General features: G+C 61.2%; 107 protein-coding genes, 1 tRNA gene and 15 pseudogenes (1 of these 123 only partly in view). 59 read left to right on the top strand and 64 right to left on the bottom strand.

Annotated features, from left to right (window positions below; translation table 11 throughout):
• A protein-coding gene (sseA, locus tag HAP48_RS06585) for a 3-mercaptopyruvate sulfurtransferase (RefSeq protein WP_166216845.1) crosses the window boundary here: on the top strand, positions 1-552 show its 3' portion. 303 nt of this gene lie to the left of the window's left edge; only the last 552 of its 855 coding nucleotides appear in the window; its start codon lies beyond the left edge, outside the window; its stop codon occupies positions 550-552.
• Between the two features lie 95 nt (positions 553-647).
• On the opposite strand, the gene HAP48_RS06580 is transcribed toward sseA, so the two are convergent.
• Positions 648-1,466 (bottom strand): hypothetical protein, encoded by an 819-nt coding sequence (locus HAP48_RS06580; protein WP_166214424.1) that lies wholly within the window; start codon positions 1,464-1,466, stop codon positions 648-650.
• 326 nt (positions 1,467-1,792) lie between these two features.
• On the opposite strand from HAP48_RS06580, the gene HAP48_RS06575 reads away from it, so the two are divergent.
• Positions 1,793-2,971 carry a L,D-transpeptidase gene (locus HAP48_RS06575; RefSeq protein ID WP_166214425.1) on the top strand — a complete coding sequence of 393 codons (1,179 nt, stop codon included), beginning with the start codon at positions 1,793-1,795 and terminating at the stop codon, positions 2,969-2,971.
• Between the two features lie 68 nt (positions 2,972-3,039).
• Here HAP48_RS06575 and HAP48_RS06570 read toward each other — a convergent pair whose 3' ends face one another.
• Both HAP48_RS06570 and HAP48_RS06565 read right to left on the bottom strand, forming a co-directional pair.
• Positions 3,040-4,002 (bottom strand): D-2-hydroxyacid dehydrogenase family protein, encoded by a 963-nt coding sequence (locus tag HAP48_RS06570; protein ID WP_166214426.1) that lies wholly within the window; start codon positions 4,000-4,002, stop codon positions 3,040-3,042.
• Between the two features lie 117 nt (positions 4,003-4,119).
• On the bottom strand, positions 4,120-4,371 hold the full coding sequence (locus HAP48_RS06565) for a hypothetical protein (protein WP_029084038.1): 252 nt from the start codon (positions 4,369-4,371) through the stop codon (positions 4,120-4,122).
• Between the two features lie 273 nt (positions 4,372-4,644).
• On the opposite strand from HAP48_RS06565, the gene ettA reads away from it, so the two are divergent.
• Together ettA and HAP48_RS06555 are read left to right on the top strand one after the other, a co-directional pair.
• A complete protein-coding gene (gene ettA / locus HAP48_RS06560; RefSeq protein WP_166214427.1) occupies positions 4,645-6,294 on the top strand; it encodes an energy-dependent translational throttle protein EttA in 1,650 nt (549 codons plus the stop codon).
• A gap of 165 nt (positions 6,295-6,459) precedes the next feature.
• Positions 6,460-7,044, top strand: a complete 585-nt coding sequence (locus tag HAP48_RS06555) for a TIGR00645 family protein (RefSeq protein WP_166214428.1) — start codon at positions 6,460-6,462, stop codon at positions 7,042-7,044.
• A 17-nt stretch (positions 7,045-7,061) separates the two neighbouring features.
• On the opposite strand, the gene HAP48_RS06550 is transcribed toward HAP48_RS06555, so the two are convergent.
• Entirely contained in the window at positions 7,062-8,153 is a 1,092-nt protein-coding gene (locus tag HAP48_RS06550) for a toll/interleukin-1 receptor domain-containing protein (RefSeq protein WP_166214429.1), read from the bottom strand.
• A gap of 83 nt (positions 8,154-8,236) precedes the next feature.
• Between HAP48_RS06550 and HAP48_RS06545 the strand changes: the two genes are divergently transcribed.
• Entirely contained in the window at positions 8,237-9,469 is a 1,233-nt protein-coding gene (locus tag HAP48_RS06545) for a lytic murein transglycosylase (protein ID WP_166214430.1), read from the top strand.
• 156 nt (positions 9,470-9,625) lie between these two features.
• On the opposite strand, the gene HAP48_RS06540 is transcribed toward HAP48_RS06545, so the two are convergent.
• Complete coding sequence (locus HAP48_RS06540) at positions 9,626-9,910, bottom strand: hypothetical protein (protein WP_029084043.1); 285 nt, start codon at positions 9,908-9,910, stop codon at positions 9,626-9,628.
• A 236-nt stretch (positions 9,911-10,146) separates the two neighbouring features.
• Complete coding sequence (locus HAP48_RS06535; RefSeq protein ID WP_166214431.1) at positions 10,147-10,470, bottom strand: hypothetical protein; 324 nt, start codon at positions 10,468-10,470, stop codon at positions 10,147-10,149.
• An 86-nt stretch (positions 10,471-10,556) separates the two neighbouring features.
• Between HAP48_RS06535 and HAP48_RS06530 the strand changes: the two genes are divergently transcribed.
• From HAP48_RS06530 to bfr, 3 genes are all read left to right on the top strand, one after another.
• Positions 10,557-10,841: a hypothetical protein gene (locus tag HAP48_RS06530; protein WP_166214432.1), complete on the top strand. Its 285-nt coding sequence runs from the start codon at positions 10,557-10,559 to the stop codon at positions 10,839-10,841.
• Positions 10,822-11,097 (top strand): (2Fe-2S)-binding protein, encoded by a 276-nt coding sequence (locus HAP48_RS06525; RefSeq protein ID WP_166214433.1) that lies wholly within the window; start codon positions 10,822-10,824, stop codon positions 11,095-11,097. Before HAP48_RS06530 ends, HAP48_RS06525 begins: the two co-directional genes overlap by 20 nt.
• Before the next feature lie 190 nt (positions 11,098-11,287).
• Positions 11,288-11,776 carry a bacterioferritin gene (gene bfr, locus HAP48_RS06520; protein ID WP_029084046.1) on the top strand — a complete coding sequence of 163 codons (489 nt, stop codon included), beginning with the start codon at positions 11,288-11,290 and terminating at the stop codon, positions 11,774-11,776.
• 97 nt (positions 11,777-11,873) lie between these two features.
• On the opposite strand, the gene HAP48_RS06515 is transcribed toward bfr, so the two are convergent.
• The 4 genes from HAP48_RS06515 to HAP48_RS06500 form a co-directional block, all read right to left on the bottom strand.
• Positions 11,874-12,284, bottom strand: a complete 411-nt coding sequence (locus tag HAP48_RS06515; protein ID WP_166214434.1) for a hypothetical protein — start codon at positions 12,282-12,284, stop codon at positions 11,874-11,876.
• 183 nt (positions 12,285-12,467) lie between these two features.
• The gene (locus HAP48_RS06510) at positions 12,468-12,821 is read right to left on the bottom strand and encodes a hypothetical protein (protein ID WP_166214435.1); all 354 of its coding nucleotides are present in this window, start codon (positions 12,819-12,821) and stop codon (positions 12,468-12,470) included.
• A 153-nt stretch (positions 12,822-12,974) separates the two neighbouring features.
• Positions 12,975-13,322 carry an MmcQ/YjbR family DNA-binding protein gene (locus HAP48_RS06505; protein WP_166214436.1) on the bottom strand — a complete coding sequence of 116 codons (348 nt, stop codon included), beginning with the start codon at positions 13,320-13,322 and terminating at the stop codon, positions 12,975-12,977.
• A 16-nt stretch (positions 13,323-13,338) separates the two neighbouring features.
• Positions 13,339-14,343, bottom strand: coding sequence for an alpha/beta fold hydrolase (locus HAP48_RS06500; RefSeq protein ID WP_420869854.1), 1,005 nt, complete (start codon positions 14,341-14,343; stop codon positions 13,339-13,341).
• Here HAP48_RS06500 and HAP48_RS06495 point away from each other — a divergent pair.
• Positions 14,342-14,548 (top strand): hypothetical protein, encoded by a 207-nt coding sequence (locus HAP48_RS06495; RefSeq protein WP_166202922.1) that lies wholly within the window; start codon positions 14,342-14,344, stop codon positions 14,546-14,548. The genes HAP48_RS06500 and HAP48_RS06495 overlap by 2 nt on opposite strands.
• A 57-nt stretch (positions 14,549-14,605) precedes the next feature.
• Here HAP48_RS06495 and HAP48_RS06490 read toward each other — a convergent pair whose 3' ends face one another.
• Positions 14,606-15,007: a nuclear transport factor 2 family protein gene (locus HAP48_RS06490; RefSeq protein ID WP_224496937.1), complete on the bottom strand. Its 402-nt coding sequence runs from the start codon at positions 15,005-15,007 to the stop codon at positions 14,606-14,608.
• A 139-nt stretch (positions 15,008-15,146) separates the two neighbouring features.
• Between HAP48_RS06490 and HAP48_RS06485 the strand changes: the two genes are divergently transcribed.
• Positions 15,147-15,848, top strand: coding sequence for an ArsR/SmtB family transcription factor (locus tag HAP48_RS06485; RefSeq protein WP_224496936.1), 702 nt, complete (start codon positions 15,147-15,149; stop codon positions 15,846-15,848).
• A gap of 14 nt (positions 15,849-15,862) precedes the next feature.
• Here the strand turns inward: HAP48_RS06485 and HAP48_RS06480 are convergent, their stop codons facing one another.
• Entirely contained in the window at positions 15,863-16,108 is a 246-nt protein-coding gene (locus HAP48_RS06480; protein WP_029084053.1) for a DUF2188 domain-containing protein, read from the bottom strand.
• A gap of 120 nt (positions 16,109-16,228) precedes the next feature.
• Here HAP48_RS06480 and HAP48_RS06475 point away from each other — a divergent pair, with 120 nt between their 5' ends.
• The 3 genes from HAP48_RS06475 (at position 16,229) to HAP48_RS06465 (ending at position 17,301) form a co-directional block, all read left to right on the top strand.
• Positions 16,229-16,495, top strand: a complete 267-nt coding sequence (locus HAP48_RS06475) for a DUF2277 domain-containing protein (protein WP_166214438.1) — start codon at positions 16,229-16,231, stop codon at positions 16,493-16,495.
• 88 nt (positions 16,496-16,583) lie between these two features.
• Entirely contained in the window at positions 16,584-16,811 is a 228-nt protein-coding gene (locus HAP48_RS06470) for a hypothetical protein (RefSeq protein WP_166214439.1), read from the top strand.
• Between the two features lie 76 nt (positions 16,812-16,887).
• On the top strand, positions 16,888-17,301 hold the full coding sequence (locus HAP48_RS06465; protein WP_166214440.1) for a hypothetical protein: 414 nt from the start codon (positions 16,888-16,890) through the stop codon (positions 17,299-17,301).
• A 77-nt stretch (positions 17,302-17,378) separates the two neighbouring features.
• On the opposite strand, the gene HAP48_RS06460 is transcribed toward HAP48_RS06465, so the two are convergent.
• The gene (locus HAP48_RS06460; protein WP_166214441.1) at positions 17,379-17,906 is read right to left on the bottom strand and encodes a collagen-like domain-containing protein; all 528 of its coding nucleotides are present in this window, start codon (positions 17,904-17,906) and stop codon (positions 17,379-17,381) included.
• 129 nt (positions 17,907-18,035) lie between these two features.
• On the opposite strand from HAP48_RS06460, the gene HAP48_RS06455 reads away from it, so the two are divergent.
• Entirely contained in the window at positions 18,036-19,019 is a 984-nt protein-coding gene (locus HAP48_RS06455) for a hypothetical protein (RefSeq protein ID WP_166214442.1), read from the top strand.
• Positions 19,020-19,026: 7 nt separating this feature from the next.
• Here HAP48_RS06455 and HAP48_RS06450 read toward each other — a convergent pair whose 3' ends face one another.
• Positions 19,027-19,287: a helix-turn-helix domain-containing protein gene (locus HAP48_RS06450; protein WP_029084060.1), complete on the bottom strand. Its 261-nt coding sequence runs from the start codon at positions 19,285-19,287 to the stop codon at positions 19,027-19,029.
• Positions 19,288-19,456: 169 nt separating this feature from the next.
• The gene (locus HAP48_RS06445) at positions 19,457-20,224 is read right to left on the bottom strand and encodes an SDR family NAD(P)-dependent oxidoreductase (RefSeq protein ID WP_166214443.1); all 768 of its coding nucleotides are present in this window, start codon (positions 20,222-20,224) and stop codon (positions 19,457-19,459) included.
• A 127-nt stretch (positions 20,225-20,351) separates the two neighbouring features.
• Between HAP48_RS06445 and HAP48_RS06440 the strand changes: the two genes are divergently transcribed.
• The gene (locus tag HAP48_RS06440; RefSeq protein WP_166214444.1) at positions 20,352-20,825 is read left to right on the top strand and encodes a hypothetical protein; all 474 of its coding nucleotides are present in this window, start codon (positions 20,352-20,354) and stop codon (positions 20,823-20,825) included.
• 103 nt (positions 20,826-20,928) lie between these two features.
• Here HAP48_RS06440 and HAP48_RS06435 read toward each other — a convergent pair whose 3' ends face one another.
• Positions 20,929-21,621, bottom strand: a complete 693-nt coding sequence (locus HAP48_RS06435) for a glutathione S-transferase family protein (RefSeq protein WP_166214445.1) — start codon at positions 21,619-21,621, stop codon at positions 20,929-20,931.
• A gap of 149 nt (positions 21,622-21,770) precedes the next feature.
• On the bottom strand, positions 21,771-22,025 hold the full coding sequence (locus tag HAP48_RS06430; protein ID WP_166214446.1) for a hypothetical protein: 255 nt from the start codon (positions 22,023-22,025) through the stop codon (positions 21,771-21,773).
• Between the two features lie 274 nt (positions 22,026-22,299).
• On the opposite strand from HAP48_RS06430, the gene HAP48_RS06425 reads away from it, so the two are divergent.
• Positions 22,300-22,740, top strand: coding sequence for a hypothetical protein (locus HAP48_RS06425; protein WP_166214447.1), 441 nt, complete (start codon positions 22,300-22,302; stop codon positions 22,738-22,740).
• Positions 22,741-23,078: 338 nt separating this feature from the next.
• Here HAP48_RS06425 and HAP48_RS06420 read toward each other — a convergent pair whose 3' ends face one another.
• The 4 genes from HAP48_RS06420 to HAP48_RS06405 are packed head-to-tail and all read right to left on the bottom strand — an operon-like array spanning position 23,079 to position 26,576.
• Entirely contained in the window at positions 23,079-23,660 is a 582-nt protein-coding gene (locus HAP48_RS06420; protein WP_166214448.1) for an NUDIX hydrolase, read from the bottom strand.
• A gap of 19 nt (positions 23,661-23,679) precedes the next feature.
• Entirely contained in the window at positions 23,680-24,117 is a 438-nt protein-coding gene (locus tag HAP48_RS06415; protein WP_166214449.1) for a GNAT family acetyltransferase, read from the bottom strand.
• A gap of 14 nt (positions 24,118-24,131) precedes the next feature.
• Complete coding sequence (locus tag HAP48_RS06410; protein WP_166214450.1) at positions 24,132-25,559, bottom strand: FAD-binding oxidoreductase; 1,428 nt, start codon at positions 25,557-25,559, stop codon at positions 24,132-24,134.
• 30 nt (positions 25,560-25,589) lie between these two features.
• Complete coding sequence (locus HAP48_RS06405; protein WP_029084069.1) at positions 25,590-26,576, bottom strand: L-threonylcarbamoyladenylate synthase; 987 nt, start codon at positions 26,574-26,576, stop codon at positions 25,590-25,592.
• Between the two features lie 79 nt (positions 26,577-26,655).
• Between HAP48_RS06405 and HAP48_RS06400 the strand changes: the two genes are divergently transcribed.
• Positions 26,656-26,732, top strand: a tRNA-Pro gene (locus HAP48_RS06400).
• Positions 26,733-27,021: 289 nt separating this feature from the next.
• Here HAP48_RS06400 and HAP48_RS06395 read toward each other — a convergent pair.
• The 5 genes from HAP48_RS06395 to HAP48_RS06375 form a co-directional block, all read right to left on the bottom strand.
• Positions 27,022-27,795, bottom strand: coding sequence for a tyrosine-type recombinase/integrase (locus tag HAP48_RS06395; RefSeq protein ID WP_166214451.1), 774 nt, complete (start codon positions 27,793-27,795; stop codon positions 27,022-27,024).
• Positions 27,796-27,831: 36 nt separating this feature from the next.
• Positions 27,832-28,278 carry a hypothetical protein gene (locus tag HAP48_RS06390; RefSeq protein ID WP_166214452.1) on the bottom strand — a complete coding sequence of 149 codons (447 nt, stop codon included), beginning with the start codon at positions 28,276-28,278 and terminating at the stop codon, positions 27,832-27,834.
• Between the two features lie 853 nt (positions 28,279-29,131).
• Positions 29,132-30,415 carry a type II toxin-antitoxin system HipA family toxin gene (locus tag HAP48_RS06385; RefSeq protein WP_029084071.1) on the bottom strand — a complete coding sequence of 428 codons (1,284 nt, stop codon included), beginning with the start codon at positions 30,413-30,415 and terminating at the stop codon, positions 29,132-29,134.
• Positions 30,412-30,699 carry a helix-turn-helix domain-containing protein gene (locus tag HAP48_RS06380; protein WP_029084072.1) on the bottom strand — a complete coding sequence of 96 codons (288 nt, stop codon included), beginning with the start codon at positions 30,697-30,699 and terminating at the stop codon, positions 30,412-30,414. Before HAP48_RS06380 ends, HAP48_RS06385 begins: the two co-directional genes overlap by 4 nt.
• 542 nt (positions 30,700-31,241) lie before the next feature.
• Entirely contained in the window at positions 31,242-31,511 is a 270-nt protein-coding gene (locus HAP48_RS06375) for a hypothetical protein (RefSeq protein ID WP_156928901.1), read from the bottom strand.
• A 518-nt stretch (positions 31,512-32,029) separates the two neighbouring features.
• Here HAP48_RS06375 and HAP48_RS06370 point away from each other — a divergent pair.
• A pseudogene (locus HAP48_RS06370) lies at positions 32,030-33,372 on the top strand (IS1380 family transposase).
• 104 nt (positions 33,373-33,476) lie between these two features.
• Here the strand turns inward: HAP48_RS06370 and HAP48_RS06365 are convergent.
• Together HAP48_RS06365 and HAP48_RS06360 are read right to left on the bottom strand one after the other, a co-directional pair.
• Positions 33,477-34,127, bottom strand: coding sequence for a hypothetical protein (locus tag HAP48_RS06365; RefSeq protein WP_166214454.1), 651 nt, complete (start codon positions 34,125-34,127; stop codon positions 33,477-33,479).
• 2 nt (positions 34,128-34,129) lie between these two features.
• A complete protein-coding gene (locus HAP48_RS06360; RefSeq protein ID WP_156929116.1) occupies positions 34,130-34,534 on the bottom strand; it encodes a hypothetical protein in 405 nt (134 codons plus the stop codon).
• Positions 34,535-34,643: 109 nt separating this feature from the next.
• On the opposite strand from HAP48_RS06360, the gene HAP48_RS06355 reads away from it, so the two are divergent.
• From HAP48_RS06355 to HAP48_RS06335, 5 genes and pseudogenes are all read left to right on the top strand, one after another.
• Positions 34,644-35,174: a GNAT family N-acetyltransferase gene (locus tag HAP48_RS06355; protein ID WP_029085158.1), complete on the top strand. Its 531-nt coding sequence runs from the start codon at positions 34,644-34,646 to the stop codon at positions 35,172-35,174.
• A 266-nt stretch (positions 35,175-35,440) separates the two neighbouring features.
• On the top strand, positions 35,441-35,728 hold the full coding sequence (locus HAP48_RS06350; RefSeq protein WP_029085157.1) for a serine integrase family protein: 288 nt from the start codon (positions 35,441-35,443) through the stop codon (positions 35,726-35,728).
• Positions 35,729-35,853: 125 nt separating this feature from the next.
• Positions 35,854-36,375, top strand: a complete 522-nt coding sequence (locus tag HAP48_RS06345; RefSeq protein ID WP_225024700.1) for a recombinase zinc ribbon domain-containing protein — start codon at positions 35,854-35,856, stop codon at positions 36,373-36,375.
• A 52-nt stretch (positions 36,376-36,427) separates the two neighbouring features.
• Positions 36,428-37,823 (top strand): annotated as a pseudogene (locus HAP48_RS06340) (IS3 family transposase).
• A 375-nt stretch (positions 37,824-38,198) separates the two neighbouring features.
• A pseudogene (locus HAP48_RS06335) lies at positions 38,199-39,543 on the top strand (IS1380 family transposase).
• A gap of 597 nt (positions 39,544-40,140) precedes the next feature.
• On the opposite strand, the gene HAP48_RS06330 reads toward HAP48_RS06335, so the two are convergent.
• Entirely contained in the window at positions 40,141-40,590 is a 450-nt protein-coding gene (locus HAP48_RS06330; RefSeq protein ID WP_029085042.1) for a hypothetical protein, read from the bottom strand.
• A 369-nt stretch (positions 40,591-40,959) separates the two neighbouring features.
• Positions 40,960-41,217 (bottom strand): hypothetical protein, encoded by a 258-nt coding sequence (locus HAP48_RS06325; protein WP_156929091.1) that lies wholly within the window; start codon positions 41,215-41,217, stop codon positions 40,960-40,962.
• A gap of 966 nt (positions 41,218-42,183) precedes the next feature.
• On the opposite strand from HAP48_RS06325, the gene HAP48_RS06320 reads away from it, so the two are divergent.
• A complete protein-coding gene (locus HAP48_RS06320) occupies positions 42,184-42,909 on the top strand; it encodes a LuxR family transcriptional regulator (protein ID WP_029085043.1) in 726 nt (241 codons plus the stop codon).
• Positions 42,910-43,522: 613 nt separating this feature from the next.
• On the opposite strand, the gene HAP48_RS06315 is transcribed toward HAP48_RS06320, so the two are convergent.
• The 3 genes and pseudogenes from HAP48_RS06315 to HAP48_RS06305 form a co-directional block, all read right to left on the bottom strand.
• On the bottom strand, positions 43,523-44,245 hold the full coding sequence (locus tag HAP48_RS06315) for an outer membrane protein (RefSeq protein WP_166214455.1): 723 nt from the start codon (positions 44,243-44,245) through the stop codon (positions 43,523-43,525).
• A 608-nt stretch (positions 44,246-44,853) separates the two neighbouring features.
• Positions 44,854-45,099 carry a hypothetical protein gene (locus HAP48_RS06310; RefSeq protein WP_029085045.1) on the bottom strand — a complete coding sequence of 82 codons (246 nt, stop codon included), beginning with the start codon at positions 45,097-45,099 and terminating at the stop codon, positions 44,854-44,856.
• Positions 45,100-45,691: 592 nt separating this feature from the next.
• Positions 45,692-46,643 (bottom strand): annotated as a pseudogene (locus HAP48_RS06305) (IS256 family transposase); the annotation flags it as partial.
• 80 nt (positions 46,644-46,723) lie between these two features.
• On the opposite strand from HAP48_RS06305, the gene tnpA (HAP48_RS06300) reads away from it, so the two are divergent.
• From tnpA (HAP48_RS06300) to tnpC (HAP48_RS06280), 5 genes and pseudogenes are all read left to right on the top strand, one after another.
• Positions 46,724-47,119: an IS66-like element accessory protein TnpA gene (gene tnpA, locus HAP48_RS06300; protein WP_166204038.1), complete on the top strand. Its 396-nt coding sequence runs from the start codon at positions 46,724-46,726 to the stop codon at positions 47,117-47,119.
• Entirely contained in the window at positions 47,116-47,463 is a 348-nt protein-coding gene (tnpB, locus tag HAP48_RS06295) for an IS66 family insertion sequence element accessory protein TnpB (protein ID WP_063676425.1), read from the top strand. The genes tnpA (HAP48_RS06300) and tnpB (HAP48_RS06295) overlap by 4 nt, the downstream gene beginning before the upstream one ends.
• Before the next feature lie 46 nt (positions 47,464-47,509).
• Positions 47,510-48,148: pseudogene (locus HAP48_RS06290) on the top strand (transposase domain-containing protein); the annotation flags it as partial.
• Between the two features lie 65 nt (positions 48,149-48,213).
• Positions 48,214-49,343, top strand: a protein-coding gene (locus HAP48_RS06285; RefSeq protein WP_166204126.1) for an IS3-like element ISRj2 family transposase whose coding sequence is annotated in 2 segments (ribosomal slippage) — positions 48,214-48,466 and positions 48,466-49,343 — 1,131 coding nt in all. Because the reading frame shifts where the segments join, the coding sequence is not laid out codon by codon here.
• A gap of 142 nt (positions 49,344-49,485) precedes the next feature.
• A pseudogene (gene tnpC / locus HAP48_RS06280) lies at positions 49,486-50,550 on the top strand (IS66 family transposase); the annotation flags it as partial.
• Between the two features lie 732 nt (positions 50,551-51,282).
• Here tnpC (HAP48_RS06280) and HAP48_RS06275 read toward each other — a convergent pair.
• The 3 genes and pseudogenes from HAP48_RS06275 to HAP48_RS06265 form a co-directional block, all read right to left on the bottom strand.
• Positions 51,283-51,657, bottom strand: coding sequence for a hypothetical protein (locus HAP48_RS06275; RefSeq protein ID WP_029084494.1), 375 nt, complete (start codon positions 51,655-51,657; stop codon positions 51,283-51,285).
• Positions 51,658-53,087: 1,430 nt separating this feature from the next.
• Positions 53,088-53,792 (bottom strand): annotated as a pseudogene (locus HAP48_RS06270) (LLM class flavin-dependent oxidoreductase).
• Positions 53,699-53,956: pseudogene (locus HAP48_RS06265) on the bottom strand (transposase); the annotation flags it as partial. The pseudogenes HAP48_RS06270 and HAP48_RS06265, both read right to left, overlap by 94 nt.
• Before the next feature lie 176 nt (positions 53,957-54,132).
• Between HAP48_RS06265 and HAP48_RS06260 the strand changes: the two are divergent.
• The gene (locus HAP48_RS06260; RefSeq protein WP_035978067.1) at positions 54,133-54,405 is read left to right on the top strand and encodes a hypothetical protein; all 273 of its coding nucleotides are present in this window, start codon (positions 54,133-54,135) and stop codon (positions 54,403-54,405) included.
• A 445-nt stretch (positions 54,406-54,850) separates the two neighbouring features.
• Here the strand turns inward: HAP48_RS06260 and HAP48_RS06255 are convergent, their stop codons facing one another.
• The 6 genes from HAP48_RS06255 to nodD1 form a co-directional block, all read right to left on the bottom strand.
• Positions 54,851-55,015 carry a hypothetical protein gene (locus HAP48_RS06255; protein ID WP_165123006.1) on the bottom strand — a complete coding sequence of 55 codons (165 nt, stop codon included), beginning with the start codon at positions 55,013-55,015 and terminating at the stop codon, positions 54,851-54,853.
• Positions 54,982-55,275, bottom strand: a complete 294-nt coding sequence (locus tag HAP48_RS06250) for an ABC transporter substrate-binding protein (protein ID WP_029084498.1) — start codon at positions 55,273-55,275, stop codon at positions 54,982-54,984. Before HAP48_RS06250 ends, HAP48_RS06255 begins: the two co-directional genes overlap by 34 nt.
• Before the next feature lie 494 nt (positions 55,276-55,769).
• On the bottom strand, positions 55,770-56,483 hold the full coding sequence (locus tag HAP48_RS06245) for a MerR family transcriptional regulator (protein ID WP_175612437.1): 714 nt from the start codon (positions 56,481-56,483) through the stop codon (positions 55,770-55,772).
• A gap of 122 nt (positions 56,484-56,605) precedes the next feature.
• Positions 56,606-56,815, bottom strand: coding sequence for a hypothetical protein (locus tag HAP48_RS06240; protein ID WP_084518717.1), 210 nt, complete (start codon positions 56,813-56,815; stop codon positions 56,606-56,608).
• Between the two features lie 611 nt (positions 56,816-57,426).
• Positions 57,427-58,422, bottom strand: a complete 996-nt coding sequence (locus HAP48_RS06235; RefSeq protein ID WP_165125947.1) for a LysR family transcriptional regulator — start codon at positions 58,420-58,422, stop codon at positions 57,427-57,429.
• A gap of 619 nt (positions 58,423-59,041) precedes the next feature.
• Positions 59,042-59,986: a transcriptional regulator NodD1 gene (nodD1, locus tag HAP48_RS06230; protein ID WP_029084501.1), complete on the bottom strand. Its 945-nt coding sequence runs from the start codon at positions 59,984-59,986 to the stop codon at positions 59,042-59,044.
• Positions 59,987-60,823: 837 nt separating this feature from the next.
• Between nodD1 and HAP48_RS06225 the strand changes: the two genes are divergently transcribed.
• The 11 genes from HAP48_RS06225 (at position 60,824) to tnpA (HAP48_RS50710) (ending at position 72,119) form a co-directional block, all read left to right on the top strand.
• Positions 60,824-61,456 (top strand): NodA family N-acyltransferase, encoded by a 633-nt coding sequence (locus HAP48_RS06225; RefSeq protein ID WP_029084503.1) that lies wholly within the window; start codon positions 60,824-60,826, stop codon positions 61,454-61,456.
• Positions 61,453-62,112, top strand: a complete 660-nt coding sequence (gene nodB, locus HAP48_RS06220; protein WP_084518718.1) for a chitooligosaccharide deacetylase NodB — start codon at positions 61,453-61,455, stop codon at positions 62,110-62,112. Before HAP48_RS06225 ends, nodB begins: the two co-directional genes overlap by 4 nt.
• Positions 62,113-62,129: 17 nt before the next feature.
• Positions 62,130-63,485 carry a chitooligosaccharide synthase NodC gene (gene nodC, locus HAP48_RS06215; RefSeq protein ID WP_166214457.1) on the top strand — a complete coding sequence of 452 codons (1,356 nt, stop codon included), beginning with the start codon at positions 62,130-62,132 and terminating at the stop codon, positions 63,483-63,485.
• 30 nt (positions 63,486-63,515) lie between these two features.
• Positions 63,516-63,752 carry an SAM-dependent methyltransferase gene (locus tag HAP48_RS50425; protein ID WP_051346709.1) on the top strand — a complete coding sequence of 79 codons (237 nt, stop codon included), beginning with the start codon at positions 63,516-63,518 and terminating at the stop codon, positions 63,750-63,752.
• Positions 63,753-63,782: 30 nt separating this feature from the next.
• The gene (locus HAP48_RS50420; protein WP_338028980.1) at positions 63,783-64,043 is read left to right on the top strand and encodes an SAM-dependent methyltransferase; all 261 of its coding nucleotides are present in this window, start codon (positions 63,783-63,785) and stop codon (positions 64,041-64,043) included.
• Positions 64,012-65,721 carry a nodulation protein NodU gene (nodU, locus tag HAP48_RS06205; RefSeq protein ID WP_166216862.1) on the top strand — a complete coding sequence of 570 codons (1,710 nt, stop codon included), beginning with the start codon at positions 64,012-64,014 and terminating at the stop codon, positions 65,719-65,721. Before HAP48_RS50420 ends, nodU begins: the two co-directional genes overlap by 32 nt.
• Before the next feature lies 1 nt (position 65,722).
• Positions 65,723-66,643 (top strand): nodulation factor ABC transporter ATP-binding protein NodI, encoded by a 921-nt coding sequence (nodI, locus tag HAP48_RS06200; protein ID WP_224496934.1) that lies wholly within the window; start codon positions 65,723-65,725, stop codon positions 66,641-66,643.
• 3 nt (positions 66,644-66,646) lie between these two features.
• On the top strand, positions 66,647-67,435 hold the full coding sequence (locus tag HAP48_RS06195; RefSeq protein WP_029084506.1) for an ABC transporter permease: 789 nt from the start codon (positions 66,647-66,649) through the stop codon (positions 67,433-67,435).
• A gap of 316 nt (positions 67,436-67,751) precedes the next feature.
• Positions 67,752-69,830, top strand: coding sequence for a carbamoyltransferase family protein (locus HAP48_RS06190; protein ID WP_166216865.1), 2,079 nt, complete (start codon positions 67,752-67,754; stop codon positions 69,828-69,830).
• Between the two features lie 106 nt (positions 69,831-69,936).
• A complete protein-coding gene (locus HAP48_RS06185) occupies positions 69,937-71,046 on the top strand; it encodes a nodulation protein NodZ (RefSeq protein ID WP_166214458.1) in 1,110 nt (369 codons plus the stop codon).
• Positions 71,047-71,681: 635 nt separating this feature from the next.
• Positions 71,682-72,119 carry an IS66-like element accessory protein TnpA gene (gene tnpA / locus HAP48_RS50710; protein ID WP_166214459.1) on the top strand — a complete coding sequence of 146 codons (438 nt, stop codon included), beginning with the start codon at positions 71,682-71,684 and terminating at the stop codon, positions 72,117-72,119.
• 23 nt (positions 72,120-72,142) lie between these two features.
• On the opposite strand, the gene tnpC (HAP48_RS06180) is transcribed toward tnpA (HAP48_RS50710), so the two are convergent.
• From tnpC (HAP48_RS06180) to tnpA (HAP48_RS06170), 3 genes are read right to left on the bottom strand one after another with little or no spacing between them, the layout of a single operon-like run.
• Positions 72,143-73,816: an IS66 family transposase gene (gene tnpC / locus HAP48_RS06180; protein ID WP_166205228.1), complete on the bottom strand. Its 1,674-nt coding sequence runs from the start codon at positions 73,814-73,816 to the stop codon at positions 72,143-72,145.
• 46 nt (positions 73,817-73,862) lie between these two features.
• Positions 73,863-74,210, bottom strand: a complete 348-nt coding sequence (tnpB, locus tag HAP48_RS06175; RefSeq protein WP_063676425.1) for an IS66 family insertion sequence element accessory protein TnpB — start codon at positions 74,208-74,210, stop codon at positions 73,863-73,865.
• Positions 74,207-74,602 (bottom strand): IS66-like element accessory protein TnpA, encoded by a 396-nt coding sequence (tnpA, locus tag HAP48_RS06170; RefSeq protein WP_166204038.1) that lies wholly within the window; start codon positions 74,600-74,602, stop codon positions 74,207-74,209. Before tnpA (HAP48_RS06170) ends, tnpB (HAP48_RS06175) begins: the two co-directional genes overlap by 4 nt.
• Before the next feature lie 81 nt (positions 74,603-74,683).
• Here tnpA (HAP48_RS06170) and tnpB (HAP48_RS06165) point away from each other — a divergent pair, with 81 nt between their 5' ends.
• The 8 genes and pseudogenes from tnpB (HAP48_RS06165) to HAP48_RS06130 all read left to right on the top strand — a co-directional run bounded on the left by tnpB (HAP48_RS06165) (position 74,684) and on the right by HAP48_RS06130 (position 84,440).
• Complete coding sequence (gene tnpB / locus HAP48_RS06165; protein ID WP_166204419.1) at positions 74,684-75,031, top strand: IS66 family insertion sequence element accessory protein TnpB; 348 nt, start codon at positions 74,684-74,686, stop codon at positions 75,029-75,031.
• A 94-nt stretch (positions 75,032-75,125) separates the two neighbouring features.
• The gene (gene tnpC / locus HAP48_RS06160) at positions 75,126-76,661 is read left to right on the top strand and encodes an IS66 family transposase (RefSeq protein ID WP_175612385.1); all 1,536 of its coding nucleotides are present in this window, start codon (positions 75,126-75,128) and stop codon (positions 76,659-76,661) included.
• Between the two features lie 51 nt (positions 76,662-76,712).
• Positions 76,713-77,654 (top strand): annotated as a pseudogene (locus tag HAP48_RS06155) (IS630 family transposase).
• A gap of 389 nt (positions 77,655-78,043) precedes the next feature.
• Positions 78,044-78,880, top strand: coding sequence for an SDR family NAD(P)-dependent oxidoreductase (locus HAP48_RS06150; protein ID WP_166214460.1), 837 nt, complete (start codon positions 78,044-78,046; stop codon positions 78,878-78,880).
• Positions 78,881-79,134: 254 nt separating this feature from the next.
• Complete coding sequence (gene nifA / locus HAP48_RS06145) at positions 79,135-80,889, top strand: nif-specific transcriptional activator NifA (RefSeq protein WP_029084978.1); 1,755 nt, start codon at positions 79,135-79,137, stop codon at positions 80,887-80,889.
• Positions 80,890-81,466: 577 nt separating this feature from the next.
• A complete protein-coding gene (locus HAP48_RS06140; RefSeq protein ID WP_166214461.1) occupies positions 81,467-82,309 on the top strand; it encodes an electron transfer flavoprotein subunit beta/FixA family protein in 843 nt (280 codons plus the stop codon).
• Positions 82,310-82,552: 243 nt separating this feature from the next.
• Complete coding sequence (locus tag HAP48_RS06135; protein ID WP_165125944.1) at positions 82,553-83,668, top strand: GFA family protein; 1,116 nt, start codon at positions 82,553-82,555, stop codon at positions 83,666-83,668.
• 97 nt (positions 83,669-83,765) lie between these two features.
• The gene (locus HAP48_RS06130; protein WP_029084981.1) at positions 83,766-84,440 is read left to right on the top strand and encodes a 2OG-Fe(II) oxygenase; all 675 of its coding nucleotides are present in this window, start codon (positions 83,766-83,768) and stop codon (positions 84,438-84,440) included.
• 445 nt (positions 84,441-84,885) lie between these two features.
• Here the strand turns inward: HAP48_RS06130 and HAP48_RS06125 are convergent.
• Together HAP48_RS06125 and HAP48_RS06120 are read right to left on the bottom strand one after the other, a co-directional pair.
• Positions 84,886-85,230, bottom strand: a pseudogene (locus HAP48_RS06125) (hypothetical protein).
• Positions 85,230-85,508 (bottom strand): annotated as a pseudogene (locus HAP48_RS06120) (transposase); the annotation flags it as partial. The pseudogenes HAP48_RS06120 and HAP48_RS06125, both read right to left, overlap by 1 nt.
• 138 nt (positions 85,509-85,646) lie before the next feature.
• Here HAP48_RS06120 and HAP48_RS06115 point away from each other — a divergent pair.
• Entirely contained in the window at positions 85,647-86,084 is a 438-nt protein-coding gene (locus HAP48_RS06115) for a hypothetical protein (RefSeq protein ID WP_166202962.1), read from the top strand.
• On the opposite strand, the gene tnpC (HAP48_RS06110) is transcribed toward HAP48_RS06115, so the two are convergent.
• The 6 genes and pseudogenes from tnpC (HAP48_RS06110) to HAP48_RS06085 all read right to left on the bottom strand — a co-directional run bounded on the left by tnpC (HAP48_RS06110) (position 86,085) and on the right by HAP48_RS06085 (position 91,598).
• Complete coding sequence (tnpC, locus tag HAP48_RS06110) at positions 86,085-87,668, bottom strand: IS66 family transposase (RefSeq protein WP_166215215.1); 1,584 nt, start codon at positions 87,666-87,668, stop codon at positions 86,085-86,087.
• A gap of 99 nt (positions 87,669-87,767) precedes the next feature.
• A complete protein-coding gene (gene tnpB / locus HAP48_RS06105; RefSeq protein WP_166202960.1) occupies positions 87,768-88,118 on the bottom strand; it encodes an IS66 family insertion sequence element accessory protein TnpB in 351 nt (116 codons plus the stop codon).
• Positions 88,115-88,516: an IS66-like element accessory protein TnpA gene (tnpA, locus tag HAP48_RS49945; protein ID WP_166202958.1), complete on the bottom strand. Its 402-nt coding sequence runs from the start codon at positions 88,514-88,516 to the stop codon at positions 88,115-88,117. Before tnpA (HAP48_RS49945) ends, tnpB (HAP48_RS06105) begins: the two co-directional genes overlap by 4 nt.
• 103 nt (positions 88,517-88,619) lie before the next feature.
• A pseudogene (locus HAP48_RS06095) lies at positions 88,620-89,453 on the bottom strand (IS5 family transposase); the annotation flags it as partial.
• Between the two features lie 306 nt (positions 89,454-89,759).
• Positions 89,760-90,566 (bottom strand): glycoside hydrolase family 12 protein, encoded by an 807-nt coding sequence (locus HAP48_RS06090; RefSeq protein WP_166214462.1) that lies wholly within the window; start codon positions 90,564-90,566, stop codon positions 89,760-89,762.
• Positions 90,567-91,250: 684 nt separating this feature from the next.
• Positions 91,251-91,598: a transposase gene (locus tag HAP48_RS06085; RefSeq protein ID WP_224496933.1), complete on the bottom strand. Its 348-nt coding sequence runs from the start codon at positions 91,596-91,598 to the stop codon at positions 91,251-91,253.
• 1,158 nt (positions 91,599-92,756) lie between these two features.
• Between HAP48_RS06085 and HAP48_RS06080 the strand changes: the two are divergent.
• From HAP48_RS06080 to HAP48_RS06060, 5 genes and pseudogenes are all read left to right on the top strand, one after another.
• A pseudogene (locus tag HAP48_RS06080) lies at positions 92,757-93,929 on the top strand (ABC transporter transmembrane domain-containing protein); the annotation flags it as partial.
• A gap of 105 nt (positions 93,930-94,034) precedes the next feature.
• Entirely contained in the window at positions 94,035-94,382 is a 348-nt protein-coding gene (locus tag HAP48_RS49940; RefSeq protein WP_029085231.1) for a transposase, read from the top strand.
• Entirely contained in the window at positions 94,379-94,723 is a 345-nt protein-coding gene (gene tnpB, locus HAP48_RS06070) for an IS66 family insertion sequence element accessory protein TnpB (protein ID WP_165125830.1), read from the top strand. Before HAP48_RS49940 ends, tnpB (HAP48_RS06070) begins: the two co-directional genes overlap by 4 nt.
• Before the next feature lie 73 nt (positions 94,724-94,796).
• A pseudogene (gene tnpC / locus HAP48_RS06065) lies at positions 94,797-96,388 on the top strand (IS66 family transposase).
• Between the two features lie 20 nt (positions 96,389-96,408).
• Positions 96,409-97,092 (top strand): annotated as a pseudogene (locus HAP48_RS06060) (ABC transporter ATP-binding protein); the annotation flags it as partial.
• Between the two features lie 421 nt (positions 97,093-97,513).
• Here HAP48_RS06060 and HAP48_RS51050 read toward each other — a convergent pair.
• The 8 genes from HAP48_RS51050 to HAP48_RS06020 all read right to left on the bottom strand — a co-directional run bounded on the left by HAP48_RS51050 (position 97,514) and on the right by HAP48_RS06020 (position 104,620).
• A complete protein-coding gene (locus tag HAP48_RS51050) occupies positions 97,514-97,648 on the bottom strand; it encodes a hypothetical protein (RefSeq protein ID WP_234583747.1) in 135 nt (44 codons plus the stop codon).
• Complete coding sequence (locus HAP48_RS06050) at positions 97,645-97,884, bottom strand: hypothetical protein (RefSeq protein ID WP_029085024.1); 240 nt, start codon at positions 97,882-97,884, stop codon at positions 97,645-97,647. The genes HAP48_RS51050 and HAP48_RS06050 overlap by 4 nt, the downstream gene beginning before the upstream one ends.
• Before the next feature lie 536 nt (positions 97,885-98,420).
• Positions 98,421-98,834, bottom strand: a complete 414-nt coding sequence (locus HAP48_RS06045; protein WP_166214464.1) for a preATP grasp domain-containing protein — start codon at positions 98,832-98,834, stop codon at positions 98,421-98,423.
• A gap of 186 nt (positions 98,835-99,020) precedes the next feature.
• Entirely contained in the window at positions 99,021-99,611 is a 591-nt protein-coding gene (locus HAP48_RS06040) for a YecA/YgfB family protein (protein WP_166213761.1), read from the bottom strand.
• A gap of 29 nt (positions 99,612-99,640) precedes the next feature.
• A complete protein-coding gene (gene tnpC, locus HAP48_RS06035) occupies positions 99,641-101,203 on the bottom strand; it encodes an IS66 family transposase (RefSeq protein WP_166208694.1) in 1,563 nt (520 codons plus the stop codon).
• Between the two features lie 50 nt (positions 101,204-101,253).
• Positions 101,254-101,607 carry an IS66 family insertion sequence element accessory protein TnpB gene (tnpB, locus tag HAP48_RS06030; protein WP_166208697.1) on the bottom strand — a complete coding sequence of 118 codons (354 nt, stop codon included), beginning with the start codon at positions 101,605-101,607 and terminating at the stop codon, positions 101,254-101,256.
• Positions 101,604-102,065, bottom strand: a complete 462-nt coding sequence (tnpA, locus tag HAP48_RS49935; protein ID WP_166208700.1) for an IS66-like element accessory protein TnpA — start codon at positions 102,063-102,065, stop codon at positions 101,604-101,606. Before tnpA (HAP48_RS49935) ends, tnpB (HAP48_RS06030) begins: the two co-directional genes overlap by 4 nt.
• 1,430 nt (positions 102,066-103,495) lie before the next feature.
• Positions 103,496-104,620: a M20 family metallopeptidase gene (locus HAP48_RS06020; protein WP_029084811.1), complete on the bottom strand. Its 1,125-nt coding sequence runs from the start codon at positions 104,618-104,620 to the stop codon at positions 103,496-103,498.
• 469 nt (positions 104,621-105,089) lie between these two features.
• Between HAP48_RS06020 and HAP48_RS06015 the strand changes: the two genes are divergently transcribed.
• From HAP48_RS06015 to tnpC (HAP48_RS06000), 4 genes are all read left to right on the top strand, one after another.
• Positions 105,090-105,503: a hypothetical protein gene (locus HAP48_RS06015; RefSeq protein ID WP_166214466.1), complete on the top strand. Its 414-nt coding sequence runs from the start codon at positions 105,090-105,092 to the stop codon at positions 105,501-105,503.
• 303 nt (positions 105,504-105,806) lie between these two features.
• Positions 105,807-106,202: an IS66-like element accessory protein TnpA gene (gene tnpA / locus HAP48_RS06010; RefSeq protein WP_166202956.1), complete on the top strand. Its 396-nt coding sequence runs from the start codon at positions 105,807-105,809 to the stop codon at positions 106,200-106,202.
• The gene (tnpB, locus tag HAP48_RS06005; protein WP_063676425.1) at positions 106,199-106,546 is read left to right on the top strand and encodes an IS66 family insertion sequence element accessory protein TnpB; all 348 of its coding nucleotides are present in this window, start codon (positions 106,199-106,201) and stop codon (positions 106,544-106,546) included. The genes tnpA (HAP48_RS06010) and tnpB (HAP48_RS06005) overlap by 4 nt, the downstream gene beginning before the upstream one ends.
• A gap of 46 nt (positions 106,547-106,592) precedes the next feature.
• Positions 106,593-108,266, top strand: a complete 1,674-nt coding sequence (gene tnpC, locus HAP48_RS06000) for an IS66 family transposase (protein WP_166205228.1) — start codon at positions 106,593-106,595, stop codon at positions 108,264-108,266.
• 835 nt (positions 108,267-109,101) lie between these two features.
• Here the strand turns inward: tnpC (HAP48_RS06000) and HAP48_RS05995 are convergent.
• The 3 genes from HAP48_RS05995 to HAP48_RS05985 form a co-directional block, all read right to left on the bottom strand.
• The gene (locus HAP48_RS05995) at positions 109,102-109,287 is read right to left on the bottom strand and encodes a hypothetical protein (protein WP_084518780.1); all 186 of its coding nucleotides are present in this window, start codon (positions 109,285-109,287) and stop codon (positions 109,102-109,104) included.
• Between the two features lie 245 nt (positions 109,288-109,532).
• Positions 109,533-110,540 (bottom strand): anthranilate phosphoribosyltransferase, encoded by a 1,008-nt coding sequence (gene trpD, locus HAP48_RS05990; protein WP_166214467.1) that lies wholly within the window; start codon positions 110,538-110,540, stop codon positions 109,533-109,535.
• A gap of 377 nt (positions 110,541-110,917) precedes the next feature.
• Positions 110,918-111,208 carry a hypothetical protein gene (locus HAP48_RS05985; RefSeq protein WP_175612357.1) on the bottom strand — a complete coding sequence of 97 codons (291 nt, stop codon included), beginning with the start codon at positions 111,206-111,208 and terminating at the stop codon, positions 110,918-110,920.
• Positions 111,209-111,260: the final 52 nt, after the last annotated feature.

The following is a 111,260-nucleotide window of genomic DNA, read 5'->3' as shown; positions in this document are numbered from 1 at the left end:
CCGCGCGCCTGGTGGATGTTCCTCTCCTACGGCCATCGCAACGTGCGCATTCTCAACGGCGGTCTGAAGAAGTGGCGCGCCGAGGGCAGGGCGGTCGAGAGCGGAGAGGTGAAGCCGAAGCCTGCGACCTTCACGGCGAGCTATGATCCGAAGCGCGTGCGCAGCATCGAGCAGATGATCGCCAATGTCCAAAGCCGTGCCGAGCAGGTGATCGATGCGCGCGCTGCGGATCGCTTCGAGGGCCGCGCGCCGGAGCCGCGGCCGGGCATTCGCGCCGGCCACATCCCGGGCGCGCGCAACGTGCCCTACAACCAACTGTTCGATGCCGCGACCGGCGAGATGAAGCCGCTCGACGAGCTGCGCAAGTCGTTCACAGGCGCCGGCGTGAAGCTCGACGCGCCAATCGTCACGAGCTGCGGTTCAGGCGTCTCGGCCGGCGTGCTGACGCTCGCGCTCTACCGGATCGGCGTCACCGACACCGCGCTTTATGACGGCTCGTGGTCGGAATGGGGGCAGGCCAGCGGCCCGCCGATCGCGACGGGACCTGCCTGATCGGCAACCAGAGCGTTTTCGAGCAAAGCCTGTCCCGCACTTAATGCGGGATGGACGCCGGTTCGCGTGAAGAAAACGCGTCAAAACAAAAAGCTCTAGCGCCGGGTGAGCGGCACCGGCTGGCCGAACGGATCGAGCTGCTGAACGACCTGCCGGGCGGGAGGCGTGCGGACAATCCGGCGTCGCTGCTTCCGGTGCTCCGGCTTGCTGGTCGCGCTGCGCTCCGGCTTCTTCGCCTCAATGGCCTTCGGCGCCGCCGGCTGTGCGACGACGACCTCCGGTCCGCCCAGCGTTGCGATCTTCGTCGCGGCCGCGATCGCCTCGGGGGACGGCGGCGGTGCCGGCTCCGGCGGAGCCATTGCTGGTGCGGCAGGCGCGGGCTCGCTGCTTGCGGCGGGCGGATCGGCCACTGCGGCGATCTTGGTCTCGGTGCTGGCCGGCGCCGCTTCGGTGGGTACCGGTGCCGGCTGGGATGTCGGCGAGGGATCTGTGGCAGGGGCTTGCGAGGCAGTCTCGGCGGATTGCGCTGGCGCTGACATCTCCACCGCCGCCGCTTCCGGCTTCGGCGGGGCGGGCGGGGATGGATCGTCCGCTTTCACGGCGGCGAGTTCCTCCGGCTCGGCCGGAGGCTCGGTCTCGGCGGGAGCGGCAGGTTCGGACGCAGCCGGGGTCGCAGGAGGCGCAGTGTCTACCGTCACCTTGTCAGCGACGGGCGGCTCGACCCGCACCATGGCGAGCACCGGTGATGCTTCAGCCTGCTGCGCGAACTGCGGCTCGGGCGGCGCCCGGCGGGCCGGAATGCTGGCGAATTCCTCATGCGCGGCGCGCAGCAGCGCGGCCGCGCCTAACCCGAACACCAGAAGCGACGTCGCCAGCACGATCGCAGCGAACAGGAAACGAAGGCCGGGGAGCATGGACGCGGGTTCCCCCTTCTGCGGGAGGGTCTTTGATGTCGAGGGAACGCGGTGACCACACGAGAAAGCCGGCGTCGCGAGCGCGAATCAGGCCGATTCGAGGATACAACGCCCGGAGACTGTTTGTTACAAAATGCGGGTGATTGATGACTTTGGGCAGGTGGACAAGCATTCCCGACCCATGAGACATCTTTGCCGCAGCGATAACGCGACATCACAAAAGGCCCGAAACAGCCCGGGTTTCGCGGATTTGTCTTGAATGCGCCGCTATCTTCCTGCATTGGGCCGTTAACGGTCCGGTGTGGCTTGGGGACTATACAAGAGCAATGATGATCAACCGCATTCTGACGATTTGCGCTGCCGCGGCTCTCGGCGTGGCAGGAACCTCGCTTGCGCATGCGCAGCAGCGTTATCCGGCTCCCCAGGGCACCGCCTATTCGACGGCGCCGCAGCCCTACTCGCAGGGCAGCATGCCGGATTTCGACGGACTCGACGATGAAGATGCGCCGCAAAATTCAGCCGCGCTGCCGCCGCCCGGCCCGGTGACGTCGCCGGACGACCCGCGCTATGGCCGTCCGATGAACGCTCCGGTCTATTCCGACCGTGGTGCGCCGACTGGCCCGGTGATGTCGCCCGATGATCCGCGCTATGGCCGGCCGATGGGACCGCCCCCGGTGATCTATGGCGATCGCTCGCCGGGCGCGCCGCCGCAGGGCTATCGCGACAATGGTGTTCCGGCCGCCGGCGTTGCCTATGGCGACGACCGCAACGGCATGCGTCCGCCCGAGGCGGTTGGCGCGGCCGGCGTCACCGGAACGGTGCCGCCGCAGCAGGCGCCGGTCGATGCCAATGGCAAGCCGCTGCAGATCGCGTCGTTGCCGGCGGACGAGCAGCCGGAAGACGGGCCGGCGCAACTGGCGCCGAATCTGCGTCGGCAGGAAGTGGCGTTCGCGACCAAGGAGCCGGCAGGCACCATCGTCGTCGATACGCCGAACACCTACCTCTATTACATCCTGGGCAATGGCCGGGCGATCCGTTATGGCGTCCGCGTCGGCCGCGACGGCTTCACCTGGACCGGCGTGCAGAAGATCACTCGCAAGGCCGAGTGGCCGGATTGGCATCCGCCGACGGAGATGATCGAGCGTCAGCCCTATCTGCCGCGCTTCATGGCCGGCGGCCCCGGCAATCCGCTCGGCGCCCGTGCGATGTATCTCGGCTCGACGGTGTATCGTATCCACGGCACCAACCAGCCCTCGACCATCGGCAAGTTCGTCTCGTCGGGCTGCATCGGCATGCTGAACGATGACGTCTCGGACCTGTTCGAGCGCACAAAGGTCGGCACCCGCGTGGTTGTCCTGCCTGGCGGCGCCGCCCCGGGAACGACGACGGCCTTCGCCGCGCCGCCCGCCAATCCGATGGCGCCGACCCAGGCCCAGGCCGCGCCGCTGCCCGGCACGCAGCCGACGTCGGTCCAGCCGCTGCCCGCGCCGGTGACGGTCCGCTAGGCCGACCTGCAATTCATCATGAAAAAGGCGCGCGAACAGCGCGCCTTTTTTGTTGCGTGTATCAGATCTCAGCCCAGTCGCCGCGGCGGCTCGGCACCCTTGGTGAAAGCGTCGATGCATTCGAGCATCTGCTGATAGTGCGTCTGGAGGCTCTCGCGCGTTGCGTAGCCGAGATGCGGCGTGATCACGACGTTGTCGAGCTTGCGCAGCGGGTGATCTGATGGCAGCGGCTCGACCGAGAAGACGTCGATGCCGGCGCCGGCGATCTTCTTGTCACGCAGAGCGACAAGGAGTGCATCTTCGTCGACGATCGGCCCGCGCGCGGTGTTGACGAGAAGGGCGGACGGCTTCATGCGCGCCAGATCGGCGGCGCCGACCAGTCCGCGCGAGCGCGGGCTCAGCACGACATGGATGGTGATGATGTCGGCGGTCGCGAACAGTTCGTCCTTGCTGGCATAGCCGACGCCGGCCTCCTTGCACTTCTCCGGCGTGAGGTTGGGGCTCCAGGCGATGACGTTCATGCCGAACGCCTTGGCCATGCCAGCGACCCTGCTGCCGAGCTTGCCGAGGCCGATGACGCCAAGCGTCTTGCCCTCGATCTCGGTGCCGGCAAAGGTCTGCCAGGCTTCGCCGGCGTGCATGCGCGCATTCTCGCGACCGATGCCGCGGGTCAATTCCAGGATCAGGCCCATGGTCAGGGGCGCGGTGGGATCGCGGCTGTATTGGGTGCCGCACAGCACCACCTTGCGGTCCTTGGCGGCCTCCATGTCGATTGCGGCGTTGCGCATGCCCGAGGTGATCAGGAGCTTGAGCTTGGGCAGCGCATCGAGCAGGCTGCGCGGGAACGGCGTGCGATCGCGCATCGCGCAGACGATCTCGAAATCCTTCAGCTTCGCCGCGGTATCCGCCTCGCTCGTGAACGGCTTGTCGAACACGGTGACGTCGACCCGGTCCTTGATCGCCGGCCAGTCGGCCACCGAAAGCGCGATGTCAAAATAGTCGTCGAGGATTGCACAGCGCAGCCGCGTCATCGGGAAGATCCATTCAGGGTGAGGGCGACGGTCGGGAAATCAGCCGTCGGGGAGCCCTGATGGTTGCGCGCAATCGGCAGGCGCGCAAGCGGGGGCGGTTTGAAAAAGCGGCGATTGTCACACCGGCCGAGACGGCCTCTCGGCCTTGGTGGAGCGGATGTCGGCCAGCATCGTCCGGACCACCGGCGACAATGCCATCTGCTTGGCGCGGCAGGCCGGACCCGGGCCGCGCATATAGTGCAGTTCCGGCCGGTAGGGATTGAAGGCCTTGGCGACGAAGGCGCGCAAAAAGGCGCGGAATTCGGCGAACGGCGTCGCCTCGCCCTTGATCGCCGGGCGCGAAAGAGGTGCTGAAATGATGGTAGCCATGACGCGGCCTCTGCTGTCTTGCTCGCGGTTCTGCCGCGAAAAACGCCATTTTTCGGCGTTGAGAACGAGTTTTCGCCTGATTTATTAAAAGATGGTTTCAATTGTCATGATCGGGCGCGCACATCGTGGCGAACCCGTAGTCACCCGTGGTGAACAGACGAAACGTGGTGAACGGGCGGAAAACACCGGGCCCGCGGTTGCGCTTTCGGGGGCCGGCCGCTACATCGGCGGCAGCAAAATTTCCACAAATCGGATCAATTCCAGGGACAGCGGATGGCTCGCCAGTTCATCTATTTCATGCAGGGTCTGACCAAGGCATATCCGACCCGAAAAGTGCTCGATAACGTCCATCTGTCGTTCTACCCGGACGCCAAGATCGGCGTGCTCGGCGTCAACGGCTCGGGCAAGTCGACGCTGCTCAAGATCATGGCCGGCCTCGACAAGGAATATAACGGCGAGGCCTGGGTCGCCGAGGGCGCCCGCGTCGGCTATCTCGAGCAGGAGCCGCACCTCGATCCCGCGCTCAACGTCCGTGAAAACGTCATGCTCGGCGTCGCCAAGCAGAAGGCGATCCTCGACCGCTACAACGAGCTGGCGGTCAATTATTCGGACGAGACCGCCGATGAGATGACCAAATTGCAGGACGAGATCGAGGCCCAGGGCCTGTGGGATCTCGACAGCAAGGTCGACCAGGCGATGGACGCGCTGCGCTGCCCGCCCGACGATGCCGACGTCACCAAGCTCTCGGGCGGTGAGCGCCGCCGCGTCGCGCTGTGCCGCCTGCTGCTCGACCAGCCGGAATTGCTGCTGCTCGACGAACCGACCAACCATCTCGACGCCGAGTCGGTGTCGTGGCTGGAAGGCCATCTGCGCAACTATCCCGGCGCGATCCTGATCGTGACCCACGACCGCTACTTCCTCGACAACGTCACCGGCTGGATCCTCGAGCTCGACCGCGGCCGCGGCATCCCCTACGAGGGCAACTATTCGTCCTGGCTGCAGCAGAAGCAGAAGCGGCTGGAGCAGGAAGGCCGCGAGGACGCCGCCCACCAGAAGACGCTGGCCCGCGAGCAGGAGTGGATCGCGTCCTCGCCAAAGGCGCGTCAGGCCAAGTCCAAGGCGCGCTACCAGCGCTACGAAGAGCTGCTGAAACAGGCCAGTGAAAAGCAGACCCAGACCGCGCAGATCACGATCCCGGTCGCCGAACGGCTGGGCCAGAACGTCGTCGACTTCGAAGGCCTCAGCAAGGGTTTTGGCGACCGCATGCTGATCGACGACCTTACCTTCAAGCTGCCGCCGGGCGGCATCGTCGGCGTGATCGGTGCCAACGGCGCCGGCAAGACCACACTGTTCAGGATGATCACCAAGCAGGAAGAGCCGGACAAGGGCTCCATCACGGTCGGCGAAAGCGTTCATCTCGGCTACGTCGACCAGTCGCGCGACGCGCTCGACGGCAAGAAGACGGTGTGGGAAGAGATTTCAGGCAACAACGAGCTGATCCTGCTCGGCAAGAAGGAAGTCAACTCGCGCGGCTATTGCTCGTCGTTCAACTTCAAGGGCGCCGACCAGCAGAAGAAGGTCGGCGCGCTGTCAGGCGGTGAGCGCAACCGCGTGCATCTCGCCAAGATGCTGAAGTCGGGCGCCAACGTGCTGCTGCTCGACGAACCGACCAACGACCTCGACGTCGACACGCTGCGCGCGCTGGAAGAGGCGCTGGAGGATTTCGCCGGCTGCGCCGTCATCATCAGCCACGATCGCTGGTTCCTCGACCGCATCGCGACCCACATCCTGGCCTTCGAAGGCGACAGCCATGTCGAATGGTTCGAAGGCAACTTCCAGGATTACGAAAAGGACAAGATGCGCCGGCTCGGCCAGGACAGCATCATCCCGCATCGCGTGAAGTACAAGAAGCTGACGCGCTGATCGGTTCGAACGGTCGAGCGCGGCCGTCGCGCCGCGTTCGGCCGCTCTTCGTTTGCAGGATCGTGACGGCATCACGGCGCAATCTGCGGCCAGTTGTCGCTTTTCAAGCGCGCGGGATTGCGTAGATAGAGCGCTCCGCAAATCGAATCCTGCGAGCGATCCAACATGTCCGCCATTTCAGACGCGCCCGCCCCCGCGAAGGGCCGGTCGCTGCGTCCCGTTCCCATGCTGATCTTCGGGTCGCGCTGGCTGCAATTGCCGCTTTATGTCGGCCTCATCATCGCCCAGGGCGTCTATGTTGTGCTGTTCCTGAAGGAACTCTGGCACCTGTTCGCCCATGCCTTCGACTTCAGCGAGCAGCAGATCATGCTGGCCGTGCTCGGCCTGATCGACGTCGTCATGATCTCGAACCTGCTCGTGATGGTGATCGTCGGCGGCTACGAGACCTTCGTGTCGCGGCTCAATCTGCAAGGACATCCCGACGAGCCGGAATGGCTCAGCCATGTCAACGCCAGCGTGCTGAAGATCAAGCTGGCGATGGCGATCATCGGCATCTCCTCGATCCATTTGCTGCGCACCTTCATCGAGGCGGGCGCGCTGTCGTCGGGCAAGGGCAACTACACCGAGACCGGCGTGATGTGGCAGACCATCATCCACTGCGTCTTCATCCTGTCGGCGATCGGCATCGCCATCGTCGACAAGCTGTCGAACGACTCGATCGAAGGTGCCAAGCAGCAGACCGAGCATTAGGCATCGGCGGCGCGGCGTCACCGTGCCGAGCGTGAGCCGAACAATGCCGGCGCGGATCCGCCGAGCCATTCGGGGATCTGCGCCGCGCCGCGCGGAAATCCGCGCGCCATCGCGAGGATGAACGCGGTCTGCCAGACGCCGAACAGCACCAGCCAACCCAGCAAGGTCGGCAGCCTAACGATCGCGCCGTAAACGATCCCGGCAGCGATGGCCGCGATCCAGGTCACCACGACGCTGTCGATCCGCCGGAACGCCGGGTTGGTCAGCAGCACGCCGAGAATGGTGATGGCTCCGCCGACGGCGCCGCCGATGCCGCCGATCAGGTAACCCATGTAGGGATTGTTGCCGAGCGTCTCGGTAATCTGGGCCGGGTTCGCGGCATTGCCGTCGATCGGCACGGTCCTCGCATACTGGCCGAGCGCCTGAAGTGTGACCGCGCTGGCATCGTAGGCCGCGATCCATGCCGCCGTCGTGATTGCGACCACCAGCGCCAGCTGAAACCGGTCCCTGGCGCCAAACATGACATTGCACGCTGCAACCGCCGCGCCGAAGACCACGCCGGGCAGGATCGTGATCCCGCCGGCGTCGGAGACGACGAACGAATATTGCAGGACGTTGAGCGCATAGGTCGCGATCAGGCTGCAGATGACGGCGGATGCAAGCGCCAGCGCGACGAAGGGCAAGCTGGATCGGCCGCGCGACTGCGCGCTCTCGGCTGCCAGCATGCGGTCCACCGCGGCTCGCGTCTCGGCGGCGGCGCTGCCTTGCGGTTCGAGGATCGTGACCGCCTTGAGATAGGTCGGAACCTGGTCGAGCGGGGTCGGCGCCATCATCACCGGCAGCACGCGGTTGCTCGGGTTCGGCCATTTGGTCCGGGCAAAGGCGAGTTCGCTCAGCGTGTAGCGCCCCTTGGTCACCGATTCCGGACTGATCAGGAACACCATAAAATCGCTGCTTTCGATGGCTTTTTCGACGCGCGCATCGAAGCTGTCGCCCGGCGGAAGGTCGTCGTGCGAAAAGAAAACGTCATGGTCGCAATTGCGTAGCGACTGGGCGATGCTGTCAGCCTGCGATTCCAGTTCGGAGGGAAATGACAGAAATATGCGCATGGCAAAACTTACCACCCAGAATTGAATTCTGACAATTGCCGAGTTCACATTGCAATGCCTATTTCCGCGGGATGAGATCGATCATGAGATGGCCAGCAACCATTGCCGCATTCGCGCTGCTGCTGTGTGCGCCGCTGCAGCGGCCCGCACACGCGGCCGACGCGGCGTTCACCCAGTTCATCGCCTCGCTGTGGCCGGAGGCCAAGGAGGCCGGCGTGTCGCGCGAAACTTTTGATCGCGAGACGCGCTCGCTCGAGCCCGACTACAAGCTGCCCGATCTGATCCTGCCCGGACGTCCCAAGACCGGCGCGCCGGCGCAGGCCGAGTTCGTGCAGGTGCCGGCCGATTACATCAAGGAAGCCTCGATCGCGCGGCTCGCGGCGGAGGGGCAACGGCTGCTGCAGAAGTATCGTCCGTCGCTCGATGCGATCGAGAAGCGGTTCGGCGTTCCCTCGACCATCGTGCTGGCGATCTGGGGCCGCGAGACCGACTACGGCCGCTATTCGCTGCCCTACGACACGCTGCGCGTGGTGGCGACGCAGGCCTATGTCGGCCGCCGCAAGGATCAGTACCGCACCGAGTTCATCCTCGCGCTCAAGATCCTCGGCGAGGGCGCGGTGACGCGCAAGGAGCTGCGCTCATCCTGGGCGGGCGCGACCGGCTACACCCAGTTCCTGCCGTCGGAGTATTACAAGCACGGCGTCGATCTCGACGGCGACGGCCGGGTCGACATCTGGCACTCGGTGCCGGATGCGCTCGCTTCGGCCGCGCAGCAGCTCGTCAACAAGGGCTGGCAACCGGGCGTGCGCTGGGCCTATGAGGTGACCCCGCCCGCCAATGTCGACTGCACGATGGGTGTGCCTGAGGTGACCAAGCAGATCAGCCAGTGGCTGCGGGCAGGCTTCGTGCCGGTGCGCGGACAGAAGCTCAACGCTACCGAGCAGGCGCAATCGGCCTCGCTGCTGCAGCCCGAGGGCATCTACGGTCCCGCCTTCCTGACCACGCCGAACTACTTCGTGATCAAGGAGTACAATTTCTCCGATCTCTACGTGCTGTTCGTCGGCCATCTCGCCGACCGCATGACGAGCCCGCAGCCCTTCGCGACGCCATGGGCGGCCTCGAAGCAGCTGCGCTCGGCCGATGTCGAGGCGATGCAGCAGCAGCTGACGCGGATCGGCCTCTACAAGGACAAGCTCGACGGCAAGGCCGGGATGCAGACCCGCGCGGCGCTCGGCGCCTATCAGAAGCAGGCCGGGCTGAAGGTCGATTGCTGGCCGAGCGAGGCGGTGCTGCGCGCGATGAACGGGGCGCGCTAAGGCTCTGGCTTTTTGTTTTGACGCGTTTTCTTCACGCGAACCGGTGTCCATCCCGCATCAAGTGCGGGACAGGCTTCGCTCGAAAACGCTCCAGAAAACAAAAACCCGGCCGTGAGGCCGGGTTTTCGAGGGTGATGCAGATAGCCTGTCGATCGATCAGTCGCAAACCTGGATGCGACGGAAGCGCCAGCCGTAGCCGTCCCAGAAGCGCTCGCGAACCCAGCGGCACGGAGCTTCTTCGACGTAGGTCGGCGCCGGCGCAACATAGACCGGGGCCGGACGGGCGCCTGCAATCGCGCCGCCCAGCAGGGCGCCGCCGATCAGGCCGCCGGCAACGCCGGCCGCGACGGCGCCGCCGTCACCAGCCTTGGCAGCCGGAGCAACCGCCAGCGAACCGGCAATCGTGGTAACGGCAACAAGGGCAGCTAAAGTCTTCTTCATGTCTTTGGCTCTCCTGGAAGGTGGTGGCGTCTTGATTCGACGCCAGGCTTGGGTGACTCAGCACGCTGATCTCGAACTGCTGTCTTGCTAAACAGCGCAGAACAGTCAACCGAAAGTAAACGTCCGCAGGCTCATCGCGTAGAAAAGCGGTTTTTTCTGGCCTTCAACAGCGGATGTCCCGGAGAACAGTCGGTTTTCCGGGACATCTGGTTCGATTTAATCGAGATGAACGGCGATCAGTCGCAAACGCGGACTCGGCGAACGCGCCAGGAGTAGCCGTCCCAGAATCGCTGGCGCTGCCAGACACAATCGGCACCGTAACCGGGCTCGGCGACATAGGCCGGACCGGGTGCGTAACCGGGCGCGTAGTAGCCGGGAGCGTATCCCGGACCGTAGTAGCCGTTCTGCGATGCGATCGCGCCGCCGACGATGGCGCCACCGATCAATCCCGCGGCGACGCCGGCGGCGACTCCACGTTGTGCCTGGGCCGGGGCGGGCATCGCCACAGCGGAAATCGCCAGAGTGGCGGCGGCGCCGAGCGCCAGCAATGTCTTCTTCATGGCATGACCTTTCTCACGGGAGCCGAGGACAGCGTATGCAAGCAATCTGTCGAGCTCAAGGGTTCCATATCCCGCTTGAATGATCAATGAACGAGGCCGCCGCAATCGCGTCCAAATCCCTGCAGTCACTGAAATATCTCGCAACGCACAAACCCGGCCAGACGGTGCAGCCGGGAAACTGCCGCAAACTGCCCGGAATCCGCGGCGAGTCCGCTTTCGATTTAGACTCGTTCCAATATGAATCCCGCATCAGTTTGGAATTGCTACAAGAACTGGTTTTTCCTTTTGCATCCTGCCGGGGGCGACAATATCCATATTGCCAAGCATCACCGATGGACCCGCCTTTCTCCGATGATTGTCTGTTCCTGTAACGTCCTCAGCGACCACGATGTCCGCAATGCCGTGAGTGCCGGCGGGCCCGTGACACGCAATGCCAAGCAGGTGTACGGCTGCCTCGGCTGCAGTGCCGAATGCGGCCGCTGCGCGCGCACCATCAAGGCGATCATCGACGAGGCGCTCGGTCCCTGCGCCAAGGCCTGCTGCGCCGGCTGTCCCCATGCCGGCCATCCGCATGCTGCCAATGAGGACGACGCCGAGTCGACCGAATTCGCGCTCGCGGCCTGCTAAAGCTGCTTTTTTCGACGCTTTTTCTTCACGCGAGCCGGCTTCCGCTTCGCGCGAAAACACTCCGCAAAATCCACCCGAATCCGGTTATCCACGCGCCGCTTCTGCGCAGGGTTGCTCTTGCCGGCAATCTGATTTAGAAACATTCTAAATTTAAACCGGCCAGCGTTGGCCGCGACAGGTGGAGTGGATCATGCAAGGCGACCCGAAGGTCATTGATTATCTGAACAAGGGGCTGCGCAGCGAACTGACCGCCATCAATCAGTACTGGCTGCACTACCGGATGCTCAACAATTGGGGCCTCCTGGAGATGGCCAAGGTCTGGCGCAAGGAGTCCATCGAGGAGATGGAGCACGCCGACAAGTTCGTCGATCGCATCCTGTTCCTCGACGGCTTCCCGAACCTGCAGGTGCTCGATCCCTTGAAGATTGGCCAGGACGTCAAGGAGATCATCGAGTGCGATCTGGCCGCCGAGATCGGCGCCCGCACGCTCTATCAGGAGGCGGCGACCTACTGTCACGGCGTCAAGGATTACGTCAGCCGCGACCTGTTCGAGAAGCTGATGAAGGACGAGGAAGACCACATCGACTTCCTCGAGACCCAGCTCGACCTGATCAAGCGCATCGGTCTTGAGCTCTACACCCAGAAGCACGTCGGTCATCTGAAGGGTGAGGAGTCCTGATCGGCTCCGTCGCTCGGAGAGCGGCTGCCAAACTTCGGGAGGCCGTCCTTGCGGGCGGCCTCTTTTGCTTTCGCGCTTCGGATTGCAGCGGCGCCGGTCAGTAGCACCTGATGATGTTGATGGTGCGGTCGCCACCACGCCCGGGCACCGTGACGCTCTCCGTCGGGCAGCTCGACACATAGGGGCGATCCGACGGCACCACGGCGGGCGGATATCGATGCGCCCAATCCCAGGGCACGTCCTGGGTGTAGGTGTAGCGAACGTCGTTCGAGACCGGAGGCGGGACGTCGGCGGCGAAGGGCACGCCGGCGGCGCCATCATAATATCCGCCCGCGTCCGGCAGGACGATGCCGGGCACCCGCTGGTGATGACGGAAGGCTGGATGGTGCGAGCTAAACGTGCCGCGCGGCGCCGTTCCGGATCTCGCATAGGTCTCGGTCGAGGAAGCAAGCAGCAGCGCTGCAACGCCAAAGGACGCAATCAGCGCCCCATAAGTTCGATACGCCATTGTTCGACAAGCCATGGCACGCACCAATCGGTTACGGAGCATTGTGCAGACGCTAGGACGGGCCGCGCTGAGCCCGCAAACTCATCCTTAATTATTGGTTAAAAAGTAAGGTTAACAGGAGGTAAATGTTTCAAATTGGCGCGATCTGATCGCGCCGTCGCGCAGCGCAGCCGGCGGGGGCTGTCAGACCGCATCGGCAGGAACGAAGCAGCTGATGATGATGCCGCCGCGGTGGTGCACGTACCACACCACGGCTTCGCCGACCGGATTGCCGCGATCGCGGATCACGGCGCGCTCCGGCACCATCATCCACTCGCCCTCGATCGGCACCCAATAGGCGCCGCCCCGAACGTCATAGCTCGTGCGATGGCCGTCGGAGATGTCGCAGCACGGCACGCCATTCGGTGCGATCACGCTCTTGAACCAGGCGCGGATATCCGGCGGCACGTTCTCGTATTGACCGTTGTCGAAAGCCAGCGCTGCGCCCGCCATCACGGCGAGCCACCCAAGCACCGCGATATGCGTGCGCCTTCGCATGCCTTCCTCCGGCGGAAACTTCTTCGTGACCCGCGGCGGGTCGTGCGCGAATCCGGTGTTTGCGCGATTAGGCACGAACCGCACGCGAGATGCATGCTCAAAGAATGAGCGAAGCAACGCGGCACGGCTTGATGCGGTGCGAGATCGCTGCGCTCAGGAGGGCGTCTTCGCACGCGCCTTCTTCGCAGGCTTCACCGCGATATTGTCCCGGGCCATGCTGAGTGCGCTGCGCAGTGTGACCTGATCGGCTTTCGCGAGACGGACGTTGGTGCTGCCGCTTCTGCCCCAGCCGCCCGGCACCGGCCGGAAGATCTCCGGCTCGGCCTCGACCACCATCGCCTGTTGCTCCGGCGTCAGCTTCACCATGCCCCAATCCTGGTCGGGATAGCCGAGCGTTGCGAAGATGCGTTTGCCGACACGGAAATCGGCGTGGCCGTGATGCGCGCCTTCGACCACCTCGGGCAGGCTCAGCGCAACGCGACGGAAGCGATTTGCCGACATCGCCTGACCTCGATCGCTACGTCGCGTGTTGGGGCGCGGTCTGCAGCAATTCCTGCAATTGCCTGGAATAGAATTTGGCGTCGCCGGTCGTGAGATGGCCGCGCGTCTCGTTGCTTGCCGGGATCAGATAGATCTTGCCGTTCCTGATCCGCTTCACCGCGGCCTCGGTGACGCCGGTCTCCGGTGGATTGCGTTCATCGTCGGCAGCGTTGATCGCGAGCAGAGTGGCCTCGATCTTCTCCATCCCGGTGGACGGATCATAATCATGCGAGGCCTCCCACTGGTAGATGTAGTCGTTGGCGTCAGCCGTGACCGGTAGCGCCAGTTGGTCATCGACCATCTTGTCGGCCTGCGGCGCTGTCGGCGCCAGTGTCTGATAGCCGAGCGTGCCGCCGGCGCTCGCGAAGCGATAGGCCGCGATGGCGTATTTCATCATCCGCGGCTGGCTGGTGTAGTTGCCGCCATTGTAGTCGGGATCGTTGCGGATTGTTTCCAGCATCGTTCGCCGAAGGATCCAGTTGCGCGCGGCCATCGCTGATGGCTGCGAGGCCATCGGCACCAGAATGTCCATCATCTGCGGGTAGCGCACGCCCCAGATCCAGGTGTGCATGCCGCCCATCGAGTTGCCGATCACGAGCCGCAGATGCTTGATGCCGAGCCCCTCGGTGACGAGCCGGTACTGCGCATCGACCATGTCGTTGTAGTCGTATTTCGGGAAGCTGCTCCGCATCGCATCCGACGGCTTGGAGGATTTGCCGTGCCCGATGCCGTCCGGGATGATGATGTAGTATTTCGACGCATCCAGCGGCTGGCCCGGGCCGAACAGCTGGCCGGCAAAGGTCGGCGTCAGCATGCTGGCGGCCGAGCCGCCGGAACCGTGCAGCACCAGCACCGGCTGTCCGGTCGGCGCGCCGAGTGTGGTGTAGTGCAGCCGCAGTTCCGGCATCACCTCGCCGCTGTGAAACCTGAAGTCCTTCGCGATCCACTCGCCATCCTGCGGAGCGGGATAATCTGCAGCCATGGCCATTACCGACATCGAGACGAAAGCGGCCACAAGTGCCGCGCACCAACGGAACATCATGCTTCTTCCCACGCGCGGCGCGTTTGTCCAGCCGCTTGACCGCAAGCCTAGCATGACGGCAAGCGATGTCCGAGAGCTGCGCCGCGCGGCTGGCGAAGAAGTGTTCGGCTATGGCACGATGAGGGGGACCGTCATCGCGCCTTAGCCTTTTGTTTGAGCATAATCTTTTCGGAAAACCGCTTCGCACTTTCCGGATCATGCTTTAGCTCTCCCTGAGCACGTTCAGCGCATACCATCCCCAATAGACGCGGTGACGCTGGATCAGGCCATTCTCGATCTCCATGATCTCGACGAGATCCATCTGATCGCCGTCGGGCGATTGCCGCGGATATTCCCAGGTGAGGACCCGGCCGTCGCTGAAGAAGCCCTGCTTGAAGCGGCGGCGCTGCGGCGGGTTGGTTCGGAACACGCGCGTGATGAACTCGCGCAGCGTGTCCCGGCCGCGGACGATCCCATCTCTGGTCTGCATCAGGTGCTGAACCAGAGGGCTCTCGATCGAGGCGTCGGGTGCGTAAAGCGCCAGTGCCGCCTCGAGGTTCTTGTTGCCGAGGGCTTCGTCCCAGAGCCTGTAGATGCGTTCCGCGTCGGTGCTGTTGGCCGTCATGATTGTTCCCTTGCGCTTCGTTGAACGGCACCGATCTGACCGGATCAGGCGGCCGCGACGTTTCAGGAAAATCTGAAATGAGTTTCGCGGCCTTGTGAATGCTTGTAGGACGTTCCGGTCCGATACGGAGGAGGATGCGGTGGGATCATCCCAATCGGTGCAGACGGGATTTTCGCGGATCGCCGAGGCGCTGGGCGATCCGGTGCGGGAGGCGATGGTCAGCGCGCTGGCCGACGGCAAGGCGCTGCCGGCGGGCGAGCTTGCTGCGGTCGCCGGTATTTCGCCGCAGGGCGCCAGCGCGCATCTGCAGAAGCTGGTGGACGCGCGCGTGCTCTCGGTGTGGGCACAGGGCAGGTTCAGATATTACCGGATCAGGGACGACGATGTCGCGGCGCTGATCGAGAACCTGGTCGATCTCGCCGCCAAGAGCGCTGCCAAGACCTCCGCCGGGCGCCGGCGTGCGATGCCGGCCGAGCAGCTCAGGCAATCGCGCACCTGCTACCATCATCTTGCGGGCCAGCTCGGGGTGCTGCTGTCCAATGCGCTGATCCGCCGCCGGCTTGTCGCCATCGACGGCCGCGATGGTCGCGTGACCGAGCAGGGGCTGGCCTGGTGCCGGGCCGAACAGATCGATTTCGATCCGGCGCGGCAGCCGCATTTGCGGCTCTGCAATGACTGGACCGAGCGCGTGCCGCATCTCGCCGGTCCCTTCGCCAATGCCGTGCTGACGCGGCTGGTCGAGATGCGCGGCGTTGCACCGCATCGGATTCGGCGCGCGTTGCGGATCACCGACCGGGGACGGGCGTTCTTCGATCGGCTTGGCGTGCAGGTTCCGTTCTGAGCCGCGGAAGCAAATCAGCGCCCGTCTTCAACCTCGGTCTCCGGGCGGTCGTTGCCGGCGGCGGTTTCGGTCAGCCATTTGCCGTCCGACGTCTCATACTGGATTGCCTCGGTGCGCCCGGGAACACGTTGCTCGTTGGCGGCGCGCCGGGCCGCGGCAAGCGCCGCGGCATGGGTTGGAAACGGTTCCGAGAACACCCCGTTGACGGTATAGGCCCAGCCGCCATCGTGCTGGACGACCTTGTAGATCACGTGGCTCATCCGGAACCTCGCTGCGCCGTGGGACGATGAGGGTGCCAGAATAGCCCACGATGTCGTATTTTGCAGCAGCCGATCGTCTTTGAGAGAGCCGCCCCGCTGCCGCGGGCGAGGGAGACCGACATGTGCCGCAATATCAAGACGCTGTTCAACTTCGAGCCGCCCGCCACCGAGGACGAGATCCACGCCTCCGCGCTGCAATTCGTGCGCAAGCTGTCCGGCTTCAACAGGCCGTCGCAGTCCAATGAAGCCGCCTTCAATCTTGCGGTAACCGAGGTCTCGGACGCCGCGCGCAAGCTCCTGATCTCGTTGCAGACCGCGGCGCCCGTCCGTGATCGCGAGGTGGAGGCGGAGAAGGCGAGGGAGCGTTCGCGCCTGCGGTTCGGCTGAGGCCACAGCCAGTCCGTGATGCAGGTCACGGTACGGCGTCCACCCCCGGGGCATGATTTGCCGTTCATCCCGACCCCGGAGCAACACGATGAAGCCTGCCGTCCTGCTCGCCCTCTGCTCAATCGCGTTCGCCGTCCTGTGGACGAGCGGCATGCTGTGGTCGAGCGGGACGATCGACCTTGCCAACGTCATCATCCTGTCGGTCTGCGGGGCGTTCGCCGGCGTTGCCTGGTACTACGCGATGCGCTGGGTTTTCCAGCTCGTGCACCTCGTCCGGCCTCCCGATCCCCCGGCCAATCCGGATCCGGAGCGATAAACAGGGCGTCACACAGGGCGTCACCCTTGCAAACCCGCTGCAACGGGCGTTGTTTGTTGCGACCTGAGGGGGCACCATGCGCATCATCATCGCGCTCGTCGTCGCGCTGACGTCGTCAGCTGCTCTTGCCGGCACGTCCGAAGGCTACGGCATGGGCGGCTGGATCGAGAAATTCCAGCCCGAGATCGATCGCGCCAACGCCTCCGGCGAGCTGTTCCGCATCAAGGGGCATTGCCAGTCGAACTGCACGCTGTTCCTGGGGCTGCGCAACGTCTGCGTCGAGCGCAGCGCGACGCTGTTGTTTCATGCCGGCCATGACCGTCAGCGCAACATCAATGCGACGTCGACCCAGCGGATGCTGGACGCCTACAAGCCTGCGCTGCGGCAATACGTCCTCGCGCACCACTACATGGACACGCTGGAATTCCACGCGATCCCGGGCGCGATGATCATCGACCGCTTCGGGTACAAGGAGTGCCCGCGCGGATAGAGCTTTTTGTCTTGACGCGTTTTCTTCACGCGAACCGGCGTCCACGTCGCTCGAAAACGCTCTTGAGACAGGAACGGTTACTTCTTGTCCTTCTTGCGGTGCTTCTTCTTTTTCTTGTGATCGTCGTCTTCGTCGTCATCTTCCGCGAAGTCGATCGCATCGACGTCAAGCGCGATCGCCTCCGCCGCCGCGCGCTCGGCGGCATCGCGCTCGGCGAACTCAGCGGCTTCGCGCTCCCTGGTGCGCTTGTAGTCTTCCCAGGCGTCGAAGATCATGTGCAGCCACGGCATCACCTGCTCGATCGACGGCAATTGTCCGGGCGGGCCGGCTTCACCGCGCGGGCCGGCCGGACCCTGCGGCCCCTGCGGACCGGCTTCGCCGCGCGGACCCTGCACGCCCGCCTTGCCTTGCGCTCCCGGCTTGCCCTGGGGGCCTGGCTTTCCGACTACTCCGGCCTTGCCCTGCGGACCCGGCTTGCCGCGTGCACCTTCCGGCCCCGGCCGTCCCGGATGTCCTTGCGGACCGGGCCGTCCCGGCTCGCCCTGACGACCCTGCGGCCCCTGCGCCCCTCGTGACCCCTGGCGGGAAGTTGTTTCGTCAGCCACTGATATGCTCCGTCGCGATGTGAAGCCGCTTGTAACAGAGGTTGGACGACGGCTTCAATTCTGCCCGTCCGCACGGATGCAAGCGATCAACAGTCATAATTCCATGTGCATATGACAACGGAGGGCGGGTTGCGGTTTCCGAACGACAGGCACGGCGAGGCCGCGGGGGAAGGACCGCAACCGCTCGACATTGTCGTGACGCGACGCGATGTGCTTGACGAAGCGAGCTTTCGCAGCACGGGTGTGCTCGATCTCTATGAGGAGCTGTTTCCCGCAAGCGAGCGCGACAGCGCTGATGACATTGTGCGCTGGCTGCTGTCGGATGATGTCGGCGAGCGGCGGCATTTCAGCGTCGGCGGCTGCGAGATGTCCTATCGTCTCGACTCGCGCTGCTTCATCCTGCGCGCCGCCGGGCGTGCGATCGGGCTCGGCTTCTTCACCTATGATCATGCAAGCGATTTGATCTATTGCAACCATGTCGGCATCGGGACGGCGTGGCGCGGCGGCGGCCTGGCGCATGCGTTCTATCGCCAGATGGTCGGCATGCTCGATGCGCTGTTTCCGCGCAACATCGGCGTGGTGCTTGAAGTCGAGCCGTTCGATCGCGACCGCCTGGAAGCGATCATCGCCGATCTCGAACGAACGGGCAGGCGGCAGCTCGAGGCCGATGAGCAGGCCGAGCTCCGCAGATTGCTCCGCGTCAGCTGGTACGACAGGCTCGGCTATTCCGTCTTTTGCGATGCGCGCACGATGCGGCCGCTCGCGTGCCGCTCACCATGCCTTGATCCGTCGCTGCTGTCATCGGATTGGGCGAATGGAGAGGAGAGCTACTGGCTGATGTGGCAGGCACGGACCGGCGCGCCCTCTGCGGAGATGCGCGCAGGTCCGCTGTGGCACCAGGCCACGACCGCGATCTATGTCGAGATCCTCGCAAAATCCCTGGTCGCGGCGGACCCGATCGGCCGCCGCTTCTATTGGGACTATGCGACCGCACTGGTCGCCCGGACGCTGCAACTGTCAGCGACGACCGACGTGCATCTCGCACGCTGTCTCGGTGACGATGACCGCCAGCTGTTGTCGCGCTGGCGGCGCCTTGCGATCGACCTGATCTAAAGTCCGCTTAGGCTGCGGCGTGCTCGCTCAGCGGCACGTCGATGCCTTCGGCGGAATATTCGCGGATCTTGTTCCGCAAGGTCCGGACCGACAGTCCGAGCACGCGTGCAGCGCGGGTGCGGTTGCCGTCGCAGCGCGCGAGCGTCTGCAGCACGAGTTCCCGCTCGACTTCATCGACGGTCGCGCCGATCAGAAGTGGAACGATTTCATTTGGAGCCAGCGACGGCAGCAGTGCTTCCGGCGACGGCACGGTGGACGCGTAGGACATGTACTCCTCCCGATCAACGCCCGCTTCGTCTGTGAAGCGCAGACATCGAGAAACAACTACCCCGTATATCCACGGTGTGCCGGTTTGGTTAACAAGTCCTTAATATCCACCTAACTCCCTGCTCTGTAAGCAAAATACCCAGAAATCGCCACGATTGCGGTTCCATCCGTCACAATGTCCGGTAACCGCCATCGACCATCACGATCGATCCCGAGACATAGGCCGACAGGTCCGAGGCGAGGAAGATCGCGGGGCCGACGATGTCCTCCGGCTTGCCGGCGCGGCCGAGCGGGGTGTGGTCCATGAAGACCTTGACCAGATCGGGATTGGTGGCGCGCACCTTCTCGTTCAGCGGCGTCTCGATGAAGCCGGGGCCGATCGCATTGACGCGAACGCCCTCCTTGCCGAGCTCGGCGGCCAGCGCCTTGGTGAAGCCGAGCACGCCGTGCTTGGAGGCGGTATAGGCCGGCGAGCTCGGCGTGCGCAGATGCACGAAGGACTGGATCGAACCGATGTTGACGATGCGTCCCTTGTTCTTGCGCAGCGGCGCAAGGAACGAATGCGTCACGTTGAAGACGCCGGTGAGGTTGATCGAGATGATGTCTTCCCAATCCTTGATCACGGCCTCATCAGTGCCGAGCATGCCGTTGCGGCGCGCGATGCCGGCATTGTTGACCAGGATCGAGACGGCTCCGACCTTGTCGGCCACCTGCTTGGCGATCGCGACGCAGGCGTCGCGATCGGTCACGTCGAGCGCAAAGCTCTCCGCCTTGCCGCCGGCGCTGCGGATCTCCCTGGCCGCTTCCGCCGCCGCATCGCCGTTCATGTCAAGCAGCACGACGCGCGCACCCTCGCGGCCGTAGCCCAGCGCGATGGCGCGTCCGATGCCCGAGCCTGCACCGGTGATGACGGCGATGTGATAGTCGAGAAGGGCCATGGCGTTTCCTCGTTCTGACTTTTTGAGCGTTGTCGACAACACTATTCAAAACTGCGCCAAGCGAAACGCCAAGCCGCGTTTGCGCGTTGCTGTTATCCGGATTCGGATGACAGGACGGACGGCGGTCATGGACCCGCATATCAGACACTGGAAAGTTGCGATCGAGCGCTTCTGCGCGGCGCCGGATCCCGACTATCGCGAGATGGCCAGGATGATCGCCGAGATCGCCGCGACCGACATCGACGAGACGCTGCGGCATGCGGCCGCACAGGTGCTGCCGATCCTGCGCCAGGCGGCGCTGAAATCGGCCGACCGCCGCACCAGATCGATGGCGCCGCGCCGTCTCGGCATCGTCAGCGATGCGCTGCACACGCTGTCAGCGCCGCGGTTCGGCCGGCGTGGCCTGACGCCGAAGGTGTTGACCCAGGAAGAGCGGTACCGGCAATTGCTCGGCCTGCCGTTTGGCCGCCACCTTGCGGCGACCGAAATCCATCAGGCCTTCAAGCGCGCCGCCAAGACGGTGCATCCCGACGGTGGCGGCAACGGTCCGGCGTTCCTCGAACTCGCCGCCGCCCGCGACGCCTTGATCAAGCATCACTAGAGCCTTTTCGAGCGAAGTGGATACCCGTTCGCGAAAAGAACGCGTCAAAACAGGAATCTAGAGCCCCGTTCCGATTCCATCGGAACGGAAGAGGCTCTAGGCGTCAGGCGCTCACGGCGGAATGGATGGCGCGGCAATGCCGCACGATGTTGTCGTGGGCGACGACGAACTGCTTCAGCGGCGTCTCGATATCGTAGAAATAGATGTTGGCGATGAAACCATAGAGTCCGGCATCGATTGCGGTCGGCGTGTCGCCGTGCACATAGCCTTGCTGCGGGATCAGCGCCGCGATCGCGGCAAGATCTGCAAGGCCGCGCGCCATCGCCGCATCGGGATCGAAGCGGCCGATGCCCTGGTAGTAGTAGCGCTGGGCATTGTATTCCTTCGCCTTGAGCAGGCCCTCGTCCGTCAGCGCCGGGTGCTCTCGCTTCAACGCATCGCGGAACAAGTGCCAGTAGCGCTCGTCCTTCCAGCGCGAATACGACATCACCCAGTAGAGGTCGTCGAGCATCCGTGTGATCAGCAAGTTCTGCGTGCGCTGTTGCGGCGTCAGCGCGGCATCAATCGAAAGGCGATATTTCCGGGTGAGCCAGGCGAGGATGGTCTCGCTGTCGCCGACCGTGTCGGCGCCGTCGACGATATAGGGCAGCTGGCCGCGCGGCGCCTTCGAGGCGTCGAAGATGTGCTCGTGGCGGAACGGCACGCCGGCGAGTCTCAGGAAGGCAAACACCTTCAAGCCGTAGCCGTTGTTGTCGGCGACGCCGAACAGCGGCGGGTAGGAATAGAGTGTGAGCATGTCGCACCGTCCCAAAGGTTGAACAGGGGGCTCTACGACAGGATAACGCAGTGTGGGCAAATCGCCAGCGTGCCCATCATCTCACGTTCGAAACGGAATGGTGGGCACGGCGCGAGCGCGCCTTTGCCCACCCCACGTTCGAATACGGCTCAGAACGCGCAGGTTCCGTTGTTCAGGAGGCCGGTCTTGTAGACGAACGCGGCATCGAAGGTCGGCAATTCCTCGCTGACGACCGAGAAGTTCGCCGGCCACGGCGTGGTCGAGATGCTCTGGTCCCAGATCTGGCAGAAGCCGGTGTCCTGCCAGCGGATCAGGTGATAGGGGTTGGCGCTGGCCGGGCTTGCCGCGGCAAGCACTGACACGGTGGCGGCAATGGCGGCACAGGCAATCGCAAGACGACGCATGGTGAAATCTCCGGTGTGAAAAAATGCACGCTCCGCAAGGCAATTGTGGAGCTCTGGGGCCGATCGCCCCGGACATGCAGTGAGTGTTACAACCCCGGGAACAGGTTCAACGCCAATTGCGCGGAAATATCCGTCAGCAAACCGGCCGGCGCTGTGCCAAATTGCGCCGGGTGATGCGCTTGCTACAGTCGGCGCGTTGCGATTCGCACCGTCGTCGCGACGCGCGCAAATCGATGTGAGCAAATCGACTGAGTAACTCGTGGGGAGACCGCACATGAAACTTTCATCCACCCTTCGCGCCGCGCTGGCCGCGCTGATGGCGTTCACCGGCCTTGCCTTCTCTTCGGCGGCCCGTGCCGACAGCGGCTTCGTGACGCTGACGATCTACAAGGCGGGATGGATCATCGGCGGCTCCGGCGGCAGCGGTGTCCTTACCTTCCGCGGCCGCTCCTATGCGCTCTCGACCGGCGGTCTCGACTACGGTCTGGTGTTCGGCGGCTCCAAGACCGTGCTGCGCGGCCGCGTCAGCAACATCAACCGTCCGTCCGACGTTGCCGGCGTCTACGGCGCAGCGGGTGCGGGGCTTGCGGTCGGCCGCGGCGCCCGCGCGATCGTGCTGACCAATCAGAAAGGCGCGGTGCTCGAATTGACCGGCCACCAGGTCGGTCTGATGGCCAATGCCGATCTGAGCGGCCTTGCGATCACGATGCGGTAGAGCATGACGGTGTGGAGCGGCACCAGCGAGCAGCTGATCGCCGAGCCGGATCCGCGGCCAAGCATCTGAAGATTTGAAGGCGGGTCAGGCGAACTCAATCCATCCCCGTCATCCCCGCGCAAAGGCTTTGCCTTTGTCGCTGGAGGAGCGCGTCCTCGCGCGTCTCGAAGGATGCACGGCCCGGCTGGTGGCCGATTCATCCTTCGAGGCTCGCCGAAGAGGCTCGCACCTCCAGCGACAAAGGCAAAGCCTTTGCGCGGGGATGACGGGATTAGTCTAAAGCGTTGGGGTGCGCGAGCGTGCACTGCCGTCCCGGCACGGGCCGGGACGGAGGGCGTTCACCTGAACAGATGCAGCGCCGCGTATTGCAACAGCATGATGGTCTTGGCATCGACGATGCGGCCATCGCCGATCATGGCGAGCGCGTCGTCGATCGCGAGTTCGAGCACCTCGATGTCCTCGCCCTCGTCGGCAAGTCCGCCGCCTTCGCCAATGCGCATCGCGGCGTCGTATTCGGCGACGAAGAAATGCAGCTTCTCGGTCACCGCGCCCGGCGTCATGAAGGCTTCGAACACCTTCCGCACGTGGTCGAGCCGGTAGCCGATCTCTTCCTCCGCCTCGGCGCGAATGCGCGCCTCCGGCGCGGCGTCGTCGAGCATGCCGGCGGCGGCCTCGATCAGGAGATCGTCATAGCCATTGGCGAAAGCGGGATAGCGGAACTGGCGCACCAGCACGACGCTGCGAGTCTTCAGATTGTAGGGCAGTAGCACCGCGCCGTTGCCGCGGTCATAGCTTTCGCGGACCTGGGTCTGCCACTCGCCATTGCCGCGGCGGTAGTCGAACGTGGTGCTGGTGAGCAGGTAACGGGCCTTGGAGAGGACGCGGACGTCCTTGACGCGAACGCGGTCGGCGATGCTCATGCGTAACCCTTCAACTCCCTCACGGCGTCGCTTCGCGGCCGTCGAGCCATTTCGCCAGCATGACCGAGGTCGACTCCTCGTAACCGAGCGTCTGGTAGAATGCGCTGGCCTTGGCGTTCTCCCGCCGCACCAGCAATTGCAGCTTCGACACGCCGGCCTGGCGCAGCCAGTCCTCGACCGCCTGCATCATGGTGCGGCCAAGCCCCTCGCCCTGGCGGCGAGGGTCGACCGCGACGTAATAGACCCAGCCGCGATGGCCGTCATGGCCGACCATCGCGGTTGCGACGATCGCGCCGGCGTCGCGGCCGACCAGCACGGCCGAATTCGGTCCGCGCCGCGCCAGCGCGATGTCGGCTGAGGGATCGTTCCACGGCCGCGTCAGGCCGCACGCCTGCCACAGCGCGACGACGTCGGTGACGTCGGCATCGGCAATTGGGGCAATAGAGAGGGAAGACATCGTCGCCTGCGCGGTCACAGGACCTTGCCCGGGTTCATGATGCCGAGCGGATCGAGCATCGCCTTGACCTGCCGCATCAGCTCGATCGCGACCTTGTCCTTGACGTCGGGCAGTTCGTCGCGCTTGAGCACGCCGATGCCGTGCTCGGCCGAGATCGAGCCGCCCATCCGCAGCACGATCTCGAACACGACGGCGTTGACGTCGTGCCAGCGCGCGAGGAAGTCGGCCGCATTGCCGCCGACCGGCTGGCTGACATTATAGTGGATGTTGCCGTCTCCGAGATGGCCGAACGGCACCGGCCGCGCGCCCGGGATCAGTTTCACAACCGCCGCATTGGCTTCCTCGATGAAGGCGGGCACGGCCGCGACCGGCACCGAGATGTCGTGCTTGATCGAGCCGCCCTCCGGCTTCTGCGCCGCCGACATCTCGTCGCGCAGCTTCCAGAACGCCTGGCGCTGGCTCAAATTGGCAGCGATGACCGCATCATTGACGATGCCATCCTCCATGCCCTGGGCGAGGATCGCCTCCAGCGTGTCGCGGGCGTCGTCGCGCGACGACGACAATTCCATCAGCACGTACCAGGGGTGCTTGCTCTCAAGCGGATCGCGGATATCGATGCCGTGGCGGATCGAGAAATCCACCGCGACGTCGGCGAGCAGTTCGAAGCTCGTCAGGCTGCCTGCCGCTTCGTTGCGCGAGATCGACAGCAATTTGAGCGCCGCCGCCGGCGACTTCAGGCCGACATAGGCGGTCTCGACCGCGCGCGGCCGCGGAAACAGTTTGAGCGTCGCCGCGGTGATGATGCCGAGCGTGCCCTCGGCGCCGATGAACAAATTGCGCAAATCGTAGCCGGTGTTGTCCTTCTTCAGCTTCGACAGCGCGTTCAGCACACGGCCGTCGGCCAGCACGACTTCGAGCCCGAGCGCCATTTCGCGGGCCACGCCATAAGCGAGCGCCGTGGTGCCGCCGGCATTGGTCGAGAGGTTGCCGCCAATGGTGCAGCTGCCCTCGGCGCCGAGCGACAGCGGAAACAGCCGATCGACGTCGCTGGCTTTCTGCTGCGCGATTTGCAGCACCACGCCCGCCTCGCAGGTCATGGTGTTGGATTCGACGTCGATGTCGCGGATCTTGTCCAGCCGCCGCAGCGACACCACGACCTCGCCATTATGCGGCGTCTGGCCGCCGACCAGGCCGGTGTTGCCGCCTTGCGGCACCAGCGCAATCTTGTGTTCGCTCGCAAGCTTGCAGATCGCCGCGACCTCTGCGGTCGAGCCGGGGCGCAGCACCAGCGGTGAGCGGCCCTGGAACAGGTCGCGCTCCTCGGTGACGTAAGGCTTGATGTCGGCGGCGTCGGTGACCGCATATTTGTCGCCGACGATGGCGCGGAATTTTGCAAGCAATTCGGGCGGAAGCGGCGGCACCGCTGATTGGACGATGTTCATTTTTTCTTGGTCTTTCACGTGTGTCGGGATTTACCGCCCAACCGCTGCACGGCGCAGCCGGTCATTGATGGCTTCGCCCAGCCCGTCCTCGGGAATGGGCATCACCGCGATTGCGTCCGCGTTTCTCTTGTCGAGGGTGCGGAGGTAACCGAACAGATTGGCGGCGGCCTCGGCGAGATCGCCGCGCTCGGACAGGTTCATCTCCACGGAGGCGCATTCGCGCCGCGCCACCTTGGCCGGCCCGAACGCCAGCAGGGCTTCGCCGACATGGACGTCGCTGGCATTGAGTCGAACCGGCGTCCGCGGCGCGTAGTGCGAGGCGAGCATGCCGGGGGCGATCGGCTGGGCGTCGGTCTCGGCGTCCGGCGGCGGCGACTGCAACGGGTGGCCGAGCACGCGTTCGATCTCGGCGCGCGTCAGCCCGCCCGGCCGCAGCAGCACCGGATCGGAGAAGCAGCCGACGATGGTGGATTCGACGCCGACCTCGACCGGCCCGCCATCGACGATCAGGTCGATACGGCCCGCAAGATCGCCGTTCACATGGTCGGCGGTGGTTGGCGAGACGTGGCCGGAGAGATTGGCCGACGGCGCTACCACGGCACCGCCGAACGCCTTGATGATGTCGCGCGCCACCTTGTGGGCCGGGATGCGAATCGCGACCGTATCGAGCCCGGCGGTTGCGAGTTCCGCGACCGGGCAGGAGAGCGCCTTCGGCAGCACCAGGGTCAGCGGACCGGGCCAGAACGCTTCCGCGAGCCGCAGGGCCTGGCCATCGAACAGGGCGATCCGGCGGGCGGCGCCGAGATCGGCGACGTGGGCAATCAGCGGATTGAAGGCGGGCCGGCCCTTGGCCTCATACAGCCGGGCGATCGCGGCGGCGTTGCCGGCATCGGCGCCAAGGCCATAAACCGTCTCGGTGGGAAAGGCCACCAGACCGCCCTCGGCCAAAACCCCGGCAGCGGTTGCCGTGGCGGCTGCGCCGGCCGGCAGAACGTGTGTTTTCAGGCCTGTTTCCACTGTGACTAGATTCCTCAATTCGGTGCCTTGTCGTCCCTTGCGGTCCCTGAAGCCCGACGCTATAAGCCGGCCTCTTAGTCGGAGTGTGGCTCAGCCCGGTAGAGCACTGCGTTCGGGACGCAGGGGTCGCAGGTTCGAATCCTGCCACTCCGACCATTCTTCCAAGCACTTATAGTTTCTGTGTTTTTCGCGCGCAACGAAATGCGCAATGATTTGCGGCGCGGCAGCCATGTCCGTCGAGTTTCGGACCCACTCGAGGTCGGCCAATCGTGAGACAGAGCCGCTAGGATCTTGCGCTGCTCGGAACCAGACGCGGGGCAATTGGGTAGCGCAAGGGAAACGGGCCCTGTCGCGACGTTGCGCGGGACATCGCCAAGCACCACATGTCCTCCCTTTGCACCTTGGACATCAAAGCACGAATAGCTCGCGGCGAGTAGTCCTCAGCTCAGCGCCTGCCCCCGAACGCTTCCGCCGCCTCTACCTGAAAATCCGGGTGGTGGTGGCCGTAGTTGGCCTCTAATTGCTCAACCGTCATTCCGAGCCAGCCGGCAGCCTCCCACATGTCAACGCCCGCCTGCATCAGCCACGTCGCCGCTGTGTGACGCAATGAGTGCCGAACGACATCATCGCCCAGCCCCGCATCCTCCAGAATACCTTCCCAAGCCGACCTGATCTTTCCGGCAAGCGGCTGGCCGTCGTGCATGCGGCTCACGACGAACCGGATTTGCTCACCGTCTCTCATGACCCCTGAGGCGCGGAGTTCTGCAGACCGAGCTTGGTCGATCCTGTGCCAACGAACCAAGTGGGGACGCAGGCGGTTCGCGATCTTTGCTGGCGGTCGCCGCTTCTTGGTTGATCGCTCCAGTGCTCCCTTACCCTGGTAGACCATCGCGTCCAGGTTCATCCACGGATGGGTCGTTGATGGCAGCCACTGGGTGCGCCGGATGGTCTCTTCTCGACGAGCGCTGTAGAGGCCAATCAAGCAGAAGCGCACCGCGGGATAGCGACGACGAATGATCCACCGTTCTCGGCGCACGAGCGCGCCATCGTCTCTGCGCTTCCACCTCTCCTGCTCGGTATCCCAAACGTAGCCGATTGCCGCTCCGAGCAGGCGTGCGGCTTCGTTACGGGTCAACCAGCGGCGTCGTCCTTCAGCTTTAGGGGGAAGAGTGATCTTTGGAACGACGCTGAGCGTGTGTTCGGCGTGGTAGGCGTTCACCGCAGCGCGTAGATCTTCGAGCCGGCGCCGCGCGGTTTAATCGGAGACGGTCGCGTTGCGTGGCGAGATGCCGGCTCTCCTATTGTTGTCGTTCGCAGTGCCGGTAGACCAATCGACAAAGTCGCGACAAAGCTGCGCTTTGAGCTCACTGACGGTTCTATCGCCAAAAAAGTTATTGAGATCGAGCAGGCGAATGAGAAGCAGGTCATGTTGCGCCCACGGGCGTTCGTCCCCCTCGTCCTTGGGCCGCTTTGAAATTTCGTAGGCTGTGAGAACGTCGGCTATTGCGAGGACGTTCGGATCAGTGGCCCCGATAGTGCTGGTATGCCGCTCGCTAATGTGGGTCTCGAGCGCCTTCGCAGCTCCGTTAACGTCGTCGCGGCTGCAGCCTGTGCGGATTTGCCGGCCACGATCGAGGATGATCCAGGTGGCGTCGTCCTCTCTAAACCAGAGTCGTGGCGGCTTGGCTTTGCGGCCCGGCATGACGGCTTCACTAATTTGCGGATTGCGCGAGGTGTCGTGAGATCTTTGCCTGCCACTTTGGCGACTTCAAGAGCCCCTGAGGCCGCAGCCCTGCGCAACGATGATAATGTCAGCGGACCGTGCGGAAAAAACACGGCGCCGGCCTCGATAAGGGTCATTACTTCATCGTCGCCCCATTGGGTCGGATCGGGGCGAGCTTTTGCGCGGGCGAGCTTATCGATCTTGCGCTTCGGCATGTCTTGAACGCGGTGCTCGTTAGTTCGCACTGCCTTTGGATCAGGCGCTAGGGCTTACGTGTATACGAAATCTGCTCTTCGAGGGGCCCGCCGCAGCGTGGGTGGTGCAATCGGCGGCCTACGACTACGAAACGGACGATTTGCTTGGAGTCCCTGAAGCGCCAAGTTGCGCCGGTGCTCCAGGAAACCGGATCAAGCCCAGATGGCAGTCCTAGGACCTGCTGCCCCTCGGTTAGCGGCCCTGTCGGAGTATCTCCAAATTGGGCTCCTTCCGCGATGCGTGCGCGGCGATTGCGATGGGCCCCTCCAACGTGATCGCGCGGGACTGGATCGGCAAGTCGCTGGTCAGCTGGAGTGTTCTACGAAGACGAAGAGTAAGGCCTCACGGCCTACACTCCAAAGAACAAAAGGCAGTTAGGGCGCTGTCAGCTATCGATTCGAAGCTATCCGACGAACCAAGTGCGCATTCGAGTCAATACTCCCCTTGGTAACCCAGCGCGACAATTTGGAAAGTCCGAGTTCGCAGACAGCCGCCCAGCGTGGTTTCTTGAGTTGGCGGCGAATGAACGTCGACTCCGTCGGTGCTTGCGGACCGCGAACCGCGAGCTTGTGCAAGCTTAGGAGCCTTTCAGAAGGCGTTGGCAGTCTTTGGCTCGCTCGATCAACTTGGCGGAAAGGCGCTCGATAATGGCGTTATCTAGCCCTTCCGCTTGCGCGGCAGCGCACACGTCGCTCACGTTGTCGGGGAGCAGTTCGGCCAGCGAGTTCAATCCGGCAATCACTTTTTCCGCATCGAAACGGGTCTCGCGGGCGAATTTCTGCCATTCGCGCGCACCTATCTGGGCTAGCCTGTATTCCCCGCCGACCTTCATAGCAAGCTTCATCTTCTGCAAGTCGACATCGTCGTAGGGAAGGATGCTGGCAACATCGTAGAGTGGCGCAAGTCGCACCGTGGGGCCGCTGGCTAGGAGTAGTGAGTAGTTCTTAGCGTGTGCATCGGTGCCTCCGATGAGCCAATTTAAGCCGAGGGCATCGATGAATGTATCGAGATCATCAACACTGTCGGTGGAGTAGGTGCGTAAAAGTTCGATAATATCCGCAGCGGACGGGCCGCCCTCGCTTTGATACTTCTTGGTTGGCATGATGCCGCGTGCCTGGCACGCGTCCTCTTGATGGACGCGAATGACGTCATTGCCACTGAACTGCCGATCGTAGCGTTCGACGACAATGGCGATCTCTTTCTCAAACCGCACGACTTTGGTTCCGGCGACGGGCAAGCCGAGATTGCGCGCGAGATTGAGGCAGATGTGCTCGTTCTCGGCATGGCCGTCGAAATGGCCGGTCGGCGGCTTAAGGATATGGGTTGTCGGAATGCGTCCAGACGGTATCCCCCATCGCCCCTTTTGCAGAAGCAGCGCGGTTTTCGGCTGGGCGCCGGCAAGACTGAATTGCCCCGTGTCACGCGGCAACCGCCACGCGGCATGATCTTCTCTCAATGCTTGCAGACGTTTTGCGACGGCGGTTTCGTCAAGCCACTCAACCTTGTCATTCGTACCGCTTCGCAATTCCTCCAAACGATCGCGCGTGACGAATTGAATGGCGCCGGCGCAATCTTCGCCGACATGGGAAATCAGGGCAAAGACGTTGCGAGCCGAGACCTGAAACTTCTTCGCCCAACGATCGAGAACGCGCTCATTGTCCGGGAGCAGTCCCCATAGAAAGGCCTGAACAGCGGCGGGACCGTGTTCCTCGGCCGCGAGTGGCATGGAGAGCGAAATGGGGTACGCGCCCCTCGTTTGACGCCAATCGCTGTCATAGACGAAGGTGAGGCGGCCACGAGCGTCGTTGTGCACGCGGCCGACTTCCCTGCCGTCCAGGAGCGCGACGAGTTCGCTGGTCATGGTCTGCTTCTTTTGGCTTTTGACACGATTGCATTGATATCGACGGCTGACTTTTCTGAACCGCGGCCATGTGGTTGTTCGCTGCCTGCGTCTAGATGGATGCCGAGAGCGTCAAGAGCGCGGAGTACGAGGCCGAGTTCGGCGCGCGCGTGGCCGCGCTCGACCTCGATGACCCACTGACGGCTGACGCCAATGCGCTTGGCGAGGCTGGACTGATCAAGCTTGTGCCGTTTGCGGGTATCCCGAATGATGGCCCCGAGATCGGCCGATGTGCGTATGAGCATGGCAATTCAAAATGTTGTCGTTCGCTTACATTACCATATGTCCGCGTTCGACGACAATTGAAAAATGTCAGCGAGCGCTGACTTCCACAAATGTCATCGCTCGTTAACATGCGTAAGGTCTCCTAATTGCGCTGCATGAACCCGCGACGGCTAAGAGCACCACGGACGTAATCGGGACGTTTTTGGTCTCCTGCCTTACCCAGCTGGCGTTTCTGCCTTACCAGCTCCGCGGGTTGGTTTCGTTTCCTGCTCGATTTGCTCTAACAGAAACGCCGTGGCGAACTCATCGCAGGAGAACTCTTCCCTGTGTTTTTCGGTCGCGTCCGATCCATATGGAGCAGCGCCCGTTCCTTCACGCTGATGCCGGATATGGCGAACTTCGTGCAGCAGCGCCCAAGCAACCGCTATAGTCGCGAGCTCGCCAGCCGCGCGACTCTGGGGTTCCGTGCCGGCATCCGCGTAGCTGCCCGGCTCGGCAACGCCCGCAGGCAGGGCCTCCAATTCAGGCTGATCGCTAGAAATGGTTTTCTCAAAGGCTGCGATCAGGCTGGTAAAGCGATCTGCTGGAGTGTCTCAAGCGGTGTGCTTTCGGCAATCAGGCGGTAGCCCTCCCAAGCAGTGTATCCGGCGATCCAAAATGCGCGCAGGACGCGATGGTTGAAGCGGACATAACGATAAGCGCCCGCATCCATGATGATATTTTCGCCTTCATGGGTGTCTGGCGTCAGCTGGAATTTCGGGTCAAGGTCCACCCACATCTGCGATAGATCGGATTCTCGCTCGGGAGCACTTCCCAAAAAAATATTTCTCACCGCCGTCTGAACGGATGGTGCTGTCCTGCTTGGTCGGTGTTCTCGGTAGGACTACTGAGTCGGCAATCCAATGTTCTGCCCTTAGCAATTCTTATGGTCCGCCAACTGTTCTCCCTCCAGAGGAGAAGTGTTACCGGGGTTCTCCGTGGGTCAATGGAGTTCCGCGCTTTTTCTGCGCGGGGGCTTAAATACGGACAGCACCGAACGGATTGATCGTCGCGTATGTTGCCGGTTGGCATGGGATGGACTGCCCTTCGTTAGGCTTCGTTCAATGTTTTTTCGAGCTGCGCAACGAGGGCACTCCTCGCAGCGGAGCTCAGTTTTTCGAGATTAATCTGTTTCCACTTGATTGCGGGCAAATCGGCAGCGCCGGGAACGCCGAGCAGGTCCCAGTTAGCCCGTCTTATTCGTCAGAGGGCGATGAGAGGCTGGCGAGCGTGGTGTAAAGCGCTGATGCGGCGTAGGATTCGGTTGCAAAGCCAACCCCATCACCTTTAGCCGCGAACACCACGCCCGCCATGACCGATGATACGATTCTGCCCTTCTCGTTTCCAGCCGTTCACGCCAAGAAAGTCACAGCTGCCTTCGAAGGCGGTCGGCTGACCTCGAACGGGGGCGTGATGCTTCTGGCGATGGCCGAGCGGCGTCTCGGCTTGGCCGACAATTTGGCCCGGGTGTTCCCGGATCGGCGCGATCCGACGCGGGTCGTGCACAGCCTTGTCGATATGTTCCGCGCGCGCATGTTCGCGATCTGCTGCGGCTACGAGGACGCCGACGACCTCGATCATCTGCGGTCCGATCCCGCATTCAAGCTGGCCTGCGGACGGCTGCCGGACACGGGTCGCGATCTGTGTTCCCAACCGAGCTGTCGCGGCTGGAGAATGCTCCGCGCCTGCGCGACGTGATCCGACTGACCTACACTTTGGTCGACGCATGGATGGATAGCTACCCGCGCGAGCCGGCATCCGTCACGCTTGACATCGATGATACCTGCGATGTCGTCCACGGCCATCAGCAGCTCTCGCTGTTCAACGCTCATTATGACGAACGCTGCTTCCTGCCGATCCACGTCTACGACACGGAGAAGAGCCGGCCCGTGGCGGTCGTGCTGCGGCCCGGCAAGACGCCGGGCGGCGTCGAGGTGCGTGCCCATCTGCGCCGCCTGATACGGCATATCTGGACGCGGTGGCACAACACGCGAATTACGTTCCGTGGCGACGGGCGCTATGCTCGGCCGGAGGCAATGGCGTGGTGCGAGACCAACGGCATCGACTACATCTTCGGTCTGTCCGGCACCAAGCCGCTCGCCAGAAAAGTCGACGAGGCCGCCGACGACATCCGCACGCGACGCGCCATCGAGAACCTGCCGGTTCTGCGTGGCTATACCGAGACGCGCCACAAGGCAAAGTCCTGGGATCGCGAACGGCGTACCGTCGCCCGTATTGAGGCGACGATGCTCGGCCTCGACATCCGTTTGGTCGTCACCAGCCTCGATGTCGGCTCGGCCGAGTGGATCTACGACAGCCTGTATTGCGCGCGCGGCCAAGCCGAGAATCTGATCAAGCTGCATAAGACACAGCTCGCCTCCGACCGCACCAGCTGCCGTTCGGCGCTCGCCAATCAAGTCCGCCTCGTTCTCCACACCGCCGCTTATTGGCTGATGCTGACCGTGCGCGACGCGATTCCCAAAGCCCGGGAATTGGCCACAGCCGAGTTCGCGACGCTGCGTCTTCGTCTCTTGAAACTCGCCGCCCGTGTCGTCGAGACCACGAGCCGCATTCGCCTTGCGTTTGCCGCGGCATGTCCCGAAGCCGACCTGATCCGCGGCTTGCCAGGCGCGCTGCTGCCGCTCGGTCCTTGACCGGCGGGGCGTCCGCCCCCCGTTCGCCCAACCTACACCTCAAGCGCGTTGCAAAGTACGGGTCGTCAGGCGGTGAAAAGCCGAAGGCAATCCCGCGCGCCTCGTCAGAGCAGATGTGCGGCCACATCAAGCGGACTAAAAAAAGCACTCTCACGAATAGGACGGGCTAGATCGATGTCGTTTTCGCTCCAGACGGCCCGGTTGAAGTAATGCCGCGCGACCCGGGCGCCGATCTCGGCCTGCTTGCTCGAGTGGTCGAAGGACATGCGGGATAGGCTGCCCTCGAACATGTAGCCGATGTCGTGAAGGATCGAGACGTACTGCCAGATGAAGCCAAAGAAAGCAGCATCGGTCCGAAAGCCCTCCACGGGATGATTCCTGACGGCCGGGATCCCGCGCTTTGCGAACTCGACGGCGAGGGCGTCGCGCAACCTCTCGCTGTGAACGAAGAAGTACCAGCCCAGCAGATAATTATAGAGCGTGTGGGAGGAATGATCGCGCTGCTTCTCGTACTCGATCATGCCCGAGATTTCTCGGGGCTGCACCGCGTCGCGAAACTGAATGGAGTCGGCGAGCTCGATCATGTTCAGGATGCTCTGAACCACGCGGCCGGATGTCGTCAGCCGAACTTCATCCATCGTAGCGGTCAGGAACCGCTCGAGATGGCCATTGAAGTCGGCGCCGCAAGCTTTATGGGCCTTCTTGAAAGCAGGTTTCGAGGCCAGGCCCGACAGGGCCTTTGGCACGACCTTCATTGTCATCTGGCGGCCCTTTCGGTGAGCGCGGGTAAGCCGAGAAGAATTCGTGCAGGGCGAGGGACCACGATCAGCGGCGCGCCGGCCATACGCCAGCCGTCACCGTGCCAATGCGGAAGGATGGTCGAATTCTCTGCGTTACGACCGCGCCGCCCCAGCGAATCGATGACGTGGATGCCCGCCTGATCGACCCGAACGACCAGGACGCAATGGATGCCCACCCAATCCCTCTCGACATGCCGCATGTGGAAGGTCAGCGGTACCGGCCTGCGACGCGCGACTTCCCGGGCCAGGATCGGGGCAAGGCGTTCGGGTGAGAATGATGTAAAGCGGCGCCAGCGCAGACGCCGCCCCGGTTGATCGTCGACGTTTCCTGGTGAATCAGGTTGAATGTTACCTTTGGACACGGCATACCGCTCCTTCAGTGGAGAAGTGGAGCGTCAAGCACCCCCACGATATGCCGCCTTCCCAATTTCCGCCGTCACCCACATTCAGCGATAGCTCGATCGAGTGCAGATGAAAAGCGAGATTCGTATACGGCGTATCAGTGCCGCAGAGCTGAACGATCACCGTGTGAGTAGGCTAGCCGAAATCCTAATTGAGTGCGTGCAAGGGGGGGCGTCAGTTAGTTTCTTGTCGCCGTTGCCGCGCGAACGCGCGGTGGATTATTGGCGTCGCGTGTCCAAGGAGCTGTCCCGCAACGATCGAATCTTGCTCGTAGCTGAGGATAGGACGGGCCGGACAGTCGGTTCAATTCAAATGGTGCACATGCCATCTGAAAATCAACCGCACATGGCGCAGGTCACTAAGGTATTGGTCGAGAAGGACGCACGCGGTCGCGGTGTCGGGCGCCGTCTGCTTTCAGCGGTAACGGAGCTGGCACGACGTGAGCGGAAAACCTTGTTGGTGCTGAGTACGGCTACAGGATCGGTGGCGGAGCAGCTCTATCACAGCGAAGGCTGGCAACGCATAGGTGTAGTGCCAGGATGCGTCCTAATGGCGGACGGGAAGCACGCGGCAGCAACATTTTTCTACAAGCAATTGTAACGTCGAAGATCAACAGTAGTAAAACTTTCGGATCGCAACTCAAATATGAGAACCGCATGAAATCGAAGCTAAGAGGTTGATTGAAAGGTGACTCTCGGCTCTCCCCGCTGGATCAAACGAGAAGACGAACTGCTGCGCGAGCTGGTTGATGCAGGCGCGCCTGTGGAATCCATTTGCGAAGCGCTCAATAGGTCCGAGCCAGAGCTTCGCAGGCGCGGCTACTACATTGGCCTACCGAGGGTGGTTTAGGCGAACAGCTTCTGGGGTTGAAGGGGAGCCTCAACGAGTATGAGCTGGACCTTTTACGACAACGGTCGCTCTCGGCACGCTACGAGAAGGCCCGCCGCAGCGAACTGGTTGTGGCCACGCCCGTCGGCTTTGTGAAGGTCGGTGATCGCTACGAGAAGGATCCGGACCGGCGTGTGCAGGACGCTATTACGCTCGTCTTCGACAAGATTGAGGAGCTCGGGACCGCGCGGCAGACGCTGCTGTGGTTCCATGAGCACGGCCTCGACCTACCGGTGAAGCAGCCGAACGGCGATACAGCCTGGTAGAACAGCCGTAACGACGGGTTGTGGCGCCCATGGTACAGGCGCGAAGAGCCGCCGGAAGGCGCGCCCTCAAGCCGGGCGCCCACGACGGCTATGTGAACTGGGAGAGGTTCGAAGCGATCCGCACAATGGTCTCCAGTAACTTGCCAACCAGCCGGCATCATGGCGCGCCCAAGCATGGCGAGGCGCTGCTCGCTGGGCTCATCCGCTGTCGGCGCTGTTGCCGCAAGCTGACGCTGTGCTACAGCGGTATGAAGCATCACATCCCCCGTTACAGCTGCTCGCGCGGCTGGATGGACAACGGCGAACCGCGCTGCATCGCGTTCGGAGGCTTGCGCGTCGATGATGCAATCGAAGAGGCACTGCTCGGCGTCGTCGGCCCCGGCGCCGTCGCGGCGGCTACGGTCGCCGCAGCCGAGGCCACACATCAGAAGGAACAAGTTCGCGAAGCGCTCGGCCGTGATCTTGAAGCGGCCCGTTACGCTGCCGATCGCGCCTTCCGGCAATATGACGCTGCTGATCCGGCAAACCGCCTGGTTGCCGCTGAGCTTGAGGGGCGCCGGAATCGCTCGCTTGCCCGCGTCGCGGAGGTGGAGATTGCCGCGCATGACGCGGCGGTGTTCGCCGTCAGGGCCTGTGAGACAAATTGAGGGATTTTGCGGAGGGAGGATTTCTGGTTCATCGTAGCCACCAGGAGCGAAGATGAAGCAGAAGTCCGGACCGGGCAAAGCGCCGGCAGAACAAGTGCTAAAGGACATTCGGCGTCAGACCCGTCGGCACCACGCGGCGGAAGAGAAGATCCGCATTTGTGCTGGAGGGCCTGCGGGGCGAGGAGAATATCTCCGAGCTGTGCCGGCGCGAGGGCATGGCCGCCTCGATGTATTACGGCTGGTCCAAGGAGTTTCCTCGAGGCCGGCAAGCGTCGCCTGACGGGCGATACGGCGCGTGCGGCAACCTCCGGTGAGGTAAAGGATCTGCGTCGTGAGACGGCCGCGTTGAAGGAAGTTGTGGCCGACCTCACCCTGGAAAACCGGCTGCTCAAAAAAAAAAGCATGAACGGGCCCCTTTCGGTGAATGCCTTGCATTCACCAAGTCGGGTAAGTGATGGGGAGAACGAGGCATGAGGTATCCCGCCTCAGAGAAGGCCGAGATCATCCAGCTGGTCGAGCAATCGCATCTGCCGGCCAAGCGCACGCTGGACAAACTCGGCATCCCGCGCGCCACGTTCTATCGCTGGTATGATCGCTACCGGGAAGGTGGCGTTGAGGCCCTGACCGATCATCGATCAAGGCCGGCTCGGGTGTGGAATCGCATCCCGGATGACGTCCGTGACCAGATCATCGATTTTGCACTGGAACTGCCGGAACTGTCGCCGCATGAGCTGGCGGTGCGCTTCACCGATGAGAGAAAGTACTTTGTCTCCGAGGCTTCGGTCCATCGGCTGCTGAAGGCGCATGACCTCATCACCAGCCCGGCCTATGTGGTGATCAAGGCGGCGGACGAGTTCAAGGACAAGACCACCGCCATCAACCAGCTCTGGCAGACCGACTTTACCTACCTCAAGCGGCTGGGGTTGGTACTACCTGTCGACCGTGCTCGATGACTTCTCGCGCTACATCGTGGCCTGGAGGCTTGGTCCCACGATGTGCGCCTCCGACGTCACGGCCACGCTCGACCAGGCACTCGCGGCCTCCGGCCTTGACCATATCACCGTCGCGCACCGGCCGAGGCTTCTCAGCGACAATGGTTCGAGTTACGTCGCGGACGATCTGGCCAAGTGGCTCGACCAGAAGGGCATGCAGCACGTGCGCGGTGCTCCGCATCACCCCCAGACCCAGGGAAAGATTGAGCGCTGGCATCAGACTCTGAAGAATCGCATTCTGCTCGACAATTACTACCTGCCTGGCGATCTCGAACGGCAGGTACGCGCCTTCGTCGACAACTCCAATCATGTCCGCTATCATGAGAGCATCGATAACCTCACACCTGCCGATGTCTACTTCGGCAGGGCCGAAGCGATCCTTGCAGAACGCAAACGCATCAAGCTTGTCACTATCGCAAACCGCCGCTATTGCAGCATCAGCTGCAGGCCGCTTAAACTCTAACCCCTGATGAGCCAGAGCCTCCCTTCTCGAAACGCCCGATAAATCTCAAATTATCTGACGACGGACACCCCCGAGCCCGAGACCGAACCAAAGCACGCGTCTTTCGATCATTTTCTCTTACCCCACGCAGCTGCCGCGATGCGCCGCTGTATGTTCCGATGTGCGGCGACAGCGTTGCGATTGCACGTTCGCGGCAACTCGATTGCTTGTTTAGCAGTGGGATAGTGCTGATATACCGGCAACTAGCCCGTCTTATTCGTCAGAGGGCGCCTGAGAGGCTGGCGAGCGTGGTGTAAAGCGCTGATGCGGCGTAGGATTCGGTTGCAAAGCCAACCCCATCACCTTTAGCCGCGAACACCACGCCCGCCATGACCGATGATACGATTCTGCCCTTCTCGTTTCCAGCCGTTCACGCCAAGAAAGTCACAGCTGCCTTCGAAGGCGGTCGGCTGACCTCGAACGGGGGCGTGATGCTTCTGGCGATGGCCGAGCGGCGTCTCGGCTTGGCCGACAATTTGGCCCGGGTGTTCCCGGATCGGCGCGATCCGACGCGGGTCGTGCACAGCCTTGTCGATATGTTCCGCGCGCGCATGTTCGCGATCTGCTGCGGCTACGAGGACGCCGACGACCTCGATCATCTGCGGTCCGATCCCGCATTCAAGCTGGCCTGCGGACGGCTGCCGGACACGGGTCGCGATCTGTGTTCCCAACCGAGCTGTCGCGGCTGGAGAATGCTCCGCGCCTGCGCGACGTGATCCGACTGACCTACACTTTGGTCGACGCATGGATGGATAGCTACCCGCGCGAGCCGGCATCCGTCACGCTTGACATCGATGATACCAGCGATGTCGTCCACGGCCATCAGCAGCTCTCGCTGTTCAACGCTCATTATGACGAACGCTGCTTCCTGCCGATCCACGTCTACGACACGGAGAAGAGCCGGCCCGTGGCGGTCGTGCTGCGGCCCGGCAAGACGCCGGGCGGCGTCGAGGTGCGTGCCCATCTGCGCCGCCTGATACGGCATATCCGGACGCGGTGGCACAACACGCGAATTACGTTCCGTGGCGACGGGCGCACTATGCTCGGCCGGAGGCAATGGCGTGGTGCGAGACCAACGGCATCGACTACATCTTCGGTCTGTCCGGCACCAAGCCGCTCGCCAGAAAAGTCGACGAGGCCGCCGACGACATCCGCACGCGACGCGCCATCGAGAACCTGCCGGTTCTGCGTGGCTATACCGAGACGCGCCACAAGGCAAAGTCCTGGGATCGCGAACGGCGTACCGTCGCCCGTATTGAGGCGACGATGCTCGGCCTCGACATCCGTTTCGTCGTCACCAGCCTCGATGTCGGCTCGGCCGAGTGGATCTACGACAGCCTGTATTGCGCGCGCGGCCAAGCCGAGAATCTGATCAAGCTGCATAAGACACAGCTCGCCTCCGACCGCACCAGCTGCCGTTCGGCGCTCGCCAATCAAGTCCGCCTCGTTCTCCACACCGCCGCTTATTGGCTGATGCTGACCGTGCGCGACGCGATTCCCAAAGCCCGGGAATTGGCCACAGCCGAGTTCGCGACGCTGCGTCTTCGGCTCTTGAAACTCGCTGCCCGTGTCGTCGAAACCACGAGCCGCATTCGCCTTGCGTTTGCCGCGGCATGTCCCGAAGCCGACCTGATCCGCGGCTTGCCAGGCGCGCTGCTGCCGCTCGGTCCTTGACCGGCGGGGCGTCCGCCCCCCCGTTCGCCCAACCTACACCTCAAGCGCGTTGCAAAGTACGGGTCGTCAGGCGGTGAAAAGCCGAAGGCAATCCCGCGCGCCTTGTCAGAGCAGATGTGCGGCCACATCAAGCGGACTAAAAAAAGCACTCTCACGAATAGGACGGGCTAAACAGCCTAATCGGGCAAACTTTCGAGAAGCTGACGAGGTCTGCGGTCCCGGAAGGCGTGGGGCCCAATTTTCTGCGTCCCCATTGCGCTGCCGCGCCTCCGCGCTTGGACCCGAGTTCGACCTGGTCGATTCCAAGCGGCACGATCATGTTACCCCCAGCGGCAACACGCAGCGTTTTCGGTTCAGCCGCTATCTGCGAAGGTGATGCGATGTATCGCCTTCGTCCGATTCGGACCCGAGCCGTCGCGAAGCAGCCGTTATCTGCGGAGAGCGTAGTCGCAACAGTGTTGATGTCGATAATGCAAATCTGGATAGTGCGAATGCTTGTGGCGAAGCGGCTCGTGGAGATGCCGGTGCGAATGCGGCTCCGCTGCCGCGGCTTCAGCATGCAAATGCTGGTGGTGTTTTGCGGCGAGTCAAGCGAAGTCATCCGATCCGGTGATGTCGATCCGGAAAGCCGGCCCCAAGCGTCAGTTCAGCGCCACTCCGGGCTTCCGCGCGGAAGAGTTCATTCCCAATATCTGCAAGGGATGCTCTTCCTGAGCGGTGATGGAATTCGATGACAAGCGTCGGAACCGCTAAGACTTCATCGCGCGGATAGGTGCCGCACGATGTTTTCATCGCGCCTTGTTTTTGAACGTGCAACCCTAGTCTGAATGTGTCGATGAACGAGTTGCCGGCCGGCAAGCCAATCTGGGCTTGGGAGTGCCGAATAGGAGCTCCTCCTAGAGAGAAGGGCTGAACGTTTATCTTTTTAACCACAATGTCCACGCGGTAGCCGGCGGCGGGAATCTGGAAGTGCAACTTGGCGAGGCGAGTTGCCTCTCGCCGCTTATGCTCACCATGCTCGGCATCTCTCCTCCAGATGCCCAGCATGCGTTTCGTTCGACGTCTGGCGAGTCATGAACAAGAAGCTGCTTGTGCGACGAAGACCCCAATAGAGAATTGTACAACCCGACGCTACGTCCGATACAAGTTTCTGGGAGCGCGCATGAAAACAATTCGGACTGGAGGTCAAAGCAATCGACGAGCCTCAATTCCGCCACGCTGCTTGTCTCATTGCCACAAGCATCATCACGGATGTACTGATGATGTTGGGGCGGACCCGGCGCACTTCCAACCCCGGCAAAGTGCGTCGGGGCGCCTTGGTTCGACGGCGTCTCGCGCTCGCCGAATTCGGGCAGAATGATCTGTCGAGTCCCCCTATGTTGCGGCGCGAATTGCGAGCTGTCGCCGTGACCCCGATCACTTTGAACTATCGATAGGATCGATTTCGCCAAACTCGAGCAGATCGATGGCTCTGCATAGGTACAATGAGGACCTTCGAGCCAATCGCGCATGAGTTTCGCGCCCTTCAAGACAAGCGGGTGGTGTTCCTCGCGGATGCTGGATGCGATGGAGCCGTTCAAGCGTATAATGCGTGAGCAGCAGCGCGAGCAGCTCGCTCCAGCGCAGAGAGCTGCAATTGGGCTGACTGATCTCGATTGATTCGTGCTGCGCCATTGTCGCGTTTCCTCCCGATGTCGCGATCGCTTCAATGTGCCTAAGGCGCGCGAACGCGTCGTCCGTCTTTCAAGCCATTGATCAGACGGATGGTTTCGCGTGGCCGGCAATTGGTACGACGCTTGCTGTTCAGATGCCACGTCCTCTCCTTTCTGGAGATGTGTATGCAAAGTGTCGTCTGCATCACGCGAGCCTCGCGCCTCCGCGCATGTAAAGTTGCGCCGCCGTCGCGGCCAAAATTTGCAGGCACAACCCATTCGCGCTGGACCTGCCCGACCTTCCCCGTCCGACACGGGGCACTGATGCTAGGCGGCTACCTTCTGCCTCGGGTAGTACCCCGTAAAGCTCATCGATCACCTCTTCGAGGCAGTCGAAAGGAGAGGACCACTCACGGGCTAACGGCGCCAATTCGCTGGATTGGGAGGAAGAATAAGGTTGCTGTCGTTGTTACTGGCACGCAGAAGATCGATGACCACACCGCGCAGTTCGATCCTGGCGCCGCCAAAACGATCGATGTGCTCTATCTCACCTGGATCGCGCGGCGAAGCTTCATTCGGCGGGACATCGGTTTCATACGGCCCAGTCTGAGCAGAGCCGACGTTTTAGCCGCGGGCCGGCCCCCCCAACCCAGGGCGAGCTGGGCAATCGTCAATGTGCCCATGCATCATCGGATGAGCCGGACAGACCATATTGAGGGGGCATCGGCGCGGCGGTTGCCGCGTGCGGTTCAACCTTTGATCAAGGATAGCGGCGGCACCTCGCAATGTTTGAAGGATGCGTCACGCGACCACAGCGGACGGGAGGGGGACAAGTTCGGCAATGGCAGATCTGGCGCAGCATCCGAGCGCTCCGGCCTTGACGAAGAGCAACCCAAGAGTTCAGGTCATGGAAAGAAACTTGGCTCCGCCTGAAACAAGCGCAATCGAACACACCAACACCGATGGTGATGGGCGTCCTGAGGCGCCTATGGATCTTTTTAGCTTCACTGAATGCGCAAACCGGACACATTCTCTCAGAGCCCTGTTCGACCTTCTTGTAAGCTGTGCGAGCCAGGAGGGCTTTACTGAAGTTTCCTATGGATCTCTCAACTTCGTCGAGCCACTTCGGCTGGCGGACTACCCACCCCCGACCGTAGCCGTGAAATGGCCAATAGACTGGTGCGACCGCTATTTTAAACGCAAGTACCATACCATCGATCCGGTGGTCCGGCGCACTCCGCTGCTTTCGCGGCCTTATCTGTGGGATCAGCTCGGCCAACAATATCAACTTCAGCCGGACGAAAGACGGGTGCTTGACGAGGCTAGAGAGGCAGGTCTGAAGCATGGTATGAGCGTGCCATTGTTTGGTCCGCTGGGCCGGGTATCTGTCGCCTCGTTTGCGTCTCCATCAGAGGATATTGATCCTCAGCATTGCATCAGTCACCTCAACGCTCTGGCTTGGCAATTTCACACTGCCTATGGCGAAATCGCGCGCCGCGCGGATGCTGACTGCGACAGGAAAGTTGCGCTGTCACAGCGGGAAACCAGCTGCATACGGTGGGTGGCCGAGGGTAAATCGTCGTGGGAAATCGGGATCATCTTGCAAATCAGCGAGAATACTGTGAACTTTCATATTAAGAATGTGATGCGAAAGCTGGGCGCGACGAGTCGAATCCAGGCCGCCATCATGGCCGTTCGACTCAATGTCCTTTGATACCAGCTGGGAGCAAACGCCGGCTGTTTCACAACTTTCAATGTGGCGCTTGCCACCGAAACTGCCGCGCAACGATCGATCGGGAAAAAGCGCATTGAAATCTGACGCCGCGTCAACTTCGGATCCGCTACGTGCCAATGTCGGATGAAAAGGCCCTTGAAAAGGTAATGCGTGCGGAACTGATGAGATCCCCAGACCCGCGGGGCGAGTACAGAAGCGGCTCGTCCAACGCTCCGCCTTTGAGACATCGCCGCATCGTATTGGTCGTGATGCCGACGCCCCCAACAACAACGTGTCGCTCGAAGCATCACTTCAATACGATCGCCTAGGGCAAGGTGGCCGCGCCAGTGGCCTACGTCGTCTGGAGCTGCTTGCGCTCAGCCGGCGAAAACCGGTGATCATCCCGGCATCTGGCTCATAAATTTGGTGGCGCCGCGTACACCATTTGATGGTAGCTGCCATTTGAGTGACGTCGCGCAGTCCGTCGAGAGACCGAACTCGGGATTCAGGAAAAATTCGGCCGCGGCCGGGCCGCTGCAGAGAGCGCCTCCTGAAGAAAGAGCCCCGACCCAGGTCGAGGCTCTCGATTGACCGCGCTAGTGCGTAGAGATCATTATTTGCCAAGCACCGGGCTGAGCTTGTAATTGAACCGCGCTGTGATCAGATCGACGTCCTGGTGGACGCGATCCACGCCGGCACCTGGGAAGGCTACATTGGTGCCCTGCATGAACAAATGGTCATACTCGACGCCGGCGGACCAGCTCGGCGTAAGACTGACTTCGACACCGGCGCCCAGCGCGCCACCCCAACGCACATTGCTGCTTTTGGCAATCTCCGTACCAGTCGCCACTGAGTCGATGTGGTAGGTGTTGCTGGTCACGGCGGCACCGCCCTTGGCGTAAAGCAGCACGGCATTGAATGCGTAGCCAATCTGGCCAGCAAGCAACCCGAACGCATCCGTCTTGGTGCGGAGGGTGTCGGCCGGGAAGGCGGTGCTGACATTGGAGCCGCTGAAGTCGGCCCAATTGCCCTGGCCCTCGATGCCGTAAACCATATTGAAGATCTGCCAACGATAGCCAATCTGGCCGCCGATCGAACCACCTGTCGAATTATGGCAGCCCTCGGGAGTGACGCCATTGAAATTCCAGCAATTATGGCCAGCCCCCCAGCCGCCATTGATACCGATATAGTAGCCGGTCCAGTCAGTGATCGGGGCCGCGATTGGCATCGGCGGCGCCTTTATATTGACGGGCTGCACGGCGAAGTCTGCGCCAAGCGCCGGTGCCGCTGCACTGAGCGCGACAATGCTTGCAGTCAGAATCAGAAAACTCTTCATTTCGAGTGTCGTTCCTTTCGGTGCCCCCCGGCGCTGTGCGTCTTAACAACATCGACGCCGATTGCTGTAACTGCAGGACAACAATCCTTCGGGAGAAATGCGCGGAACCGCACGTAGCGTCAGATTGTGGAGCGTGCAAGGACGTCACGCGCACCCGTCAGCGAAATGCGCCGAATCTGGCTTGGGCTCACACGCAAAATATGCCAATGGAAATTCGGATCAGTCAACGTTGGAAGACGTGAGGCGTTATGGTGCAGCGTGCTCCTTGAGACTGCGGTTTCGCGTCGCGGTGCGCCGTGATATGGGGTGTAAGCTCCCCGTCAAGAACCAGCGCGAGAGCCGAGCTGCGTAAGTCCTGCCGGTGCGTGATGAGCTGCTTGGCGAGTGCTCTCAGGCGGGCCGCGCTTTATCAAGCCGTCGAGGAACACCCGATCGCAAGGCACGTGCGATCACAACGCGCGCGGCGTTGCGGCGCCTTCAGCGCGGCGAAAGATATGAGTGGAGGAAGGTCAGATCGGTCACCATCGGCGTCGACGTTCATTCTTGGCTGAATGACGGGGCAAACCTGGCGAACCGGATCTCTCTTGCCAGTGGATGTGCGAGGAAGCCTATTGCGTGGTCGCATGCGCAAGCTCGGCGCGCAAATTGCGTATCGCCTCGTTTGCAAGATGGAGTGCATTGCGTTCGCCGTTCCTTACCGAGCTCGCCAGTAAATCGCGCAATCGGCGATGAAGGACGGACTTCAGATTGTGCGCTAGGATCGGATCACTCTCGACAAAGCGCCACGCTTTATCAAACGCCACACTCACGAGAGCCTCTGGCGCCTGGACCTGCTGGGATAAGTCGTGATCCATCTCAAACTCCACTGCAACGCCCTTCAAAGACAAATCAGTTTGTCCCAAACGAAACCGAGAGCATGTGGCCAGCGCTCAAATCGGTTGCGATCTTGCTCGCGCATCGAGCTACGCTCGGCGCCATAATGAACATTATATAGATGCTTGTTGAAGTTCGGATGACCGAGCGTCGTAATGTCGATCAATTGGAATTAATCTCGGAGCGAGTGAAGCGAACAACGCAGTACAAGCGTCTCTAGCGGTACCGCTTGAGGTCCGCTAACGGTGCAAGGCGTTGTTTCAGGCGATCAAACTTCGCTCGTGCCAGTCGCAGCTACAACACGACCATGGCGGTCGGGGTCGTCCACCATTTGCAGATCTCAAGCGAACAGCGTGGTCGTTTTCTGAGATGTCGGCTTCCGATCAAGCCCGGCATATTCCGGACAAGTGTTGTTGGTGTTGTGACATGTGTCGGGGCATTCTCTTGCTCGCATTATGGATCTAAGCCCCGTACAAGCCGAACACGTTAGAAGAGGATGAAAAACGCCAGCGCCGATCGGGCCGGAATTGATCCAGAGTGCGCCGGATCGTGTCCACGGGCGTGGTGTGGCGCGTTGAGGCGCTCGATCGGGTTGGTCGAGTGCAGCTTGGTTCGATGCTGGGGCGGGTACGTCATGTAGGCGAGCACATCGGTCTCGGCCTCGTCGAGGAAGCCAGCAAGCTCGGGCAGCTTGGGGCGGAGCTGGTCGGCGACCTTCCGCCCACTGCGCTTGGGCGGTCTCGGCATCGTCCTGGGCAAAGGCGGTGGCGATGAAGGCGGAGACGACGCGCCGTCCGCTCTTGCCGGCATGCGACCAACGCGTTGCGCATGAAGTGCACGCGGCAGCGCTGCCAAGTGGCGTTGAGCACCTTGCTGATGGCGGCCTTGATGCCCTCGTGCGCGTCGGACACAACCAGCTTGACGCCGCGCAGGCCGCAGCGGGCGAGCTTGCGCAAGAACTCCGTCCAGAATGTCTCGGCTTCGGAAGGGCCAATGTCCATGCCGAGAACCTCGCGGTGGCCGTCACTGTTGACGCCGACCGCGACAATCACCGCGACCGACACATGCGGCCATTCTGGCGCACCTTCACGTAGGTGGCGTCGATCCACAGATACGGCCAGTCGCCCTCGATCGGGCGGACGAGGAACGCCTTCACTTTGTCGTCGATCTCGCCGCACAGCCGGCTCACCTGGCTCTTGGAGATGCCGCTCATTCCCATCGCCTGCACCAGATCGTCCACCGAGCGGGTCCAGACGCCCTGCACATAAGCTTCCTGCACCACGGCGGTGAGCGCCTTCTCGGCCATGCGGCGCGGCTCCAGGAAGCCCGGCAAGTAGGAGCCCTTGCGCAGTTTGGGGATGCGAAGTTCGACCGTGCCGGCGCGGGTCTCCCAGCTCCGGTCGCGGTAGCCGTTGCGCTGGGCCAGACGCTCGGGACTCTTCTCGCCGTAGGCCGCTCCGGTCTGGCCTTCGACTTCCAGCTCCATCAGCCGCTGGGCGGCAAAGCCGATCATCTCGCGCAACAGATCGGCATCAGGGGTCTTCTCCGTATCCGTCCGAGGGCGGCCGTCTTGCGAGTTTTTCCGATCTGTAGCTGACTGTCCTTATGGACGTACATAAGGACAGTGCGGTGCTGAGCCGCATGGATTTGGTGGAGACCGGTCGGCGGCGACGCTGGACGCGTGCGGAGAAGCTCAGAATCGTAGAGGAGAGCTTCTCGGGGCCACGACTGGTGTCGGCGACGGCTCGCCGGTATGGGATATCACGTCAGCTTCTGCTGAGCTGGCGCAAGGCTTGGACCTGTCATGATCCGGCCGAAGAGGATTCGATCGGCCCGACATTCGTCCCTGCGATAGTTGCGGCAAGTACGCCGCCAACGACGGAAGCTGTCGAGACAGGTCAGATCGAAATCGTGAGCCCTCAGGGGCTGCGCGTGGTCTTCGGCCCCGGTGCGGATATCGAGGCGGTCGTTCGAATTGCTCGGGGCCTGGCGCGCCGATGATCCCGATCCCGACGGGCGTGCGGGTGTGGCTGGCGACGGGCCATACCGACATGCGGTGCGGCTTTCCGAGCCTGGCTCTGCGCGTGCAGGAAGTGCTCAAGCGCGACGCCATGGGCGGCGGTCTTTTCTGCTTCCGGGGCAAACGCGGTGATCTATTGAAGGTCATTTGGCACGATGGCCAGGGCGCCTGCTTGTTCACCAAAAGACTCGAGAGAGGCAGGTTCATCTGGCCATCGGTTGCTGGTGAATCGGTAACGATCTCTCCGGCGCAGTTGAGCTATCTGTTGTCCGGGATCGATTGGCGCAACCCTCAAGAAACCCAGCGTCCGACGCGGGTCGGATAGTCGTTTTACGGTTTGAATCTGCGGCTCGATCTGATTCAATGGCTCCATGATATCGAAGCCGGATGATCTTCCATCGGACCTTGTCAGTGCCCTGGCGGCGCTGCAGGCCGAGCGTGAGGCGCGACAGAAAGCCGAGGCGAAGGCCGCCAACTGGCAGGCGCAAGCCGCGAATGCGCAGGCGAAACTGTCGGATACCGAGGCGCTGATCGCTCATCTCGAGTTGCGCATCGAGAAGCTCAAACGCGAACTGTACGGGCAGCGCTCCGAGCGCACGGCGCGGCTGCTCGAGCAGTTGGAACTGGAGCTCGAAGACCTCGTCGCCACGGCGAGCGAGGATGAGCTTGCGGCGCAGGCCGCAGCGGCGAAGACGCAGAACGTCCGCCCCTTCACGCGCAAGCGGCCGGTGCGCAAGCCTTGGCCGGACGACATCGAACACGAGCGCGTCGTCATTGACGCTCCGACGAGCTGCGCCTGCTGCGGCGGATCGCGGCTGGCGAAGGTCGGCGAGGATGTGACCAAGACGCTGGAGGAGATCCCGCGTCGCTTCAAGGTCATCGAAACAGTGCGCGAGAAGTTCACCTGCCGCGATTGCGAGAAGATCAGCCAGCCGCCTGCGCCGTTCCATGCCACGCCGCGCGGCTTCATCGGCCCACAATTGCTGGAGAGCTGGCTCCGCAAATTCGGACAGTAGCTTGAGTGGATTTTCTGCCTGACAGCGGCGAGGATTCTTGCCGCGAATCAGGAGCGAAGATGACGAAGAAGAGCCGCCGGATGCATTCTCCGGCATTCAAGGCGAAGGTTGCTTTGGCTGCGGTCAAAGGCGACAAGACGCTGGCGGAGCTGGCGCAACTGTTTGATGTTCATCCGAACCAGATCACGATCTGGAAAAACCAGCTCCTGGAAGGCGCCGCCGGCGTGTTTGGGCATGACAAGGCGTCGGCCGAGACGCCGGTCGATTTGAAGGCGTTACATGCCAAGATCGGCGAGCTGGCGTTGGAAAACGATTTTTTGTCCGGCGCGCTCACCAAGGCGGGCCTGCTGAGCGCAAAGCGATGATCGACCGCGGTCATGATCTTTCTATCGTGCGCCAGGCGAAGGTCCTGAAGCTGGCTCGCAGCACGGTCTACTATGAACCTCGGCCAGTTTCGGCCGAGGACCTTGCCTTGATGCGTCGGCTCGATGAGCTGCATCTCGATTATCCCTTCGCGGGAGCGCGTATGCAGCGATCGTTGCTGCGGCGGGAGGGCGTATACGCCGGTCGCCGCCACATCGCGACGCTGATGAAGCGCATGGGGATCGAGGCGGTCTATCGTCGCCCGAACACGAGTAAGCCGGCACCGGGTCACAAGATCTACCCGTACCTGTTGCGCGGATTGAAGATCGAGCGGCCCGACCAGGCGTGGGCAATGGACATCACCTACATTCCGATGCGGCGTGGCTTCGTCTATCTCGCGGCGGTCGTCGATGTGTTCAGCCGACGGGTCCTGGCCCATCGCGTCTCGATCACAATGGAGGCGGCCTTCTGCGTCGAAGCGGTCCAGGAGGCGTTGGCGAAGCACGGCAGGCCCGAGATTTTCAACACGGACCAGGGCAGCCAGTTCACCAGCCTCGAGTTCACCGATGTGCTGCTGGACGCGAAGATCGCCATCAGCATGGACGGCAAGGGCGCCTGGCGCGACAACGTGTTTGTCGAGCGGCTCTGGCGCACGGTCAAATACGAAGAAGTTTATCTCCGCGCCTACGACAGCGTGTCCGAGGCGCGAGCGTCAATTGCCAAGTATCTGGCCTTCTACAATCAGGGACGCCCTCACTCGAGCCTTGACGGGCGCACGCCCGACGAGGCTTACTTCGGCACGCAAGCTATGGTGATGGCCGCATGACCGTCGCCGACGATTTTGTCGTCGCTCTGGTCGGGCTACGCCCTCCCGACGCAACGACAAAATCGTAAGGCCCCGCGTTCAGCATAACCCGGCAGGAATCCACTTAAATCCCGCGGGGCGCTGTCCAAACAACCGGCGCCAGCTCTTGGCGACGATCCTGTTCGACAAGTTCGGCATGCATATCCCGCTCAACCGCCAGAGTGCGCGCTTTAAGGCCGAGAGGATCGATTTGCCGCTGTCGACGCTGGCCGACCAGGTCGGCCACGGGACCTTCGCCGTCATGCCACTCTTCCACTTGATCGAACGCCATGTGCTCGCTGCTGAGCGCCTTCATGGCGATGACACCACCATCCGTATCCTGGCGAAGGGCAAGTGCACGACCGGGCGGATCTGGACTTATGTGCGGGATAACCGGCCCTTTGCCGGGCCTGCGCCGCCGGCGGCGGTCTATTACGCCTCGAGCGACCGACGAGGCGAGCATCCGCAGAAGCATCTGGCCGCCTTCGCCGGCATCCTGCAAGCCGATTGCTACAACGGCTTCGAGCCACTGTTCGACCCGCAGAAGAAGGTGCTGCCGATTACGCCGGCGTTTTGCTTCGCCCATGCGCGGCGGGGCTTCTTCGAGCTGGCTGACATCGAGAAGAATGCCCGGGAAGGCAAGAGAGGTAAACCGGTCTCTCCGATCGCGCTGGAGGCGGTCAGGCGCCTGGATGTGTTGTTCGAGATCGAGCGCGCCATTAACGGCTGCGGCGCCGAAGAGCGGCGCGCCGTGCGCCAGGAAAAGAGCAAGCCGCTCCTCGGGGACATGCACGCCTGGTTGCTGCGTGAGCGCGAAACCCTCTCTCGCTCCTCCGAGGTCCTGAAGCCTATGAATTACATGCTCAGGCGCTGGGACGACTTCGCCCGCTTCCTCGACGATGGCAGGATCTGCTTGACCAACAATTGTGCTGAGCGCGCATTGAGAGGCATCGCCTTGGGAAGGCGCAACTGGACCTTCGCCGGCAGCCAGCGTGGTGCCGACCGTGCCGCCATCATGCTGACGATGATCACGACCTGTCGTCTCAACGACGTCGATCCGAAAGCCTGGCTCGCCGACGTCCTCGCCCGTATCGCCGATCTTCCCGCATCGCGTCTGCACGAATTGCTGCCCTGGGAATGGAAGCTCCTGCGCCAAGCCGACAAGCCCGCCGATCAGCAGGCCGCCTGACCTTCACGCAACGCCATCATAGAGCTCGCCGTACCCGCGCGCATGCGTCCATCACGCGGTCCTCGTCGTATGCGTACTCTTCTCCACGAGCGTGCGCAGGTCCATCATATCGTCGGTCATCGGTGGTTCCTCGGTTGCGTTGGCGTGTCGCAACCCGATCCTACCGGCGAATCGCCGGTGACCACCGCAAAGCCGCCCGCCCGCTACGGCGCTATTTGAGGCGCGCGTACCGGGCGGCTTTGCTCTACCGAGCTACACCATCACTGGGGACACGACCGTGCGCCGCCGTCCCCAGAAGGGTTCGAGTGAAGTTCGTTGTCAGCACATAAGGGGATATTGCCGCAACAACGGCCTAACCACTATACACGAAACGAAGGTTAGGCCGAGTTGGCAGTCATTGTGAGTGTCTCGCACCCGGGCGGCCTGTGCTTTCTCGTTATCCGGCTTCCGCACGGCGGTAGCAGAGCCATGAGGTCCCGAAGCAAGAGCAAAAGTTGAACTAAGGAGCGAAATCAAACTGGGTTGTTGCAGTGCAAATGCGTGTTGTACGACGTACCCGATCCGACCGCGATAGCTAATGAATCAGTCGCAGACGGCGTAATGGAGGCGGCGCCCGCATGCCAGGTTAGCTCGTTGGATGCTGCGCTTCGCTATGATACTCTGTTCGTACCATCGCAGCCGGCGTTGTTCGGCCAGGAAAAGCGCTCTCCACATCAATCCGTCAACGAAATCTCACTCCGCGGCACGCGAGAAAATGAGTTTCGCGATCTTCATCTGGTTGGCCGGAGTTCGTAGGTTGGCCGGCAAGGCATCGACGGCTTGATCGAACAGGCGTCCCAAAACGAGAAGGTCTTCCGGGTAATAAGCGCCGCGGTCCCCGGACATGTGCGTGGTGCGAGCGCCGCCGTCATGATTGCTTGTTCTTGTCTCGCCGAGCTGGCCGAGCTCCAGCTCTGCCGTGATCATTTCATTTGTGAGTGCGTTGAGCAGTCGGATCGCGTCAAGCGCGTCACCATCCTCGCCTACGAGAGTGGCGAGGATGGTCAGTTGCAGGTCGATCCGATCCTTAAGATTCTGTACGCGGGAATTGGAGGGGGCAAGTTCCACGATGTGCTCCTGGTGGTGAAGTGAATGTAAAGTACCTGATGGTGTGTGTTGCGTTTCGCGGTCCGCGAGAGCCGGCAGGTGCGGCGCGACAAGGAATGTCTCCGTCCCAGCTGCGTGTTCATTGAGGCGATCGTCGCGCTCGCTCGACGCCGTACAATGGCAGGGCCTGCGGGCCATGACTGCGACTTACGACTTAAGCCGAGCAGCCCGCGGATGTGCTGTGAGACGCCGCCCGGCATAGCCGCCGAGAGCCAATTGGGCTCATCGGGGATTGCAGAGCGATCTTCCGCCACAATCGTCTGGGCTGCCACGCTCAGATCGTTAAATGCTCGGCACAGTGAGCGTGCGGCTAGGCGGGGAAAAGGAGCCCGCGAACAGATGGGAACTCGGCAGCTCGCCCAGCTGCGCCAATTGCTTAGATGATGGTGTGATGCTTGCCGGAAACTCAAAGAGCGCTCGCCCCCGTCGAAAGTTGATCGACAACCGCGGATAAAGCCGGATGAGCATCGTGCAGGTTTGTAGAGCGTAGATCTGGCCCGCGCCGACCGAGCAGGGCTCAGCAAGCGAGCGCAGTGAGGATTTATGGTCACACGACGTTGCAGAGTGGACGGCAAGTTGGCGAAGTTGATCTGTCCATGTCGTCGCAGATCGGGTCCTCGTCCGGGCCGTCGGACACGTATCTTGCAATCGGGGCAGGTACAGACCTGCCAGCACGGCCTCGCTTGCAGCCGCCAGATTGACGGCGCTGCCGACCTGGTCAGGGCGAAAAGTCCAAGCTCCGGCGAGGAGGACGGTTCGCCTGGCCGAATTCTAAACGACGTACGCATTTACCGAGGCCACTGGAAGTGCGCGAACGCCGATCGTCTGAAACGCCTTTGGGGTGATGGCCAGGGTATCAGCGAGGACGCGGTTGATGACTACGCGCCGCACGCGGCGATCAGGGGACAGACTAAAAATGGTCCGCACGTGCGTCGATTTGGACGAATCGAAAGTATCTTTGTGGATCCAGGTCGGGGTGGCTTGAACTGACCTGCGACTGTGCTGAAGGCAAAAGGGATCCATGGCCACACGACATTCGTGAAAGGTGCTTTCCGGAAATCGCGATCGACTTATGGGGTATTTGGCTAAATCCGGTAAAATCGAAAGTTTTGATGGGATCCATCCAGTTCGCGGATAGCCCGGGCGAGGAGTCATTGACCTTTCTGAATGACGCTGGATTCTCGCGCGGTCCACGAGCCGATGAGACGGGCCGCGGGGCTGACCCGGTGCTGCTCCAGGTGCTCGAGCATGCTCTATTGGTCCGAGGACCCCATGTTGGGCAAGGCAGCGAGCGTGATGGCAGGCGGATATCGGCATTGTCGGCAGGGCGGCCGATCATGGCACATAGCGTTGCGGCGCTGAACGCAGGTAGCAAAATCGGATCGAACGTTTCAGCCAAAGCCAGGCATGATCTCGGATTGGATTGTGGTTGCTGTGTACAGCGAAACCTCCAACGGAAGGTTCCCGAATGCAAGCTGGCATAGTAGATATTAGTTGGCGCCCGCCTCCTCGATCTGGTTAAGGAGGAGCTGTCGGATGGAAGCTGGCGTTCCGACAACGCACAGTTCGCTTCAAGCGCTGCATCGAAGGTCAGCGGCAAGTTAGGCGGTGTCGGCATTCAATTCGTAAAGGAATCTAAAGCTCCTTAGCCATCGTTGATAAGCGGCTTCCGCGGCCGCGCGGGCATCTTTGTCAGACTGTGCAACTACGACCATGCGCAGCAAGCCGAGAAATGGCATCCGATCGTCCGCGGCGGTCTTATGCGCCAGATGAGAGCGGAACGCATCTGTCATGTTTCGGACAGCAGAGGAGTGGCCTGCGCACGCCAGATTGGCGCCGTTTGCAGCAGCCCACGCCGCCGGCTCCGGGCGATTGCTCGCGATCCAGGTCGGCTGATGTGGGCGCTGATGAGGCCTCTGTTCACAGTGACTCTTTTGAATTTGCCCTCTCTGGCTGCGCGAGGCGCCTGACACCAAGCGGCCGGGAGATGGTCGCTTCGCTACTTTGAAAGCAGTTCGCGAAGCTCCGCGACATCGAGCATGTGCGTGACCAGAAGCATCTTTAGCATCGCGTTCTCCTGCTCCAAGTCCTTCAATCGCTTGGCCGCAGGAACGTCCATGCCGCCAAACCTGGCGTTCCAATTATGGATGGCCGCTTCTGCGGTCCCGTGTTTGCGAGCCAGGTCAGTTGCTTTCGCCCCAGCCTGATGCTCCCTCAAGATCGCGACGATCTGCTCTTCCGTGAATCGTGGCCGCTTCATTTGACAGCCCCTGTTAGGGGGGAGCTTGCATTCCAGCTGGAGGAAGCGCGGAATGATTGGTCATCTGCCGAGCGCGGGTTGGAGGGGGCCGCAGACGATCCGACTGGGGCCAAATGGGCTTCATCGATCTGCCCTAGAGGCCCGTTAGGCGAACCCTTGTCGTCGATAGCTGAACGATGCGTCAGGATCCCGTCGCCGATGTTGAAGGTATTCCGGATCTTGCCAAAGCACTCGATTGGCGCGTCAACATGCTCGGCTTGATGAGTGCGTGCCACATGGTGAAGTCTTGGTCTGTATGTGTGCCTTGCGATTTGAGCGCAGCGCTGGGTGAGTTGTGCGTTGCGGCGCTCGGCAGCGAGAAGGGGTTTCCATTGACGTCGAAGCCGCAATTCGCGCAGAAAACTGTCTGGCGGAAGGGCATAACGAAAAACTTGCGCAGCTCGAATTAGCGCGAGAGGACGTAAACGACGCAGCGTCTGGCGCAACGTGGGGCGCAGGGCAGGGGCACTTGTCAGCACGGGAGCTCCATAGGCTGGACTGTTGCCGAAAATCGATTTTCGCGGCTACGGCGGTTGAAAGGATAACGGCCAGCACCTCCCGACAGCGCCAATCAAATGCTGCAGGGTGAATGGAGGGCTCATTTGGCCAACAAGCCCATCGATCAGGGCGGCCAACCATTAAGCGACCAGGCCGTTGCTTAAAAGACTCGCAAACAATGAGGGTTGGCACGGTACTACTTGTCTATCATCGGACGTAGCTCGTCATCGAGCCTGTCGACATCGGGGAGCTCTGCGAGCGCTGCAGCAAACGCAAGAAGTGCTCCGAGAGCCGCCAGTACAAGGGCGGACGCAACTATTGCAGCTGCCAGGTCTTGAGAACGTCTCATCATCTGTGTCATTCGCTGTTTAGGGAAACGATGCGTTCGCGCCGGTCAGTTCTGCTCGACGGCTTCAACACGCCCGTCGCGTAGCGATAGACCAGAAGGGCGGGAGCCGCGTTGTTGCTATCGAACCGGAGCGGCGCGATCAGGTTATCGATCGCCCCTGAACGAAGTGCCACGACAACTCGCGAGGCGTTGAAGGAACCGGCCCGCCCCACCGCCTGTCCGCTTCGGCGTAGACTTCGGAGCCTGGGATCGACGAGAAGGAACAAAAGTGGCCGACGACTGACTGGACTCGGTCCATTGTGAGCCGATTGGCAACTGCGACCGCTTGCTTCGGATCGCTGGCGTCGTCTGCGACGCTCAACATCACTTTGGTATCTGGTATTGGGCCCGAGGCGTTCAATGCCTCGACGGCGGCCGCCGTACCATCGCGCATTTGCGCGCCAAAACGCAGCGCTGTTCCCGCTCATTGGGCCAGCCACGGCAATATAGACGTCGGAGGCGTGCGCAGTCGAGGCGAGGGCGCAGAAGACGAGCGCTGCACTTGCAGCCGAAGCGAAGCGCCCATTTAGCATTGTAGAACTCCCAATCTCAAATGAAGTGAACGGCCAACGCCGCGGTCAGCCAGCTGCAGCTCGATGCGGTTGCTTCCGGCAAGCGAATCCATGCGCGGCAGTTCGCCAGACCTCAATCTCGCTAGAGCCTACAATTTGACGTTACGTGCGGTTCAAGCTCCATTCGGGGTTCATGCCGCCAGTTGCAGCAAGTGGCCGTGCGTTAGGCGGGCGGATCGCCAAAGACGCGCTACGCAGACAGGCCCAGTGAGGCCGCAGAACGGCAGGCACGAATCAGAACCGGCAGATCAACCGGCGCTTCAACGCGCTTTGATGTTGACCGGGCCGTCCGACAATCCGCCCGTCGGCGCCGCAATCAGTACGGCTGGTCTTCCAATCCAGCAAGGGCGAGATCGAGATACTGCATGAGGTGGGGATCCCAACCGGCCAGAGTGCGAGGTGCGCTTAACCGTGCAAGCACCTTCAGGATCGTCGAAACGCGCGAATCGGCGCCGGCTATTTCGCCGATCAGCGAGCGTGCTGCGATCGCGACGGCCTTTGCCCGCTCGCCGCAGGGATGCTCAGCCATATCCATGCATTCGCGCAGCTCATCGCGGATCCGCCGCCACCGCTCCTCGCGATCTGCAGCCAGCTTGCAAGTGCATCGGGAGGGCTGACTACGCGTCTCGACCCGCGACATGGCATCCAAGGTGGCGGGTAGCTCATCAACACTTACCTGGATTTCACTGTCCGTCGTCATGTTGCGTAAGCGATCTCGCAACAGGGTTGCACGAGCGACTTGAAGCTCTATCCGCTCCAAATGCTTGCGCATGAGGTCCGTAAGTGAAGTCGTAGGCTCCATAGCCTTACCGATCTCGAAAAGGGAGAAACCAAGCTCACGCAGCGCTCGAATCTGATGAACCCGTTGAACGCTTTCGCGGTCGTACATCCTGTGGCCGCCGTCGGTGCGTTCGGAGGCAGCTAAGAGCCCCGTGTGTTCATAGTGATGCAGCGTGCGTACCGTCACTCCGGTCGCCTCTGCAAGTTCGCCAATGCGCCATCGACGCCTTCGTGGTGTAGCTTTGCTCATGTTGTTCAATTTCAAAGCCTACAACCTGACGTCACGTATGATTCAAGCTATTTCAAAGCTCTAGCTGGATCGTCTTCCATTCCAGCGCAAGAGATGGTGACTATCCTTAGAATGGCGGGCGATCAACCCTGAGGGGAAATGATGACCAGTAAGTTCATCAGGTATGCCAGTCGAGCCTCGCTCACCGCTGTCCGCTCCAAAATGAGTTTTGCGATCGCCGTTCGATTATCGGGAGTTCGCATCGATGGCGGCAACGCGGTGATTGCACTATCAAAAAGACTTCCCAAGCCGGAAAGTTCTTCCGGATCAAATACACCGCTGTATTGCTCCAACGATCAGCTCCTGTTTGTCATCGCGCTAGGGTCGCGCACGTCGTCGAGACGTTTGGCCGCGGTAGGGCCAAAAGAAGTCGGACCGGCGGCGCGGAGCGACGAAGATGCGATGCGCTTGAAGGTGATGCGATACGGCAACACGGCTGCGCGATGCTGCGTCGAAATTGCGGGGATGTACCCCATCTGCACAATCGATCAGCACAGCGCTCACTGTGGGTGATGATGTGACGCCGACTAATCCGAATCGAGCTCGCGCCTGGGAGCTACTGATTCTGAGAGTGGACGGCGCGTGGTCCGAAGCTGATTCCAAGTTCTGCATCGAGCCTGGTGAGCCAAAGAGAGAGGCCGGGTGCAGCGTAAGACCCCAGCTGGAGCGGCGGCGGGCGCGTCGTGCTTCGTCCTTGAGGGTTAAGTTGCAAACAACGCAATCGACCGCGTGCGTCGCAGTTCGCGCGCCGGTCGGATAATAGAATGCGAGCGGCACAGCGGCTGATAGCCATCGGCCGAAACTGACCGAAGTTTATCTGCCAATAACCGGTGTCATTGGAACAAGCGTGAATTGGCCGCGTCGAGACATGCGTCCGGATAGAGATTACGCACTGCGGACGTCCTTACGACAACGGCGAACCAGACTCCGCGAAGTCTGCGCCAGTGTCCGCTTGGTCCGAAGCGTTGATGATGAAGCGTTCTTCACGTGTAGATGCCATGCGGGCCGCCTCCTGCAACAGTATTTCTCGCATCCAGACGCTTTCCGGATCGCTGTTGTGAAGGACAGGCCATTGGACCGCCTCGGTAAATGTGGGGAATGGCTGCGGGAGTTCGGCAATCCGAAGGGGTACCATTCTTTGGAAATGCTTAACGAGCCTTGATGGCATGGTCCCTATGCGAGTCGTGCCTGCCAGCAGGGGCGGAATCATGCTGAAGCTCTGCACGAGAATGTCGATGCGTCGGTTGAGGCCAAGGTCGAGTAAAAAGCATTCCTCGATGGGGGCCTTGCGCGCACCTCCGAGTTTCACCGCAACGTGCCCCATGGACATATATCGATCAAATGTTAGCCGTCGGAGCAACTGGCTGTTCGTGCCGCAGCCTACGCAAACGAGTCTCTCCTCAAACAGGCTCATCTTAGGATGCGCGCACGACATGAATAATTCCGGCAAGATGATGAAATCGGCCTCGCCGCGCCGGAGAATCTCATCGTGATCATCAGCAAGCGCCGCCAGTTCGAAGCTGACGGCGGGAGCTTCTCGCGCAACGCGCTCTACGACGTTTCGGAAGAATACGACTGTTATGAAATCCGAAAGGCCGATCCTGAAGCGGCGCTTTGATTGAGCTGGATCGAACACGTTCCGAGCGATAATGGAGAGCTGAATGTGCGTCAGCGCCTCGCGAACGGGAGCTGCCAGCGCTTCGGCGCGTGAGGTCGGGACAAGTTCGCGGCCTCTCATTGTAAACAGATCATCGTGAAAATAGGAGCGCAGCCGGGCAACGGCCGCGCTCATGGCCGGCTGACTAAGGTTGATCCTGCGTGCTGCTGCAGTGAGGTTGCGCTCAGTCATCAGAGCGTCAAGCGCGACGAGAAGATTTAGATCCAAGCCCTTGAAGCGCATATCGTCTTATCCTGCGCGAGTGTCGTTGCGGTACATTAGAGTAGCGAAAGCGGCTCTGAAGCGCTCTCATCGGATCGCCTGAAACGAATCCGTTCCCATCCTGCGATCGCGAAAGAAGCTCGCGGAAGCCATCGTAAGAAGGGCGCGGAGGGCGGTCGGCGAACGACCGGCGACTGGAGTGTATCGGGAGCCGCGGAGCTGATCGATTTCGACACTCCGGCAACCCCGCAACACGACCTGGTCAATTTACGGCTGGCGCTGGCCCTGGTGCTATGGCCAGAGCCGTAAGTTCGCCGATGCCCCTGTCGATGGCCGCGCAACGCGTCCCAGCAGCGAGCCTACAACCTGACGCGGCGTGGGGTTCAAGACATTGATTGGACGAATCAAACATTATTGAGAAGTTGCCGCGATAGTGGGGGCTGTGCTTTCACGCAAGCTCACCGAATCACATTTTGCGGCATCAACGGTCAGCGCCTGCCAGGCGTTTGCGACTGACCGACGGCTTGAGTGGCCTCTTAAGGAGGGCGCCACCCGAGACGGCGAAATGAGAAAGCGGCCGAGTACGACCAAAGGGCCGAACACGGTATTTGCAGCGTGCGGAGAGCGGCTTGTGGCCAAACTAGCAGCGCCTGCGAGCTGGGCTCTTCTGATTCGCAGATGTCATGTGGGATCCCTCCTCCAACAGTATCCGCCGCATCCAAATGCTTGCCGGGTCCGTGTTGTGAAAGGCTGGCCACTGAACGGCCTCGGTGAACTGGGGCAGCGGCAACGGTGGCTCGACGATCCGCAGAGGCGTCCGCTTTTCGAAGTGTCTGGCGAGCCGTAAGGGCATTGTCCCTATGCGGCTCGTGTCGAACAGTATAGGCGGAATGAGGCTGAAGCCCTGCACAACGACCTCAATGCGTCTCTTAAGGCCGTGCTCAAGCAAAAACCATTCCTCGAGGTTGGGCCTTAGCGCCCGCCCGAACTTGGCCGCAACATGTCCCATCGAATTGTATTTATCAAACGTAAGCTGCCCTGACAGCTGCCTGTTCGAGCGGCATCCCACGCATACGAGAGTCTCTTCAAATAACGTCGCCTTCGGATGCGCGCTCGACATGAACAATTCCGGCAGAATGAGAAAATCGACCTCGCCGCGGCGGAGTAGCTCATCGGGCTCATCGGAATATGGTAGCAATTCGAAGCGTACTGCCGGAGCTTCCTGTGCGATACGATCCACAATCCGCCGAAAAAAGACGATTGTCATGAAGTCGGAGAGAATGATCCTGAACCGTCGGTTCGACTGACTTGGGTCAAACGCGTCCCTTGAGATGATCGAGAGTTGAATATGCAGCAGGGCCTCGCGGACAGGGCTCGCAAGCGCCTCCGCGCCGGGTGTTGGGACGAGCTCGCGACCTCTCATCGTGAACAATTCATCACGAAAATAGATGCGCAGCCGCGCGATCGCAGCACTCATCGCGGGCTGGCTCAGATTGATTTTCCGTGCCGCCGCAGTGAGGTTGCGCTCGGTCATCAGAGCATCGAGCGCAACCAGAAGGTTTAGATCAAGTCCCTTGAATCGCATGTTGTGAGTCTATCCATCGTGTGGATGAGTTCTATCGAAACAACGGAATGTTGGATAGCAAACATCAGTTTGGAAACTGATTAGGCGTACCACGATGGCTGCTTGCCATTACGCGAGTTCCGAAACGGACTGCTGGGGTGTGCGAGCACCTGCCGAATCCGTTTAGGGGCGGGTGTCGGCGCGCTATCCGAGCAACGTCTGTTCTTCTCGGTGCGACGAGCGGCCTGACACGGCGCTCGCTCGTGCTGCCGATAAACGTTCGTATGTGTCTTCCATTCCTTTCCATATTTGCGGTTTACCCGCGTACACTAGAGATGGCTTACGCCTCACCCTAGTGTCGGAACCGAGAGGCAGGCGCACATTGCGGATGCCAAACGTCACCCGCGACCGGCCAAATAGTTGCTTGTCCATCACATTCAGAGCGTGTCGAAGATGCATATGACCCAAGTTGATCTGGGGCCGATCGGGATCGCTTTCGGTGAGATCTCGTTCATCGATGGGGCGCCATCAGACCGCACAGCATCGATAGCAATCCTGGACCGGACCGAACCTCTTGATAATGCGGGTAGGTGCCGGACAATCCAAGCGCCACGTCGGCATGTCTGGCAGATCTCGGACATGACATTGACTGGGATGACCAGCGCCGACTGCACGATCGCCTCTTCTCTGGCCAAGGCGCCACTCCAAGGGGGCCGTTCTGCCGCGCCGCTGGCGAACTGAGCCGGGCGCCGGCGCCCCACGTCAGTGCATTCGAGTATTGATCAGCGATTCAGCCGATAGCGAGTTGTTCACGTGACCACCTCCGCTCTTAACGTCACTGGTGCAGGGAAGCCCGTCATGAATATTCCCGGATCTCGGTCGGCGGAAAGTCGTTCCGCGCGCCCTCAAGTGCAGTGGAGCCTGCATTGGGAAAGCGAGCTGCGGCTGGGCGACCATACCGAGCTCGCTGAGTTTTTCCGCGAAAGCTACGGGCCGACCGGTGCGTTCAATGCGCAGCCATTTGAGGGGAGCCGAAGTTGGGCCGGTGCAAGGCCGGAGGTCCGCGTAATTGGTTACGACGCGCACGGCGTAGCTGCTCACATCGGCGCCCTACGCCGCTTCATCAAGATTGACGGGCGCGATCTACTCGTGGCCGAACTGGGACTATATGCGGTGCGTCCGGATCTCGAGGGGCTTGGAATCAGCCACTCAATGCGCGTGATGTATCCTGCGCTGCAGGAGCTCGGGGTCCCGTTCGGCTTTGGTACGGTTCGGCCCGCGCTTGAGAAGCACCTTACCAGACTGATTGGAAGGCAGGGGCTGGCAACCCTCATGTCCGGCATTCGCGTCCGGTCCACCCACGCAGATGTGTATCCCAATTTGCCGCCGGTCCGGATCGAGGACGTTCTCGTGGTGGTGTTCCCGGCCGGACGCCCGATCAGCGAGTGGCCGGCCGGGACGATCATCGACCGGAACGGGCCTGAGTTGTGAAAGAGCTCGTCCCCCTGTCTGCGGTGCGTCGCGACTACGCCGACGTCAGCGCAAGTCGCTGTGTCTATTTGACCTTTGATGATGGGCCAAATCCATTTTGCACGCCCGACGTGCTCGATGTGCTGACGCAACATCGGGTGCCGGCGACGTTCTTCGTTATCGGCACGTACGTGACCGATCACCCTGAACTCATTCGACGAATGATTGCGCAAGGACACGAGGTTGCAAACCACACGATGACGCATCCGGATCTCTCCAGATGTGAACCAGCGGTGGTTCACGATGAAGTGCTAACGGCGAGCAAGGCGATCCGTTCGGCCTGCCCGCAGGCTTCGCCCAGGCACATGCGAGCACCCTACGGCTTATGGACCCAAGCGGTGCTCGCTACGACAGCGAGCGCTGGCCTCACAGCTCTGCACTGGTCGGTCGATCCGAGAGATTGGTCGCGCCCAGGCGTCGATAGGATTGTGAATTCAGTGCTGGCGGCCGTTCGTCCAGGCGCAATTGTACTTCTGCACGACGGGTATCCTCCTGGTGAGGAAAGACTCTGCAGCGATGCCACTCTGCGTGATCAGACGGTGATGGCGCTGTCACATCTGATACCGGTACTGCAACAGCGCGGGTTTGCAATCCGTCCGCTTCCTCAACTTCACTAAACAAAACTGGCCCCAAAATGGACCTGCTCGCTACAACCAGCGCTGTCGCCGTTTCGTCTTATGCGCTGCTCTCAACTGTCTACAAGAGCGCGCAAGCGCTCTATGCTCAGCCGGCGAATACCTCGTCGCTGCAGACCGATATGGGCCAATCCGAGGTAGCTCTGCCCAGCGTGGACGTCATCGTGCCTTGCTTCAACGAGGACCCGAATACGCTCTCCAAATGTCTCGAGTCGATTGCAGGTCAAGACTACGGTGGAAGACTGCAGGTCTATGTGGTCGACGACGGATCTGCAAATCGCGATGTCGTGGGGCCTGTACACGACCTCTATGCGAACGATCCGAGATTCAGCATCATCCTGCTGGCCAAGAACGTTGGAAAGCGCAAGGCGCAGATCGCCGTTATACGTAGCTCGTCCGGGAACCTGGTGCTCAACGTCGACTCGGATACGATACTAGCCGCTGACGTGGTCAAGAAGCTTGCATTGAAGATGCAGGAGCCGGAAGTCGGCGCCGCCATGGGCCAGTTGATAGCGAGCAACCGCAGCCAAACCTGGCTGACCAAGCTAATCGATATGGAATACTGGCTAGCGTGCAACGAAGAGCGCGCGGCACAGGCTCGCTTCGGTGCAGTCATGTGCTGCTGCGGCCCCTGCGCGATGTATCGTCGCTCCGCCCTCGCTTTGCTGCTTGATCAATACGAAACGCAACTCTTTCGCGGAAAGCCGAGCGATTTTGGCGAGGATCGCCACCTAACTATCCTCATGCTCAAAGCGGGGTTTCGAACCGAGTATGTCCCGGATGCCATCGCGGCAACAGTCGTACCCGACAGCCTTGGGCCGTATCTGCGTCAGCAACTGCGTTGGGCACGGAGTACCTTTCGGGACACGTTTCTTGCATTGCGCCTGCTGCCCGAACTCGATGGCTATCTCACGCTAGACGTTGTCGGACAAAATCTCGGCCCTTTACTCCTCGCCTTGTCATCACTGGCTGCGCTCGCACAGCTCGCAGTCGGCGATTCGGTGCCCTGGTGGACGGGATTGACAATTGCTGCAATGACAATAACCCGGTGCAGTGTCGCGGCGTTTCGTGCCCGCGAATTGCGCTTTATCGGCTTCTCGCTCCATACGCCCATCAATATATTTATCCTACTTCCGTTGAAGGCTTATGCGCTTTGTACATTGAGCAACAGCGATTGGCTGTCGCGTAAGCTCGTCAATGTGCCGAGCGCAGGGGAGAAGAAGGCCACTATCCCGGCTACTAACACTGGATCGAGCGCTGCAGCTACTGCAGAAATTGTTGAAGCAATTCGCAAGCGGAGGTCGCGCGGTTCCTCGGGCGTGCCGGCGACTGACAATGTGTGCGGTGGCGATTGATCGAGCCAATAACAACAGGTTAATCGACCCATGAGACTGGACAAGAACGATCATCTGCTCGAGCGTGGTCTTGCTGTTGGTGATCAGTGGCAGCTCGACAGTAACCCGTTGGAACAGGAGCGTTACGCGCAAATGTTTCGGATGTCGCGTTCCAATGGGGAAGTTACGCGTGCCCTTGAAGTCGCAGGTGCAGCCTTCGCATTCACGGAAATGCTGGGACCCCACTGCCAGCGAATTACCGTGCAGGATGTCATGCCACAGGATTGAGCGCGCACGGCAAAGAACGGAGAGGCGGTCATGGTGAGCATGCTTGCGCCAAATGGCGCGCTGGTCTTCGCGCGTGATGCTTGTCGACGCTGGGGGCATGCTGCTGAGACGGCGATCGCTCTCTTGAATGAGAGTTTATCCGAATCGAGCGTCAGCATTGCCAGACTGGTTCGGTCGACCAAGATTGCCTGCTCGTTCTGTTCCGGAAGTCGAATAACTCGTCGAAACAATCAAATTGCGGTCGTTGGGCCGGGGGCGTATGCGCATCTGCGGCATCAAGTTGACACATGACGGGGCAATTGCTGTCGTCGAGGATGGGCGGCTTGTCTTTTGCACCGAGCAAGAGAAGCGCGGCAATAATCCTCGCTATCAATCCATCGATAATCTCGATGCAGTTGTACTTGCATTGGCGGAGCACGGCCTGGATCCGCGTGATATTGATCAGTTCGTCATCGACGGCGGGGATGGCGAGCGCGAGTCGCAATTCCTGGTCCTCAGTGGGGCCGTGCCGATCGCGCTGAAAGGGGCGCCATATGTCGAGCGCCGTGCTGAGGGCCTTCTTGATTGCGTCGACGGTTTTGGCTTGATCCTTGGCGGCAAGGTGTTTCCCTACAAGAGTTACCCGCACGTCACCGGCCACGTTGCCTCAGCATATAGCACCAGCCCCTTTGCCGTCTCGGGTAGGCCCGCGTTCTGTCTGGTATGGGACGGCTGGATCTCTCCACGTCTTTACTATGTTGAACCACAGGGGGGGCGGCTCGTTGGATGCCTGTTTCCGATGATTGGCCACGCCTATGCTGTCGCCGGCCTTCACTTCGGGCCTTACAGTCGGCCGAATCGCACCAATTCGGACTTGGGCATCGCCGGCAAATTGATGGCCTACGTCGCGCTTGGTTCTGCCGATGAAAGCATTGTGGCAGTGTTTCAGGAGCTCTACGACAGGCGCTTCGCGGCGGACACGCAGCAGGCTCGTCGCTATCGCGCAGACATCAACAATGCCGAAGCGTCACTCGCAACTATGCACGACTTTTTCGAGGCGAGCAGACTGCGCCTGATGGCCAAGCGAGCGGAGGACGTCCTTGCGTCGTTTCATGTGTTCCTGGAACGTCTCCTTATCCGGGAAATCGCAATGGTGTTGCTGCGGCATTCGTCGCTTCCGGGAGCGCGGAATCTATGTATAGCCGGCGGCTGCGGTCTTAACATCAAGTGGAATAGTGCGCTTCGCGCGACGGGACTGTTCGATGACGTCTGGGTGCCGCCATTTCCGAATGACAGCGGCTCGGCAATCGGTGCTGCTTGCAGTGCGCTGGCGGCGCAAGATGGGTTCGTGCCACTGGAATGGTCAGTCTACAGTGGTCCTGCCCTGCAAGCCAGCGAGGTTCCGCCAGAATGGCAGGCCGCGCCGTGCAGTCTGCGCGATCTTGCGGCCATTCTCGCCGACAACGAGCCGGTGATCTTCCTTTCCGGGCGCGCGGAGCTTGGGCCGCGGGCGTTGGGCGGCAGAAGCATTCTTGCGGCCGCGACCTCGCCGGCAATGAAGGATCGTGTCAACGACATCAAGAGCCGCGAATACTTCCGACCGGTGGCGCCGATTTGCCTAGAGGATCGGGCGCCAGAGATATTCAACCCAGGTACGCCGGATCCGTACATGCTGTTCGATCACCAGACTAGGACGGAGTGGCGCGACAAGGTCGCCGCCGTCGTCCATTTGGACGGCTCTGCGCGACTGCAGACAATCTCCCGCAACTCTTCACACAAGATTGCCGAGCTCCTCGTCGAATTTGAGAAACTCACCGGCATTCCGCTGCTCTGCAATACGAGCGCCAATGTTCACGGCCGTGGCGTCTTCCCGGATGTTGCCGCGGCTTGCCAATGGGGACGCGTTGAACATGTGTGGTGTGACGGCCTGCTCTGGACCAAGACGGCCGTAGGGACGCCATCTTCGGCTCAACGACTTCTGCCAACCTAAGGTGAACATGTCCACCGTAGCCATCGACATTGCCGGCGTAAAAAAGTCCTTTGGCGGCAAGATCATCGTCAATGAACTGTCGTTCTCGGTTGCACGCGGAGAGTGCTTTGGCCTGCTCGGGCCTAATGGAGCTGGCAAGAGCACCATTGCGCGTATGCTTCTCGGCATGATTGCGCCGGATGAAGGCAAGGTTACCGTCCTTGATGAGCCCGTGCCTGCACGCGCTCGAGTGGCACGTGTGCGCATCGGCGTGGTGCCGCAGTTCGACAACCTTGAACTCGGGTTTACCGTACGAGAAAACCTCGTGGTATTTGGCAGATACTTCGGCATGAGCGCTCGAAAGATCGAGGCGCTCCTGCCGTCGTTGCTTGAGTTTGCGCGACTCGAAAGCAAGGTGGATGTGCGCGTCGCCGAGCTTTCAGGTGGCATGAAGCGGCGGCTGACGCTGGCGCGTGCATTGATCAATGACCCGCATCTGCTGGTAATGGACGAGCCGACGACGGGTCTGGATCCGCACGCCCGCCACCTGATCTGGGAACGTCTGCGAGTTTTGTTGGCCCGTGGCAAGACGATCCTACTGACCACTCACTTCATGGAAGAGGCCGAACGTCTATGCGATCGGCTGTGTGTGCTGGAGGATGGACGCAAGATCGCCGAAGGCAAACCGCAAGCGTTGATCGACGAACAGGTCGGATGCAACGTGATTGAGATCTATGGCGGTCATCCGCAAGAGCTGCGTGAGATACTCAAGCCCTATGTACGTCACCTCGAAGTGAGCGGAGAGACGCTGTTTTGCTATGCGCAATATCCCGAGCAGGTGCGCATCCAGCTGCGCGGGCGAGCGGGTCTGCGCATTCTGCAGCGTCCGGCAAATCTCGAGGACGTGTTCATGCGCCTGACCGGACGCGAGATGGAGAAATGAGTGATGAGTGAAGGTTATGCGGGGGTCCTGCCCGCTAACGCCTACAACTGGGTCGCGGTATGGCGTCGAAATTGCCTGGCATGGAGGAAAGTTGCGCTTGCGTCGGTTCTCGGCAACCTCGCAGATCCTATAACCCATCTTTTTGGCCTTGGCTTCGGCCTCGGTCTCATCGTCGGGCCCGTTGAGGGAACTTCCTACATCGCATTTTTGGCTGCGGGCATGGTTGCGACCAGCGCCATGACTGCCGCAACGTTTGAAACCATGTATGCAACCTTTGCTCGCATGGATGCCAATCGTACCTGGGAAGCAATCCTGTCCACACAGCTCACGCTTGGCGATATCGTTTTAGGCGAATTGGTTTGGGCGGCCAGCAAATCCGTTCTTGCCGGGACGGCAATCGGGCTTGTCGCTGCCACGCTTGGCTATGCGTCTTGGCTTTCCATTTTCTATGCGATGCCGACCGTCGCGCTTACTGGGCTTGTCTTCGCCAGCCTGGCAATGGTCGTCATATCTCTTGCGCCAAGTTACGACTACTTCGTGTTTTACCAGACGCTTGTCCTTACCCCTATGGTGTTTCTGTGTGGCGCGGTGTTTCCGATGAGCCAACTGCCTAGCTCATTTCAGCACTTCGCCGACTTGTTGCCGCTAGCGCATTCGGTCGACCTCATTCGCCCCGCGATGCTAGAGCGCGAGGCTGGCGGCGCTTTGTTTCATGTAGGTGCGCTTTGCATATACGCGGTGTTGCCCTTCTTCGTATCGACCGCACTGTTGCGGCGCCGGCTGCTGCGTTGACGGAAAGAACTAAGATAACCGGGAGAATCCAGCTGATGCAGTCGCACCATGCTCTCTGTGGTGAGTCGGACAAGGCCCGACCTGCCATGGCAGCAGTTGCAATGCCTGTAAGAGGACGCGATCAAGCCAGGTCGACACCAGCCTGTTCGGTTGATCGATGCGGGGCTCCGGCACTTCAACGGGCTGAGCGCCGTGTCCGGGCGGCGTTGGGAGAGCCTTGGGTTGTGCTACGGCCCCGCGCGGCCGACGGAGCGCGATAATACGAAGCAGCTGGAACGGCCATTGGTCGTCCCGTCATGATCAAATGGAGAACGAGATGTTGTGTCTGGGAATATGTGGCGGTCTGGACAGAATTCATGAAAGCTCGCCCGAGCTGCCGAATACATTCTTGCACGATGGCGCTGCGGTTCTTGTACAGGATGGCCGCGTGATCGCTGCCGTCGAAGAGGAGCGCCTCAATCGAGTTAAGCACTCCAACAAGTTCCCAAGCAACGCGATGCGATACTGTCTTTCGGCTGCGGGAGTCGAGCTTCACCAGATCGATCGCATCGCGTTCTACGCGACTGAGGCGTACTGCAACACTATGCTCGAGCGCCTAGCTGTTTCTCAGCCGCTTCCGCTGGACGCCAAACTGTTGCTGCGACAGCTATTGGCACGGGAGTTCGGTACCGAGGTCGATGCGTCGCGGATTTCATTCGTAAATCACCATGAAGCGCATGCGGTGAGCGCGTTTGCCATGTCTGGATTCGAGCAAAGCCTCATTTTTTCGGTTGACGGCGGTGGCGATTTTCTCTCGGGCCTATTGGCGGTAGGGTCGGGCACCGGAATGACGCAACTTGCACGCTTCCCAGAAAGCAACTCTCTGGGATTGTTCTATCTCGAAACGATCCGTTACCTCGGCTACGGGTTGTTCGACGAGTACAAGGTGATGGGGCTTGCTCCCTACGGGGACCCCGCTCCTTATCGCGAGCTGTTCGCACAGCTCTACGAGTTGTTGGACAATGGAGACTATCGCGTCCACCACGACCGCATCGGTCCGGCGCTGCTCCGAAACATCCAGGTCCGACGAAAGGGAATGCCGTTTACCCAGCAGCATCGGGATGTCAGCGCATCGCTGCAGGAAGCTCTGGAGCGGATCGTGTTTCATGTCCTGCTACACTATCGCGAAACGACAGGCATCACGCGTTTGTGCCTAGCTGGAGGGGTAGCTCATAACTGCACCGTCAACGGTAAGCTACTCTATTCCGGCCTTTTCGACGACATCTTCGTCCAACCCGCGGCCCACGACGCCGGATGCGCGCTTGGCGCCGCATTGATGATGTCGAGCGAGCTGGGCAGGCCAACCCCGCGCGAGCGGCTGTCAGACGTATATTGGGGGCCCGGCCTCGGAAACGAGCAAGCCGTGGAGCAGGAGCTCAATGCATGGTCCGGTCATCTCGACATTCAACGATGTGACGACATAGCAGCAAGTGCGGCCGACTGGATGGCAAATGGCGCCGTGATCGGCTGGGTTCAGGGCCGCTCTGAGTTCGGGCCGCGTGCGCTCGGCAACCGGAGCATTCTTGCGGACCCGCGGCCAGCCGAAAACAAGGACCGGATCAATGCAATGGTCAAAAAACGCGAGGGCTATCGTCCGTTTGCGCCATCGGTGCTGGAGGAGAATGCGAACGAGTTCTTCGAGCTCCCTGACGGCAAGCAGGACTTTCCCTTCATGAATTTCGTGGTCCGGGTGCGCGAAGCCCAGCGTAAGGTGCTCGGCGCAATCACGCACGTCGATGGTACCGCTCGGCTGCAAACAGTATCGCGCAAGACAAACCCCGCCTATTGGGATGTTATCAATGCGTTTAAAAAGCGCACTGGCATCCCAGTGCTTCTGAATACGTCATTCAACAACAATGCCGAGCCGATCGTGGATTCGGTTGCAGACGCGATCACGACATTTTTGACGACCGACCTAGACGGACTTGTTGCGGGGCCGTTCCTCGTCAAGAAGCGAGCGGCAAGGCTGCAGGATTGGGGTGCGCTAAGCGTTTCATTGCCGCCTTATGCGTCCCTTCATCGCGTTCGCTCCTACACTGCGGCAGATCGCCAGGAAACGGTCTGCGAGATCCGTACGGGACCTTCGGGCCGCGACAGCATACGCATTTCACATGAGTTATTCGAGCTGCTGATGCGAATCGAGGGCGAGGCGCCGCTTGGCTGGCTTCTAGACACGACCATGGCCGATCACGACAAGCGTGAAGATATCGTGAACGAACTGCGGCTCGCGTGGGAGCAGCGCTGTGTTCGGCTGCGTCCGCCGCGCGCGGCCTGCGACTGCAATAAAAGGAAAAGTGAAGCTCAGGCTGAGCTCACGAATGACCCTGGCAATGCATGCGGGGCGGGACCGGGATAGGCCGAAACGGTATCGGACCGAAATCGGGTACGTCGGCGCAGCGTCTCTGAATGGAAGTGCAATCGGAAAGCATTCAGAGAACATCTTCCATCAGAGGCACGCCGCCATGAAATTCTACCGACGCAGCTCGCCGGCATCACGAGTGCCGCCGATGACAACGGATGCGATCACACGAGATGCATCTATAATGACGTCTTATGTCGACCCAGGAGCCCGCGAGGCAATGCGTATGGTTAGCGGTTTAAAGAGCGATCGGTTCGTTGTTTCCAGGCGAAGGACCGGGTTCGGCGACTGCCTGTGGTCGCTGGCGGCAGCTTGGCGCTTTGCACAGCGGACCGATCGGACGCTGGCAATCGATTGGCGCGGATCCTGTTATCTCGATCAGCCATTCACCAATGCCTTCCCAGTCTTTTTCGAACCAGTTCACGATATTGCTGGGGTACCGATCATCTGCGACGACGAGATCAACCACCGCTCATTCCCGGGGCCATTCTTCCCGGGATGGTGGAACAGGCCATCCATCGACTGCGTCTATCGGCCGGATCAGCAAATTTTCCGCGAGCGCGACGAGCTCGATCGACTGTTCCAAAATGAGGAAGATAGTGACGCTAACACGGTTGTGTGTGACGCCTGTCTGATGTGGCGCTGCGATCAGGAGGCCGAACGAGAGATCTTTCGCAACATTAAACCGCGATCTGAAATTCTGGCACGGATTGAGGCCATTTACCGCAAGCAGTTTGAGCCGTACAGCATCATCGGCGTTCATGTTCGACACGGCAACGGCGAGGATATTCTGGGGCATGCTCCCTATTGGGCCGATCCGGAGCGCGCCCTGCGGCAGGTCTGTCGTGCCATCGAAAGGGCCAGGGGGTTGCCGTACGCCAAGCCTGCGAGGGTGTTCCTGTGTACGGACAGTGCGCTCGTTCTTGAGAAGGTTTCGGCCTTATTTCCTGATGTTTTCACGATTCCAAAACGTTTCCAGGCGCTTCAGGCCGGGCCTCTGCACAGCGCCGCGCTCGGAGCCGAGGGCGGCTTTTCAGCCCTTATCGAGATGTATCTCCTTGCGCGCTGCGACACTGTGATTCGCTTTCCCCCAACGAGCGCCTTCACGCGCTATGCGCGTCTCTTTGTGCCACGTGTGATAGAGTTCGACCTGAACGATCCGGGCCGATTGATCTTAACCGATGAAACCTCGCAAGAGCTCGTGGGTTTGTGAAAATCATAGCCCGTCTCATAGACCAGATGGCCGCTTTTTGCATCCGGCAGTACTGGCACTATTTCTCCAGACGGCAATTCATAGCCCAACCTGAGGATCCGACGCGACTTTTCATTGAAGAGGAGAAGAAAAGCGCTGGCTCGCCACCATCCGGTGAAGCGCAACCTGGATGAGAGAGCGCTTGTAGTGCTGCCACCGTGCCTACAGGTGGAACACGCCGGTGTCTTCGTCTCGCACCCGTAGAGTGGAAGCTGTCGCTGCTGCCCGATTGCAGGTCAAGCTGTCTGTCGAGCGGCGCGTTCGCCGCGGCGGTCGTCCTCTCGCTCGAGCGCGCTGGCGCACTCAGAGTCGATTATGTGGAACGTCTCGCTGGCGTTCAGTCCCCGGCTCGCGGTCGCGACGTCAATTGACGCGCTGCTGCTGGACAGGATGGTGATCAAATCAGCGCTAGAGCGGGATGGGTCTAGCTTGAATCGATTTGGGTTTCCCAAATCGGAAGGCTTCTGATTCAACATGCTGGCTGGGAAGGAGGCCAGCATGGATGGGACGTACGCATCCGGCGGGCGCCGTCTTGTCTGACACGCTGTAATTCGCCAAGCGTGTGACCTTAAGTCTAGCTTTAAGGTCATCGGGCGATGCGGGTCGAGGTTTTGGGCGGGCTGGAGCGTCGGCGGCGTTGGTCGCAGGATGACAAGGCACGGATTGTCGAGGAGACGTTGGCGCCGGGCGCAAAGGTGACAGCGGTTGCACGTCGCAACGGAGTAGCGGCCAGCCTGGTGTTCACCTGGCGTCGTCAAGCGCGGACATCCGAGCAGGTCGCACCGTCTTTTGCGCCGGTGCAGATCGCCGCCACGGAGGCGGAGGAAACTCCGAAGCTCTTACCTGCGGGTGATAGCCGAGGGCGGTCTGTAGTGGCCGCGCGTACTGGATTGATCGAGATCGACCTCGGTAACCGGCGACGGATCCGAGTGGATTCGCACGTCGATCCAGAAGCGCTGGCGCGGGTCCTCGAGTACGCATACGACGGAGGCCGCCTGATTGACGCATGCGCGCGGGCACGGCGAGGTCTATGATGGCATTGGGTGAAGGGTGAAGGTCAGGCGGCCTGCTGATTGGCTGGCTTGTCGGCCTGGCGCAGGAGCTTCCATTCCCAGGGCAAGAGCTCGTGCAGACGCGATGCGGGATGATCGGCGATACGGGCCAGGACGTCGGCGAGCCAGGCCTTGGGATCGACGTCGTTGAGGCGACAGGTCGTGATCATCGTCAGCATGATGGCGGCACGGTCGGCGCCGCGTTGGCTGCCGGCGAAGGTCCAGTTGCGCCTTCCCAAGGCGATGCCTCTCAATGCGCGCTCAGCGCAATTGTTGGTCAAGCAGATCCTGCCGTCGTCGAGGAAGCGGGCGAAGCCGTCCCAGCGCCTGAGCATGTAGTTAATCGGCTTCAGGACCTCGGAGGAACGCGAGAGGGTTTCGCGCTCGCGGAGCAGCCAGGCATGCATGTCCTCGAGAAGTGACTTACTCTGTTCCTGGCGAGCGGCACGCCGCTCGCCGGCACCGCGGCCGTTGATGGCGCGCTCGATCTCGAACAACGTATCGAGGCGTCTGACAGCCTCCAGCGCGATCGGGGAGACCGGTTTGCCTTTCTTGCCTTCCCGAGCATTTTTCTCGATATCAGCCAGCTCGAAGAAGCCCCGCCGCGCATGGGCCACGCAAAACGCCGGCGTAATCGGCAGCGCCTTCTTCTGCGGGTCGAACAGCGGCTCGAAGCCGCTGTAGCAATCCGCCTGCAAGATGCCGGCGAAGGCGGCCAGATGTCTCTGTGGATGCTCGCCTCGTCGGTCGCTCGAGGCGTAATAGACCGCTGCCGGCGGCGCAGGCCCGGCGAACGGCCGGTCATCCCGCACATAAGTCCAGATCCGCCCGGTCGTGCACTTGCCCTTCGCCAGAATACGGATGGTGGTGTCGTCGCCATGAAGGCGCTCGGCAGCGAGCACGTGGCGTTCGATCAAGTGGAAGAGCGGCATGACGGCGAAGGTCCCGTGGCCGACCTGGTCGGCCAGCGTCGACAACGGCAGGTCGATCCCCTCGGCCTTAAAGCGCGCACTCTGGCGGTTGAGCGGGATATGCATGCCGAACTTGTCGAACAGGATCGTCGCCAGCAATTGTGGGCCGATGAAGCCGCGCGGCGTGGCATGGAACGGCGCGGGCGGCTGGCTGATCTTCTCGCAATCGCGGCAGGTGAACTTCTCGCGTACCGTCTCGATCAGCTTGAAGCGGCGCGGGATCTCCTCCAGCGTCTTGGTCACATCCTCACCGATCTTCGCCAGCCGCGATCCACCGCAGCAGGCGCAGGTCGTTGGAGTCTCAATGACGACGCGCTCGCGTTCGATATCGTCAGGCCATGGCTTGCGCACCGGCCGCTTGCGCATGAAGGGGCGGACGTTCTGCGTCTTCGCCGCTGCGGCCTGTGCGGCAAGCTCATCCTCGCTCGCCGTGGTGACGAGTTCTTCGAGCTCCAACTCCAACTGCTCGAGCAGCCGTGCCGAGCGCTCGGATCGCTGCCCGTGCAGTTCGCGTTTCAGCTTCTCGATGCGCAACTCGAGATGAGCGATCAGCGCCTCGGTATCCGACAGTTTCGCCTGCGCATTCGCGGCTTGCGCCTGCCAGTTGGCGGCCTTCGCCTCGGCTTTCTGTCGCGCCTCACGCTCGGCCTGCAGCGCCGCCAGGGCACTGACAAGGTCCGATGGAAGATCATCCGGCTTCGATATCATGGAGCCATTGAATCAGATCGAGCAGCAGATTCAAACCGTAAAACGACTATCCGACCCGCGTCGGACGCTGGGTTTCTTGAGGGTTGCGCCAATCGATCCCGGACAACAGATAGCTCAACTGCGCCGGAGAGATCGTTACCGATTCACCAGCAACCGATGGCCAGATGAACCTGCCTCTCTCGAGTCTTTTGGTGAACAAGCAGGCGCCCTGGCCATCGTGCCAAATGACCTTCAATAGATCACCGCGTTTGCCCCGGAAGCAGAAAAGACCGCCGCCCATGGCGTCGCGCTTGAGCACTTCCTGCACGCGCAGAGCCAGGCTCGGAAAGCCGCACCGCATGTCGGTATGGCCCGTCGCCAGCCACACCCGCACGCCCGTCGGGATCGGGATCATCGGCGCGCCAGGCCCCGAGCAATTCGAACGACCGCCTCGATATCCGCACCGGGGCCGAAGACCACGCGCAGCCCCTGAGGGCTCACGATTTCGATCTGACCTGTCTCGACAGCTTCCGTCGTTGGCGGCGTACTTGCCGCAACTATCGCAGGGACGAATGTCGGGCCGATCGAATCCTCTTCGGCCGGATCATGACAGGTCCAAGCCTTGCGCCAGCTCAGCAGAAGCTGACGTGATATCCCATACCGGCGAGCCGTCGCCGACACCAGTCGTGGCCCCGAGAAGCTCTCCTCTACGATTCTGAGCTTCTCCGCACGCGTCCAGCGTCGCCGCCGACCGGTCTCCACCAAATCCATGCGGCTCAGCACCGCACTGTCCTTATGTACGTCCATAAGGACAGTCAGCTACAGATCGGAAAAACTCGCAAGACGGCCGCCCTCGGACGGATACGTCCTCGAGGTACTTGAGCGCCGATGATTGCGATACCGGGTAATGTGCGGGTGTGGCTTGCGACCGGCCACACCGATATGCGCCGCGGCTTCCCGAGCCTCGCGCGTCTGGTCCAGGAGAGTTTGAAGCGTGATCCGCATGCCGGTGATCTCTATGTTTTTAGAGGCCGCCGCGGCGACCTGATCAAGATCATCTGGCATGATGGCCAAGGCGCGTGTCTGTTCACGAAGCGGCTGGAGCGAGGCCGCTTTTTGTGGCCATCAATGGCGGATGGCGTTGTGACGATCAGCGTTGCGCAGCTATCCTATCTCCTCTCCGGAATTGATTGGCGGATGCCGCAGGCAACCTGGCGTCCACGGGCTTCCGGTTAAATCGAGCGGGATTTTTTGCGACGAATATGGTTGATTCGTCCTCGTGACGACGCCCGCCGATCCGCTTCCCACCGACCTTGCCGCAGCACACGCGATGATCATTGCGCAGCGCGAGCAGCTGACGCTGGCGAAGAGCGAGGTGACCGTCGGCCGGCTGGAGATCGAGCGGCTGAAGCTGATGCTGGCCAAGGCACGGCGAGAACAGTTCGGGCAATCTTCTGAGCGCGGCAAGCTGCTGGTCGAGCAGCTCGAACTCGCCATCGAGGATCTTGAAGAGACCCAGGCTGAGCAGGAAACCAAGGCCGAGCTCGCAGCGCCGGAAGCCGCCAAACAGCAGCGCGTGCAAAATCCACGGCCGCCGCGACGTCCGTTGCCGGACAATCTACCGATCGAACGCATCGTCGAACCCGCTCCTTGCGTATGTGGCAAGTGCGGCAGCGAGCGACTGCACAAGCTCGGCGAGGTGGTATCGAAGACCCTGGAATGTGAGCCACGGCGCTGGAAGATTATCGAGCATGTCCGCGAAAAGTTCTCCTGCCGGGATTGTGAGGCAATCACCGAGGCGCCGGCGCCCTCCCATCCGATCCCGCGAGGCTTTGCCGGGCCGAGCCTGCTGGCGATGGTGCTGGTCAACAAGTTCCTGCTGCACCAGCCGTTGAACCGACAGAGCAAGACCTATGCCCGCGAAGGGATCGAGATCGACGTCTCGACCCTGGCGGATCGGATCGGCGCCTGCGTGGTGGCACTCGATCCCATCATTGAGGCGATCCGGATCCACGTCATGAGCGCGGAACGCATCCACGGCGACGATACGACGGTGCCGGTGCTGGCCAAGCTCAAGACGGTTACCGGCCGGATCTGGACCTATGTTCGCGATGACCGGCCGTTTGGCGGCACGGATCCGCCGGCGGCCCTGTTCTACTACTCACGCAACCGGGCTGGAGAACACCCGCAAAGCCATCTTGCCGGCTATGTCGGCCTCATGCAGGCCGATGCCTTCGATGGGTATAACCAGCTCTACAAGGCCCAAAGGAAGCCAGCTCCGATCCTTGAAGCGGCCTGTTGGAGCCACGGCCGCAGAAAGTTCTTCGACTTGGCGAAATCTGGAGAGGCGCCGATTGCCAGCGAGGCCGTGCGACGCATCGATATCCTTTTCGAGATCGAGCGCACCATCAACGGCAAAACGCCGGAACAGCGGCTTGCGGTACGTCGTGATAAGTCGAGGCCGATCGTCGCCGATCTCGAAATCTGGATGCGTCAGCAGCGAACCTTGCTCTCATCAGGCAACGATACTGCAAAGGCGATCAACTACCTGCTCAACCGTTGGGCGGCGTTCACCCGCTTCCTGGACGATGGTCGCGTCTGCCTCTCGAACAACGCTGCCGAACGAGCGTTACGCGGTGTGGCTGTCGGAAGACGAAATTGGACCTTCGCCGGTTCAGATGCCGGCGGCCATCGCGCCGCCGCCGTCTATACCCTGATCGAAACCTGCAAGATGAACGACGTTGATCCGCAAGCCTGGCTCGCGGATGTGTTGGCCAGGCTTCCAGATCACCCCGTCAACAAAGTCGCCGACCTGCTCCCGTGGAATTGGAAGGCGACCCAACAGTCCACAGCGGCTGCCGCCTGAGCGCCACGGCTGACCGGCGCGCCTGCCCGGGGTGCTGACCGGATGCGTACGATGGGACGAGCCTATTCGGACGACCTTCGTGAGCGGGTAGTGAGAGCTGTCATCAAAGGTGGCCTGTCGCGGCATCAGGCAGCGGCTCAATTTGGGGTGGGCATCAGCCGGCGATCAACTGGGTACAGCGCTTCCACGAGACCGGTAGCGTCAAGCCAGACCAGATCGGGGGCTATCGGCCAAAGAAGATTGCGGGGCCGCACCGCGAATGGCTGATGCAACGGTGCCGAACGATTTTACCGTGCGCGGGCTGGTGGCCGAACTCGCTGAGCGTGGCCTGAAGGTCGATTACCGCACGATGTGGGAGTTCGTCCACGCCGAGAAGCTCAATTACAAAAAAAGACGATGATTGCCGCCGAGCAGGATCGTCCCGATGTCACCCGTCGGCGGGCGCAGTGGACCAAGTATCGGGATCGGATCGATCCCACTCGGCTGGTGTTCATCGATGAGACCTGGACCAAGACCAATATGGCGCCGCTGCGGGACTGGGCGCCGCGCGGTCAACGTATCAAAGCCAAGGTACCGCACGGCCGCTGGCAGACCATGACCTTCATGGCCGCCTTGCGCCACGATCGCATTACCGCTCCGTGGTTCCTCGAGGGGCCGATCAACGGCGAAGCCTTCCTTGTCTATATCGAGAAGGTTCTGGTCCCGACCCTGCGGCACGGCGACATCGTCATCATGGACAATCTCGGCTCGCACAAGGCCCACGCCGTGCGTCGCGCCATCCGTGCCGCCGGCGCCCGGCTCTTCTACCTGCCGAAATACTCGCCTGATCTCAATCCGATCGAGCAGTTCTTCGCCAAGTTCAAACACTGGTTGCGCAAAGCCGCACAGCGAACCACCGAGGCCGTCTACGATGCTATCGCTCCGATCCTCGGCACCGTCTCACCGGCCGAATGCGCCAACTACTTCGCAAACGCCGGATATGACCAAAACTAAACTCATCACGCTCTAGTGACGGGCGAACCTGACGTATGAAGCTGGTTACGTCATGTTCTGTACAAGTTGATGCGGCTGTACATTGCGAAAGCGATCCTGACCGATAGTTGCTCGGACGAGAGACGCTGTCCATCCACTCGCTGGTCAGGCTGCGAGCCAGCAAGGCGGGGCGTGCTTTACGCCCTGATCGCGTAGCGCGGGCGAGTGCGCGTGCATTTTTGTAGGTGATAAGCCGTCGCTGTCGCGAAGCATACGCGCCTTGTCGCTAAGCCTCCAACTGTTACGCGAGCGCGACATTAGGACGCAAAAGCGGGGCGCGTTTGCGTGCATAGCGATGGCCCAAATCCTGCTACGTGTCCGCCGACGGCGCTACAGGATGGGAGGCTGGCGTGGGTCTCGATGTGCCAAATGACGATATGGTCGGAGGTCTGTTGTCTGCAACACAGTCGGGTTGTCCCGTGCATGCCTGCCACGCCGGCGTCCACCCGGGAGAAAAGAAGGCGATGTTGCTGACCGGCGCCTCACGCGGAATCGGTCACGCGACTGCCAAGCTGTTTTCGCAGGCGGGCTGGCGGATCATTTCTTGCGCGCGCCAACCGTTCGATCGCGAGCGGTGCCCGTGGGGGTCAGCGAACGAGGATCATGTCCAAGTCGATCTTGGCAATCATCGAATGCTGCCGCGCGTGATCACCGAGGTCAAGAAACGGTTGGCGGGCGCACCGTTGCACGCGCTGGTGAACAATGCCGGCGTCTCGCCGAAATCGTCCAATGGTGGCCGGCTAACGTCGTTGACGACCTCACCCGAAACCTGGATGAGGGTGTTCCATCTCAATCTGGTGGCTCCGATAATGCTGGCGCAAGGATTGTTTGAGGAGCTGAGGGCTGCGTCAGGATCGATCGTCAACGTGACGTCCATCGCGGGCTCGCGGGTGCACCCATTTGCCGGCAGTGCGTATGCGACGTCGAAAGCTGCGCTTGCAAGTCTGACACGAGAAATGGCCCACGATTATGCGCCGCATGGCATTCGCGTGAATGCGATCGCACCCGGCGAAATACAGACGAGTATGTTGTCGCTCGACACGGAAGCGCGTCTCGTGCCAAGCATCCCGCTGCGCAGAGTGGGAACACCCGATGAAGTGGCCAAGGTCATCTTCTTCCTATGTTCGGATGCTGCAAGTTATGTCACCGGCGCCGAGGTGCCGATCAATGGTGGGCAACATCTTTGAAACGGCGAGGCCCAGCAAGGTAGCTGATTTGAACCGAAGTAGTGGAACTTGCGTCTCACGCACGACGTTACGCACCCATTCCGCAAAAGCTGAGATCGAGGCCCTGTGAGTTACCCTCGTGCCATGAAAAGGTGTTACCCTCCTATGTCATCTCGTCAACACTTGGCGCTAGATCGAGCATGACATGCAAAGAAACGCTCGCAAACCCGAACAAGGTGCCAGGGGAGGACGATCAGAACAACGGAGACATCGTTATGCTGCATATCGCATCCACACGCGAAAGACCTAACTCACAGTCAGAGACGGAGCGCGAGGTTTCGGTCGAACCGCTGTGCGAGAGCGCTCTGACCGGCATCTTCGAAATATCAAGGGTGCTCACTGCACCTTGCCGGCTCGAAGTGACATTGGCCAAAGTGGTCGATCTTCTGCAATCGTTTGTGCAGATGCGACACGGCATCGTTTCACTCTTCGACGATGAAGGGATGCCGGACATCGCCGTGGGAGCCGGCTGGAGCGAGGGTAGTGACGAGCGCTACCGGATGCACTTGCCGCGGAAGGCGATCGATCGGATCGTCGCGACGGACACACCCCTGATCGCCGAGAATGTGGCAGTCGAGCCGGCGTTCAGCGCTGCGGACCTGCAGGTGCTCGGCGCCACAGACAATATGCCGGTGTCATTCATCGGGGTTCCAATTCGTATTGATCCGAAAGTCGTGGGTACGCTGACGGTTGATCGTATTCGGAACGACGGGTCGAGCCAACAACTTGACTACGACGCGCGGCTGCTCGGCATGATCGCCAACCTGGTCGGGCAGACAGTTAAGCTGCATCGCCTGTTCGCCTGTGACCGCGAACGACTGATGGTGGAGAAAGACCGGCTGCAAAAGCAACTGTCAGAGCTTAGACAGCCCGCAAGGGAGCGCAAGAAGGTACCGATCCACGGGATCATCGGCGACAGCCCGGCGCTGCGCGGGCTGCTCGAGAAGATCGCGGTCGTCGCTAAATCGAACAGCACCGTTTTGCTTCGCGGTGAATCCGGTACTGGGAAGGAACTCGTAGCCAAGGCCATTCACGAGTTGTCGTTGCGTGCCAAGCGGCCCTTCATCAAGCTGAATTGCGCGGCGCTCCCTGAGACAGTTCTGGAGTCCGAATTGTTCGGTCACGAGAAGGGTGCCTTTACCGGCGCGTTCAGCGCGCGCAAAGGGCGCTTCGAGCTTGCCGACAAGGGCACGCTGTTTCTTGACGAGATCGGTGAAATTTCGGCCCCGTTCCAGGCGAAGTTGCTGCGAGTTCTGCAAGAGCAGGAGTTCGAGCGCGTCGGCAGTAACCAGACCATCAAGGTGGATGTTCGTGTCATAGCTGCGACCAATAGGAATCTTGAAGAGGCTGTGGCGAGGAGCGAGTTCCGCGCAGACCTATATTATCGCATCAGCGTAGTTCCCTTGATGCTGCCAGCGCTGCGCGAAAGGCGAAGTGATATTCCGTTGCTTGCCAGCGAGTTTCTGAAAAATTTCAACAGCGAGAACTGCCGTACGCTGAGCTTTGAGGCGAGTGCGATCGATGTGCTGATGAACTGCGGATTTCCAGGAAATGTCCGCGAACTCGAAAATTGCATCCAGCGAACAGCCACCCTGGCCGCCGGGCCCTCGATCGTGAGAAATGACTTTGCATGTTGCCATGGCCAGTGCCTTTCCGCGATGCTCTGGAAAAGTACATCGGATGAGATGACAGTCCAGCCTGCACCAACCATGCCAATGCCGGCGAGTCCTGTCACACCCGTGACTGAGGCGGACGCGCCGCTGCCGTCTGTTGGCAGCGAGTTGGCCTCACTGGGGCCTCCCGGCACAGTCCTCGTAAGCGGCGCGAAGATTGCCGATCGCGAACGGGTCATTGCCGCCATGGAAAAATCCGGTTGGGTTCAAGCAAAGGCAGCGCGCTTGCTCGGACTTACTCCGCGCCAGATCGGCTACGCGTTGAGGAAATACGGAATCGAGATCAAGCGATTTTGAGAAGGACACAGGAGCCGGAGTTGCGATCATCACATTGAGGCAAATAGCCGTGGCAGGTTAATCGTCGATGGTTTCGGGGGGGCTGGTCTACCCCTCCTCTGAGGACGGTCCTATCCACGGCAGGTTTTCATGATGGATAGAGACCCGGACAGGACTCGAGAGCTGTGAGCATGAGGTCGCTCGACCGGGAGAGAGGTCGGCTTGCGTTCGACGTGCAGAACACCACCGAGCGTCGATGCGTTCGGTCGTCGTGGCGAGCGGCTTGGTTGATCCATAGTTCAACCGAGATATCAAGCCAACGCCGGCTCGGACGGATTGTATCCGCATCTTGATCGTCTGGAGCAAAACCCACCTCGTTGAGGAGGAACTCTCCCGGGCCGGCTCAATTGCCGATCACGTCGCTCGAACAGCACTGTCGCAGTCGCGACGAGTGTCGACATTGCTTCGTCGGGAGCGTCGGGCGATATCGCCTGGCTCGCCTAAGCCTTTGTATTGTTGAGCTGATTCCGAAATCATGCGCGCTGGTACAACACTTGCTGTTCTTCTTCGCAGCTGTGGCAATTTATGGAGCTGAACTGTGCACAATGTCGTCTGCATTAAACAAGTTCCCGATTCTGCACAGATCCGCGTGCACCCGGTCACCAATACGATCATGCGCCAGGGCGTGCCGACGATCATCAACCCATATGACCTTTTCGCGCTCGAGGCCGCACTGGAGCTACGCAATCGGTTCGGCGGCAAAATAACCGTGCTTACAATGGGGCCGCCGTCGGCTGAAGACTCGCTGCGAAAAGCGCTGACCTTTGGCGCCGATCGCGCGGTACTGCTAACCGATCGTTGCTTTGCGGGCTCCGATACCCTGGCCACAACGTACGCACTGGCAACAGCCATTCGAAAGATCGACAAGGAATATGGCCGGCCAGATCTTATCTTTACCGGCAAGCAAACCATCGACGGCGATACCGCGCAGGTCGGGCCCGGCATCGCAAAGCGGCTAGGCGTGCTTCAGCTAACCTACGTCGCCAAGGTCAGGTCGCTTGATCTCACCGCACGCACAATTGAAGCAGAGCGGCGCTCCGAAGGTGGGGTCCAGGTTCTGCACACCAGGCTGCCCTGCCTGATCACCATGCTGGAGGCGACCAACCAGATTCGTCGTGGCGCCATGGCGGATGCCTTGCGCGCTGCGCGCGCCCCGATCGTGAAATGGAGCGCCCAGGATGCCGGCGTCGAGGACGTCTCAAAATGCGGTCTTAGGGGCTCGCCGACTGTCGTCAAGCGGGTGTTCGCTCCGTCCGCCCGCGCTGAGAAGGCGGCACTGGTTGAAGCGGCCGAACAACCAGCGCAAGCGCTGATCGACGCCATCTTCAAGCATCAACCGAAGCTAGAAACCGAACTCGCGGCGTTAGCCCGCAATGCTTGATCTCAACTGCGTTACTGCTTTCGAGTGACGCGTCGAGTCTGCCGGGTGCATCGTCGCCGCCATAATCAAATGGACATGTTTCCATCGATGCGATCATCAATAGGACCGAGCTCGTCATGCCGCAGTCTGTTGCCGTGAAGGTGCCGGCCCAGGGGAGTTTCACATGCATGGTCAACGCCATCATAGACCGCCTTCCCAACGAAATCGTTGATCAGTTGCGTCACCTTAATAGCTAGAGATCAAATGACGTCTTCTCGCGCATCTGAATTTGCACTGGATCAGCCTCCTCAGATCTCGGTCCATGAGTATTTGACACAGAAAGCGCGAGCGCTGTTCGGCCCCCATCCGTTCGCTGCGGCGATGTCAAAGGACCAGATTGTCAGCCTGATTCCTGAATACCTGGCGATGTCACAGGCGTTCCCATATCTGCAGGCAGGGTCCCAAAAGGACCTTGTATTCGCTGCGATGCATAGCAATCGCGACCTTCCGAGGCATGTTGAACTGACCAGCGTGGTCGCAAATTTCATCTGTTGGGATGAGACGGGTGGTCATAGCCGAGTTCTCCGGGCCGCCAACGCGGCGTTACCCGATATTCTGGCCACCGAACAGTTCCACTCGAACCTATTTAGAAAAGATGCATCGCGACGACTCGGTGGGGCAGTAAAACCCAACTATAGCCCCACAACAAAGCGATATCTGCATTCTCTGTATGCCGGGCTGTCATCGAAAGACCCCGTGGTGCGTTGCGCCTACATGGTCGCATTCGAACTGCATGCTGCGGAGATGATCCAGTCGCTATCGGCCACTGTGGTCAAGACCTTTGATGTGGAGGCAGACGATCTTGAGTACTTTCGGGTCCATGTCGTCGTCGAGGATCCAGCGGAAAAATATCACGGGGAGATGACAAGCCGCCTCATTGGCGAAATTGTCCCGGCTGACAGCAGTAGCCGTTTTTTCGATGAGTTTGATCGAGCCTATCGGCACAGCTTGGAGTGGTGCCGGGATCTGCTCGCAGGGTTTTCCCTCGAAGGCGATGGTGCCGAGATCCGCCACCATGGCCGCTGTCATTGTGGTTCTGTGAAATTCTACGTTCGAGCGCCGCGAGTGCTTTCCGCAGTGCGATGCAATTGCTCAATTTGCCAAATGTTGAAATTTTTACATTTGCTCGTGCCTGGCGACAAATTGGGCATTGAGTGCGGCGAAGAATTTCTCACTTCGTACCAGTTTAATAAGAACGTCGCTCGGCACACGTTTTGCCGGATCTGCGGCGTAAAGCCATTCTACAGGCCTCGATCCAGTCCTTCAGGATTCAGCGTAAATATTGGATGCTTGGATAAACGAACGATCGAAAGCGTATGAAAAGAGGATTTTGATGGCGAGCGTTGGGAGCAGGCCATCCACTCGATGCAGGGGGATAGCGAAGGATCCCTTAAGTCCGAACTTGGAGTAAACGCGAATGGCACGCGCAGTAAATGATAAATCCCGCCTGCTTGCAGAAGAGGCTCTCACAAAATACCGCATAGAGCTGTTGGTTAAGGGGACGGTCTTGATCGCCCCCCAGACCTTGTTCACCGATGATGACTTGGCAAGGGTCGATCAGCTGCAGACCGAGATTCCCGAAGAGGAGGAGGTGCGGGAAGGGGATGCCGGCGATTCACACAGTGTCTTTGTGAAACGCGTCAGGGTAGATCTGCCCGGCCGCCCTCCTAGCAATGCGCATGGTACAGCTCCAGCTCAAATCATCGAGTTACTCGAAAGGAAACACCGTCGCCTCTCGTTGAAAAAGATCTTAGGAGGATGGTCTGATTATGTGATTCGCCGCTGCCAAATGCATCGTATGCCGACCGGATCCTTTGTTGGCATCCATTTGGATGCTGAGAGCGACCCTGATTTCGAGTACGCCGTGATTGTTCAACTCACTAGAGAATTTGAGGGGGGTGAGTTTGTGGTATATCCTAGTGCGTACGAACAACACGTGTTTCGACCACCATTTGGAAGCGTACTTGTTACTACATGCAGGAACCGGCATGAGGTGAAGCCTGTGCACGCTGGGGAGCGTCGTTCACTAGTTTATTTCTGTTCAAAACGCAGCGGCGCGAACCGCCGGATCATCGAGAGCTCTACTAGTTAGCCGATGACAAGAGGTAGCTGGAGGGATCTGTGGATGCATTAAGTAACGGTCAGCTTGCCGGATGAGATCGGCAGAGCATCTCTTCGGGCAGATGTCCGTGAGCTCGTCATTGCTGTGCGCTACAGTGGAAGTGGCCAGATGGAGCCGGAAACCATGACGTTGGCGCCGTTCGCGAGTCGGTACGCGTGGACTGAAAATCTTCCAATCGCCGATCGGCCTAAATCAGGCTCAAGGCAATCGTGGTTCGGAACGAGCTCCATGGAACGGCCCTCGCTCACAGCGGCCCGTGCGGTAGGCTGGATAGCCGATAGCGCCGATGACATTCTCCGCTTGGATCCGCGAATCTGGTCTTCACAACCAATCTCCCACCAGAAGCCGCGCGTCTTAAAGCGCTGTATCACCTCGTGGGGCGTCCTGGAGAAGACCTGGCAGGCTGTTGAAGAACTCAGCCGCGTTCGCAAACGAAGGCTGAATCGTCGCCATTGTGTATGTAGAAGTGACCGACGAGCCTGCCCGCAGTGCCGATCATAGCTCATCCGCGACCGCAGGCGGGGTCATTCTCATCGTGCCCTTCCCATGAGAACTCCGCGCAGGCCGAACCGTCTCGCGCGCCGTAGCGGACATCGAGGAAGCCCTTCAGCGCACCGAAGGCAATTTCACCGTCGGACTTGCCCGTGAAGGTGAGATGCGCCTGTTTGACGAGGTCGAGGAAGTCGCCGTCCCAGTTGGCCATTTCGACGATGCGCCAACGGCCAGCAAAGGCCTTGGCGAAGCCGGGCACCTTGGCCATCAGCCGGCCTCCGCGATCAGCTTTGGCAGCCGCACCAGATTGTAGGCGGCGGCAGCGAAGGTAAAGGCCCATCCGACGCGTTCATGGCCACGGAAGCGGGTCTTCTCTTGCCCGGCGACCGTCTTGATCCAGCCGAATGCCTCCTCGATCCGCTTGCGGATGCGCTGGCTGGCGGCATAGCCGCCGTGCCGGGTCGTTCGCCCGTCGATCGCAGAGCTGCGGCCGCTGGTGTTCTGCGCAACATGCGGCGTCACGTTCATCGAGCGCAGCTCGTTGACGGTGAGCGTCACGAGAGGATCACGGGTGCCTGGGCTTGACTTGCGCGGAATGCTCTGGATAGCGCGGTCGGGATGATTGACGCCGCCGGCGCGCGGTGATGGGTTGATCCCGGTTCGGAGCGGGCAACGGGGATCAGAATGACCAGCGAGTCGCAGCTGCGCGAGAAGCTTCGGAAGATCGAGGCGTTGTTCGTGGGGGCCGGAACTGCTGGTGAGCGCCTTGCAGCGGAAGCCGCGCTGCAGCGGGTGCGGGCCCGGGTCGAGGAACTTGCTCGCCACGATCCACCGATCGAACAGCAATTCTCACTTCCCGACCAGTGGTCTCGGCACCTGTTTCTGGCGCTTTGCCGCCGATATGGGCTGCGGCCGTTTCGTTATCGCCGACAGCGACGTAACACGGTGATGGTCCGTGCGTCACGGGGCTTCGTTGATCGAGTCCTGCTGCCCGAGTTCACCGAGCTGGAGGGTGCGCTGCAAGTGTATCTGCACGAGGTAACGCTGCGCGTGATCCGCGAAGAGATCTACGACGACGCCAGCGATGCGCAGGAAGTTCCCGACGCCGTGCCGTCGAACTGATCAAGCGGCGAGCTTTGGCTCCGAACCATCGCGCTCGGCTTTCCAATTCCACGGCAGCAGCGTGTTCAGCTGATTGATCTTGGTACGTCCGGAGACGATGCGCTCGAGAACATCAGTAAAATAGTGCCGTGGGTCGATGTCGTGAAGCTTTGCGGAGTTGATGAGTGATGCGAGAGTGGCCCAGGTTTCGGCGCCGCCCTCACTGCCTGCGAACAGATAGTTTTTCTTTCCCAGCCCGATCGGCTTGATGCTGCGTTCGACCGTATTGCTGTCGATCTCGATGCGCCCATCATCGATGAATCGCGTCAGGCCATCCCAATGGTTGAGGGTGTAGCGGATCGCCTTGCCAAGGCCGGATTTCTTCGAGACTTCCAGCAGTCGCGCCTCGAGCCAGGGCTTGAAGTCCTCGATCAGCGGTCTGGTGTCGGATTGTCGCACCGCAGCTCGCTGCGTCGCCGGCAAACCGCGAATGCGATCCTCAATGGCGTAGAACATCGCGATCCGCTGCAGCGCTTCCGCGGCAATCGGCGATTTCGTCGCGATGTGGACGTCCCAGAACTTCCGCCGCGCATGCGCGAAGCAGAACGCCAGTTGTACCAGACGGCCGCCGTTTTTAATCAGCCCCTTGTACCCGGCGTAGCCGTCGACCTGCAGGATGCCGTCGTAGTCTCCAAACAGCTGCCTGGCGCGGATTGCCTTGCGATCCTCGGCGAACACGTAGACTACTGCCGGCGGCGCCGGGCCGCCCCACGGGCGGTCGTCGGTGGCGATCGCCCAGAACTGGCAGACTTTGGTTCTGCCACGGCCGGGATCGAGAACTGGCAGCGGCGTCTCGTCGGCAAACAGCCGCGGGTAGGACATCACTGCGCGGCGCAACAGCGCGTGAAGCGGCTTCAGCCACCAGGCGACGCGGCCCATCCACGAGGCCAGCGTTTGCCGGTCGAGCGTGATGCCTTGGGCGGCAAACATCTGTTCCTGGCGATACAGCGGCAGCTGGTAGCCGTATTTCATCACCGCGACGTGGGCCAGCAAGGCTTCCGTCACCATTCCACCGTCGATCGCCTGGGCCGGCGCGGGTGCCTGCAGAACACCCTGGCGGCATCCCCGGCAGCCGTACCGTGGACGCATGATGCGCTTGACCCGGTACTGCATCGGAATGACGTCGAAGGCTTCCTTGACGGTCTCCCCGATCTTGTGCAGCTGCTCGCCGCAGCAAGGGCAGATGTGGCTCTCGATATCGATCACGACATCGATGCGCGGCAAATGCTCCGGAAGCTTCCCCCGGTTGCGTCGCGCCGGTCGCTTTCCACGGCCCTCCGCTCCGTCAGGCAGCCTGCCTCCGGTCACGTCGTCGTTGGCGGCGGCACGAACCGCCTGTGCCCTGATGGTGAAGAGAGACAGCTGTCCGATATCCAGTGTCTCGGAGCGCGGACCGAAGATCGTGCGCTTGTACTGGGACAGGATCATCAGGAGCTTGTCGTTCTCCTGGATCGCAGCGTCGCGTTGGGCGATCGCTGCATCACGCTCGGTCGCCAGCGTGCTGCATTCCTCCGACAACGCCGCAAGCCGTGACGATAGCGTCATCACGGCTTGTCGGAGCAATGCTGGATCGGAAGGCAAATCACTCATGCAGAGCGATTCTACAACAACTCCGCATGAGTGACGAACGACTCTTGATAATGATCAACCAGCTCGCATCGGCTGATCCACAACTCGCATCGGCACACGCTTCCAGTCCGAGCCATCGAGCAGCACCGAGAGCTGAGCATGAGATAGCGACATGACGCCTTCCTTGATCGGCGGCCAGGTGAACTGCCCCTCGATTCTTTTGTAGTAAAGGACAAGGCCGCTTCCATCCCAAGTCAGGATCTTCACGCGATCTCGGCGCTTGGAGCGGAAGACATAAAGTCCGCCGTCGAACGGATCGGCTCCAAAGGCCTCGCTCACCAGCATCGCCAGCGAGTCCATGCCGCGGCGGAAATCGACCGGCTGCGTCGCAATCCAGATCGACAACCCAGCTCGAAGCCCGATCATCGACCAACCGTCCCGACCGCCGCCAGCACCTCGCACAGTGCCTCCCGGTCGACTGTCCCCCTGACACGGATGCGAATCGCGCCGACCTCGATCTCGATCGCCGCCTGCTCCTCACTCGGGCGCCCACAGCCGGTGATCGCGACCGGCACAAAGCCAGGTGGCATGCCTCTGTCCCCGCGCTCCGCGACCTGCGCCCGCGTAGCCTGGCGACGCCAGAGAAACAACAGGCTTGGACTGATGTCGTGTCGCCGCGCCACTGCGGACACGCTTGCACCCGGCGCAAAACTCTCCGCAACAATCGCCGCCTTCGCATCGGTCGACCAGCGCCGACGTCGGCCCGTCCCGGTGATGATCTCGACACGCTGCAGCGTGTCGGCGCCGTGTTCGAGGATAGGCATATGCCTATCCTTATCGCTATCCTTACGACTATCCTTTGACATTGTGACCTCGCGACAAACCATTCCGCGAGATCTTCCTAGCCGACCAGATCAACCCTCAGCGCGTGGTCTCCGCATGACGCTCACCGTTGACGAAGTCTTCTGCGTCGTAGGCTTTGTCGGCGCCAAGCGTGATCGCTGTCGGCCGGTCGGCACGCGGTTCGATCAGGTGCAGCGCGGCCACCCGTTCGGCATGCCCGTCGGCCCGCGTCAGGCAGGCGTCGACCAGCAGGCCGTGGCGGTTCTCCATCAGCCCATGCCCGATGAAGCACAGCTTCGTTTCCTTGTCCTTTCCCTTGCGGTAAAGCCTGGCATCCCGATCGGTGGTCGAAGCATGGGTGTCGTTCGAGCGCTTCTGGCCATGGAAGTCCGCTTCGGCATTGCGCCCGCCGCCTTGCGCCGGCGGCGCGCCAGAGCCTCTTCACGCTCTTCATCGAGGCCCAGGCCTCGATCAGCGTACCATCGACCGAGAAGTGATCGCTCGACAGCAGCTTCTTCACCTTGGGCTGCGCCAGCACCGCCGCGAGGAACTCGGCCGCGATGTCGCCTTCCAGCAACCGGTCGCGGTTTTTCGAGAACACCAAATGGTCCCAGGCTCCGTCGTCGACGCCAATTCCGACGAACCAGCGGAACAGCAGGTCGTATTCCAGCCGTTCGATCAAAAGCCGCTCCGAGCGGATCGAATAAACGCTTGCAACAGCATCGCCCGCAGCAGCTTCTCCGGCGGGATCGACGGCCGCCCAATCGGCGAATAGAGCGCGGCAAACTCGCGCTCCAGCGTCGACAGCGCCTCGTTCACGATCGTCCGGATCGCTCGCAGCGGATGGTCACGCCGCACCCGCGCCTCCAGATCGACGTAGCTGAACAGCTCGCCCGTTCGATTGTCGCCGCCGCGCACGCACCATCTCCGAATCTCGTCAGAGCCAATGAATCACGGTCGCTGGTCGGCGGCGAGCACCTTTTTCAATAGCCTGCTAGAGGCCTTGACCGCGAGGGCCGGCCGTCAAGCAGTCGACGCGAGTGATCCTTCCAGCGAAGCCATCACCGAACGCGTACAGAACGTCCGCGACATTTCATCAGGGGCTGGTGCGGCGGGAATGTGTCCATTACGGCCGCGAGCGAGCGGTAAGCGCAAGCTAAGGCCGTCAGCCAGCGTGGCTCATTGGCATAAGCGCAGCTCACCGTGCCGCCCGCACACGGATCTTCACTTCGAGGTCACAGACCAGTTGTTGAAATTGAAGTTCTTTCCCCCCGGGGACGAGGTAATCTCGACGCCGTATTGGACGCTACCGACGTTTATGTCGCCAAAGTACCCCTTCGACTTGATCCACTGCAGGATACTCTTGATGTCCACTGTCCCGCTGTTGGTCTTCGAAGTGCGCAGCAATGAGATGACCTTGTGACCATGGGGGCCTTCACCTTCAAACACGTTCCAAGTCGCTCCGCCTACATTGACATTGCTGTAGACCGGAATCGCCGCACCGGAAGGGGCATAATGATATGAAATGGGCTTAACGTTGCCGCTCCCGTCCGAGTTTCCGGTGTAGTTTGTCCAGAGCATTACCTCATGCTGGTTTGAGCTGTCCCAGATATCGTAGGCGACATCCCAGGCGCCGCCAGTAGGAACCTCCTGATTGAAGCTCGAGCTCAGAGTGTTGATTGAACTGAGCGGTTTCCCGATACTAAAAGCCTCGTGCGGATAGCTCTTGATGCCCGGCGTATTAGGCTGGTTCGACCATACGCTCCACCGGTTGACGCCACTCACCGAAATCGTCTGAGGCCCAGGGCGCGGACCCCATACGTCGTTGTTCCAAGAGTAGCCTTCGCGTGAAAAGCTTCCGTATGGAGCGCTCGAACTCCAAATCGGAGCCTGCGCCGTTACAAGCGCGGCAGATGATAATGACCCGGCTTCATTCGCGGCCTGCCTAAATAGATCATGATCCTCCTGTGTCCGGACGTACCCCGGTGGGGACCCTTGCGCGCCGCCACCGTTTATCCGATTGGAATCCATAAAGCTCTCCTTTCGATTATGATAACAAAGTCTCCTGCAGATCCGCCCAGCGGGTAGCCTAGTTCAGCATAGGCGGCATTGGCATCTAGAGACCGGGTTCGAATGCTAGGAAGGTTGGCTTTCGAGAAGCTGACGAGCTCGAGGAGAAAGGTGGAGCCGCGCCCGGGTTTGCCGTCTTTCGGATGACAACAGCCTGCTGAGACAGTGGCAACGATCCACTGGATGACTAGCCTAGTTCGAACATACTTAGAGCGAACGTCCAACAAAGAGTGTGGCGCTCTCGTTCGACTTACCGAAGTTCGCAAATTTATGGGTAATGCCGTGACTCCTTCTAAAGGTCGGATTCGTCTGGCTCGTTCATGGGGGGACTCTTATATCTCATAGCCAGACGGTCTAACCAGCGCTGGCGCGCAGTCAGTTGTTCGTCCGTGGTGGGCGACGGCTTTCGTCCACGCATGCCTCTACCCTCAATGCGAACTGACCGAAAGTAAGCGGCAAGGTGAGGCCGTAAGGCGGCCGCGTTCCATGGCATAAGCGCATCGATTTCGCTGCTCGGCCAGCCGTTGGCGAGCGCACGGTCGAACGGATCTGAGCCGGCATCGCGCACAAGCGCAACAAGGCCATGGATACCCTTGCGGAAGTCGACTGGATGGCTGGCGAGGAACACCTTCACACCAGAGGGGATCATGCCGAACGGGCCGCGCGGATCACCCGCTGCAAGTGCGCTTCGTCGATATCCACGCCGGCACGCACGACTACCTCGCCCTTGGCAATCTCGATCACTGCGCCTTCCACAGACGCCACCACAACCTCGCAACTCGAGTGCCGTGAGCGATAATGCCGCTCGGCCCGAGCATCAAGGCGCCAGGCGAACAGCTGCGGCGGGTGAATGCCAATCCGATGGGCGATCGCCGATACGCTCGCGCCGGGCTCCAGCGCTTCTGTCACAACTTGTGCCTCGAACTCGTCCGACCAGCGTCGGCGAAGCTGACGCGGCGCTCCCTCAAGACTGTCGGCGACCGCTTCGATCATATGGAAGGTTCTAGTTCCAGAATTAGGCGCAGACATAGAAGCCTTATCGGCTCACAAACTCAGCAGCCGATAGCCGATCGCTCACACCCTCCGCCAGATGGGGTCTCTTAGGCGCTTACGCGAGACGCTTGATGCGAACCATTCATGGATAAAGATGACCGAGGTTTAGCTCATGCGCGGTGACATCGTCATGGCGCGTACGCGTCACTCAAACGATCGCTCAACCTCGGCACGATGAGCGACCCGCATCACATGGAGCAACGTTTGCGTCATGCCGGGCCGTGTCCAATTGACCACCGCGATGTCGGAAATGCGACACCGCGCAACGCTGATTTGCGGAGTAGCCTGCTTGCTGCTCGCTTTTACGCCGGATCTGCTCAGGTAAACCCGTAAGTGGCACGTCGATTGCCGAGGCGAGGACTGGTGTAGCCAGAGCACTCGCAGCGGGTCTGGTGCTCGGGAGCTCCCATGAATTTCGTGCCTTGACTTGGTCAAAGCGGTGGCATCACGATTCCTTGGGAATGCACAGTCGTAAACATCACAAGCTGAAAGTTGTCGCAGAACTGAGGTGCGGATTTAAGCTTCAGTGAAGGAAGGCAGGATGATTAAGAGGTTTCGTTACCTTGGCGGTCAAAGGAGGGGGCAACGTGGACCGTAGCTCTTATCTGCCGATGACCTCCGGCGAAAATAGCTGACTTGCCGATTGAGCCGATGCGACGGGGCGCCATTCTTATCCACGCATGTGATGCCAGAACATTGCAGTGTTCGCGAGAACAGCATCATATCGAAACATAATGCGGCACTTTTGGCGCCGGAGGTGAGTCCGATGACTGACTACAGGGAATGCAGTGGGCTTGGTGCTTTGCTGTGGCGTTCCATCGGCTTCCTGACAGGATCGGTATGGCCGGCGCGCTGGAGCGATTGGCACAAGTGGAAAGTCAATGCCGAGAATGGAAAGTCTGACAGCGAGCACAATATGGTAAATAACGCCGGGATGCTACGCGCCATGGCAAGGGACGTACAAGTATTCGCTGTGCGTTCTGAGCTCGAGGCGACAACGGCCAAGCCCCTCGGGCATTGCCGTTTCGCCTCGGATCGTCGAGCACTGGGTATATCGCGTCCGCATCGAAAGGCGCGAGCATCACAATCGCGAGTGCCATGATCGTTCGAGATAAGAAGCGAGCCGCCGTGATCAGCGTGGTGCTCCCGTTCGTGTTGGAGCATTGGGTAAGGCAGCCCCTCCGTGTCACGATTATCCTTGTCGGTTTTCTCGGCGCAACGGTGGCCGACCTGTTCATGCCCGTGTACTCCGGGCACCTAGTCGATACGCTGACATTGGGCCCCTCCGACCCTGCGGCGCAACGCGCGGCGACGGTTTCGTTCGGCTGCATCGTCTTGCTCGGCCTGCTATCGGTTATACTGCGACTTGCAGGCTTGCAGGCGATCGTGCCGTTCACGCTTAAGACGATGTCAGATTTTGCGCGCGAGGGCTTCATGCGGACGCAGCGACTCTCGACTGACTGGCACGCCAACTCGTTCGCGGGTTCCACTGTGCGCAAGATCACGCGGGGCATGTGGGCGCTTGATCTGCTCAACAATACGGTGCTGGCCGCATTGTTGCCGTCGCTGGTGGTGCTCGTCGGCTCGATGATCCTGCTGGGGGTGCATTGGTCCGTGCTCGGCGGGGTTGTCGGCTTGGGGGCGTTATTCTATGTGGCTGTCACCATTGGCTTCACGATGATATGCATCGCGCCAGCCGCACGTCTCTCCAATGCGTGGGACACCAAGGTCGGCGGCACGCTGGCCGACGCCGTGGCCTGCAACGCGGTGGTGAAGTCGTTCGGCGCCGAGACGCGCGAGGACATCCGGCTCGACGGCGTCATCAGCCGCTGGCGCCGCCGGGTGCGGCGGACCTGGCTCCGCTACAACCACACCTCGATACGGCGCAGCTCCTGGTGCTGCTGTGCTTCCGCGCCTCGGTGATCGGCGGTGCCATCCTGCTGTGGGCGCATGGCGCCGCCACGCCGGGCGACGTCACCTATGTCTTGACCAGCTACTACATCATTCACGCCTACTTGCGGGATGTCGGCATGCACATCAACGACTTGCAGCGTTCGGTGAACGACATGGAGGAACTGGTGCAGATCCATGGCGAGCCGCTCGGCATTGTCGATGCCGATGATGCGAGGCCGATCGGCATCCAGGGCGGCCGCATCGTGCTCGACGACGTTACCTTCCACTCTGTCGGTCGACATAGATGCGAGCGAGCGTGTCGGCCTGGTCGGACGCTCCGGCTCCGGCAAGACGCCCTTCGTCAGTAAGCGGCAAAGAAACCCCGTCTGGCGGAGTGGTAAGCGATCGGCTATCGGCTGCTGAGTTTGTGAGCCGATGTGAGCTTCTATGTCTGCGCCTAGTTCTGGAACTAGAACCTTCCATATGATCGAAGCGGTCGCCGACCGTCTTGAGGGAGCGCCGCGGCAGCTTCGCCGACGCTGGTCGGACGAGTTCAAGGCGCAAATTGTGACAGAGGCGCTGGAGCCTGGCGCGAGCGTCTCGGCGATCGCCCGCCGGATCGGCATTCACCCGTCGCAGCTGTTCGCTTGGCGCCGTGATGCTCGGGCCGAGCGGCATTATCGCTCGCGGCACTCGAGTTGCGAGGGCGTGGTGGCGTCTGTGGCAGGCACAGTGATTGAGATTGCCATTGGCGAGGTCGTCGTGCGTGCCGGCGTGGACGTCGACGAGGCGCACTTGCAGCGAGTGATCCGGGCGGTGCGTTCGGCATGATTCCCTCGGGCGTGAAGGTGTTCCTCGCCAGCCATCCAGTCGACTTCCGCAAGGGTATCGATGGCCTGGTTGCGCTTGTGCGCGATGCGGGCTCAGATCCGTTCGACGGTGCGCTTTATGTCTTCCGGGCCAAAAGAGCCGACAGAATAAAGATCGTATGGTGGGATGGCTCCGGCGTGTGCCTCTATTTAAAACGTCTCGAAAAGGCGAAGTTCTGCTGGCCGCGGATCGGGCATCATCGGGTGCAGATGAATCCTGCGCAGTTGATGGCACTGGTGGATGGAATGGACTGGAAGCGGGTCCGGACCGTGGCGGTCAAGCCGCCGGAGATTGTTGGGTAAAAGCGCTGCGGCGAAGTGAATCAGTGAGCTGAAAAGGCAAGAGAACCGGGGCAAAATGTGCTTGGTCGGGCCAATGACGCCGCCCGATCTCAACCTCCCGAATGACGTAGAGACGCTGAGAGCCATGGTGCTTGCCCTGGCCGAGAGGGCGGCCCGCGCCGATGCTCTGGAGAGCGAAGTCGCCGATCTCAGGGTGCGCAACGCCGATGCCGATGCGCGTATCGAGCGGCTGACGCAGATCCTGAAGGCCTTCGACCGCGCCCGGTTCGGCCGACGATCGGAAAAGCTCGGCTCTGCGAACGGCGACGATGAACAGCAGGCCTTTGTCTTCGAGGAAATTGAGACCGGCATCGCTGCAATCAAGGCCCAGGTCAGCAAGGGCCGTGAGCAAGCGGATGGCAAGCGTGCACCGCGTCGGCGCAAGGGCTTTGCGCCCCATCTGGAACGGATCGAAACCGTCATTGAGCCGGAAGACCTTGCTGAGCATGCCGGCAAGCAGAAGGTGGTGATCGGCGAGGACGTGTCGGAGCGTCTGGATGTGGAGCCAGCGAAGTTCCGTGTGATCGTCACGCGCCGTCCCAAGTATGCCTTCAAGAACGCGGACGGCGTAATCCAGGCGCCGGCTCCGGCCCATATCATTGAAGGAGGCATTCCGACGGAAGCGCTTCTGGCCCAGATCGCGGTCGCCAAATACGCCGATGGCAGCCGCTCTACCGGCAGGAGGCGATCTACGCGCGCGATCATGTCGAGCTCGACCGCCAGCTGATGGCGCAATGGATGGGCAAGCTCGGCTTCGAGCTCGAGATCATGGCCGACTACATCTTCAGCGAGGTCAAGAAGGCCGAACGGGTCTTTGCCGACGAAACCACCCTGCCGACGCTCGCTCCCGGCTCCGGATCGACGAAAACGGCCTACTTATGGGCCTATGCCAGAGATGACCGCACCTTTGGCCGCAGCGGTCCCCCGATGGTGGCTTATCGCTTCGAAGACAGCCGCTCCGGCGAATGCGCGGTCCGCCATCTCAATGGTTATCGGGGCATCCTGCAAGTGGATGGCTATGCCGCCTATAACAAGTTGGCGCGCGCCGATCGCGGCAATGATGGCATCACATTGGCTGGCTGCTGGTCACACAGCAGACGCAAGTTCTACGAGCTGCATGTTGCAGGAAGCTCGAAAGTGGCAACGACGACGGTCGAGCGGATGGCAAAGCTCTGGCAGGTCGAGAAGACCGTGCGCGGTCAAAGTCCCCACGCACGCGTTGCCGCGCGTCAGCAAGCCTCCGCGGCGGTCGTCGCAGATCTCTTTGATCTCTGGCAGCAGACCTTGCGGCGGATCTCCGGCAAATCAAAACTGGCCGAGGCAATCCGCTATGCCGTCTCGCGCCGTGCCATCTTCGAGCGCTTCCTGACCGACGGCCGCATTGAGCTCGACTCCAACATCGTCGAACGCGCCATCAGGCCACAAACAATTACGAGAAAGAATAGCCTCTTCGCTGGCAGCGACGGCGGCGGACGAACCTGGGCGACCATCGCGACACTGCTGCAGACAGCGAAGATGAACAACGTCGATCCGTTCGCCTGGCTCACCCTCACGCTTCAGCGCATCGCCAACGGCTGGCCGAGCAGCCAGATCGAGGCGCTTATGCCATGGAACCACGCCGCGTGAACGGCCTCAGCTTGCCGCTTACCTTCGTCAAGCTGGTCCAGCGGCTCTACGACGTCTCCGGCGGCAAAATCCTGATCGATGGTCAGGACATCGCCAAGGCGACGCAGCAATCGCTGCGCAGCCAGATCGCGATCGTGCAGCAGGAGCCGATCCTGTTTCACCGCACGCTGGCGGAGAACATCGCCTATGGCCGGCCGGGCGCCGGCTTGGAGGCGATCGAGCAGGCGGCGCGGCTTGCCAATGCGCACGGCTTCATCATGCGGCTGCCGAAGGGGTACGGCACGCTGGTGGGCGAGCGCGGCGTCGAGCTGTCGGGCGGCGAGCGGCAGCGCGTGGCACTGGCGCGCGCCTTCCTGGCGGATGCGCCGATCCTGATTCTGGACGAGGCGACCTCCAGCCTCGATTCGGAGTCTGAGGCGATGATCCAGCCGGCGATGGAGCGGCTGATGAAGGGCCGCACCTCGATCGTGATCGCGCACCGGCTGTCGACCGTGCGCAGCATGGATCGCATCCTGGTGTTCGATCGCGGCGAGCTCGTCGAGCAGGGCACGCATGAGATGCTTACCGCGCGCCCGGGCGGCATCTACCGTGGCCTGTTCGAACGTCAGGCGCCCGAGTTCGTTCGGAGGCCCGCGCGCGCCAAGTCCCAATCCAAAGTTACGCAATCTGAAGAGGTCGGTCTAACGGGAGGGCGGGCCGGCTGATGGTTCGACATGCAGGCTGCCCTGTGAACGACAGTGAATGAAGTCAGACTGGCCGATCATTGGCTCACTGAGCTTGCGTTTCGAAGACGCGAGCATGGGTACTCGCGTAGGGACGTTTGGATGAAGCGATCGGCTTTGCCGATGTTGTTGATCTTTATGCGCAGCCTTGGATTCAGCGACGACGTCGCCGAGGAAGCCGATGGCGCTCTCTCCTTCTCGCCGGGTCGGATCTGAGAGAAGAAGGCCGGGCGCGATGCTTCGTTGATCAGGACGCGGACGAACTTGTGATCCGCGCTGCGGCTTCCAGCTTCCAGCGATCGCCGGTGATATGGTGGCCAGGCCCGGCGATTCTATTGCGTTTGTTGATATCGGATCGCCCGGGTGCTCGCGAAGCAGGTCCAAATTAGGATGAATGGCTGGTTTAGGAGATGCCGTTGTAATCTCGATCAAACATCGTCAATAAGTGGTGCTGCAGATTGTGGACCGTGGGCCTATCGCGTGCAATCACGATGCATTCCACCGTGCCTGCCTCTTGATCGGCAGCGAGCGGGATCACGCCTTGTTTGCTTGTGCCGTCGAACAGAACTCCGTCCTTGAGAAACGATCACACGCCGCCTGGAGAGAACTTGATCGCACGTTTCTCACGGATAGAATGACGTAGCACTTCAAATACTCGGCGCCCAGCAACCGGACCGCAATGCTGTGTAACACCGAGCCTCCGCCCCAGCGGCCGTTCGTCTCATTGAACAGCAACCGCCCGCCACTCGCGAGAATGGCGTCGATATTGATCATCCCGCGGTACCCCAGAGTGCGCGCAAGATCCACAAATCGATAAGAGTGTGCTTGGGCGGCCAAACATTGCTCAGCTCAGGTCGCTTGGAAGCTCCAGCCCTGTCCAGATGAGAGCCCGCTCAGACGGATCTTTGCTTCGGCGTAGACGTATATTCCCGCTGTTGACGAAAACGATTGAACCATCCTCCGCGATCTCGTACTCGAGAAAGAACAGAGACTGAGCTGGGTGGTAAGATTCCACGACCAGAGTCTTACATGACGCTGTTGTGATCTCGGACCAGAGTGCGTCGGGATCAAACGACGCCAAGAAATCCGCTGCGTATCTCTTGCCCCAGGTAGTGGACTGCTCTCCTCGCCGGTCAAGATGACATTTCCAACCCCACCGGCTCCATTGTCCAACTTAACAATTACGCTGCCGGTCTCAGAGCTCAGGGAGGTGACCGCTCTGAATAGTTCGTCTGGGTTCGTCGTGACGCGTCCGTTAGGCAACAGAAGGCCAACACTCGTCGCCAATTGTCGGAAGTGACTCTTGCGATTCAATAGATCAGGACCGCGCTGCAGAGCGAAGTCATCTCCCGGTTGCGCGACACAGAGCACATCCGCCAAGCGTGCAACACCTTCACTGAAGTAGCAGGGATAGATTCTCCAAGACGATTTCTGACGAATATGGAGTTGCTGATTCGCTTTACGAGCGCTTCGGACAGCAGAGTGCAATCATCAAGGACCGGTGCTTTGCGAGCGCCTCCAGGCACAAGCTGCGACAGGCTCGAGGCGTCGATATTGAGCGTCGCGCCGATGAAGGATAGCAGATCGGCTGGGATAGCTACCGGGGAAACTATGAGGTCTCCCTCCTGAGTAAACCACGCTGAACGGCAAGCCGAGTTGGCGGCGAGCGAAAGTTGAGCTGCTGTCAGATCAGCGCCCGACATTTGAGCCGTACCGGCATTCATGATTAGGATCCGAGGCACCAACGTTCTTCCGGCCGGAGATGGTCAGTTCTTCTTGCGGTCATGGACTTAAAAACCATCTAATCTGCCTCGCGGCGTCTAATGTCACCGGTGCGATCAAACAACTGGATAGAGCCACGCACGTCGCTTGTTGATCGTAACCGGTATGAGCTCCCACGTCTGCGGAGATCAGCGGGCGCGTGGGTAGCGGATCGGCATCCAATATTGGCGCATGGCCTCGACGACCGCTGGAATATCGGCGTAGGCGTTACGCAGAAAGTCGGCAGTCTCGCGGCCGCTTCGGGGGGATCCGAGCATCGGCTGCCCCTGATCGTCGCGACAGTGCAACAGAATGGGCAGAAGCAGGCCGTGATTGACATTGCTGGTGTCCAGCATCGGCGCCCACGCCGACAGCCTGAGCCGCATCGCGGCATGGAAACCCTGGCACCAGGGACGCGGATCGACGTCGCCATTGGGGTTGCGCCGGTGTATCGGCTCGAACCGATCGGGGGCAGTCGAGAGGGTGTTGCTGATGTCGTTGTGGCGCAGCGCAACGGCGGAGATCGCGGCGAACTCCGGCGTGCCGCCATGGTTGAACGCGTCGGCATCGATCGCGAGCAGCGGGCAGATCCAATCGAGCGGGCTCATCGAGACCGGTCCGGCTACGATCGCGGCAGCATAGCCGTCGAGCATGGGAATGCTAGTGGCGGCAGGATGGCGATCGATGCGAGCCTGGAGCCATCGCTCGAGGTCCGCAAGCGGCATCGCGGCTGACGGCATCGACGATGCTGCTTTATGGCGACGTGGGCTCATGCCGCTGCCTGCGGTGTGCGCCGGCGCGCCGCCTTCCAGTTCCAGGCGAGCAGCTCGTGCAGCTGATGGCTCTTGGTTCGCCCGGACACGATGCGCTCCAGCACATCGGCCAGGTAGGCCTGCGGGTCGAGCTCATGGAGTTTTGCCGTGTTCACGAGCGACGCCAGGATCGCCCGGCTCTCGGCGCCGCCTTCGCTGCCGCTGAACAATGAGTTGCGTCTTCCCATCGCAATCGGGCGCATGGAACGCTCGACTGTGTTGCTGTCAACCTCGACACGGCCGTCGCGGAGAAACAGCGTCAACCCGTCCCAGTGATTGAGTGCGTAGTTGATGGCCTCCGCCAGCTTCGATTGGGAGAAGAGCTGGCCGACCATTGTGGTCAGGCGCGTCCTGAGCGCCTCCATCAATGGAGCGGACCTGGTGCGGCGGGTGGCCAGCCGCTGCTCGGCATTGCTGCCGCGGATCTCTGCTTCGATGGCATAGACCGCCTGCAGGCGCTCGATCACTTCGCGAGCGAACGGCGACTGGGTCGTCTTATACACGTCGACGAATTTGCGTCGGGCGTGGGCGAGACAAAAGGCGAGCTGGATCGCGTCGCCATGATCGCGGGCGAGCGCTTTGTAGGCCGCATAACCGTCGACCTGCAGAATGCCGGAAAAGCCCGTCAACTGTCTGGCGATCTCCGCCGTGCCGCGGCCGTCGGCGAACACGTAGGCCACCGCCGGCGGCGAGGGGCCGCCCCATGGCCGGTCATCCATCGCATGCGCCAAGAACTGGCAGATGCGCGGGCGATGTCGTCCGGGATCGAGCACCGGCATCGGCGTCTCGTCGCAGAACAGGCGCGGCGCAGCCTGGATGGTGCGCAGCTGGAGCTCATAGAGGCTCCTGAGCCACCAGGCCGCTCGCTTCACCCAGCCGGCGAGCGTCGCCCGGTCGAGATGGACACCCTGGCCGGCCAGAATTTGCACCTGTCGGTAAAGCGGCAGATACCAGGCGAACTTCGAGACTACCACGTGGCTCACGAGTGCCGTCGAGGCCATGCCGCTCTCGATTAGGCGCGGCAGCACCTTCGCCTGGATCACACCATCGGTGCAGCGGCGGCAGCCGTACTTGGGACGGACCGTCCGCAACACCCGCAGGATCGCCGGGATGATGTCCAGCACCTCGCTGACGTCCTCGCCGATCTTGTGAAGCTGGCCCTGACAACACGGGCATGCGGTCGCCTCCGGCTCCAGCACCTGCTCGCAGCGCGGCAGGTGCTTGGGCAGCGCGCCGATGTTGCGGCGCGCCTTCTTCCGCAGTGGTTTGCCGGGCGGCTTTGCCGCGGCTGCATCGTCGTTGGCAGCTGCAGGCGGCGTGACGCCGGTCTCAAGGTCGCCAAGCTCAAGTGCGAGCTGCTCGGCCACGAGCGCGGCAAGCCGCTCCGAGCGCTTCCCGAAGATCATGTCCTTGAACGTCTGCATTGCTACGCGCAGCTTCTCGTTCTCAGCGTCAAGCGCGAGCACCATCTCGGTCAGAGCTGCTGGATCGGCCGGAAGAGCGTCGGGGCGAATCGCCATGATCAGACGATACATCCGTGTGACCCACGCTCCAGCGAAATCCTCACTTCTCAGCCGACAATGACCGGCTGCTTCACAGGCTTGGGCGACACACGCGTCCACTCGAGGCCGTCGAGTAGCATCGCAAGCTGCGTCGCACTGAGATGCACAACGCCGTCGCGGATCGGTGGCCAGGTGAAACGCCCCTGGTGCAACCACTTCGTTACCAACACCATGCCGCTGCCGTCCCACGCCAGAAGCTTCACTCTGTCCATGCGCTTGCTGCGGAACACGAAGACGTCGCCGCAATATGGGTTCGCGCGCAGTGCTTCGCTCACCAGCGCCGACAGCGTATGCACCGACTTACGAAAGTCGACCGGCTGGGCCGCCAGCACCACCTTGAGGTCTGACCGTAGCGCAATCACCGGATCCCTCGAAGCGCCGATAGCACCATCGAAAGCGTCGCCAGCTCCACGCCCGGCTCGACGCGGATGCGCGCCCCGTTCACCTCGATCTCGACCGCTCCACAGACCTTGGCCGGCGGCGCGGCAATCTCCAAGGGCTTCATCTTACCCGGCGAAATACACTCGGACTCGCCAGCCCTCCCGCCATCGCTCTCGGCGCCAATTTGGATAGGCACGAAGTTCTGGGCTTTGCCGGCCATCGCCGCCGCTACCTGGCGTCGCCACACCGTGAGCAGTCCGCGGGAAACACCATTGCGCCGCGCCACCTCGGAGATGTTCGTCCCCTCCTCAAAGCTCTCCGCCGCGATCCGGGCCTTCTCCTCGCGCGTCCACCGTCGCCGCCGGCGCTCCCCAGTGATCACCTCAACGCGGCGATAAGAGTCACCTTCCTGCCTGGCATCAAGCATGGCATTTGCCATCGCTTCACCTCCACCCATCAGCTCATCCCAGGCTGTATCCCAAGCGAACCGCGCCATGACGAGGTGGAGGCCTCATGCCGGTTACTGTTGATCGGCTCATTAATTTGCAGACGAGGTGCATCTCTGTGTGGTTCGGTCAGCGCATGCGCGTGTCCCGATGCAGTTCAGTGGGAGGTCGGAAACGTCTAACCCTCGATGACATGCTTCGCGTGGCCTTTGCGGGTATGATCATACGGACTCAGCAGGACAACGCTATTCTCGATGGTTGTCATGGAGTGGGAACAATGGATATTGCCTGAGAGATCTCAGGCACGCGATCACCTGCTCGGTTCTGCTCGACAGCGCTCGCGTGCATCTGGCGGTGGTGATAGGCGCACCACGATGACGGTTTCCTGCCCGGTCTTTGGTATACGGGCTCGCCGCACATAAAGGCCGCTCTAGGGTCTTCATCTTTGAAGCCGATAATGGCCCGGCATTGGCCTTCAATGTGGTCGACTAACAGAACCTTTTTTACGTCATCGGGCTCGTTCAACTTGCTGCTCCTGAATGCCAGGCTATCTCTTCTGATGTCGCGCCGGTTACGCCGAGCGAGGCGTTGCAACGCAAGAGCTTTGCAGGTCGCCGTAGTCGCGCGCTTGCGCGCTGGGACCGCCCAAAAGCGCTGTAAGCGGTCGAGAAGCTGGCTCGCCGCTTTGATTGTCTTTGAAGCGAGGTCTAAGTTGATCTTCTCTGACCTCGGCCACTCTGCGGTGATGCGGCTTAGGACAGCTGAACGGTATCGCTGTGGGATGGCAGCCCCTTCACAACCGCCTGCTCGCCGCGGCGCCGCGATCAACACGCAACGCATAGACATCTCGAGCGGTCGGCTGTCGCGGACCAGGATCTCGCCCAAGCATTGCGGCGTGGCTATGCCCATGTGAGACATTCGAAATCCTTCACAGTCCGGACGGCAGCTGAAGACTCGTGCCTTCCTAAGATTGTACAATTTAACGCTACGTCCGGTTCAAGTCCTCTTGGCAGCCTGTATGCACGTGCCTAAGCGCCAAGGTCTGCTCGCAAAACGCCGCGTACAGTGTTGTTGCTGACTCATTCTGTGTCTCGATGTGCGTCACAATGCCACCCCAGTTGACAACAAGGTTCGGGCGGACGAGCCCCGGCCGGAAAGGTTCGTGCCTGCGCGGCAGCTACCCGCTCTAGTCGCAGTCAATTTCGCGGCCGGACATCCGGCCGTGCGGTAGTCATGAAAATTCAGTCGGATGGGCACCGAAGCCTCAGTGCCCAATGCGAGATCCGGATGGTGTTCGATCAGGTCGGCCTGACAGGAAGGGATTTATGTGACCCATTGCGCCATTTCGAGGCGTGCGGCGCGAATATCGGAGCGCGTCCCCGATCCGGCGTACGCCGCGGTCGCGGCCGGCGGCTGGTCGAAATTATTGCAGTGTCTGATAGAGGCGATAGAGGAGTCGGGCGCGCGGCTCAATCGAGGAGATGTAGAGTTGCTCGCAATGGGTATGCGCGCCCTTGCCGTCGACGCCGAGGCCGTCGAGAGTCGCGGTATGCGGCGCTGTGAAATTGCCGTCGGAGCCGCCGCCGGTGAAGACATCGAGCAGCTCGAAGCCGAGTTCGGCGGCAAGCTCCCTGGCGTGTTCGTAAAGTGCTGCGCCGGCGTTGCTCTTCTCGTAGGGCGGACGGTTCAGTTCGCCGGTCACCTTCACGGTGACGCCCTCGGTGCGCGCGGTGATTCCGAGGATCTTCGGCACCAGCTCGTCGGCGTCGGCGATGGTCGGCACGCGCAGATCGACTTCCGCATAGGCCTCCTCGGCGATCACGTTCGGCTTGGTGCCGCCGCGGACGACGCCGACATTGACGGTGATGCCGCGCTTGAGATCGTTCATCGCCTCCAGCGCCAGGATCACATGGCCGAGTTCCCGGATCGCGCTGCGGCCGTGCTCGGGGCGCGTGCCGGCATGCGCCGGTGCGCCCTTGATATGCAAGTCGAAGCGCGCGACGCCCTTGCGTCCGGTGACGATCTTGCCGCCGTCGCGCGCGGGCTCGGTCACCAGCACATATTTGGCCTTGCGGCCCTCGGCCTCGATCAGCGCCCGCGAGGTCGGGCTGCCGATCTCCTCGTCCGATGAGTAGAGATGGGTGATGCCGAGCGGCGGGCGCGCATCATCGGCGCAGATCCGCCGGAAGGCATCATACGCAAGATACGCGCCGCCCTTCATGTCGTAGATGCCGGGACCGAACGCGCTGTCGCCGTCGATCCGGAACGGCAGGCGCTCGATGAAGCCCATCGGGTGTACGGTATCGAGATGGCTCAGCACCAGGACGCCCGGTGCCTCCTGGCCCCAGGACGAGCGTGCGATCAGGTGATCCCCTCGGCCGTCGCGTCCCGCGACACGTTCCACAGTTGCCGGCAAGTCGCCATAGCCTGCGGCGACGAGGTCGACGAGCATGTTGACCTGATCCGGCCGCTCCGTTGGAGACTCGATCTCAACCCAACGTCGGATACCCTCGAGGATTGTCGTTGCTCCAAACGGATTGCTGGACATCGCCTGACGCCTGTGAACTCGCCTCTCATCGCTCATACAAGATCAGGATAAGATCCACGGTAATCCTATCATGATCTCGCGCGAAGATCTTAAGATGCGCAATTGTTGTGCGGCACCTGTGCCTTCTGAAGCCTGGTCTTGCCGCGGCAATGATGCTACGCGGCTATCGACAGTAACTGAGCTACCAGGGCTGGTAGGTGTCGGCGCAATTGTAGAGCTCAGGAGCGCGCCCTGGTATGGGCCGTCCTCGCATTGCTGACCTGCCTTCTGTTGCGCAAAATGCCTGACCACGACATCAATCCAGGAACGTTGCCGTGCCGCTCCCTGGCACGGCTTGGCTTCGGCGGGAGCGCAGAATGCACCTGTGGAGCCGGCCGCCCGCCTTCCTCTTTCAAGTGCACGTATTCGATGCGCTGCTCGTGATCTTATTCCGGCAGGATGTGCTTGCCGGTGACCGGAGAAGCCGTGAGTGCCGGCTCGCACGCGCGCGTGCCGTGATAGCGCAGCGCTCTACAACACCCTGAGAGACAATCTTGTCGATCTTTGCTCGTTCCACGAGGTAGCTGCACGTGCTTTGGTGTCTGGGCCGCACGCATTCCTGCGTATGGCCGCGCGCATCGAAGAGGCGGAGGCACCCTCCCGCTCCGGCCGGGAGGGTTTGCCCGAGGCCTCGCTGTTCCCCGGCTGCTCGGTTCAGCACATCGGGCTTTGTGAAGGCAAATGTCCCGAAAATGCGCGGGTTCGCTTTTTGTCTGTTGACAGCTCTTGTTTGCAGCAGCGTTCGGTCGACGGCCGTGTTGGTGATGTCGGGCGTGCCGGCTTCGTCAATTCGCAGCGATTTGGCAAAGACCGAGCAGTGGAGGAGATGTCCGGCAATGCGTGACGGCAACTCACTTCCGAACGAGGGAGCCGGTGCGTCATGGAACGCGTGATCCACAATGCGCAGGTGACAAGGCATCGGCGGCATCGACTTCACCTAGTCGGCCGGCGGCAGCAACCGTGGTTGTCCGGTATTGCACTCTCAATGAACCCAGGCGCTGCATGACGGGCAGCTTTTACCGACGTATGAATCGATCCGAGAAATCCCGTGTGCAGCTTGCTTTCGATCTTGTCGAGAGCAGCTTTGGCGTATCCGTCCGAGGGCGGCCGTCTTGCGAGTTTTTCCGATCTGTAGCTGACTGTCCTTATGGACGGACATAAGGACAGTGCGGTGCTGAGCCGCATGGATTTGGTGGAGACCGGTCGGCGGCGACGCTGGACGCGTGCGGAGAAGCTCAGAATCGTAGAGGAGAGCTTCTCGGGGCCACGACTGGTGTCGGCGACGGCTCGCCGGTATGGGATATCACGTCAGCTTCTGCTGAGCTGGCGCAAGGCTTGGACCTGTCATGATCCGGCCGAAGAGGATTCGATCGGCCCGACATTCGTCCCTGCGATAGTTGCGGCAAGTACGCCGCCAACGACGGAAGCTGTCGAGACAGGTCAGATCGAAATCGTGAGCCCTCAGGGGCTGCGCGTGGTCTTCGGCCCCGGTGCGGATATCGAGGCGGTCGTTCGAATTGCTCGGGGCCTGGCGCGCCGATGATCCCGATCCCGACGGGCGTGCGGGTGTGGCTGGCGACGGGCCATACCGACATGCGGTGCGGCTTTCCGAGCCTGGCTCTGCGCGTGCAGGAAGTGCTCAAGCGCGACGCCATGGGCGGCGGTCTTTTCTGCTTCCGGGGCAAACGCGGTGATCTATTGAAGGTCATTTGGCACGATGGCCAGGGCGCCTGCTTGTTCACCAAAAGACTCGAGAGAGGCAGGTTCATCTGGCCATCGGTTGCTGGTGAATCGGTAACGATCTCTCCGGCGCAGTTGAGCTATCTGTTGTCCGGGATCGATTGGCGCAACCCTCAAGAAACCCAGCGTCCGACGCGGGTCGGATAGTCGTTTTACGGTTTGAATCTGCTGCTCGATCTGATTCAATGGCTCCATGATATCGAAGCCGGATGATCTTCCATCGGACCTTGTCAGTGCCCTGGCGGCGCTGCAGGCCGAGCGTGAGGCGCGACAGAAAGCCGAGGCGAAGGCCGCCAACTGGCAGGCGCAAGCCGCGAATGCGCAGGCGAAACTGTCGGATACCGAGGCGCTGATCGCTCATCTCGAGTTGCGCATCGAGAAGCTGAAACGCGAACTGCACGGGCAGCGATCCGAGCGCTCGGCACGGCTGCTCGAGCAGTTGGAGTTGGAGCTCGAAGAACTCGTCACCACGGCGAGCGAGGATGAGCTTGCCGCACAGGCCGCAGCGGCGAAGACGCAGAACGTCCGCCCCTTCATGCGCAAGCGGCCGGTGCGCAAGCCATGGCCTGACGATATCGAACGCGAGCGCGTCGTCATTGAGACTCCAACGACCTGCGCCTGCTGCGGTGGATCGCGGCTGGCGAAGATCGGTGAGGATGTGACCAAGACGCTGGAGGAGATCCCGCGCCGCTTCAAGCTGATCGAGACGGTACGCGAGAAGTTCACCTGCCGCGATTGCGAGAAGATCAGCCAGCCGCCCGCGCCGTTCCATGCCACGCCGCGCGGCTTCATCGGCCCACAATTGCTGGCGACGATCCTGTTCGACAAGTTCGGCATGCATATCCCGCTCAACCGCCAGAGTGCGCGCTTTAAGGCCGAGGGGATCGACCTGCCGTTGTCGACGCTGGCCGACCAGGTCGGCCACGGGACCTTCGCCGTCATGCCGCTCTTCCACTTGATCGAACGCCACGTGCTCGCTGCCGAGCGCCTTCATGGCGACGACACCACCATCCGTATTCTGGCGAAGGGCAAGTGCACGACCGGGCGGATCTGGACTTATGTGCGGGATGACCGGCCGTTCGCCGGGCCTGCGCCGCCGGCAGCGGTCTATTACGCCTCGAGCGACCGACGAGGCGAGCATCCACAGAGACATCTGGCCGCCTTCGCCGGCATCTTGCAGGCGGATTGCTACAGCGGCTTCGAGCCGCTGTTCGACCCGCAGAAGAAGGCGCTGCCGATTACGCCGGCGTTTTGCGTGGCCCATGCGCGGCGGGGCTTCTTCGAGCTGGCTGATATCGAGAAAAATGCTCGGGAAGGCAAGAAAGGCAAACCGGTCTCCCCGATCGCGCTGGAGGCTGTCAGACGCCTCGATACGTTGTTCGAGATCGAGCGCGCCATCAACGGCCGCGGTGCCGGCGAGCGGCGTGCCGCTCGCCAGGAACAGAGTAAGTCACTTCTCGAGGACATGCATGCCTGGCTGCTCCGCGAGCGCGAAACCCTCTCGCGTTCCTCCGAGGTCCTGAAGCCGATTAACTACATGCTCAGGCGCTGGGACGGCTTCGCCCGCTTCCTCGACGACGGCAGGATCTGCTTGACCAACAATTGCGCTGAGCGCGCATTGAGAGGCATCGCCTTGGGAAGGCGCAACTGGACCTTCGCCGGCAGCCAACGCGGCGCCGACCGTGCCGCCATCATGCTGACGATGATCACGACCTGTCGCCTCAACGACGTCGATCCCAAGGCCTGGCTCGCCGACGTCCTGGCCCGTATCGCCGATCATCCCGCATCGCGTCTGCACGAGCTCTTGCCCTGGGAATGGAAGCTCCTGCGCCAGGCCGACAAGCCAGCCAATCAGCAGGCCGCCTGACCTTCACCCTTCACCCAATGCCATCATAGACCTCGCCGTGCCCGCGCGCATGCGTCAATCAGGCGGCCTCCGTCGTATGCGTACGCTTTGGCGGTAGTTGCCATAGCTTCAATAGAATCCCGAACGAGCCTTTTCGCTACGCCCGCCGTTTCGCGGGTCTGCACGAAATGCCGCCCCTGTACGCCGGCAATCCTGTAGGAGTTGTATGTCCCTACCGACGTCACAAGCTTCTTCTGCATGCGTTACGCCGATCGGCCAAAAGAGAATCTGCGCCCTCAGCAGAATCGCCTGGTCCTCGGAAGGGACATCGCTGCCTTTTTGGCAGATCAAGAAGCTCCACCCTGCCGGCCGCCGCGCCCGGATACTTGCGTAGCGGCAAGCAGACAGCGCCTGACAGCAGTCCTCCTGCGGCAGCCGGAGCAAGCGGCCATCCTTCGTCCACCGCCAGGCGCTCGATCACCAGCGCCGTGGTTCCGCCGAAAGTGGCAATCTCGGCATGGCTCACCGGCAGGCCGAACGCGGCAGTCAGCCTAAGGCAATCGCGACGGTTTGGCCGACGGCCGTGCGTGAGAACGGGCCTGAAGCTGGACCATCTCGATGTATATAATGTGCTTGGCTTTCTCTGTAGACCAATGAGCAATTGCTCGATCTCGTCGAGCTCAATCCTATCCCCGCTAGGCAGAAAGGGGCGGCCATGCTGCTGGATTCCGTCGGCGCGATCGGTGCATGGCTGGAACGTCGCCGACTGGCCGTGCGGACAGGATCATGCCGATTGCGGTACTGGCGGGCGCCGGCCAGGGCAAATTGTTTCTCCTTATGCAGGGCATTGGCGCGCTTAATGTCCCCGTAAGAGAACACGCTTTTTTGCATCGATAAGATGCTCATCGAGTGTTGCGTGCAGCGCGCCCCGCAGCTCCGGGGGGATCGAGCTGTCCGTATCAATCAATTCCCTAAACTTGCGAATGATGTGTTCTATCGTTGCGATGGATCCGAGTGCTTCCGTTTTCTGTGCGGACGTCATCGATCATCTCCTTTGGCCGGCAGCGTTAGCACCACGTAGCGGGCTCTGAAACCTCGGCAACGGTGCGCCGCAACAGGCTCTCGCCGACGACGAAGGCCGGCTCTTGCGCCACCTATTCGATGCCAACTGCGTTGATGCATGGGCAAGCGGCGCAAGCTCGCAAGCCTCGCAGGAGCAGCGCGCATTCGCGCTTGTGAACGTTGGCCTTGGCGGCCACAACTGAACAGGGCTCAACTCAGTTGTCATTAGTTGGAAGCCGCGATCAGGCGCTCCAGTCGCGTGGCTGCGGCGCCGCGATCAAGCGCTTCCTGGCCAAGTGCGACGCCTTCCTGGAGCGTGGAGGCACGGCCGGCCACGATCAATGCCGCCGCCGCGTTCAAAAGGGCGGCATCGCGATATCGACTTGCTGCGCCACCGAGCACGCTTTGCAGCGCGACGGCATTGCCATCCACATCGCCGCTTTCCAGCGCCTCGGTGTGGCGGGGGAGCCCAGCATCTTCTGGCGTCACCTCGAAGGTGCGGACTGCACCCGCCTCGAGCGCGGCAACAAAGGTCGGGCCGGCAAGGGTTATCTTATCGAGCCCGTCCGAGCCGTGCACCACCCACACCGATTCGGCGCCAAGGTTCTTCAACACTAGGGCCAGTGGCTGCACCCATTCACGAGAGAACACTCCGACCATCTGCCGCTTAACCCCCACGGGGTTGGACAGAAGCGTGATTAGATTAAAAATCGTGCGAGTCCCAAGTGCAGTCCGGATCTGGCGAATACGCTGCATGGCCGGATACTGGGCCGACGCAAACAGAAAGCCGATGCCGGCTTCCTGTAGACAACGAGCAACGGCTTCAGGCGTGAGATCGGTCTTCACGCCTAGGTGCGCCAAAATTTTCGCGGCGCTCGAGCTTGATGACGCTGCGCAGTCGGTGTGCTTGGCGACAGGAACGCCGGCCCCGGCGACGATAAAGGAGGCGCACGTCTCCACGTTGACTGAGCAAAACGGGGTATCGCTCGTGCTAGCAATACCGATGGGTTCGCATGGCGCATCGACCCGTGGCATTCTATTGCGGATCGCGGAGGCCGCGCCGGTGACCTCTTCGACGGTCTCGCCGCGGACCCGCATTCCCAGCAACAAGCCACCGATCTGCGAAGGGCTCGCTTGACCCGACATCATGCTGTCGAAGGCGAACTCACTTTCCTCACATGTCAGAGTGGTGCCGCTGGCAACTTTGCCAATGATCGATCTAAGCGCTTCCATCGAACTTTACACGTTACCTGTCTATCCTCGGGCTCCTCGTTCAATAGGGGACTTTTCGTCGACGAGGCGTGGCGTCAATTGCATTGATATTGTTGTGCGAGCACCCGCTCGCGGCAGACCGTCCTCGATGCTTGCGTATCTGCCGCTTAAATGCGATTCCTTCGTGAGGCTACAACCTGACGCTACGTGAGGGTCAAGCGCTCCAGGCTGAGCTGTCCGATAGAAGTAATCGGCGACCGTGTCCGTCAGTTCTAAGTTATCGACGTCGTTCTCGATCGCCCGTGCCTGTTGTCCTGCCATCGCGTGACGGCCTGCTGGTCACGGTCGGCAATCTCTGAGCCTGAGGCGAAGGCGCAGCCACCTGGTTCGCCATCCCCTCATTTCGGTTCGTTACTCTTCTTGCCAGCGTCGCCAGCGGAAATCATGTAGCGACATTTCAGACTGAGCCTCGATTGCTTGGATCTGAGACAAGCGATGATGGCGACGCGATCCGGAATATGGCTGCTGCACAGGCGGAACACGTCCTCCATGCAGGCTTCTTTCTCCTCTACGGTCGGCGCTTGATCGCGCGCGTCTACTCGCTCTGGGATGAGGGCGGTCATTGCAAAAGCAAGGGTGATGGCAGCCTTCAGGGGCGAAGCCAAACGAAGCCGCTGGTTTTGAATCATGGTGTTTCTTCGCGTCGGTTGGTTTGCGGCATGTTCTTCAGGCCTTCCGACC

Source organism: Bradyrhizobium septentrionale (genome assembly GCF_011516645.4).
Taxonomy (GTDB): Bacteria; Pseudomonadota; Alphaproteobacteria; order Rhizobiales; family Xanthobacteraceae; genus Bradyrhizobium; species Bradyrhizobium septentrionale.
This window is presented reverse-complemented; position numbering and strand designations above follow the sequence as displayed.

Bases quoted from the DNA above. Each gene is read 5' to 3' on its own strand.
- HAP48_RS06580 (WP_166214424.1), bottom strand. From the start codon at position 1,466: ATGCTCCCCGGCCTTCGTTTCCTGTTCGCTGCGATCGTGCTGGCGACG.
- HAP48_RS06575 (WP_166214425.1), top strand. From the start codon at position 1,793: ATGATGATCAACCGCATTCTGACGATTTGCGCTGCCGCGGCTCTCGGC.
- HAP48_RS06570 (WP_166214426.1), bottom strand. From the start codon at position 4,002: ATGACGCGGCTGCGCTGTGCAATCCTCGACGACTATTTTGACATCGCG.
- HAP48_RS06565 (WP_029084038.1), bottom strand. From the start codon at position 4,371: ATGGCTACCATCATTTCAGCACCTCTTTCGCGCCCGGCGATCAAGGGC.
- ettA (WP_166214427.1), top strand. From the start codon at position 4,645: ATGGCTCGCCAGTTCATCTATTTCATGCAGGGTCTGACCAAGGCATAT.
- HAP48_RS06555 (WP_166214428.1), top strand. From the start codon at position 6,460: ATGTCCGCCATTTCAGACGCGCCCGCCCCCGCGAAGGGCCGGTCGCTG.
- HAP48_RS06550 (WP_166214429.1), bottom strand. From the start codon at position 8,153: ATGCGCATATTTCTGTCATTTCCCTCCGAACTGGAATCGCAGGCTGAC.
- HAP48_RS06545 (WP_166214430.1), top strand. From the start codon at position 8,237: ATGAGATGGCCAGCAACCATTGCCGCATTCGCGCTGCTGCTGTGTGCG.
- HAP48_RS06540 (WP_029084043.1), bottom strand. From the start codon at position 9,910: ATGAAGAAGACTTTAGCTGCCCTTGTTGCCGTTACCACGATTGCCGGT.
- HAP48_RS06535 (WP_166214431.1), bottom strand. From the start codon at position 10,470: ATGAAGAAGACATTGCTGGCGCTCGGCGCCGCCGCCACTCTGGCGATT.
- HAP48_RS06530 (WP_166214432.1), top strand. From the start codon at position 10,557: ATGAACGAGGCCGCCGCAATCGCGTCCAAATCCCTGCAGTCACTGAAA.
- HAP48_RS06525 (WP_166214433.1), top strand. From the start codon at position 10,822: ATGATTGTCTGTTCCTGTAACGTCCTCAGCGACCACGATGTCCGCAAT.
- bfr (WP_029084046.1), top strand. From the start codon at position 11,288: ATGCAAGGCGACCCGAAGGTCATTGATTATCTGAACAAGGGGCTGCGC.
- HAP48_RS06515 (WP_166214434.1), bottom strand. From the start codon at position 12,284: ATGGCGTATCGAACTTATGGGGCGCTGATTGCGTCCTTTGGCGTTGCA.
- HAP48_RS06510 (WP_166214435.1), bottom strand. From the start codon at position 12,821: ATGCGAAGGCGCACGCATATCGCGGTGCTTGGGTGGCTCGCCGTGATG.
- HAP48_RS06505 (WP_166214436.1), bottom strand. From the start codon at position 13,322: ATGTCGGCAAATCGCTTCCGTCGCGTTGCGCTGAGCCTGCCCGAGGTG.
- HAP48_RS06495 (WP_166202922.1), top strand. From the start codon at position 14,342: ATGGCCATTACCGACATCGAGACGAAAGCGGCCACAAGTGCCGCGCAC.
- HAP48_RS06500 (WP_420869854.1), bottom strand. From the start codon at position 14,343: ATGGCTGCAGATTATCCCGCTCCGCAGGATGGCGAGTGGATCGCGAAG.
- HAP48_RS06490 (WP_224496937.1), bottom strand. From the start codon at position 15,007: ATGACGGCCAACAGCACCGACGCGGAACGCATCTACAGGCTCTGGGAC.
- HAP48_RS06480 (WP_029084053.1), bottom strand. From the start codon at position 16,108: ATGAGCCACGTGATCTACAAGGTCGTCCAGCACGATGGCGGCTGGGCC.
- HAP48_RS06475 (WP_166214438.1), top strand. From the start codon at position 16,229: ATGTGCCGCAATATCAAGACGCTGTTCAACTTCGAGCCGCCCGCCACC.
- HAP48_RS06470 (WP_166214439.1), top strand. From the start codon at position 16,584: ATGAAGCCTGCCGTCCTGCTCGCCCTCTGCTCAATCGCGTTCGCCGTC.
- HAP48_RS06465 (WP_166214440.1), top strand. From the start codon at position 16,888: ATGCGCATCATCATCGCGCTCGTCGTCGCGCTGACGTCGTCAGCTGCT.
- HAP48_RS06450 (WP_029084060.1), bottom strand. From the start codon at position 19,287: ATGTCCTACGCGTCCACCGTGCCGTCGCCGGAAGCACTGCTGCCGTCG.
- HAP48_RS06445 (WP_166214443.1), bottom strand. From the start codon at position 20,224: ATGGCCCTTCTCGACTATCACATCGCCGTCATCACCGGTGCAGGCTCG.
- HAP48_RS06440 (WP_166214444.1), top strand. From the start codon at position 20,352: ATGGACCCGCATATCAGACACTGGAAAGTTGCGATCGAGCGCTTCTGC.
- HAP48_RS06435 (WP_166214445.1), bottom strand. From the start codon at position 21,621: ATGCTCACACTCTATTCCTACCCGCCGCTGTTCGGCGTCGCCGACAAC.
- HAP48_RS06430 (WP_166214446.1), bottom strand. From the start codon at position 22,025: ATGCGTCGTCTTGCGATTGCCTGTGCCGCCATTGCCGCCACCGTGTCA.
- HAP48_RS06425 (WP_166214447.1), top strand. From the start codon at position 22,300: ATGAAACTTTCATCCACCCTTCGCGCCGCGCTGGCCGCGCTGATGGCG.
- HAP48_RS06420 (WP_166214448.1), bottom strand. From the start codon at position 23,660: ATGAGCATCGCCGACCGCGTTCGCGTCAAGGACGTCCGCGTCCTCTCC.
- HAP48_RS06415 (WP_166214449.1), bottom strand. From the start codon at position 24,117: ATGTCTTCCCTCTCTATTGCCCCAATTGCCGATGCCGACGTCACCGAC.
- HAP48_RS06410 (WP_166214450.1), bottom strand. From the start codon at position 25,559: ATGAACATCGTCCAATCAGCGGTGCCGCCGCTTCCGCCCGAATTGCTT.
- HAP48_RS06390 (WP_166214452.1), bottom strand. From the start codon at position 28,278: ATGCCGGGCCGCAAAGCCAAGCCGCCACGACTCTGGTTTAGAGAGGAC.
- HAP48_RS06385 (WP_029084071.1), bottom strand. From the start codon at position 30,415: ATGACCAGCGAACTCGTCGCGCTCCTGGACGGCAGGGAAGTCGGCCGC.
- HAP48_RS06380 (WP_029084072.1), bottom strand. From the start codon at position 30,699: ATGCTCATACGCACATCGGCCGATCTCGGGGCCATCATTCGGGATACC.
- HAP48_RS06365 (WP_166214454.1), bottom strand. From the start codon at position 34,127: ATGAAGGTCGTGCCAAAGGCCCTGTCGGGCCTGGCCTCGAAACCTGCT.
- HAP48_RS06355 (WP_029085158.1), top strand. From the start codon at position 34,644: ATGAAAAGCGAGATTCGTATACGGCGTATCAGTGCCGCAGAGCTGAAC.
- HAP48_RS06345 (WP_225024700.1), top strand. From the start codon at position 35,854: ATGGTCTCCAGTAACTTGCCAACCAGCCGGCATCATGGCGCGCCCAAG.
- HAP48_RS06330 (WP_029085042.1), bottom strand. From the start codon at position 40,590: ATGCTGGGCATCTGGAGGAGAGATGCCGAGCATGGTGAGCATAAGCGG.
- HAP48_RS06325 (WP_156929091.1), bottom strand. From the start codon at position 41,217: ATGGCGCAGCACGAATCAATCGAGATCAGTCAGCCCAATTGCAGCTCT.
- HAP48_RS06320 (WP_029085043.1), top strand. From the start codon at position 42,184: ATGGATCTTTTTAGCTTCACTGAATGCGCAAACCGGACACATTCTCTC.
- HAP48_RS06315 (WP_166214455.1), bottom strand. From the start codon at position 44,245: ATGAAGAGTTTTCTGATTCTGACTGCAAGCATTGTCGCGCTCAGTGCA.
- HAP48_RS06310 (WP_029085045.1), bottom strand. From the start codon at position 45,099: ATGGATCACGACTTATCCCAGCAGGTCCAGGCGCCAGAGGCTCTCGTG.
- tnpA (WP_166204038.1), top strand. From the start codon at position 46,724: ATGGACGTACATAAGGACAGTGCGGTGCTGAGCCGCATGGATTTGGTG.
- tnpB (WP_063676425.1), top strand. From the start codon at position 47,116: ATGATCCCGATCCCGACGGGCGTGCGGGTGTGGCTGGCGACGGGCCAT.
- HAP48_RS06260 (WP_035978067.1), top strand. From the start codon at position 54,133: ATGCGTCAGGATCCCGTCGCCGATGTTGAAGGTATTCCGGATCTTGCC.
- HAP48_RS06250 (WP_029084498.1), bottom strand. From the start codon at position 55,275: ATGCGCGATGGTACGGCGGCCGCCGTCGAGGCATTGAACGCCTCGGGC.
- HAP48_RS06245 (WP_175612437.1), bottom strand. From the start codon at position 56,483: ATGAGCAAAGCTACACCACGAAGGCGTCGATGGCGCATTGGCGAACTT.
- HAP48_RS06235 (WP_165125947.1), bottom strand. From the start codon at position 58,422: ATGCGCTTCAAGGGCTTGGATCTAAATCTTCTCGTCGCGCTTGACGCT.
- nodD1 (WP_029084501.1), bottom strand. From the start codon at position 59,986: ATGCGATTCAAGGGACTTGATCTAAACCTTCTGGTTGCGCTCGATGCT.
- HAP48_RS06225 (WP_029084503.1), top strand. From the start codon at position 60,824: ATGAATATTCCCGGATCTCGGTCGGCGGAAAGTCGTTCCGCGCGCCCT.
- nodC (WP_166214457.1), top strand. From the start codon at position 62,130: ATGGACCTGCTCGCTACAACCAGCGCTGTCGCCGTTTCGTCTTATGCG.
- HAP48_RS50425 (WP_051346709.1), top strand. From the start codon at position 63,516: ATGAGACTGGACAAGAACGATCATCTGCTCGAGCGTGGTCTTGCTGTT.
- HAP48_RS50420 (WP_338028980.1), top strand. From the start codon at position 63,783: ATGGTGAGCATGCTTGCGCCAAATGGCGCGCTGGTCTTCGCGCGTGAT.
- nodU (WP_166216862.1), top strand. From the start codon at position 64,012: ATGCGCATCTGCGGCATCAAGTTGACACATGACGGGGCAATTGCTGTC.
- HAP48_RS06195 (WP_029084506.1), top strand. From the start codon at position 66,647: ATGAGTGAAGGTTATGCGGGGGTCCTGCCCGCTAACGCCTACAACTGG.
- HAP48_RS06190 (WP_166216865.1), top strand. From the start codon at position 67,752: ATGTTGTGTCTGGGAATATGTGGCGGTCTGGACAGAATTCATGAAAGC.
- HAP48_RS06185 (WP_166214458.1), top strand. From the start codon at position 69,937: ATGAAATTCTACCGACGCAGCTCGCCGGCATCACGAGTGCCGCCGATG.
- tnpA (WP_166214459.1), top strand. From the start codon at position 71,682: ATGCGGGTCGAGGTTTTGGGCGGGCTGGAGCGTCGGCGGCGTTGGTCG.
- tnpC (WP_166205228.1), bottom strand. From the start codon at position 73,816: ATGATATCGAAGCCGGATGATCTTCCATCGGACCTTGTCAGTGCCCTG.
- tnpB (WP_063676425.1), bottom strand. From the start codon at position 74,210: ATGATCCCGATCCCGACGGGCGTGCGGGTGTGGCTGGCGACGGGCCAT.
- tnpA (WP_166204038.1), bottom strand. From the start codon at position 74,602: ATGGACGTACATAAGGACAGTGCGGTGCTGAGCCGCATGGATTTGGTG.
- tnpB (WP_166204419.1), top strand. From the start codon at position 74,684: ATGATTGCGATACCGGGTAATGTGCGGGTGTGGCTTGCGACCGGCCAC.
- tnpC (WP_175612385.1), top strand. From the start codon at position 75,126: ATGATCATTGCGCAGCGCGAGCAGCTGACGCTGGCGAAGAGCGAGGTG.
- nifA (WP_029084978.1), top strand. From the start codon at position 79,135: ATGCTGCATATCGCATCCACACGCGAAAGACCTAACTCACAGTCAGAG.
- HAP48_RS06135 (WP_165125944.1), top strand. From the start codon at position 82,553: ATGACGTCTTCTCGCGCATCTGAATTTGCACTGGATCAGCCTCCTCAG.
- HAP48_RS06130 (WP_029084981.1), top strand. From the start codon at position 83,766: ATGGCACGCGCAGTAAATGATAAATCCCGCCTGCTTGCAGAAGAGGCT.
- HAP48_RS06115 (WP_166202962.1), top strand. From the start codon at position 85,647: ATGACCAGCGAGTCGCAGCTGCGCGAGAAGCTTCGGAAGATCGAGGCG.
- tnpC (WP_166215215.1), bottom strand. From the start codon at position 87,668: ATGACGCTATCGTCACGGCTTGCGGCGTTGTCGGAGGAATGCAGCACG.
- tnpB (WP_166202960.1), bottom strand. From the start codon at position 88,118: ATGATCGGGCTTCGAGCTGGGTTGTCGATCTGGATTGCGACGCAGCCG.
- tnpA (WP_166202958.1), bottom strand. From the start codon at position 88,516: ATGCCTATCCTCGAACACGGCGCCGACACGCTGCAGCGTGTCGAGATC.
- HAP48_RS06090 (WP_166214462.1), bottom strand. From the start codon at position 90,566: ATGGATTCCAATCGGATAAACGGTGGCGGCGCGCAAGGGTCCCCACCG.
- HAP48_RS06085 (WP_224496933.1), bottom strand. From the start codon at position 91,598: ATGATCGAAGCGGTCGCCGACAGTCTTGAGGGAGCGCCGCGTCAGCTT.
- HAP48_RS49940 (WP_029085231.1), top strand. From the start codon at position 94,035: ATGATCGAAGCGGTCGCCGACCGTCTTGAGGGAGCGCCGCGGCAGCTT.
- tnpB (WP_165125830.1), top strand. From the start codon at position 94,379: ATGATTCCCTCGGGCGTGAAGGTGTTCCTCGCCAGCCATCCAGTCGAC.
- HAP48_RS06050 (WP_029085024.1), bottom strand. From the start codon at position 97,884: ATGATCAATATCGACGCCATTCTCGCGAGTGGCGGGCGGTTGCTGTTC.
- HAP48_RS06045 (WP_166214464.1), bottom strand. From the start codon at position 98,834: ATGAATGCCGGTACGGCTCAAATGTCGGGCGCTGATCTGACAGCAGCT.
- HAP48_RS06040 (WP_166213761.1), bottom strand. From the start codon at position 99,611: ATGCCGTCAGCCGCGATGCCGCTTGCGGACCTCGAGCGATGGCTCCAG.
- tnpC (WP_166208694.1), bottom strand. From the start codon at position 101,203: ATGGCGATTCGCCCCGACGCTCTTCCGGCCGATCCAGCAGCTCTGACC.
- tnpA (WP_166208700.1), bottom strand. From the start codon at position 102,065: ATGGCAAATGCCATGCTTGATGCCAGGCAGGAAGGTGACTCTTATCGC.
- HAP48_RS06020 (WP_029084811.1), bottom strand. From the start codon at position 104,620: ATGTCCAGCAATCCGTTTGGAGCAACGACAATCCTCGAGGGTATCCGA.
- tnpA (WP_166202956.1), top strand. From the start codon at position 105,807: ATGGACGGACATAAGGACAGTGCGGTGCTGAGCCGCATGGATTTGGTG.
- tnpB (WP_063676425.1), top strand. From the start codon at position 106,199: ATGATCCCGATCCCGACGGGCGTGCGGGTGTGGCTGGCGACGGGCCAT.
- tnpC (WP_166205228.1), top strand. From the start codon at position 106,593: ATGATATCGAAGCCGGATGATCTTCCATCGGACCTTGTCAGTGCCCTG.
- HAP48_RS05995 (WP_084518780.1), bottom strand. From the start codon at position 109,287: ATGACGTCCGCACAGAAAACGGAAGCACTCGGATCCATCGCAACGATA.
- trpD (WP_166214467.1), bottom strand. From the start codon at position 110,540: ATGGAAGCGCTTAGATCGATCATTGGCAAAGTTGCCAGCGGCACCACT.
- HAP48_RS05985 (WP_175612357.1), bottom strand. From the start codon at position 111,208: ATGATTCAAAACCAGCGGCTTCGTTTGGCTTCGCCCCTGAAGGCTGCC.